Origin of the sequence: Brevundimonas sp. BR2-1, from assembly GCF_037626195.1 — a bacterium.
Lineage (GTDB): Bacteria > Pseudomonadota > Alphaproteobacteria > Caulobacterales > Caulobacteraceae > Brevundimonas.
The window spans coordinates 55,674-137,629 of the sequence record NZ_JARKMV010000004.1; the positions used below are offsets into that span (position 1 = coordinate 55,674).

At 66.8% G+C, this 81,956-nt stretch carries 70 protein-coding genes and 1 tRNA gene (1 of these 71 only partly in view); 30 read left to right on the forward strand and 41 right to left on the reverse strand.

The annotated features are described in order from the left end of the window. The 5 genes from BrevBR_RS15325 to BrevBR_RS15345 all read right to left on the reverse strand — a co-directional run. A protein-coding gene (locus BrevBR_RS15325) for a tryptophan halogenase family protein (protein ID WP_340001502.1) crosses the window boundary here: on the reverse strand, positions 1-767 show its 5' portion. The gene continues 733 nt to the left of window position 1, outside the view; 767 of the gene's 1,500 nt are visible here — the first part of the coding sequence; it begins with the start codon at positions 765-767; its stop codon lies off the left edge, out of view. A 14-nt stretch (positions 768-781) separates the two neighbouring features. Continuing rightward, entirely contained in the window at positions 782-2,743 is a 1,962-nt protein-coding gene (locus BrevBR_RS15330; protein ID WP_340001503.1) for a glycoside hydrolase family 3 protein, read from the reverse strand. Between the two features lie 69 nt (positions 2,744-2,812). Further along, on the reverse strand, positions 2,813-5,668 hold the full coding sequence (locus BrevBR_RS15335) for a TonB-dependent receptor (protein WP_445214770.1): 2,856 nt from the start codon (positions 5,666-5,668) through the stop codon (positions 2,813-2,815). Between the two features lie 170 nt (positions 5,669-5,838). After that, positions 5,839-7,269: a glycoside hydrolase family 30 protein gene (locus BrevBR_RS15340; RefSeq protein ID WP_340001505.1), complete on the reverse strand. Its 1,431-nt coding sequence runs from the start codon at positions 7,267-7,269 to the stop codon at positions 5,839-5,841. 101 nt (positions 7,270-7,370) lie between these two features. Further along, the gene (locus tag BrevBR_RS15345) at positions 7,371-8,438 is read right to left on the reverse strand and encodes a LacI family DNA-binding transcriptional regulator (RefSeq protein ID WP_332640004.1); all 1,068 of its coding nucleotides are present in this window, start codon (positions 8,436-8,438) and stop codon (positions 7,371-7,373) included. A gap of 93 nt (positions 8,439-8,531) precedes the next feature. On the opposite strand from BrevBR_RS15345, the gene BrevBR_RS15350 reads away from it, so the two are divergent. The 3 genes from BrevBR_RS15350 to BrevBR_RS15360 all read left to right on the forward strand — a co-directional run bounded on the left by BrevBR_RS15350 (position 8,532) and on the right by BrevBR_RS15360 (position 11,672). After that, the gene (locus BrevBR_RS15350; protein WP_340001506.1) at positions 8,532-9,812 is read left to right on the forward strand and encodes an MFS transporter; all 1,281 of its coding nucleotides are present in this window, start codon (positions 8,532-8,534) and stop codon (positions 9,810-9,812) included. A 321-nt stretch (positions 9,813-10,133) separates the two neighbouring features. Then, on the forward strand, positions 10,134-10,355 hold the full coding sequence (gene bamE, locus BrevBR_RS15355) for an outer membrane protein assembly factor BamE domain-containing protein (protein ID WP_340001507.1): 222 nt from the start codon (positions 10,134-10,136) through the stop codon (positions 10,353-10,355). Between the two features lie 906 nt (positions 10,356-11,261). Then, positions 11,262-11,672 (forward strand): hypothetical protein, encoded by a 411-nt coding sequence (locus tag BrevBR_RS15360; RefSeq protein WP_340001508.1) that lies wholly within the window; start codon positions 11,262-11,264, stop codon positions 11,670-11,672. 73 nt (positions 11,673-11,745) lie between these two features. Here BrevBR_RS15360 and BrevBR_RS15365 read toward each other — a convergent pair whose 3' ends face one another. Further along, on the reverse strand, positions 11,746-12,372 hold the full coding sequence (locus tag BrevBR_RS15365) for a tyrosine-type recombinase/integrase (RefSeq protein WP_340001509.1): 627 nt from the start codon (positions 12,370-12,372) through the stop codon (positions 11,746-11,748). Positions 12,373-12,560: 188 nt separating this feature from the next. Between BrevBR_RS15365 and BrevBR_RS15370 the strand changes: the two genes are divergently transcribed. Further along, positions 12,561-13,328, forward strand: a complete 768-nt coding sequence (locus tag BrevBR_RS15370; RefSeq protein WP_340001510.1) for a hypothetical protein — start codon at positions 12,561-12,563, stop codon at positions 13,326-13,328. A 396-nt stretch (positions 13,329-13,724) separates the two neighbouring features. Here BrevBR_RS15370 and BrevBR_RS15375 read toward each other — a convergent pair whose 3' ends face one another. The 6 genes from BrevBR_RS15375 to BrevBR_RS15400 are packed head-to-tail and all read right to left on the reverse strand — an operon-like array spanning position 13,725 to position 19,689. Next, entirely contained in the window at positions 13,725-14,447 is a 723-nt protein-coding gene (locus BrevBR_RS15375) for a DUF6624 domain-containing protein (RefSeq protein WP_340001511.1), read from the reverse strand. 3 nt (positions 14,448-14,450) lie between these two features. Beyond that, the gene (locus BrevBR_RS15380; RefSeq protein WP_340001512.1) at positions 14,451-16,616 is read right to left on the reverse strand and encodes a peptidase domain-containing ABC transporter; all 2,166 of its coding nucleotides are present in this window, start codon (positions 16,614-16,616) and stop codon (positions 14,451-14,453) included. Then, positions 16,616-17,956: an HlyD family efflux transporter periplasmic adaptor subunit gene (locus tag BrevBR_RS15385; RefSeq protein ID WP_340001513.1), complete on the reverse strand. Its 1,341-nt coding sequence runs from the start codon at positions 17,954-17,956 to the stop codon at positions 16,616-16,618. The genes BrevBR_RS15380 and BrevBR_RS15385 overlap by 1 nt, the downstream gene beginning before the upstream one ends. A gap of 3 nt (positions 17,957-17,959) precedes the next feature. Beyond that, entirely contained in the window at positions 17,960-18,331 is a 372-nt protein-coding gene (locus tag BrevBR_RS15390; RefSeq protein ID WP_340001514.1) for a hypothetical protein, read from the reverse strand. Continuing rightward, positions 18,324-19,517 (reverse strand): hypothetical protein, encoded by a 1,194-nt coding sequence (locus BrevBR_RS15395; RefSeq protein WP_340001515.1) that lies wholly within the window; start codon positions 19,515-19,517, stop codon positions 18,324-18,326. The genes BrevBR_RS15390 and BrevBR_RS15395 overlap by 8 nt, the downstream gene beginning before the upstream one ends. After that, complete coding sequence (locus BrevBR_RS15400; protein ID WP_340001516.1) at positions 19,483-19,689, reverse strand: hypothetical protein; 207 nt, start codon at positions 19,687-19,689, stop codon at positions 19,483-19,485. Before BrevBR_RS15400 ends, BrevBR_RS15395 begins: the two co-directional genes overlap by 35 nt. Before the next feature lie 100 nt (positions 19,690-19,789). Between BrevBR_RS15400 and BrevBR_RS15405 the strand changes: the two genes are divergently transcribed. Further along, on the forward strand, positions 19,790-20,449 hold the full coding sequence (locus BrevBR_RS15405) for a hypothetical protein (RefSeq protein WP_340001517.1): 660 nt from the start codon (positions 19,790-19,792) through the stop codon (positions 20,447-20,449). 200 nt (positions 20,450-20,649) lie between these two features. Then, positions 20,650-20,871: a DUF6980 family protein gene (locus tag BrevBR_RS16565; protein WP_445214749.1), complete on the forward strand. Its 222-nt coding sequence runs from the start codon at positions 20,650-20,652 to the stop codon at positions 20,869-20,871. Positions 20,872-20,906: 35 nt separating this feature from the next. On the opposite strand, the gene BrevBR_RS15410 is transcribed toward BrevBR_RS16565, so the two are convergent. The 3 genes from BrevBR_RS15410 to BrevBR_RS15420 all read right to left on the reverse strand — a co-directional run bounded on the left by BrevBR_RS15410 (position 20,907) and on the right by BrevBR_RS15420 (position 22,272). Continuing rightward, complete coding sequence (locus BrevBR_RS15410) at positions 20,907-21,317, reverse strand: hypothetical protein (protein WP_340001518.1); 411 nt, start codon at positions 21,315-21,317, stop codon at positions 20,907-20,909. A gap of 141 nt (positions 21,318-21,458) precedes the next feature. Next, a complete protein-coding gene (locus tag BrevBR_RS15415; RefSeq protein WP_340001519.1) occupies positions 21,459-21,881 on the reverse strand; it encodes a DUF6188 family protein in 423 nt (140 codons plus the stop codon). Between the two features lie 55 nt (positions 21,882-21,936). After that, a complete protein-coding gene (locus tag BrevBR_RS15420; protein WP_340001520.1) occupies positions 21,937-22,272 on the reverse strand; it encodes a hypothetical protein in 336 nt (111 codons plus the stop codon). Positions 22,273-22,390: 118 nt separating this feature from the next. Here BrevBR_RS15420 and BrevBR_RS15425 point away from each other — a divergent pair, with 118 nt between their 5' ends. From BrevBR_RS15425 to BrevBR_RS15440, 4 genes are all read left to right on the forward strand, one after another. Then, positions 22,391-22,681, forward strand: coding sequence for an immunity protein Imm33 domain-containing protein (locus BrevBR_RS15425; RefSeq protein WP_340001522.1), 291 nt, complete (start codon positions 22,391-22,393; stop codon positions 22,679-22,681). Positions 22,682-23,270: 589 nt separating this feature from the next. Then, on the forward strand, positions 23,271-23,525 hold the full coding sequence (locus BrevBR_RS15430) for a hypothetical protein (protein WP_340001523.1): 255 nt from the start codon (positions 23,271-23,273) through the stop codon (positions 23,523-23,525). A 433-nt stretch (positions 23,526-23,958) separates the two neighbouring features. After that, positions 23,959-24,324: a hypothetical protein gene (locus BrevBR_RS15435; RefSeq protein WP_340001524.1), complete on the forward strand. Its 366-nt coding sequence runs from the start codon at positions 23,959-23,961 to the stop codon at positions 24,322-24,324. A 36-nt stretch (positions 24,325-24,360) separates the two neighbouring features. Further along, positions 24,361-24,840 carry a hypothetical protein gene (locus tag BrevBR_RS15440; protein WP_340001525.1) on the forward strand — a complete coding sequence of 160 codons (480 nt, stop codon included), beginning with the start codon at positions 24,361-24,363 and terminating at the stop codon, positions 24,838-24,840. 1,192 nt (positions 24,841-26,032) lie between these two features. On the opposite strand, the gene BrevBR_RS15445 is transcribed toward BrevBR_RS15440, so the two are convergent. The 7 genes from BrevBR_RS15445 to BrevBR_RS15475 are packed head-to-tail and all read right to left on the reverse strand — an operon-like array spanning position 26,033 to position 31,296. Next, complete coding sequence (locus BrevBR_RS15445; RefSeq protein ID WP_340001526.1) at positions 26,033-26,533, reverse strand: hypothetical protein; 501 nt, start codon at positions 26,531-26,533, stop codon at positions 26,033-26,035. After that, a complete protein-coding gene (locus BrevBR_RS15450) occupies positions 26,530-27,012 on the reverse strand; it encodes a hypothetical protein (protein ID WP_340001527.1) in 483 nt (160 codons plus the stop codon). The genes BrevBR_RS15445 and BrevBR_RS15450 overlap by 4 nt, the downstream gene beginning before the upstream one ends. Then, positions 27,009-27,794 (reverse strand): hypothetical protein, encoded by a 786-nt coding sequence (locus BrevBR_RS15455; protein ID WP_340001528.1) that lies wholly within the window; start codon positions 27,792-27,794, stop codon positions 27,009-27,011. Before BrevBR_RS15455 ends, BrevBR_RS15450 begins: the two co-directional genes overlap by 4 nt. Beyond that, positions 27,764-28,024, reverse strand: coding sequence for a hypothetical protein (locus BrevBR_RS15460; RefSeq protein ID WP_445214771.1), 261 nt, complete (start codon positions 28,022-28,024; stop codon positions 27,764-27,766). The genes BrevBR_RS15455 and BrevBR_RS15460 overlap by 31 nt, the downstream gene beginning before the upstream one ends. Next, entirely contained in the window at positions 28,024-28,425 is a 402-nt protein-coding gene (locus BrevBR_RS15465; RefSeq protein WP_340001530.1) for a type IV pilus modification PilV family protein, read from the reverse strand. The genes BrevBR_RS15460 and BrevBR_RS15465 overlap by 1 nt, the downstream gene beginning before the upstream one ends. Then, the gene (locus BrevBR_RS15470; RefSeq protein WP_340001531.1) at positions 28,415-29,605 is read right to left on the reverse strand and encodes a type II secretion system F family protein; all 1,191 of its coding nucleotides are present in this window, start codon (positions 29,603-29,605) and stop codon (positions 28,415-28,417) included. Before BrevBR_RS15470 ends, BrevBR_RS15465 begins: the two co-directional genes overlap by 11 nt. Continuing rightward, positions 29,602-31,296, reverse strand: a complete 1,695-nt coding sequence (locus tag BrevBR_RS15475; RefSeq protein WP_340001532.1) for a GspE/PulE family protein — start codon at positions 31,294-31,296, stop codon at positions 29,602-29,604. The genes BrevBR_RS15470 and BrevBR_RS15475 overlap by 4 nt, the downstream gene beginning before the upstream one ends. Positions 31,297-31,367: 71 nt before the next feature. On the opposite strand from BrevBR_RS15475, the gene gspG reads away from it, so the two are divergent. From gspG to BrevBR_RS15490, 3 genes are read left to right on the forward strand one after another with little or no spacing between them, the layout of a single operon-like run. Beyond that, the gene (gspG, locus tag BrevBR_RS15480; RefSeq protein WP_340001533.1) at positions 31,368-31,826 is read left to right on the forward strand and encodes a type II secretion system major pseudopilin GspG; all 459 of its coding nucleotides are present in this window, start codon (positions 31,368-31,370) and stop codon (positions 31,824-31,826) included. Further along, complete coding sequence (gspD, locus tag BrevBR_RS15485) at positions 31,823-33,862, forward strand: type II secretion system secretin GspD (RefSeq protein WP_340001534.1); 2,040 nt, start codon at positions 31,823-31,825, stop codon at positions 33,860-33,862. Before gspG ends, gspD begins: the two co-directional genes overlap by 4 nt. Next, the gene (locus BrevBR_RS15490; protein WP_340001535.1) at positions 33,843-34,499 is read left to right on the forward strand and encodes a hypothetical protein; all 657 of its coding nucleotides are present in this window, start codon (positions 33,843-33,845) and stop codon (positions 34,497-34,499) included. Before gspD ends, BrevBR_RS15490 begins: the two co-directional genes overlap by 20 nt. Here BrevBR_RS15490 and BrevBR_RS15495 read toward each other — a convergent pair. Continuing rightward, on the reverse strand, positions 34,496-35,302 hold the full coding sequence (locus BrevBR_RS15495; RefSeq protein ID WP_340001536.1) for an Ig-like domain-containing protein: 807 nt from the start codon (positions 35,300-35,302) through the stop codon (positions 34,496-34,498). The two genes, BrevBR_RS15490 and BrevBR_RS15495, sit on opposite strands and share 4 nt — an antisense overlap. Further along, positions 35,299-35,694: a hypothetical protein gene (locus tag BrevBR_RS15500; RefSeq protein ID WP_340001537.1), complete on the reverse strand. Its 396-nt coding sequence runs from the start codon at positions 35,692-35,694 to the stop codon at positions 35,299-35,301. The genes BrevBR_RS15495 and BrevBR_RS15500 overlap by 4 nt, the downstream gene beginning before the upstream one ends. Before the next feature lie 142 nt (positions 35,695-35,836). Between BrevBR_RS15500 and BrevBR_RS15505 the strand changes: the two genes are divergently transcribed. From BrevBR_RS15505 to BrevBR_RS15515, 3 genes are all read left to right on the forward strand, one after another. After that, the gene (locus BrevBR_RS15505) at positions 35,837-42,439 is read left to right on the forward strand and encodes an RHS repeat-associated core domain-containing protein (protein ID WP_340001538.1); all 6,603 of its coding nucleotides are present in this window, start codon (positions 35,837-35,839) and stop codon (positions 42,437-42,439) included. 2 nt (positions 42,440-42,441) lie between these two features. Continuing rightward, entirely contained in the window at positions 42,442-42,813 is a 372-nt protein-coding gene (locus BrevBR_RS15510) for a hypothetical protein (RefSeq protein ID WP_340001539.1), read from the forward strand. Positions 42,814-43,030: 217 nt separating this feature from the next. Next, positions 43,031-43,228 (forward strand): hypothetical protein, encoded by a 198-nt coding sequence (locus BrevBR_RS15515; RefSeq protein WP_340001540.1) that lies wholly within the window; start codon positions 43,031-43,033, stop codon positions 43,226-43,228. Positions 43,229-43,236: 8 nt separating this feature from the next. On the opposite strand, the gene BrevBR_RS15520 is transcribed toward BrevBR_RS15515, so the two are convergent. Beyond that, a complete protein-coding gene (locus BrevBR_RS15520; RefSeq protein WP_340001541.1) occupies positions 43,237-43,554 on the reverse strand; it encodes a hypothetical protein in 318 nt (105 codons plus the stop codon). 694 nt (positions 43,555-44,248) lie between these two features. Between BrevBR_RS15520 and BrevBR_RS15525 the strand changes: the two genes are divergently transcribed. Then, entirely contained in the window at positions 44,249-44,794 is a 546-nt protein-coding gene (locus tag BrevBR_RS15525) for an HNH endonuclease (protein WP_340001542.1), read from the forward strand. Between the two features lie 282 nt (positions 44,795-45,076). Here BrevBR_RS15525 and BrevBR_RS15530 read toward each other — a convergent pair. The 7 genes from BrevBR_RS15530 to BrevBR_RS15560 all read right to left on the reverse strand — a co-directional run bounded on the left by BrevBR_RS15530 (position 45,077) and on the right by BrevBR_RS15560 (position 51,143). Next, positions 45,077-45,166, reverse strand: a tRNA-Ser gene (locus tag BrevBR_RS15530). An 86-nt stretch (positions 45,167-45,252) separates the two neighbouring features. Continuing rightward, positions 45,253-46,194: an NUDIX hydrolase gene (locus BrevBR_RS15535; protein ID WP_340001543.1), complete on the reverse strand. Its 942-nt coding sequence runs from the start codon at positions 46,192-46,194 to the stop codon at positions 45,253-45,255. Positions 46,195-46,199: 5 nt separating this feature from the next. Next, complete coding sequence (locus tag BrevBR_RS15540) at positions 46,200-46,793, reverse strand: HD family hydrolase (protein WP_340001562.1); 594 nt, start codon at positions 46,791-46,793, stop codon at positions 46,200-46,202. A gap of 119 nt (positions 46,794-46,912) precedes the next feature. Further along, a complete protein-coding gene (locus BrevBR_RS15545; protein WP_340001544.1) occupies positions 46,913-47,833 on the reverse strand; it encodes a methyltransferase type 11 in 921 nt (306 codons plus the stop codon). A 99-nt stretch (positions 47,834-47,932) separates the two neighbouring features. Beyond that, positions 47,933-48,805: an AAA family ATPase gene (locus tag BrevBR_RS15550; protein WP_340001545.1), complete on the reverse strand. Its 873-nt coding sequence runs from the start codon at positions 48,803-48,805 to the stop codon at positions 47,933-47,935. 576 nt (positions 48,806-49,381) lie between these two features. Next, on the reverse strand, positions 49,382-50,662 hold the full coding sequence (locus tag BrevBR_RS15555) for a lytic murein transglycosylase (RefSeq protein ID WP_340001546.1): 1,281 nt from the start codon (positions 50,660-50,662) through the stop codon (positions 49,382-49,384). A gap of 127 nt (positions 50,663-50,789) precedes the next feature. Continuing rightward, entirely contained in the window at positions 50,790-51,143 is a 354-nt protein-coding gene (locus BrevBR_RS15560; protein ID WP_340001547.1) for a DUF2200 domain-containing protein, read from the reverse strand. Between the two features lie 152 nt (positions 51,144-51,295). Here BrevBR_RS15560 and ykgO point away from each other — a divergent pair, with 152 nt between their 5' ends. The 3 genes from ykgO (at position 51,296) to BrevBR_RS15575 (ending at position 52,227) form a co-directional block, all read left to right on the forward strand. After that, positions 51,296-51,421, forward strand: a complete 126-nt coding sequence (gene ykgO, locus BrevBR_RS15565; protein ID WP_055832286.1) for a type B 50S ribosomal protein L36 — start codon at positions 51,296-51,298, stop codon at positions 51,419-51,421. 180 nt (positions 51,422-51,601) lie between these two features. Continuing rightward, on the forward strand, positions 51,602-51,877 hold the full coding sequence (locus tag BrevBR_RS15570) for a DUF2312 domain-containing protein (RefSeq protein WP_055832288.1): 276 nt from the start codon (positions 51,602-51,604) through the stop codon (positions 51,875-51,877). Positions 51,878-51,879: 2 nt separating this feature from the next. Then, positions 51,880-52,227: a hypothetical protein gene (locus tag BrevBR_RS15575; protein ID WP_340001563.1), complete on the forward strand. Its 348-nt coding sequence runs from the start codon at positions 51,880-51,882 to the stop codon at positions 52,225-52,227. A 55-nt stretch (positions 52,228-52,282) separates the two neighbouring features. Here the strand turns inward: BrevBR_RS15575 and BrevBR_RS15580 are convergent, their stop codons facing one another. The 3 genes from BrevBR_RS15580 to BrevBR_RS15590 form a co-directional block, all read right to left on the reverse strand. After that, positions 52,283-54,874, reverse strand: a complete 2,592-nt coding sequence (locus BrevBR_RS15580) for a TonB-dependent receptor (protein WP_332640790.1) — start codon at positions 54,872-54,874, stop codon at positions 52,283-52,285. A gap of 210 nt (positions 54,875-55,084) precedes the next feature. Then, positions 55,085-56,545 carry a sigma-54-dependent transcriptional regulator gene (locus BrevBR_RS15585; protein WP_340001549.1) on the reverse strand — a complete coding sequence of 487 codons (1,461 nt, stop codon included), beginning with the start codon at positions 56,543-56,545 and terminating at the stop codon, positions 55,085-55,087. Positions 56,546-56,677: 132 nt separating this feature from the next. Further along, complete coding sequence (locus BrevBR_RS15590; protein WP_340001550.1) at positions 56,678-58,558, reverse strand: DUF4153 domain-containing protein; 1,881 nt, start codon at positions 58,556-58,558, stop codon at positions 56,678-56,680. Positions 58,559-58,925: 367 nt separating this feature from the next. Between BrevBR_RS15590 and rplJ the strand changes: the two genes are divergently transcribed. Both rplJ and rplL read left to right on the forward strand, forming a co-directional pair. Continuing rightward, on the forward strand, positions 58,926-59,441 hold the full coding sequence (gene rplJ / locus BrevBR_RS15595) for a 50S ribosomal protein L10 (RefSeq protein ID WP_332640793.1): 516 nt from the start codon (positions 58,926-58,928) through the stop codon (positions 59,439-59,441). Between the two features lie 66 nt (positions 59,442-59,507). Beyond that, positions 59,508-59,894, forward strand: a complete 387-nt coding sequence (gene rplL / locus BrevBR_RS15600) for a 50S ribosomal protein L7/L12 (protein ID WP_332640794.1) — start codon at positions 59,508-59,510, stop codon at positions 59,892-59,894. Positions 59,895-60,095: 201 nt separating this feature from the next. Here the strand turns inward: rplL and BrevBR_RS15605 are convergent, their stop codons facing one another. Beyond that, a complete protein-coding gene (locus BrevBR_RS15605; RefSeq protein ID WP_340001551.1) occupies positions 60,096-60,971 on the reverse strand; it encodes a TolB family protein in 876 nt (291 codons plus the stop codon). After that, complete coding sequence (locus BrevBR_RS15610; RefSeq protein ID WP_340001552.1) at positions 60,968-62,032, reverse strand: hypothetical protein; 1,065 nt, start codon at positions 62,030-62,032, stop codon at positions 60,968-60,970. Before BrevBR_RS15610 ends, BrevBR_RS15605 begins: the two co-directional genes overlap by 4 nt. 152 nt (positions 62,033-62,184) lie before the next feature. Between BrevBR_RS15610 and BrevBR_RS15615 the strand changes: the two genes are divergently transcribed. After that, entirely contained in the window at positions 62,185-63,042 is an 858-nt protein-coding gene (locus BrevBR_RS15615) for a LysR substrate-binding domain-containing protein (protein WP_340001553.1), read from the forward strand. On the opposite strand, the gene BrevBR_RS15620 is transcribed toward BrevBR_RS15615, so the two are convergent. Together BrevBR_RS15620 and BrevBR_RS15625 are read right to left on the reverse strand one after the other, a co-directional pair. Next, the gene (locus tag BrevBR_RS15620; protein WP_340001554.1) at positions 63,039-65,000 is read right to left on the reverse strand and encodes a M61 family metallopeptidase; all 1,962 of its coding nucleotides are present in this window, start codon (positions 64,998-65,000) and stop codon (positions 63,039-63,041) included. The genes BrevBR_RS15615 and BrevBR_RS15620 overlap by 4 nt on opposite strands. Positions 65,001-65,017: 17 nt before the next feature. Further along, entirely contained in the window at positions 65,018-66,973 is a 1,956-nt protein-coding gene (locus tag BrevBR_RS15625) for a M61 family metallopeptidase (RefSeq protein ID WP_340001555.1), read from the reverse strand. Between the two features lie 193 nt (positions 66,974-67,166). Here BrevBR_RS15625 and BrevBR_RS15630 point away from each other — a divergent pair, with 193 nt between their 5' ends. Further along, the gene (locus tag BrevBR_RS15630; RefSeq protein ID WP_340001556.1) at positions 67,167-68,084 is read left to right on the forward strand and encodes a DUF2268 domain-containing putative Zn-dependent protease; all 918 of its coding nucleotides are present in this window, start codon (positions 67,167-67,169) and stop codon (positions 68,082-68,084) included. Between the two features lie 2 nt (positions 68,085-68,086). Here BrevBR_RS15630 and BrevBR_RS15635 read toward each other — a convergent pair whose 3' ends face one another. Further along, positions 68,087-68,605, reverse strand: coding sequence for an FKBP-type peptidyl-prolyl cis-trans isomerase (locus BrevBR_RS15635; protein WP_332640802.1), 519 nt, complete (start codon positions 68,603-68,605; stop codon positions 68,087-68,089). Between the two features lie 347 nt (positions 68,606-68,952). Between BrevBR_RS15635 and rpoB the strand changes: the two genes are divergently transcribed. Both rpoB and rpoC read left to right on the forward strand, forming a co-directional pair. Then, positions 68,953-73,071 carry a DNA-directed RNA polymerase subunit beta gene (gene rpoB / locus BrevBR_RS15640; RefSeq protein WP_340001557.1) on the forward strand — a complete coding sequence of 1,373 codons (4,119 nt, stop codon included), beginning with the start codon at positions 68,953-68,955 and terminating at the stop codon, positions 73,069-73,071. A 94-nt stretch (positions 73,072-73,165) separates the two neighbouring features. Further along, a complete protein-coding gene (rpoC, locus tag BrevBR_RS15645) occupies positions 73,166-77,362 on the forward strand; it encodes a DNA-directed RNA polymerase subunit beta' (RefSeq protein ID WP_340001558.1) in 4,197 nt (1,398 codons plus the stop codon). Positions 77,363-77,429: 67 nt separating this feature from the next. On the opposite strand, the gene BrevBR_RS15650 is transcribed toward rpoC, so the two are convergent. Further along, the gene (locus BrevBR_RS15650) at positions 77,430-78,257 is read right to left on the reverse strand and encodes a hypothetical protein (protein WP_340001559.1); all 828 of its coding nucleotides are present in this window, start codon (positions 78,255-78,257) and stop codon (positions 77,430-77,432) included. Positions 78,258-78,600: 343 nt separating this feature from the next. Here BrevBR_RS15650 and rpsL point away from each other — a divergent pair, with 343 nt between their 5' ends. From rpsL to BrevBR_RS15670, 4 genes are all read left to right on the forward strand, one after another. Beyond that, the gene (gene rpsL / locus BrevBR_RS15655; RefSeq protein ID WP_055832311.1) at positions 78,601-78,972 is read left to right on the forward strand and encodes a 30S ribosomal protein S12; all 372 of its coding nucleotides are present in this window, start codon (positions 78,601-78,603) and stop codon (positions 78,970-78,972) included. A gap of 66 nt (positions 78,973-79,038) precedes the next feature. Then, positions 79,039-79,512: a 30S ribosomal protein S7 gene (gene rpsG / locus BrevBR_RS15660; RefSeq protein ID WP_056615544.1), complete on the forward strand. Its 474-nt coding sequence runs from the start codon at positions 79,039-79,041 to the stop codon at positions 79,510-79,512. 149 nt (positions 79,513-79,661) lie between these two features. Continuing rightward, on the forward strand, positions 79,662-81,743 hold the full coding sequence (fusA, locus tag BrevBR_RS15665; protein WP_340001560.1) for an elongation factor G: 2,082 nt from the start codon (positions 79,662-79,664) through the stop codon (positions 81,741-81,743). A 90-nt stretch (positions 81,744-81,833) separates the two neighbouring features. Further along, a partial coding sequence (locus BrevBR_RS15670; RefSeq protein WP_332638941.1) for a GTP-binding protein occupies positions 81,834-81,956 on the forward strand: 123 nt, incomplete at its 3' end.

Sequence of the window (81,956 nt, forward strand, 5' to 3'; positions counted from 1 at the left end):
GTGAAGGGTTCGACGCGCGCGCAGGGAACCGCCATGGCCCGATCGCACGGCAGCCAGTGCGTCCAGTCCTCATAGCCGGTCTTCATCGCCTGCTCGATGATCAGGCCGCGGAAGCCGGAGCAGTCAATGAACAGGTCGGCCTCGATCACCGCGCCGTCATCCATGGTCACGGACTGCACGAAGCCGTCCTCGCCGCGTAGAGTCACATCGGCGACCTTGCCCTCGCGCCGTCGCACGCCCGACGCCTCCGCGAGGCCGCGCAGATATTTGGAGTACAGGGCGGCGTCGAAATGGAAGGCGTGGGCGATGTGGCCCAGCGGCGAGTCCGCCATCTTCGGATCGGCCCGCATGAATTTGTTCTCGAGCGCGGCCGCGGTGTTGATCGAATAGTTGGCGAAGTCCGAGGCCGCCCCCTGGGCGTTCAACTTGAGCCAATACTGGTGGCAGCGCAGCCATTCCAGATCCCGGCCGATGACGCCGAACCCGTGAATGTAGCTGGCGCCCTGCTTCCACCAATCGACGAACTGGATGCCCAGCTTGAAGCTGCCTTGGGTGCGTTGCATGAACTCGTTTTCGTCGAGGCCCAGCAGTTCGTTGTATTTCTTGATCGCGGGGATCGTCGCCTCGCCGACGCCGATGATGCCGATGGCCTCGGATTCGATCAGGGTGATTTCGTACAGGCCCTTGAACAGCTTCGACATCAGGGCGGCGGTCATCCAGCCGGCCGTTCCGCCTCCGACGATCAGAATCCGCTTGAGCTGCTGCATGGTCCGGGTCCGCCCTATGGAGCGGAGGTTTGGCAGGCCGTGGGGGTCGCGGGCAAGGGGAGGGAACCGACTCGCCCTGCGTCGGCGTAGCTGAGGCCGTAGCCGCGCGCGAACTGGACGACGTCGCCGGGTCCTTCGCCGGTGCTGCAGGCCGAGCCGGGCCAGGCGAAGGACAGCTGGCCGGTGAAGTCATGGCGCCCGCCGGTCAGGACGTCGGCGAGACCGGCGCCTTCGGTGCCCGGCAGGAAGGCCGCGACGAAGGCGTCGGACAGGTTGATAAGGTCGTTGGCGTAGGCTGGCCGCCCCGAATACAGCACCGAGACGACCGGCACGCCCTTGCCCGCCACAGCGCGCAGGACGGCGAGGTCGGCGGGATACAGCGCGCTGTGCTGCACCGGTTTCGGGAAGCGGACGTCGCCGTTGTATTCAGCGTAGGGCGTCTCGCCCAGCACAGCCACGACAACGTCGAAGTCAGCGACGTTCACGCCGGCGCCGTCGGCGGAATACGTCACATTGGCCTCGCCCAGCTGCCGGCGCAGGGCCCCGAGCAGCGTCGAGCCGGTGGCGAAGTCGGCGTTGGTGTTCTCCGTGCCCTGCCAGGTCAGCGACCAGCCGCCGGTCTGGTTGGACAGGCTGTCGGCGCTGGCGCCGACCACCAGAATCCTGCGGCCGTGAGCAAGCGGGAGGGCCCGGTTCTCGTTCTTGAGCAGGACGACCGATTTGCGCACGGCTTCGCGCGCCAGGTCGGCGGCGTTTACAGCCTCGGCGCGGCCGTTGAAGATGCTGGCCGAAGGCTCGCGCTCGAACAGGCCGGAGCGCATCTTCACGCGCAGGATGCGGGTGACGGCGTCATCAATGCGCGACTGCGGAATGCGGCCCTCCCGGACGTCGGCGACCGTGCTGGCGATAAAGGCCTTCCAGTCCTCGGGCACCATGATCAGATCGATCCCGGCGTTGATCGCCTGCGGGCAACTGACTCTCGTGCAGCCGGGCACCTGTTCGATGCCGTTCCAGTCCGACACCACCAGACCGTCGAAGCCCAGCCGTCCCTTCAGCACGTCGGTTATCAGCTCGCGGTTGCCATGCATCTTGCCGCCGTCATGTCCGGCGGCGACGTCATTCCAGCTGCTGTAGGAGATCATCACCGTCTGCACCCCGGCGTCGAGCGCAGCGTAGTAGCCGACGGCCTCGCGGCGGATCAGGTCGGAGCGGGTTGCCCGGGTCTCGCCCTGGTCGACCCCGTTAAAGGTGCCGCCGTCGCCCAGATAGTGTTTGGCCGTCGCCAGGACGTCGCCGTCGCCGGTAAGTTCGCCCTGCAGGCCGCGGACCATCGCTTCGCCGTAGCGCGCAACCAGGGCCGGATCGCTGGAGTAGCTCTCGTACGTCCGCCCCCAGCGCCGGTTCTGCCCGATGGCCAAGGTGGGAGCGAACGTCCAGGTGATGCCGGTCGCCCGAACCTGCCGGGCCGTCGCCCGACCGATCCGCTCGATCAGGGCTGGATCATGCGCCGCGCCGAGCCCGATGTTGTGCGGGAAGATGGTGGCGCCGGAGACGTTGTTGTGGCCGTGGACCGCGTCCGTGCCCCAGACCAGCGGGATTTTCACCGCCATGTCGGTCTGCATCGCCGCATCGTGGAAGCGGTCGGCCAGAGCGGCCCAGTCCGCGACCGTGGCGTGCTTGTTCATGTCCGGCCAGGCGCCGCCGCCGTTGAGCACCGAGCCGATGTAGTACTGGCGCACCTCGTCCGGCGTGACATAGCGCACGTCGGGCTGGGTCATTTGCCCGACCTTCTGCTCCAGGGTCATGCCCGCGACGATGGCGGCGATGCGCCGTTCCATCGCCGCGTCCGGCGCCGTGGGGGACTGAAGCGCGGGCCATTCCGCCGCGGCGGGCGGGACGACCTGGCTTGCGGGCAGGGGGGCGCACGCGGCCAGCACCAGAAGCGAGGCGCAGAGCTTCAGTCGGAGGGAGGTCATGCGTCTACTCGTTACTCACGTTGGAGGATGGCCCGCAGGCCGTGACGTCGCGCCCGCTCCGGATCCGCCCTAGAACCGGTAGTTGATGCCGAACAGGAACTGGCGGCCGTACTCCTCGTAGGTTTCCGGCAATGCGCCGCCGTCCGCCGTGGTGGTGCCGCCGGAATCGAGGCCCAGACGGGTGCGGTAGGGCGAGTTCGTCAGGTTGTTGACCTGGAACAGCACGCCCAACCCTTCGAGTTGCCCCGACTGGAAGGTGTAGCCGATCTGGGCGTCGATCTGCTCGTCGTCGAGAATTTCGGTGTAGCCGCGGGTCGCGAACAGCTGGACCACCTCGCCCTTGAAGGCTTCGCGGAAGCGTTTGCTGATCCGCGCCTGGAAGCCGTTGCGCTCATAGTAGCCGGTGAGGTTGTAGACCATGCCCGACAGGCCGGGGATCCGCACCTCGTCGCCGTTCGGGCTTGGATTCAGGTCGGACTCGGTGAACGAGATGCTGCCGGTCATGCCGAAGCCGTCCAACGGCTCCCAGATGGCGCCGAAGTTGAGCGCTCCGCTGACCTCGAGCCCCTGAACCACGCCGCCGTCGCCGTTGGCCGGCAAGGTCATCTGACCGATCGGGCTGATGATGACGCCTGCCGGTATCGCCGAGGCGGTGCTGGGCAGGGGAATGCCGGAGAAGTCGAAGGTTCCGGTCTGTTGATAGATGTAGGTCTCGAGCTCCTTGTAGAAGGCGGCGATCGAGAAATAGGTCGTGGAATTAACGTACCATTCGTAGGCGAGATCGTAGGCGTCGGCGCGCCACGGTTCGAGCTCGGGGTTGCCGCCGCTGGCGGACCAGGGATTGACCGTCTGGCCCGGGACGCAGGGCTGGCCGGTGCAGACCAGCGAGTTGAAGCCCGGCGTCACGTTCGCTCGCATCTCGTCCATGCGAGGACGCGCCATCGTCTTGGAGGCCGCGAAGCGCAGGCGGTGCCCGCCGCCGAGGTCGTAGATCAGGTTCAGGCTGGGCAGCACGTCGGTATAGTCCGCCCCCCTGGTGACGGAGATCGGGACGATGGGTTGGCCCGGCTCGGTGCCGTTGATGACCACGCCGGTCGATTCCTGCTCCTGCTGGACAACCTGCAGGCCGATGTTGCCGCGGAAGCGTCCACCCTCGAAATCGGCCTTGGCGAAGAAGGTCGTGACCTTTTCTTCAATGTCCCAGTTCTTGTCGAAATAGTTGGCGTCCAGGATCGGGGCGCGATCGTAGTAGACGTCCAGGGCGCGGGTCAGATCCACCGACAGGACCGAACCGAATCCGGCGTAGCCCAATGAGGTTGGGGTCTCCAGATATTGCGGATCGACCAGAACCTGCTGACGCCCGTTCTTCAGGAACAGGTCGAAGTCGTCGACGCGTTTCATCTTGTCGCGATTGGCGAAGTTCACGCCGGCCGAGACGCTCGTGAAGAAGCCGTCGAGATCGCGTTCGGCGTTCAGGTCGACGGCGTAGATGCTTTCCTCGACATGCGGGAAACGAATGGCGCCGTCGTGGCCCCAGCCGCCCCAGGGCGCCCGGTCGCCCAGTGAAACCTGGCTTGCGTCGGCGTAGTTCAGCCCTTCCGAATAGGTCGGATAGCCGTCGTCGTTCACCTCGAAGGTGATGGTGTCCAGCGTGCGGCCCACGTCCGGAGTCCCCGGCGTGACGCCGCCTGTGCCGCGGCCGTAGCCCGCGTAGGTCTCGAGGATCTGCTCGTCCCGGATGTTGCTCGAATAGGACAGGTCTGCACGAACCCGGGTGCGGTCGTCGATCTGGTATTCGTTGTTCAGTCCGATCGAGAACAGCTCGTCTTCGCGGGTGTTGAAGTCGTTGCGGATGATCGGCACGCCGCCGTTCAGGACGCCGCTGCGCGCGAAGGTCGAGCCGCCGCGCTGTTCGGTCTGCACATCGGTGAATGTCGCGCCATCCGCCCAGCCGTTCGAGAACCATTGCGCGCCGCGCGTCGTCTCTTCCTGGTCGAATTTGGAATAGTAGAGGTCGAGAATGCTGTGCAGGCGATCGTTCGGGCGCCATTCGGCGATGGCGATGAAAGCGTCGCGGGTGTTGAGGCGTGAGGTGGCGAACAGCTCCTGACCGTTCAGGATCAGGGCGTCGTCGGCGCTGTCGGGCGTAACGGCGAAGCCGAAGGCCTCGTAGCCATAAGCCTTGTAGTGCTGGTTCTGCGACGGGGAGTCGAGATGGGCATAGCCGAGGGCGAGACCGAAGGTTCCGTCGGCGAACTGGTCGATATAGCTGATCGAGGCCCGGCCGCCGTAGTTGCGGACGTCGTCGTTGAGCGCATCGCCTTCAATCAGTTCGCCACGGACGTTGATCGCGATGGCGCGCTGGTTGAACGTCAGCGGGCGCACCGTACGCAGGTCGGCGGTGCCCGACAGGCCCATGCCCGAAATTTCGGCGTCGGGCGTTTTGTAGATCACCACGCTGGACAGAAGTTCGGACGGATACTGGTCGAACTCCACAGAGCGGTTGTCGCCGGAGCTGGCCTGCTGCCGCCCGTTGAGCAGGGTGGTTGTGAAGTCCGGAGCCAGGCCGCGGATCGAGATCACCTGGGCGCGGCCATTGACGCGCTGAGCGGCAAGGCCGGGCAGGCGGGCGATCGACTCGGCGATCGAGACGTCCGGCAGCTTGCCGATGTCTTCGGCCGAGACGGCTTCCACGAGGGAGGTTTCGTCGCGTTTGATGCTGATGGAATCCGCGATCCCGCGCCGGATGCCGGTGACGACCACCTCGTCCAGCTCGGTCGCTTCCGGGTCCTGCGGCGTCTGCGGAACCTGGGCCATGGCCGCGCCCGGCAGGGCGACAGCCAGGGCCGCCACGGACGACATCAGGGCCAATCTGGTCCTGGACGTGGACGCTGGCGAACGAACGCCTGCAAAATCGCTGCGCATGTGGACCCCTCGTGTTTCCCCGGCGCCGACCCTGTGGTCGGTCGTCCCTTTTATTTTTCAGCCTCCTGTCGCGATCTTTTCAGGTCGTGATTGGAAGCGCTTCCAATTGCTATCCGAATTGCCGGCCTGCTGCAATCCCGATCCGTGCTCTTTGCTCCGCCGCCTTGTCCCTACCGGCGCCAGACATAGGTGGCGGCGGTTCGGGCGGGCAGGGTGGCCAAGGCGCTCTGGCCTCCCTCACGGATCCTGAACGACACCGGCGCGGCCGCGTCGTTCAGCACGATCAGCACACGCTCGCCGTCCGGATTGACGAAGGCGACGCCCTGCAGACCCTCGGGTTCGATCGATGTGATGCGCCGTGCGCCGGGCCGCACGAACCGGCTGGCGTGACCGAAGGCGTAGTATTCCTGGTTCCGCGCGATCGTCCCCGTGTGGCTGTCGATGGTCACCACGCCGCGACAGTCGCCGCAGCCGCCGGCATGCGGTCCGTGATTTTCGTCGAGGGCGAGATTCCACATCAGAACCCCGCGCGCCCAGTGGTCGGTCGAGCCGATGATCAGGGTCTTCATCGTCCAGCTGAAGCTGTCCGAAAAGTCGGCCGCCCAGTTCCCTCCCGAGCACTCGGTGAAGAAGACGTCCTTGTCCGGATGAACGTCGCGCACCTCGCTCTGCGCAGCCACGTCGCCCCCGTAGCAATGCCACGCCACGCCGGCGACATGGGCGTTGGCGACCGGATCGGCGAGCACGCCGAGCGGCTGTTCGGGGTGATCCCAGTTGTGATCCCAGTCGAGAATCCGCGTCTGGATTCCGGCGGACCGGAACATCGGGCCCAGGTGGCGGCCGATGAACTCCGCGCGTCCGGGGGGCGACCAGCGCATACCAGGATAGCTGTCGGGCTCGAAATCGGGCTCGTTCTGGATGCTCAGATAGTCTGTGGGCACGCCATGATCGGCCGCCGAGCGAACGTAGCGGGTCAGGTAGTTCGCATAGGTCCCGTAGTATTCCGGTTTGAGCTGGCCCTGGATCATCGAACCGGTGGTCTTCATCCAGCCCGGCGCGCTCCAGGGCGACGCCATCACCTTGAGATCCGGATTGACCGCCAGCGCCTGCCGCACGGTGGGAAAGACGTATTCCTCCATCCGGGCGGTGGAAAAGTCGGACAACTCGGGATTGGCCGTATCGGCCAGGCTGTAGTGATCCAGCGAGAAATCAGAGGCCCCGATGGTGACGCGGGTGAAGCTGAAGCCCAGTCCGCCATCCTCGCGGCCGAACAATTCCCGGATCAGCGCCTCTCGCCCCGCCGGGGTCAGTCTGGCCTGGATCAACCAGGCCGAGGCGTCGGTAATCGCAGCTCCAAAGCCGACCATCGACTGGTGCTGCTGCCCCGCGTCGACCACGAGGACCGGGGCGCCGGCGGCCGTTCCGGTCCTGAAGACGAGGGAAGGCTGTTCGCTCAACAGCCGCGTGCGATCGCCCGAGGTCATCCAGACACGCGCGGTTTCCGCGGGTCGGGGCTGCGGGAAGGTCGCGCATCCGCCCAGGGAGAGGGCCGTCAAGGCGACTGCGATGGCTGCGCGCCGCGCCAATCGTGAGACCTTCATCAAAATGCCCTCCCTGCGAGGATGGTGCTTCCGTTCATCGGAAGGCGTTCGGGTTGCTGTTTGGAAGCGCTTCCAATAAGCATCCCGACTGCGGCCTCCTGTCAAGCCTCGGCGACGGCCAACTGAGGCAGGAGGCGGCCGGCCGATCCCCGGGGGACGACGGCGTGGGGCAGGGTCAGGAAGCTCCAGGCCGCACCCGCACCGCTTCCGCCGAGCCGTCGGGTCAGGGCCAGAACGGCCTCGCGGCCCATGTCCTTCAGGGGCTGGTGCACGGTCGTCAGCGGCGGCCAGACGATCTGCGACACCGGCGTATCATCGAAGCCGGTGATGGAGAGCTGGTCCGGCAGATCCAGCCCGCGGCCATGCGCTGCGGACAGGGCTCCTGCGGCCATGTCGTCATTGGCGCAGATCAGGGCTGTCGGCGGGTTCGGCAGGTCCAGCAGGCGCGCGGCCAGCAGGCTGCCCGAGCGGAAGGTGAAGTCGCCGCGGGCCATCTCGACATCGTCGGGATCGAGTCCGTGTTCACGCAGGGCCCGCTTCAGACCATCGAAGCGCTGCTCGGCGGAGAGGTGGCCCTCGATGCCGCTTATGAAGGCGAACCGGCGGTGCCCCAGCTGCAGCAAATGCTCGGCGATGTCGTGGCCGCCAGCCTCGTCGTCGATGCCGACGCCGTCTGCGGCTGTGCGACCCGGACCGCCGGGAGAGATGGTCACGACTTCGCATCCGCGGGCGCGAATCTCCTCGATAAGGGCCACATCGTCGGCGAAGGGCGGGGTCAGGATCAGGCCTCGACACCCTTGGGCGGTCATCAGTTCCAGCACCTGCTGGCGCCGGTCCGGGCTCTGATGGGGGACGTGGCGGGTCAGGAGCTGATAGCCCAGGGCCAGGCATTCCCGCAGGGCTCCCAGTTCCAGCGCCGAGGCGTAGAACGAGTTGGGCTCGGCCTCGAGATCCGAGGCCAGGACCAGGCCCAGCATGCCGCCGCCGCCGCCGGCCAGCGAACGCGCCTGCGGATTCACGCGATAGTTCAGCGACTCGACCGAGGCCAGCACCCGTTGGCGGACCTCGTCGCGGACGTTGGGGCCGCCGTTCAGGACGCGCGAAACCGTGGTGCGACCCACGCCCGAGTGTCGCGCGACATCATCAATGGTCGGTTTTCTGGCCGTCAAACTCCGCTCCCTCGCGACTCCGGCGACGATGGGCCTGCGTCCGCCGGCTTTCAATAGCTCGACGAGGCCGACGCCGCGACGTCATATGACGCCATGATCGACGCTTCAGAGGTTCCCCCGCCGCCCCCCCGCCGCTCGAGATGGTTCATCCTCGGATACGGCGCCGCACAGACCGGCGCCTTCGTCTGCTTCATTCCGTTGCTGACCCTGCTTCTTCCGGAGAAGGCGAGCATGATCGGAGGAGCCGACAAGGCGATGCTGCTCAGTCTTGCGGCGATGCTGGGCGGGGCGACGGCCGCAGCAGCCAATCTGATGTTCGGAGCGTTGAGCGACCGGACCCGCGGCCGCCTCGGCCGGCGTCGGCCCTGGATCCTGATCGGCGTGGCGATGGCCGCGGCGAGCTTGACCCTGCTCGCATTCACCCGGACCCCGGGCCAACTGATCTTGGGGGTGATCCTCTTCCAGGTCGCGGTGAATGCTTTCTATGCGCCGCTGACGGCGCTCGTACCCGACATGGTGCCCGATGCGCAGAAGGGGCTGGTCTCGGCCTGGGCCGGCGCCGCCCTGCCGCTGGCCAATCTGTTCACCGTACTGGTGGTGAGCCGGCTGACGGGATCAACAGGCGCCCAGTTCGCGGTCGTGGCCCTCGCGACAGGGGTGTTGATCCTGCCGTTCGCCGTCAGACTGCGCGAGCCGCCGTCGGGTCGGCCAACCTCCTTTCGCCTCTCCCTGACCGCCCTGCGCGAGAGCCGGTTCCGTGCCCTTTTCATCTCTCGCCTGCTCGTTGAGACCGCCGTGGCGATCAATACGCTGTACCTCCTGTTCTGGGCTCAGGGACTGCGAACCGGGTCGACGCCCGCCGGCTGGTCCGCCCTCGATGTTTTCGGCGTGCTGCTTCTCGTCTCGACCCTGGCCGCGACGGCCAGCGGCTTCGCGGCCGGAACCCTTTCCGATCGCTGGCGGAGAAGGCGCGTGTTCGTTGTCGCCGGTTGTGTGGGCATGGCCCTGGCATTCGCCCTGATGGTCGGCTGGCCGGCCTGGACAGGCCTGCTGACGGCCCAGCTGCTGTTTGGCGCGAGCCATGGGGTGCATGCCGTCACCGTGGCCGCCCTGACGGCCGAGAGCCTGCCCGACAGGACGCACGCGGGTCGGGATCTGGGCGTGATGAATATGGCGGTTGCTGCGCCCCAGAGTCTCGCGCCCGCCGGCGCCGCGGTGATCCTCGCTCTCGGCCTGCCGCTCTCCGCCGTCTTTGTCTCGGCCGGCCTGGCGGCGATCGCCGGCGCGCTCGTGCTGGCCTCGGATCAAACAGTTGTCGAACCGCCTGTCTGGTATCGCCGAATCCACGCCGTTATTCGCAAAGGGGGAGGGTGAGCATCCCCCTGCCGGTCGCCCGCCCGCTGTGTCCGGAAGATCGCGCAGGTCGTCTCGGCGGGGAACTGTGGCTTTGGCCGTTGGGCGGTGCTGTCAGTCCAACGACAACTTGTCTCCACGTTTTGAGGCGGCCCAACAGCCGCTAGCGGGGAGGGGAGTCCGCTTTCGACCCATTGCGGAGAGTCACCCAGACTGACAGCATTCTCGTATGCGCGCTCTCATCCTCTTCGCCTACCTAGTCGTAACTGGTTGCGGGTCGCAAAGACCGTTGATCAAGAGCGGTGGCGGAACGCTGACCTAGAGACGCGCGAGCGCGCTCACATGGTCGCCAGCTTTCTTGAGGAGCACCCTCTCAAGGGTATGACCCGCGCTGAAGTGGTTGAACTGCTCGGCCCGCCGACGCCGACCGACAACTGGGAAGGGACCGAGATGATCTATGTCCTGGGGCCAGATGGAGGCCTCATGGCTATCGACCACGAGTGGCTGTTGATTGAGCTGGATCAGCAAGGTCGAGTTACTACCTTCGAGGTCGTGTCGGACTGACAGTCGCTTCTCGCCTTCGACCGAAGGTCCGCTCTCGACCCATAGCGGACGTGAGCGGACTTGATAGGCCGCCCTATGAACACTCGCCTTGTGTCGTCACATCGGTGTCCGTGACGACGACCGTGCAGCGAACATGATGTTCGGAGTGATATAGCCGAGGGGAACAACTGTCCTCACACCCGCCTTGTGAACTGTCAGGGGGAGATCGCCATCCTGTTGGGCTTCGCCACTCATCGTGGCCGATGCGCCCGGCGGGATCTCCGGTGCATTGACGATGCCGCCGCCAAAATCCGTGCTGACCTGCTTTAGAGGCTGACTAGACATTTCGGACGACTACCTTTGAGCCAGGGACGTCGGAGCATCCTGCGGTAAGCAACGCGACCACGGGCAAGAACACCAATAGTGATTTCATTCGTCTGCCCCTCCAGCCCCGACGCTCACACGCCGCACCTCGATCGTCCACTTCCCACCCCCAGGCGAGGGGCTGCTCCCGACTCCCTACGAGACGTTCGACTCGACGGCTTTCGACTCCAGACGCCTGTCGATCCGAACCAGCAACCGGAGGCAGCCCCCAAGTGCGATCAAGACCAGGCCTTGAAAGGCGACCGGCGGACTGGACACTGACCGGACGCCGAAGGTCTTCAACAAAGCGATGATGAGGAGCACCGCACAAAGGAAAGAACCTAGGAGCAACATCGCCAAGCCGAAGCCGTCGAGAAAGCGTCGGAACTCCAACGCCGTCATTCTTACTCGCATTTCCGTCCCCCGTGATGATTTCCGAACATGCATGAGTTGTGGCTGGTTTTCTACGTCGGCGGAGACTTGAGCGGAGTCTCCGCTTTCCACCCTAGGCGACGGTCGGCTTCCGACCCTTAGCGGACATCCAGAAACGTGGTTAGATCAATCATGGCCCTCCGATGGATCAGCTTGATCGCGCTTTGCCTGACGCTTTCGTCGTGCGCCGCCCCCCGCTTTGATGGCTCCACTCGGCAGTTTTCAGGTGTCTGGCTCTACGAGTTCGAAGGCTCGACCTTTGTCGAAGGTGCAACCGAAATACCCGCGCACCGTCCGCCTTATGAAAAGACGGACTGGCTGGGCTGGCCCGTTGACCAGCCGCGTCTGGAAGAACTTCTGGAAGAGAGCACCGAAGATCGAGACTGCCATGTGGTGCAGCCGATCTTGGTGACTTTCGTTGGTCACCGCACGAACTACCCTCTTGGCGGCGCGGGCCACATGGGCTTGTGGCGTTCAGAGGTGACGGTGCACCGAACGATCTCGGCTGAGCGGCTCGGCCCGTCCTTCTGCTATGAACACTGACCTCCCAGGCGACGGTCCGCTTTCCACCCATTGCAGACGAGCGCCGGGTCCGGCGACCGAACCCGGCAAGGTGTCAGAGATCGATCTGTTCGGAGAGCTCCAGGGCGTCGTCCACCTCGATGCCGAGATAGCGAACCGTGCTTTCGAGCTTTCGATGGCCGAGCAGTAACTGGCAGGCCCGCAGGTTGCCTGTCTTCTTGTAAACGAGTGCGACCTTAGTCCGTCTGAGGCTGTGGGTGCCGTAGGCCGCTGGCTCGAGATCGATCAACCGCATCCATTGATCGACCAGCCGCGCATACTGCCGTGTGCCGATATGTGCGCCGGCACGACTTCGGCTAGGGAATAGCCAATCGTCATCGCGATGACCACGCATCTCGAGCCAAGCCGCGATCGCCTCCCGCGTCGGCTCTGTGATCTCAAAGGGAACCGGTCGACCGGTCTTCTGCTGGATGAAGGTGGATCTAAGCTTCAGGGATCCGCCGGGCGCAACATCGCTGACCCGCAGCTTCACCAGATCACACGCTCTGAGTTTCGCATCGAGCGCGCAGTTGAACATCGCCAGGTCGCGTACGCGTTTGGCGACCTTCAGCTGCTGTCGGATCGCCCAGATGTGCTTGGGTTTCAGGGGGGCTTTTGGCCCAATGAGCCGACCCGCGTTCCAAGGTCGCCGAGGGATGATGAACAGGTCAGATTGGCGCATGGCAAACCTCCCAAGAGATGGCCTCCCTGTCCTCCTGATCTTACTCCCGTCGCATCAGGCGTGCGCCAGAAGCGGACCTTGGCACTGGGACGAGAAGCGGACACTCGCGGGAAGGGACCAGGGCATGACGCTCGGTGAATTAGGCGAAGCGTAACGAGAAGCTAAGCCAACTCCGGCATGGTCGGCGGATGAGCGGTATCGAACCCTTCCTAAAACCGCACGCCTATGCGAGCGCGCGTTTCGCGGCCGATCTTCCGCCGCTGACGGTCGACCAGACGCGCCAGGTCGAGGACTATCTGGCGAGGTATCCCGGGGAGACGTTCTGGTCTCCCCTTGCCCGCCGGGCGCTGATGGAGAGCTTCGTGCGGAGCCGGATCAATCCGGCAGACGGGCGGTCGCTGATCGACGCCATGGAGCGGGGCGACGTCGCGCCCGTTCTCCCCGTCGATAACCGGACGCCCTACTTTCCGGCATCCAGGCCATGGACCAGCAAATGCACCGCGGTCATCCGCGAGCGGGTGGCGCTCACCGTCCGGGTGCTGGGAGATCGCGCGCTCATACTGACGGAGAGGATGGCGCTCCACGTCGGCGATTTCGCCCACTATATGCAGAACAACGGCATCACAGACTATTTCGATGAAGTCGGCACACCGGCCATCGACGGGGCCTTGGCCGGCTTCGTCGAAATGCTTTCCGTCCGGGAGGTTGGGGCGCTGACCCACGCGATCATCAAGCGTGAGTACGGAGAGTTTCGACCGATCGGCATCGCGCGGGCCGATGAATTTCGCGGGGGACCAGCCGCCGTCGATCAGCCGGGGATCCGCCAACTGATTGAAGCCCGGCGAGCCGCTCACGCCCGGTTCGACAGTGAGTTTCGCCGGCTGGGAGCGAACCTGCCCGAACTCCTGGAGAAGGAACTGCGGCGGCTCTATCCTTGGGGAGCCTCGAGGCGGTAGCCGTTTTGCGCCAGAAGCGGACTCTGGAAGCTCCGCGTAAAGGAGACCTAAGGCGTAATGTCAGTCCGACGCGCCAAGAACCACCTGACTGCGTGAGGAAAGCGTCCGGCTAGCGGATTTCGACGCGCCGGAGCTGCGTGACCGGGACGGCCGCCGCTCGCGGGATATCCTGTCGCGCCTGGCCCGCGGCCGCTCCGTCGCCTGCACTGCCATCCGGGGCCGCAGCGGGCGCGTCGTCTCCCACGACCGGGTGATCGCCACATACCGGCTGCACGGCCGTCGTCTGGGCGATGTCCTCCGGGCCCAAGGCGCGCCCCAAGGCTGCAACCAGGCCGACCCAAGGCATCGCCGCCGACGGCGCAAGCGGGACGCTGAACCCGATGAGAGCCGGGCCGCCTAGCAGGCCGGATAGGTCGCCACTTCCGCCGTGTAGGACGCCAGGGACGGCATGCCCGCCTGCGAGCGCAGACGCTCCGCCCGGACGGCGTCCTCGATGTCGTAGACGACGAACCGGTGATCCCGACACACGGCCTGGGTACCGTAAACCTGGGGTCGGCCGTCGGTCAGGGCCAGCCGGTCCTCCATGAGGGCGACGGCAGCCCCCGGGGCCTCGCCGCGCGCCGCCAGGACCTTCAGCTGCGGCAGATATTGGCGCCATGCCGTTTCGTCTGCGTGCTGGACCAGCAGCAGGGCGGCGTTGGCCGCTTCGTCGCCGTAGCGGTCCCGCGTCCACCAGCCGCCTTCGGGCTGCATCGCCGCCATGGCGGCCTGGGCGCGCTGATCCTGGTCCTTGATGTAGGCGTAGGCCGCGCTCCGGGCGGGCCGCCGTTCGGCTTCCGGCAAGGTCTGGAAGGGCGAGCGGGCCAGGGCGTTGCGCCCGACGCGATCCACCGCGGCCATGTTGACGAGGCGATCCGCGTCCGTCTGCGGCGCAGGCTGTTCCGCTTGGCGCGCCAGTTCCTGATCGATCGCAGACCGGACCCCGGCGACCATGGCGGCGGCCGGCTCGCTGAGGGCGGGCGGCGACGCCTGGACGGAGGCCGCCGCGCCGGGCGGCGGCGTCTGCGGCGGCGCAGATCCCATCGACGCCAGTGCGGCCAGGATGAGGAAGAATCGCATCGTTCAGACTCCTTCGGGCACGACGGCCTGTACGGAAAGACCCCCCGCCCGCCGGACGTTCAGGTGGTCGACGGGGTCCGCCATGGTGACGCGTGTCGCGTCGACACGGTAGATGGTGGTCGCGCGGCTGACGAGCGCGGGCCGGTGGGCGACGACGATCCGGGTCAGCTTCATGGCGGCGACGAGGTTGGAAATTTCGACTTCGGTCTCCATGTCGAGATTGGCCGTGCCCTCGTCTAGCACGAGCACCTTCGGTTCGCGATACAGGGCGCGGGCGAGCAGCAGGCGCTGGCGCTGGCCGCCGGAGATATTGGCGCCGCCCTCGGCCAGCAGGGAGCGGTACTGCATCGGCTTGGCCATGACCTCGTCGTGCAGGCGGACCTCGCGCGCCGCGCGGATCACGCGTTCCATGTCGAGGTGGGGATCGAAGAAGGCGATGTTCTCGGCGATGGTCCCCACCATGGGATGGTCGTCCTGGCCGACGAAGCCGACGTCGGACCGGAACCGACGCCAGGCGCCCGGACCCGACGGCCGGCCGTTGAGCAGGATCTCTCCGGCGGTCGGGGGCTGCAGCCCCAGCAGAAGCTTCAGCAGGGTTGTCTTGCCGCTCCCGGTCGCGCCGATGATGGCCACGAAGTCTCCGGCCGCGATTGTCAGGTTGACGTCCTGCAGCACCACGGGGTCCGTCGACCCGTAGCGGAAGCTGACGTCCCGGAAGGCGATCTCCGGCGCCTCGTCGGCGAACGGCGCACCCTCTTCGCCATCCCATTCGACCGGCGTCTGCAGTACGTCGCCGAGCCGGTGCAGGTGCAGGCCGAGCATCTTGATCTGCACGAAGGTCGCCAGCAGCGAGTTGAGCCGGTCCGTGAATATCTGACGGAAGGCGAGGAAGGCCATCAGCATGCCCACCGAGAAGCCGTCCCCGCTGAGGACCATGGAAGCGCCCAGATAGAGGATGGCGACGTACTGGACGCCATTGACCAGGGTCTGCAGCGCGGTGGCCCAGGTCTGGAACTGAGCCAGCCGCTGCGCCTTGGCCAGGCTGCTGGCGAACAGGTTGCGCCAGGAGCTCTCGCGCTGGGCTTCGGCCCCCATGACCTTGATCAGGGCGACCGACCGGATGCTCTCCATCAGGTAGGACTGTTCTGACGCCCCGGCCTGGAGGCGCGCCTCCGTCTCGCGCCGGATCGGCACATAGAACAGCCAGGACAGCGCCAGATTGACCAGGGCGGCGAAGACCGCCACGGCCGCCATCGCCGGCGAATAGACGAACAGCACCACGCCCGCGACGAGGCCCATGGCGCCGTCGAGGACGACGCTGACCAGGCCTCGGGTGAGGAAGTCCTGGATGGCCTGCACCGAGCTGATCCGTGATAGCAGATCGCCGATGTGCCGTTTTTCGAAGAAGCTGGCCGGCAGGCGCAGGAGGTGGCGGACGAGCCGGCCGACTAGCTGGTAGCTGAAGGTCGCGCCGACGATCTGCAGGGTCCAGTTGCGCAAGCCCTCGGCCAGGACGCCGAGGATGATGACGCACAGGAAGGACAGGGCGATGACCGGCAGCACCGCAATGTCGCCGGTGCCGATGGCCTGATCGACGACGAGCTGAAGCTGAAGCGGGGCGGCCAGGGTGGTGATCTGCAGCGCCACCGAAAGGGTGATCACAAAGACGGCGGACCGCTTCAGTCCCGATAGCGGGGGCAGGACCGCGGCCAGCGGGATGGGCGGCGGCCGCTTGCGCGTCTCGAACGCCGGGCTTGGCGCGAGCTCAAGGGCGACCCCCGAAAAGCGCCGTGACACCTCTTCCCAGGCAAGCCGCTTCACGCCGCCGGCCGGGTCATGGATGACGATGCCGCGCTTGCCCGCGCTGCGCAGGACCACGAAATGGTTCATGTCCCAGTGCAGGATCGCCGGACAGGTCAGCTCGGATATTTCCGCGATCTCGATCCGCAGGGCGCGGCTGGCCAGACCGATGGCGTCCGCGAACGCCATCAGATCCTTGAGGCGCGCGCCCGACAGAGAGATCGCGAATTTCTGGCGCATGGAGGCCAGGGTTTCGTGGCGGCCGTGATAGCCCGAGACCATGGTCACGCAGGCGAGCCCGCACTCGGCCGCCTCCGCCGCCATGATCATGGGCAGCGACCGGCCCGTGGGAATGTGGAAGCCGGACATCAGCGGCTCGCCGACTGGACGGCGAAGACGGGATCGAGCAGCCACTCGATTAGGGACCGGCGATCGGTGACGATGATGGCCTCCAGGGACATGCCGGGCGACAGGGGCCGCCGCTGCCCATAGGCGTTCACGAAGCTGCGTTCGAGCCGCACGCGCACCCGGTACATGGCGTCCTCCGCGCGCACGCCGGGCACGCCGATCTCTCCGGACGTCAGGGCGGTCGGCGAGATCGACAGGATGTGGCCCGGCACGCTGCCGAAGGTCTGATAGGGGAAGGCGTCGAGGTTGAGCCGCACAGCCTGGCCGGCCTTGAGGAGTCCGGCCGCGCGCTGCGAGACGAAGATCTCGCCGACCAGCGGGCCCTCGCCGAGGCTGACCACGGCCAGGGTGTCCCCGGCCGCCACGGTGCTGCCGGGCAGTTTGGGCAGGCCGACCACGGCGCCCGCGAGCGGGGCGATGCCGATGCTCTCCCGTTCGGCGACCGCGTTCAGGCGTCGTTGCTCAAGGTCCGCCGCGGCGCGCTCGCGTTGGGCCAGGGCCGAGAGACGCCCGGACGAGATCTGCGCCAGCTGCGTCGCCGCCTCATCGCGGAGCATCTCGCTGGTGATCCGGCCGCTCTTGCGGTCGGCGACCGCGGCCTCCGCCTGAAGGACCGCGGTTCGGGCGGCGGACGCCCCGGCCTGCGACAGATAGCCGGCCTCGCGCAGTTTGTTGGCGCGATCCTCGCCGGCGACCGCGAGCTGGAGCTGCTGTTCCGCGATGGCGATCTGGCGGTCGTCGGCGGCGATCTGGCGCGAGAGGATGGCGATGCGCTGGCGCAGGGAGGATTCTCTCTGGGTCAGGTCATCCTCATCGGACCGGGACGTCTGTTCGAGGGAGCGCTGCTCGGCGTCGAACTGTCTGAGCATCTCCGTGCCGGTATTGCCGCGCGAGGTGTCGGAGGGGTGGGTGACCCAGACGAGCGGACGGCCGGCCTTTACGGCGTCGCCCTCCTTGACGGAGACCCGCGCCACCACGCCGGGGCGTGCGCTGGTGACGCGGACCAGTCCGGCGGGGGGGACCAGCCACCCCCTGGAGCGTTCGGTGCGGCTGTACGGCAGGGCGATGGCGACGCCGGCGGCGACGAGGATCAGGGCCGCGACCACGGCGCCGAGGTAGAAGGTTTTCGGCGGCGTTGAGATGAAGATGGCCCCGTCCCGCTGCGCGACCCCCGGGGCGGCATGGGAGACGGCGTCGTGGCGGAACAGGCGTTCGGCCGCGTCGGGCGCGGGGGGCTCGCCCCCCGGCGCCGCGGCGGCGTCCGCCTCCTCGCGCGCCTTGACGGAACCCTGACCGATCATGGATCAGCCGAGCGTGGAGAGCATGCGGGCGATATCCTGGCCCAGGGCCGTCCGGTCCCCGCGCTGTCCGGACACCCGGCCGCGGCGGCCCGCCGAACCGACCACGATGAGGGTCGGGATTTCCCGGATCACCCCCTCCTCCACCATCTTCAGGCCTTCGCGCGGCGGCAAGTTGCAGACGGCCAGATCCCACCCCGCGACGGCTTCGCTCGGAAGCGCGGACAGGGCCGCCTTGTAGTCGTGACAGGGCGGGCACGACAGGAAGCCGAGCAGGACCGCCGTGCGCGGGCGCGCGATGTGTTCAGACCAGCTGCGCCAATCGATATCCCGGACGGCGGACGGCTTGGCGACCGCGGCCTCAGTCGTCTCAGACATAGTCGACCTCCTTGATGATGCGCGGGGCGAGATCGGCGACGTGCCGGTCGACAGCGGCGTCGATGTCCTGGAGCGCCCGACCGCTATCGACATAGTCGTTGTATCGGAGCGCGGGCGCGCGCCCGGCGGAGCGGAAGGAGCGCTGTCCGCCCTCGGCCAGGAATTCCGTCATCAGGGAGAGCAGGCCGAGGTCGGGGACGCACTCCTCAAGCCACAGGAACTGACCCTGCTGGTTGATTTCGAGGAAGTAGCAGCGGCCGTCACGGCCGCGGATGAAATCGAAGCTGCCGTGGACCAGGCCAAGGGCGTCCATGAAGCGGCGGATCGGCTCGACAATTTCCGCCGGAACCTCGACGTGGCGCGTCCTGAGAGCGCGGTGCTTGACGTCGCGCCAGTCCAGCTCGGCGCCCTCCGTGCCCTGGGAATCGATTTCGACGCAAACCATCTCCTCGCCGCAGACGATCACCCGGTATTCGCAGTCCTTCGCGACCTCCCGCTGGTAGATCATCGGGCAGGCCTCCACGGCCACGGAATCCCAGATATCGTCGGGCGTGACCCGCGTGGTGGTCATACCGATCCAGACCTCCCCGGTGTCCCAGGACATGATGGTGATCGGCTTGACGATGGCAGGCGCGTTTTCCTCAAGGAAGCGGCGAATGCGCGCCTGATCATTCGAGATCAGGGTGGGCGGAACCAACAGCCCGGCCTTGAGCGCCGCAGACAACTGCACGGCCTTGCGTTCCCCCCGCTCGGCGGCTTCGGGCGCATTGACCCAAACCGCTTCGTCGAAGCAATCGAACCAGCTTCTCAGGAAGCCGCTGCCGATCGAAGCGGCGAGCCTTCGGTCTGCGGCATGCAGACTGGGATGCAGGACCGGCGGCATCCGGCGACGGTTCCACACGGTCCGGACGCCGGAACTGTCGAGGGCGCCGCCGAGCAGAAAAGCGTCGTCCCGCGAGTCGTAGGTCCCCATGACCTTCTGCGGAAAGTCGGACTCGGAGAACAGGGCGGCGTCGACGCCCTGGAGCGACAGGGCATGAATGACCGCATGCGCGTGCACGTCGCTGGGCTGGGAAATGATTAGAACGGACAAAGGCAGCCTCACACTAGGGCGCAGGGGAAAATGGGGGACCCGACGGGTCCCCCACCAGTTAGATCTGTGCCTCGTGAGGACGATCGCAGTCATACATGTCGGTCGCGACGTCGCAGACGCACTGCTCCACGGTCTCGTGGTAGGTGCTGCAGTATCCGCCACGGCTGCCGCAGCCGTTGCTGGCTCCGCTGACGAGCTCAAGCTCGACATCGGTCATGATCCGGCCGATCTGGCGGCCGAGCAGTCGTGTGGTTTCGGTTTGCATTTGCCTCTCCCTTGTTGTGGCGAGCGATTGTTGACATGCACGTTGTGCTCGAACAACCCTGAATCCATCGACCTGATTTTTCACCCGGTTTGGTTATCTGATGCGACTCCTGAACGTCCCTCCTCGCACCCGCCTTCCGCTGATCGCGGCCGCGACGCTCCTCGTTCTGGCGGGGGCCGCGACGGTCTGGTGGGCGACCGGCGCGCGGGCGCCTGGAGCCGCTGTCGCGACGGGCTGTATTCCGGATCCGGCGCCTTTCCTGGCTATGGATCTGCAAGCCTTCGACCAAGGCCCGTCCGGATGGCGCCGCTTCGAAATGGTGCTGGATTGTGAGGCCGAGACCGCGGATCTGATCCGCGCCTATCGCGACCGGCACGCCCCGGATCTGACGCCCGCTCAGGCGACGGGCCTCTATTGGCATGAGGGTCAGCTCCGCGCCTCGGCGGGCGAAACCGTCCCGGCGGCGCTGCTGATGGAGCGATCGATCTTCGCCGGAGAGGATCGTTGGAGCGTCCTCTACAAGGAGGCGACCGTGGCCTTCCTCAGACGCGACCGCGGGGCGTTGGAGCGGGCCCGTGCGGCGCTGGCCTCGCTTCCGGCGGAGGACCGTCGCGTTGGCTCGACCGTGTCCAGGGAGATCCCCAACCTGGCCCGGGTTGACGGTCTGATCGCCTGTTTCGACCGGCCATACGACATTGCATACGCCTGTACATCTGCCCCAAGCCAAGCGGGGCAGCGTCCGGGCGCGCCGAGGGATTGATGCGAACGACACAAAACCGACCGGACCCGACGCCCCGCCTTGCCGGCATAACCAAGGTCAGGTGACATCTTGGACGTCGCGAAAGCGCCAAAAGCGGACATTGGCCTGGTGTAGGAGAGACGACATTCCCCTTAGGCCGAGCTTCGATGTCCGCTTTCGACCCATTGCGGACGTTCGCCTGACCGTGAGACATTCCAGGCATGGCGAACCACTGCTGCGAAATGATGCGGTCGAACCTGGAGACCGTTTGTGACCGCCACCCGGATCGCCACGATTGCCCCGACTGCCTGATCGACTTCTGGCCCACCGCGCCTGCTTACGGCATCATGATCCATGACGGCGGAAACAGCATGATCGAGATCAGCTATTGCCCTTGGTGCGGGACGAAGCTGCCAAGCCGTCGAGCGTCCGCTTCTCGATGAGAAGCTATGGGCGGCTTCCGACCCATTGCGGACATTTACTCCCTGTCTGTGACCGCGCGCCCATCGAGGGTGACGGCGGCCAATCCCAGAAAGCCGATCATCAGGCCGACCGCGAACTCTGCGTAGACGTGGTTCACCACCCAACGCCAGACGTCATCGCCGAAACCCGGCCACCACCCTCCTGGCTGACTGTAGTAGAAGAACCGCAAGCTCAACGCCCAGCAAACGGGAAGGCCTAGAAGCCCCGCTCCCACCACAAAAAGTCTGTTTCCGAGCCTTCTTCGAAAGACAAAGGCCGCCGCGCCGAATACGACGAAGACCGCCCATGCCGCGAGGACATGAGCGCGAGCGAGCACCACGGTGGCCCACAGCTTGTTGGCATGCCACCATGCATCGCCGTTCAGGCCTGCCAGCACAAAAAACAAGTAGGCCACAACGGAGGTCATGGCTCCGACCAACGCAAGGGTTCTGATTGTGTCCGCCTTCGCCATGCCAGAGCTTAGGACGGCGAAAGCCCGCTTTCCACCCATAGGCGACGGTCGGCTTCCGACCCTTAGGCGACAGTCCGCTCCGACCCGTTGCGGACGTTAGAAGAAAGCGAGGCCGCCTCCGCCCATCGCGATGATGGAAGCTTCGTTGCCGCCGTGGTCGAAACTCCCCTGCCAGCCTTCGTAGCCCGAGGAGTTATTGACCAGGTCGAGACGCAGGTCGTTTGAGAACCGGAGACACAGGTCAGCGGTCACTTGGTCAACCGCCGCAGAGGAAACGGTCGCCCCAGCAAGCAGGGCGTTCGCCTGAGCCTCGGCGTCCACAGGCTCCGGCAAACCAAATCGCTGGCCGTGATCTTCGTCGGTCAGAACAATGCCGTCGGGTGAAACCAACCGCCAGTGGCAACCAACGGCTAGGCCGGTCTTGTTCAGGAGATCGAATGCCCAGTCAGCCTCCCGACGTTCGACTCGGCAAGACCGTCCAACGACTGCAGCTTCAAAGGCAAGGGCAAGGTCGTCCATACTGCGTCTCCAACGAGGATCGGAAGCTATCGCAGGAGACGTCTGCTAACCGACCCTAAGCGGACATCCGGGGCGGAACTTTTGCCCGCCGATCAAACGGACCAAACTTTTTCAGGTCCAATCCACAACGGCTACATTCAGAGACCGGCCATAGGGTGTTCGCGCGCCACTGTGACCGCTGATAGACGCTTCGCCAGCAGCGAGGGCAGGCCGTCAGCATCAGGCTGACCGCCGCCAACGCCACGAATGACGCGAACACCGCCCAAGGGAAAATGTTCGTCTCGGGAAACATCAACTGAAGCAGACCGGCAAAAACCACCGCGCCGATCAGGATGAACAGGCGTCCGGGAAGCATGATCCAGCCCCAGACATAGACGCTCGGCCACCGCATGCTTCGCCCTCCCGTGAGTTCCACTGTCCTACAGTCCGCGTCCGCTTTCCACCCTCAAGGGCCCGTCGGCTCCCGACCCGTTGCTGACATGGGAGCTCTCCCGCGATAGCGTTTGTGCATGGGTACATCGATCGATCGGGAGCGCATCTGCGGCGAGTACGGCGTGGAGATCGTGCCGTCGCCTGCAGGCATGAGAGTCGGCATAGCGAGAAACGTTCTCGAACGCCTGCATCCTATCAATGGCCTGCGCCATCCGCCCGCCGGGGACACAACGGGTTGGTATATCTGGGCCGGAGAATCGCTCTCGTCCGACGACGATTTCTTCGTTCCGCTCCACGTCTCGCACTTGGAATTTGCCTCCAGGCTGGCGGTTTATTGCAGCTCAGGGATACGAAGATGTCTGGTTTGATCCTGACCTTCTCGAAGTCAGCTAACCACCCTTAGGCGACCGGCAGCTCCCGACACTTTGCGGACTCCGGTTTCGGAATAGCTCTCAGCGCGCAGCAGCTCGCTCGAAGTCGCCCAGAGCGAAGCGTGGTGTGGCGCAGGCGCTCGTAGACATTCTGTTGCCCTGCCTCTTGGCGAGAACGAGAACATCTCGTGATTGAACGAAGTCTATGCCGCAGGTGGCGCCCCAAGAGCCGGGCGCGTGCGTGATCCGCTGAACGTCGTGGTGAGCTCCCTTCAGTGTGCGAGAGACATTGAACTCTGTCACCACGTAACCGTCGCGCCCCGTTGTAGAGGATATCACCTGTCCTACGAACGCGACGTCTGCGAAGCCGAGTTGATCCGAGGCACTTCTCCAGTATGGGCAGGAACACGCCCACGCCACTCCGGCGATCAGCGCCAACGCAGTTGCACAGATCAGCGTGGAGATGATGCGCATGTCGGCAAGATAGCAGGGCCACAGCGTTCACCAAAGTCCGCTGTCTACCCCGAGGCGACAGTCTGCTCCGACCCGTTGCGGACATGGGCATGTTAGAAGCTATGATCGCAGGATGCCGGAGATCATCTACGTGAAGCCGGGTGAGGAATTGCCAGACATCGGCGACGATCAATCGTGGCTATTTATCGAGGCAACTGACAACGGACTGTTCTACGGCACGGGCTACTCGTGGAAGGGGGACGGCGAAGGACTGGGCTACTGCTCGTTACCCGAGGATGACGTTTCGCTTGAGGCGGCACTAGCTCCGGCGACGGAATGGGCGACGGAACACGGCGTCCCGACCATCCGGGTCCAAGCCAACCCTTAGGTCTGCTAACCACCCTTAAGCGACAGCCGGCTCCCGACCCATTACGGACGTTACGCCTTCGGGTCGTTCGTCGGTTAGGCTACCCAAAACCAAGTTACGTTCACGAGCGCGCCGATTACGAGACCCAAGAATACGGCTGACCAGACGCTCATACACATCGCTAAAAGCGCGGCTGCGATCATGGAGAAGACCAGCCACCGGATCAGCACGAACCGCCAGTGCCTCCGAAACCATGCCGGATCGTAGCCATCCCCGATGTTCATGGCTGAAGGTTTTCGGCTCTGAAGCCAGCCTCCGTCAACAGCCGCTTTCCACCTCAGGCGACGGGCGGCTTCCGACCCATTGCGGACATCCGGTAGCTGACGGATGATCGAGGAATGACCCTGTTCTTCGCCCTCCTCCTGCTTGTTTCCGCACAGACCCCGCCACGACCATGAGCGGCGTCTACAGCAACGTCCGATACAGTGATGAAACCGGCAACGCGGGTGGCTTTGAAGTGCAGCTCGACGCCAACGCGAGCCAGCCCACCGTCCTGTTCACGATCTGCGAGGGTGGTTGTTACGGCGGCGATACATGGCCGGTTGCGATAAACGGAAACCAAATCTCGTTCAGGGTCGTCCACGAATGGAAGCGAAGTGACGGGTCCGCGTGGACGGAGACGGAAGAGTATGAAGGGATGATCTCTGGCGACATCCTCAATCTAACGAGCCCGCAGGTGCCGGGTGTCGATCCCCGCCTTGCAAGAGTTTCCAATCCGACCGCAGGACAAACCGCGCGCCTTGCCGGGAAAATCGACTGATTGGGGACGTAGAGAATGTCTGGCTCTGATACCGCAATGAGAACGACGGTCCTCTCAATCGCGCTCGCGGTCGCGCTGTCGGCGCTTGGATCGTCGGCGCACGCGCTTTGCATCTACAAGGGTGAACTCTACGCTCAGCCAACCGTCAGTCAGGAGTTTCAAGACTCCCGATGGGTTGTCAAAGCCCAGGTGTTGACGGCGACCGATCATTTCGTCGAGGGCGAAGAGCCTTGGACGGAATATCAGCTTGAAGTTCAACAGGCCTACAAGGGCGACCCACCTCGACGACTGCGCTTCTTCACCTTCCGAAATAGCGGGGGGTTCTATCTGGATCGTGCCCAGGAACATGATGTGGGGGGCGAGTATCTTCTATTTCTGAACCCCACGACGAACACCCCCCAATTCCCGCTGGCGGCCCGGGGGACGGTTTCCGTAAACTACAGTTGTGGGGCTTCCGGGCTTTGGAGCAGCGTCACGGTAGGGGCGCGGGCGAACCTGCTTCGGCTCCGCCGCTAACGTCCGCTTCCCACCCATAGGTGACCATCCGCTCCAGACCCTTGGGTGATCTTCGGCTCCCGACCCCTAGCGGACGCTGAAAGCGACCGGCTCGGCGCCCACGAATGACGGGCAACTAAAGGTGCCCTCGCTCCGCTGATGATCGACTGTGTGCACTCTACGGTCTAGCGAAGTGCCGCTGAAGTAGGTGCATTTCAGACGAAGCTTTTTGACGTCTACGAGGCTTCCGTCAGCCCACTGCCCATTGAGCAGGACAGCCAATGCTGGTGTCTCAGGTTCTTCCCATCGTTCAGCAACCAAAATCCCGCTGCCAGACCAAATCAACCCGGCCCACCCCAGCGCAAGGGCGGCGAATATCGAACTAGCGATGGGAGCTTTCAACATAGGCCCTCCGGACCGAACCAGCGGTGAAGTCTGACGGCTTGAGTCCGTGGCGACAAGCCGAAGGTCCGTATTCCGCCAAACACGGCAATCTGCTGTCGACTCATTGCGGACGTTGCTCGCCGTGCCTGAACAACTGTGAGACGCTCGGGTATGATAATCCGGTTTTTCCCTTTCGCGATGACGTTACTGCTGGTGGCAGCCTGTGGCCGTAATGCACCTTCGACGCCGGAGCCCCAATTGGGGCAAGTCGCCAGTGGGAAGGGCGCTCCTGAGCAGAAGGCGGCACCGTTCCGACTTCTCCAACCCATGTCCGAGGCCGAGTGGCGGGCCAACATCGAGGATGGGGTAGGGTGCAGCCTCCTTAGTGGAGACCGGCTTCTTCTTCTCGTGATCCTTGGGGAGGGCTCAATCGCGAAGACAGGCGGCACGATCCAGAAGCTGAGCGGTGGTGCCTCGGGGTTCGACTGGGAGGGGGGCCGCTACGAAGCCGATGGTCTGACAATCACTGTGCGCGCAAACACCTCATCCGAAGCGCAGGTGACGGTGGTCTCAGGGGGTCAACGAGAACAGTTCCAAGCTCGCTGGGGGTGTGGGAGCTAACCCGCCTGAATGTCCGTTTTCCACCCATCCCAGACTCCTGCAAGGTCTGCTTATGGAATGCCAATATGGGCCCGACGCCGCTAAAGGCGCGCGATCCAAACAGCGAGCGTTCCGAAGGCGAGCAAGGATCCGAACGCCAGGCGACTGTCGCTTTGTACCTGCCGACCGGGCAGGTCGCGCCCAGGATAGACGACCAACAGGGCGTGCGTCATCCCCCCGTCGAGGGAGGCACTGATACGGATAGCGAGATCGGCGAGGGCGGGCCGCCAGTGGGAGCTGGCTCCGGCGCGACAGGAGCCGCTGCGAACATCTCGACCCGTTTGTCGCCGTCGCTCCCCCGCAGGATTGCCGCCCGCCGCTTCACCGAAACAAGCCGCCAGCCATCGACCGACGCCCCGACCGTCACCCCCTCAACCTCTCCCGTCACGGTGCTGCGGAGATAGGCGCGCCGGCCCGCCACGCCGACCAGCACGGGCACAGCCTCGATGGCGTCCGGCGGAGCGGCGGGGGCGTTCGGCGACGCCAGCCGCAGCGGGAATTTCGACACCGGCCCGGCCCGGCGCATCTCTATGTTGGGGCCCCGATAGTGGTCCGCAGCTGGTCGCGGAAGGGGGCGCGCGGAGGCCGATGGCCAGACCAGCAGGCCAATGGTGACGACGGCGCACAGGCCCAGCAGGCCGGAAAGCCAGTGGCGGACTCCAATCTTCACGCGATCACCATGAGCAGCACCAGGGTGCACAGCCCTTCCTGATCCGGGCCCAGGCCGATGGTCAGAGATTTCAGCCGGACGGTCTCGCGGTTGACAGCGACCCAGTTGGCGGCGGCGGCTGAGGCGGCGGCGTCGCCGCGCGCCTGGACACGGACCTCCGCCAGATGCAGGCCTCCGCCGAGCGGACGGACAGTGGGCGTTTCGACGGAGACGATATTCAGCCCCAGCTCGCCCAGTTGGCCGTTCAGATGCTCGCCGATCGCGATCCTGGCCGAGGCGCCGTTGCGGCGCAGTGCGGGGCGGGCGGTGGCGGGCAGGGGGTGTGTGGCGGGTTTGAGAGCCGATGTGGGCGCGTCCCCGCGCGCCTCGCCGACGGCCGACAGGGCCCGGCCGATGGCCAGGGACGAGGTCAGGGCGACGCCCGCCAGGACGACGGCGCCGACGGCCGCGCCGCGATTGATCCAGAGCGTCCGGTTCATGAACACACCCCGGTCGGGAAGACGATCACGCCCGGCTGCGACGGATCGGCGCCGGCCTGGAGTTCGCCGCCGGACCGGTGCAGGGCGGTGTCGGCCGGCTGGGTCAGCAGGATCGAGACTTGGCCTGCGTCGGCGTCGGCGCGGGCGATGGCGACGCCGCCGGGCGCCGCGGCCCCGAGACGCCCCGCGACGCACAGATAGCGGGTCGCCGCATCGGCGCGTTGCAGGGCAGCCCAGTCGGCGCGCGCCGAGGCCTGCTGTTCGGCCGTCCGGGCCTGCTGCGCCGCCAGCCGCTTGGCCGTTGCGATCTCCGGCAGGCGGCGTTCGCGCCATTGCTCGGCGCGCAGGTTGCCGGCGAGGGCGACGGCGGCCAGCCCCAGACAGACCAGGGCGAGCCGCGGCGCATGGGCGAGCCAGCGCGCCTCGCGGTCATCGACGGCGCCGGCGTTGCGGAAGCGGAACAGGACCGTGGCGCCCTCTACGTCCTGGCGCGCCGCGACCCTGCGCTGGCTGGAGAAGGCGGGGTCGTTGAGGGCCGACCGGCGGATGATGCCGAGAGCGTAGACGGTCTCGGCGGCTTCCTGGCGCAGGCAAACCAGATCGAAAGCCGTGTCGGCGGCCGGCAGGGGCGAGAGCCGGTCCAGCTGCATGCGGACGATCGAACGCGCCTGCCTCGGCGACCGCGTCGGTAGACGCAGGACGCGCGTCATCACCTCCAGCGATGGCGGCGCCGGGTCCGCTTTCGCGGGGGTCAGGTCGTGGGAGAGGTCGTCGAGCGGCATGACTGGCTGACGGTATCGTATTCACAGCGTTCGGGAAGGCTGCACCGGTAACGAATTCTGGTCCCGGTCGTGGACGGCGCGATGGGGCCAGCTGGCGGCCGACAGTGCGGATCCGGCCGCGCGGTCAGGCCGGTCTGTGCGGTGGCCAGTCGGTGGCTGGCGCGCGCCAGGGCCGAATAGCCCGCGGTGACCCCGACGAGCAGGATGGAGGCTACCGTCATGGCGATCATCAGTTCGAGGACGCTGTAGCCGGACCGGTCGCCTCGGCCGGGACCGGCGGCAGGACGGCGTCCACGACCAGATCCGGTCCGAACCGGCGGTCGACGGTGATCCGGGTCCGCCGCGCCACGGAGGGGACGGTCGGGGTGGCGGCGCTTGAGGTGGCGTAGGTCCATGATCGTCCATCGGTCGTGCCGGACTGTTGTCCGTCGGGCCGCTCGCCCGCGTAAAGCTCTTCATACAGATCATCGGCGATCCGCACGCTTGCCAGGCGGTCCCGCGCCTGGGCCAGGCGCGTCACGGCACTGGCGGCGAGGCCAACGGCGGCGGATACGGCGAGGACCGTGATCGACAGGGCCACCAGCGCGTCGATGGTCAGATAGCCCCTGCGCCGGGATCGTCTACATGGCAACGGCGTCTCCCACGGCGAGCAGGCCCTGGAAGACCATCATGGTGATCAGGCCCACCATGCCGCCGACGACGATGATGACCAGGGGCGTCAATACCGACAGCAGGCGTTCGATCGCCTCCTGGGCGCGGCTGGCCAGGCTCGCCGATCCGTCGTTGAGGGCCTTGGAGATCTGGCCAGACTGCTCACCCATGAGGACATAGTGGATCAGATCGGGCGGACAGCCGGGGACGCGCCGCAGCACCTCGGAGAGACGAACGCCCTCCATCAATCGTTCGTCCTGGGCGGCGAGCGCGCGGCTCAGCGAGGCGATGGTCACCGGCTCGCGCGCCAGACGCCAGGCGGGCGCGAGCGGCACCCCGGCCTGGAGCATGACGGCGAGACGGGACGAGAGGTTGGCGAAAACGAAGTCCCGCATTGGCGAACGTTTGCCGCGCATGAGCAGGCGGGCCACGAGGTCGCCGCCGATGCGCCGGACGTGGGAGGACAGCGTCAGGGCGATCGCCAGTCCGCCCGCCATGAGGCCGAGAATGGGCATCAGCAGGCGGACCACGGCGCCGAACGTCAGGACGGCCTGGGTCTGGGCGGGGATGTCGCCGCCCATGCCCTCAAACGCCGGTTCCAGAGAGGGCAGGACGGCATAGGCGTAGATGGCGATCGAGCCGAAGGCGACGAGGATCACGAAGGCCGGATAGATGCACAGAGTGGTCAGCCGCTTCTTCAACTGGTCGGTCGCGGTCAGCGAGCGCGCTCCGGCGGCGAGCACCTCGCTCTGACGGCCGGACGTCTCGCCGCCGCGCGCCAGCGCCTGGAGGAACCGCGCCGGCGTCCCGCCGGCCACTTCCAAGGCTTTCGAGAGCGGCTCACCGGCGATGAGACGTTGTCGGACCTCGCGCGCGATGGCGCTGACCCGTGGGGTCTCCCGTGCTTCAAGCAGGGAGAGGGCCTGGGCCAGGGCCATGCCGCTGGTCATCAGCTGGGCGAGGTCGCGGCCCAGGCGCGCGGCCTCGGCTTCGGAGAGGCGCAGTTGGCCCTGATGTTGCAACAGCGCGGGGCGGATGGCGAGCGGATGGAGGCGGGCGTCGACGAGGCGATCTCGCAGGGTCGCGGCCTCGGCGGCGTAGCTCAAGCCGCGATGGCGTCGCCCGTCCGCGCCCAGGGCCGTATAGTGAAACGCCTTCATCGGTCGGCGACGCGCCAGGCGTCGCCCCAGTCGATCCAGCCCGCCGCGGATTGATCCAGCGCGTCCTGCCGCAGGGTGGCATGGCCGGGCTGTTGGGAGAGCGCCTTGCGCAGCACCGCGGCGTGCGCCCCCGAGCCGATCAGTTCGCCCATGTCGGGCGGGCACAGCATCAGTTCGCTGACGGCGCGCCGGCCCCGGCGGCCCGTGTGGCCGCAGGCCGCACAGCCGACGGCCCGGCCGACGGGACCTTGGGGCGCGGGCAGCCCGGCATGCGTCAGCGCCGCGATTTCCTCGGCGTCCAGCGGGCTGGTGCTCTTGCAGGTCCAGCACAACTGCGCGGCGAGCCGCTGCGCCATCACGCCGATCAGGGCGTCGCCCAGCAGATAGCGTTCAACGCCCATGTCGATCAGGCGCGACGGAGTGGTCGCCGCGTCATTGGTGTGAACCGTCGCCAGGACGAGGTGGCCGGTCAGGCTGGCCTGGACCGCCAGTCGCGCGGTCTCGGTGTCGCGGATTTCGCCGACCAGGATCACGTCGGGGTCGTGGCGCAGGAAGGAACGCAGCGCGGTGGAGAACGTGAAGCCGGCGGCCTCGTTGACCTGGCTCTGGAGGATATCCTCGAAGACGTATTCGACCGGGTCCTCGACCGTGAGGATCTTGTTGTGGACCGAGGCGAGCTGACGGAGCCCGGCGTACAGGGTGGTGGTCTTGCCGCTGCCGGTCGGGCCCGTCACCAGCAGCAGGCCATGGCTGCGGGTGAGCAGTTGGCTCAGACTCGTCGCCACCGCAGACCGCAGGCCCAGGCGCTCGAGCGAATAGTCGACGTCGCGGCGCGTCAGCAGACGAACGACCAGGGACTCCCCGAACACGGTCGGCGCCGTTGAAATCCGGACATCGACCGGGACGCCGCGGACGTTGATTGTCGTCCGCCCGTCCTGCGGCGTGCGGCGCTCGGCGACGTCCAGGTCTGAGAGCACCTTGATACGGGCGATCAGGGCCGGGCCGATGTCCACGCCCAACCGTTCCTGATCCTGCAACTGACCATCGATGCGGAACCGCACCCGCGTGTGGTCCACCTTCTGCTCGATGTGAATGTCAGACGCGTTGAGCAGGAAGGCGCGTTCGAGGAGTTGTTCGGACACCCGGACGACGGGCGCGTCGCGGGCGATGTCCTTGAGACGCTCGGCGTCGTCCAGCCAGGTCGCGGCCGTCGGGGCGGCTCGATCGGCACCGTCCGCCACGATGTCGGGCGCGTCCTGCACCTGGCGCCAGGCGCTCAGGGTGATGGTGCGGACGGGCACATCACGGCCGAGGGCGAAGCGGAGAGCTTGAAGGGTGGTGTCGTCGCCGGGATCGACCAGGCCGAGACACCAACCGCCCCCGTCGTCCGTCATGGCGACGGCGTAGCGGTCCTGCAGGAAGCGGACGCTAAGCCCCTGCAATTCGATCCGCTCGATGGGGCGGCCATCCGGCCAGCGCGCCGCACCGCTCAGGCCGCTGCAGGCTTCGGCGATGGCGTCCTCGGTGGCCAGGCCCAGCAGGCTCAGGGCGACGGCCAAGGGTTGTCCGGAGCTTCGGCTGGCCCTCAGGGCGCGCTCGATCGCGCTGCCGCGCAGATTGAGGGCCTCGGCCAGATCGGCGCGGGGATGCGATGGCGCCGGAAGCTCGAACTCGTCCGCGGATATAGTCATGTGACGCCGTAGACTCGGCTCCCGCTCCCCGTATAGTCCCGCATGAGTAGCGTGTTGGTTCGGGGGGAACCATGGGAAATTTGGATAAGGCCGCGCGGCGCGTGGCGGTTGCTCGCCGCGCCGGCTACACCCTGACCGAGATGCTGGTGGTGCTGGTCATCATCGGCCTGATCAGCGCCATCGTCGTTCCCCAGACCTTGGGGCAGATGGATCGCGCCAAAGTGCGCGCGGCCCGGTTGAAAATGGAGAGCGTGGCGGCCGCGCTGGAGATGTATTCAGCGGATATCGCACGCTATCCGACGCAGGCCGAGGGCTTGGCCGCCCTGATCGACCCGCCCGAAGGCGCTGCGGATTGGGCCGGCCCCTATCTGTCCGACCCCGCCCTGACCATGGATCCGTGGGGCAGGGCGGTCGTCTACGCGCCGCCGGCGACCCCGGGCGAGCGGTTCACCCTGACCAGCTACGGGGCTGACGGCGCGGTCGGCGGCAAGGGCTTCAAGCGCGATATCGTACTGCAGGCCACTCCATGACTCTGAGGACCCGGCTTGTCGCCGGCGCCGCGCTCTGCCTGCTCGCCGCCTGTGAAACCACCCGCCCGGTCCGGCCGGATCTGGCGGCCATTCCCGCCAACCGTCCGGCCCCGGTCGCCTTGGCGACTCCATCGGAGGAATCGCAAGAGTCGGCCGACGATCTCGCGTGGCGGATCGAGAACGCCGCCCTGGCGCCCGCGGCTCCGGCGTCGGAACGCTCGCCGGTCCGCAATTTCAATGTCGTCTTCGACCAGGCGCCGGTGGCGGCGATCGCCGACGCCGTGCTCGGTCAGACCATGCGCCGCTCGTTCCGGGTCGATCCCTCGGTCCAGGGCGCGCTGACCTTCAGCCTGACCGGGCGGATGAGCGACGCCCAGGCGCTGGCCAGCCTCGACCGGGCCCTGCGCAGCATCAACGCCGCCGTCGTCACGGAAGGCGCCGGGTATGCCGTGGTGCCCGCAGCCCAGGCCTCGCGGCTTAATGCACCACCCGTTCTGGCCCAGGACGGGGTCGACGTACTCGCCGGTGCGGCCGTCTATCAGGCGCGCTCCATCGGCGCGGCCGAGATCGCCCGTCTGTTGGAGCCGCTCGCCGGCGAGGGCGCGTCGGTGCGCGCCGACCTAGGCCGCGAACAGGTCTTCATCTCGGGCGACCCGACGACGGTGAACGCCCTGGTCCGGACGGCGCGCTCCCTCGACGTTGATTGGCTTCAAGGCAAGAACCTGCAGTTCTTCCCGGTCCGCTTCGCGACTCCCGGCGACATCGCCTCGGAGGTTCGTCAGGTGTTCGGCGGTCCGGACGGTCCGCTCGGCAGCCAGATCCAGTTCATCGAACTGACCCGCTTGAACGGCCTTCTGGTCATCGCCCGTTCTCCGGCCGGGCTGGATCGCGCCGCGGAGTGGATTGCACGCTTCGACCGGGCGCCGCCACCGGCGTCCCGTCGTCTCCGCTCGATCCCGCTCGCCAACCTGGAGGCGGATCAGTTCGTCACGACCCTGTCTTCGCTGTTGGGAAGCGGCTTTGCCACCTCCGGTGGCGCTCAGCCGAACGGGACCGACGGAGCCTCGGTCGCGGAGCCGGCGGCCGCCCTATCAGGATCTGCGGCTTCAGGCGGTACCGCTGGCGCGTCAGTGGCCGGCGCGACGGCGAACGGCTTGCGGCTGACCGCCGATCCGAGGACCAATTCGCTGATCCTGCTGGCCGATGACGCCGAGTACCGCAATGTGCTCGACATCGTGCGCGAGCTCGACGCGCCGCCGCCCCAGGTCCTGATCGAGGCGACGATCGCCGAAGTGACGCTGAATGATCGCCTGCGCTTTGGCGTGCAGTGGTTCTTCGACGAGGAGAATTTCAGCGGCGGTTTTTCGGGCACTTCAAACGCCGACGCGGCCCTGAGCTTCCCCGGTCTGGCCTTTCAGTATCTCACCGGCGATTTTCGCGCGGCGCTCAGCGCCCTGTCGACCGTAACCGACGTCCAGCTGTTGTCGACACCGAGGATACTGGTGCTGTCGAACGAAAACGCCGAGCTCCAGGTCGGCGATCAGGTGCCCATCATCACCCAGACGGCCGTCGGTCTGGAGGATGACAGCCGCATTCTGAACAGCGTCCAGTATCGCGACACCGGCGTGGTGCTCTCGGTCACGCCGCGCGTCAGTGAGAGCGGTCGCATGTTCATCGAGATCTCGCAGGAGGTGAGCGAGGTCGCCGGCACGACCTCCTCCGATATCGACTCGCCGACGATCCAGCAGCGGCGCGTCAAGACCCGGATCCAGGTCGACGACGGCCAGCTGATTGTTCTCGGCGGCCTCCTGCGGTCCAGCCGCAGTCTGGGGGACACGGGCGTGCCCTATCTGAGCCGCATCCCTGGACTGGGCGCCCTGTTCCGCACGCGCGACGATACCGTCCGTCAGACCGAACTGGTGATGTTCTTGCGCTCGACCGTCATCCGCGCGCGCCCGGACATCGATGCGGTGACCAATGAGATGGTCGGCCGGCTTCAGGTCCTCGGATTGCCCGTTGAACAGCCGGCGCCCTGACCGCCGGGATCGCGAGGGCTATGTCTCCCTCCTTGCGATGTCATTCGCCTTCGGCCTGGCGCTGTTCGGCGGCGCCCTCGCGGTGACCTTGCGGGCCTATCTGGTTGCTGCGGCCGATGAAACGCAGGAGATCCGCGCGCGGATCGCGCTGGAAAGCGCGGCGGCGACAGTGCTTGGAGAACTGGCCGCGGGCGGCGCGGTGAAGCCGCACGCCGAGGTCGGGATTGACGGCGACCGTCGGACGGTCCGGGTCACGATCCCGGGCACCAAGGTCGACCCGGCCCGGGATTCTCCCGGGGCCGTGGCTGAGGCTGGGCGAACGGCGGGTCTGGTCGTCGATCCGGACTTCGCCGCGACCGCCGGGGGACTGGTCGAGGTGTCCGCCCATCACCGCTTGAACGCGTCCCGGGAGGATTGCCTCCGGCAGGTGTTCACCTATGGCCGGGGCGGCGCGCCCCTGATCGATCGATCAGCGCCTCCGGAAGACCTGATGGTCCGCGCCGGTGATCAGGTCGATCTGAGGATTCAGGCCTCGAGCGGACCCGTCTTGTGGGTGCGGGCGCGATTCACCGGCGCGGAGACGGGTTGGCGCCTTCACGACTATCGGCTGCTGCACGGCGCGACCCCCTGTCGCTAGGGGTCGATGTCGCACTGCTCGCCGCTCTGCGGATCGCACTCCTCGCCGGGCGAGACCTCGACCGTGACCAGACCGGTATCGGTTCCGCCGTTGCCGTCGCTGACGGTGTAGTTGAAGGTATAGGTTCCGGCGGACGCAGGGGCGTGGAAGGTGACATAGCCGCCGCCGCTGGCGATGCTGACGCTTCCGCCGGAGATGTTGGAGACGGCGGTGACGGTCATGGTGTGGCCGTTCGGGTCCGTGTCATTCGACAGCACGAACAGCGCCTGAGACGTGCTGATGGACGCGAAAGCGTAATCATCGGTCGCCACGGGCGGCTGGTTCACCGACGCCACCGTCACCGTGACGGTGGCATTCGCCGTGCCGCCCGCGCCATCCGAAATCGTATAGGTGAAGGTCTTGGCTCCCGATGTCGCCGGCGCGGTGTAGCGGACATAGGTTCCGCCGCCCTGGATCGAGACGCTGCCGCCGCCGGTGGGCGTTCCTACGCCGGTTACGGAGATGGAGTTGCCGTTCGGATCGCTGTCGTTGGCGCGGACCATGATGTCGACGCTGGCCGAGGCGTTGACAGCCGCCGCGTCGTTGACCGCGATCGGGGGAGAGTTCGGCGCATTGGTGGTGACGATCTGGGTGCGGTTGCCGGCCGCGTCGTAGCGGTATTCGATGGTGACGCCGTTCGAGTAGATGGCTTTGATCAGCCGTCCCGAGCTGTCGTAGATGTACTGAACACCGGCGAAGGCGGGGGTGCTGGCCGCCATCAGCAGCGCGCCCAGCCCGGCCGCGAGGATCTTGCGAATCGTCATGGCCTGTCTCCGGGGCCGACCGTTCGATTGGCGGCGGCGAGCGCCGGCGACAGTTCGGCTTCCATCGCCTCGGCGGCCGCCTGGTTGGCGCGCCACTCCCGCTCCGTCGGCAGGCGCGGCGGGTGGGACCGAACGCCTGGCGGCTGGACGGCGATCCATACGCAGACCGCCATGGCCGCAGCCAGAACGCCGCCGATCGACGCGCGCGGCCAGGACACGGCTGCGGCCCGGTCTCGCCAGGTCGTCGCGGTCGACCAGCGGTTATGATCGATGGTCTGGCGAACCTGCAGGACCACGGCGGCCCACAACCGGTTCCCCCCGCCGACACCGATGCGGACGGCGGTCGTTAAAGATGTCCGCGCCTGTCCGGCCCAGTCTCGAAACCGCCCCATGCACCCCCCGGCGTTGTCGCCGGACTAAAGCGCAGCTTCGGCGGCCCGTAAACAGTTTCTTACTACAGGTTGCGAATTGCCCTTCTCTTAGCGCGAAAGGCGTGATTGCTTCAGCTTGACCATATTGGGGCTGGGGGGCTCGATGAAGCTGGCGCGCGTGGGTGGTGTTCTGGGTTTTGTGCGCCGGGTGGGTGTTCGTCGGGTCTTCACGGCGACGATCGCCGGCGTCCTTGCGCTCGGGAGCGCGGCGGGCTTGCTGTTGTACGCGGCGCGGGACGGGGCCAGGGCCCAGGTCTGGGCCGCCTACTACACCTCGACCTATAGCCCGTCCGATCTGCCGGGCTTGCGCCTGTCGGTGCAGTCCAACCTCGTCTCGCCGACCAGCGCCGACCTGGCCACGGTCTATGGGTCGCCCGCCTCGCCGACCGCCACGGCTCCCAGCACGCGGATCACGACGCTCGCGCGCGCGCTCGAAAGCGATCCGGACCGCATCTACCAGTTTGTGCGCAACACCATCCTGTTCGAGCCGCAGTTTGGTCTTCACAAGGGCGCTGACGGCGTGCTGCTGGACGGCTCGGGCGGCGCGTTCGACCAGTCGCAATTGATGGTCGAGCTGCTTCGGGCGTCCGGATACCAGGCGCGTTTCGTGCTCGGCAGCGTCAATCTGACCGGCGCGGACGCCAAGTCCATCCTGCGGGTCGAGACCGGACGACAGGCCTGCATCCTTCTCGCCACGGCCGGGACCCCGGCGTCCATCAACGGCGGGACGACCAGCTGCGCCAGTTTGACCGCCTCCTTGACGGACGTGCAGATGTTGCACGTATGGGTTGAAGCTCAGATCGGCGGAATCTGGTACGCCTTCGATCCCTCGCTGAAGACCAACAACAAGATCACCGGCGTCAATCTGTGGCAAGCGGCGGGAACCACCGCCGCCGCGGCCTGGACCAATGTTGCGTCCGGCGTCGCGGTCAGCGGCGGCAATGTGAACGGTGTCAGCGCCCCGAACATTCAGGCCGATGTGGCCGGCTACGCCACGGCGCTGCAGAATAATCTGATCGCCAATCACAGCGAAAAGTCCCTGCGGGAGCTGGCCGGCGGTTGGGAGATCGTGCGCACCGAGGCCCAGCTTCGCAACACGACGCTCCCCACCCAAGGGAGCGTGTCGACGCGCTGGACAGGCGGCGTGCCCGCCTCCTATCGCGCTACGCTGCGTGTTCAGACTGCGGGGTTCGACCACACCTTCGATCTGCCGAGCATTTATGGCTGGCGAACCCAGGCCCAGATTCAGGGGCGGGTGCTGAAGGTCGCGGTGCGAAGCCAGGAGCATGTGGACGCCGCCGCCACCGCCTATTTCGCATCGACCCCCTGCAACGGCGTCACCCTGATCTGCGGTTCAGATCCCGGTCAGTCCGCGTTTGACGTCCAGGCCCGCCGGCTCGACCTGACCATCAACCATCCCTATGCGGCCCGGCGCACCGGCAATCCGACCCCGGCGCTGGGCACCTTCGGTGATGAGTTGGTCGCCAAGTCGATCGAGATCGGCAAGCGGGTCGACATCCTCGTCCGCACCGCTGGCGGCAATGGCGGCCGCGGGGCGGCTTGGGCGGCGGCCAATGACCCGATCCAGCAGCACCGCCTCATTCCCGCCGGCGACGACTACAACAATTGCGTGGCGATGGACGACGGCACGGCGGTTCAGGCAGGCGAATGCGACGGCCAGAACGCCGAGGACTGGCGCTACTGGGTCCAGGACAGCCCGCACGGCAACGGGCCGTTCGCCTATGGCGAGGTCGCTGTCGCCGAGATGGGCACCAAGAAGGACGGCTTGCTCAACACCTGGACCGATCTGTTCGACAAGACGGTCGGTATTCTCGAACCCCTGTCGGGCGCGCGCATCTTCCACCAGCATTCGATCGGCGTGGCGCTGACGCCCAGCTACACCGAGAACGTGCTCGACATCGACACCTCGGTCGGCATCGCCGCCAACGGAAACGACCAACCGCACCACATTCTGTCGGCGCTCGCCTCGCTGGCCCTGACCGAGGAGGCCCTGGCGATCGGCCAGTCGGCTACTCAACGCCCGATGTTCCAGGGCTCTCCGGTCCAGGCCACCGCCGCCCGGCGTATGGCGATCGGCACGGGCCTGAAGGTGCTGACGGCGCCGGGCGCCACCACCAGCCTTCCCGCCGATGTGAGCGCCGACACCCGGGCCCGGATCGAGCTCTATCTGAACAAGGGCTTCTCGGTCGTGGCGACCACGGCGGGGACGGCGAACGCCTTCCTGGCGCGCCGCAACGACGGCTCCGAACAGGCCTGGATCATGCGCTCCCAGACCTCCGGCCAGGCGCCTGACGTCGACCCCCGTACGGCCTTCCGCAAGGGCGCCGCCACCGAGACCCCCAACCCCATCGATTACCTTGGCAAGGCCGAATCGCGCCGGATCGCCGCGAATGTCGCCGGCTCTCTGCTCGGCGCGGTGGACCTGCGCATGGGGACGCTGTCGTTCAGCGAAGGGACCGAGTTGTCGATCGGACAGGGAGAGTTTCCCTACAGCCTGAGTTTCTCGCGCAGCTACGTCTCGACCGGCCCGGTCGAGGGCGACAGCGGCCTGGGCATGGGATGGACCCACAACTGGGAGAGTTCGGTCAGCCATTCGACCGACGCCGGCGCGCTGTTGCCCGATGCCGAAACCGTCAGCGCCGCCCCGATGCTGATCGCGGCGATGATCGCGCTGGAAGCCGGGCGCGCCGACACGCTTCAGGCCTCGGTCGTCTCCGGCATCGCGCTGGATTGGCTCCAGGAGCAGGTCGCCGCCAACGTCGTCAACGTCAATGGCGGCGGTCAGTCCGGCCGGTTCGTGCGGCTCGTGGACGGGACATGGCGCAATCCGGCCTCGCCGACGGAATCGATCGCCCCCGCGACGGAGCCGTTCATCGGCGCCTATACGCGCGAGATCAACTGGACCTTGGCCGACCGCTCGGTCATGGCCTTCCGCGATGTCATAAACCCTGATCCATCGCCTCTCTCCCAGGATCGAGGCGGGGTGGTCACCTCGTGGACCTTCCCGACCGGGGTCATCGTCACCCTGACCTACAACGGCGGCACGGCGACCAACCGGCCGTCGCTGGCCTCGGTGTCGAACAATCTGGGAGCGACGCTCACCTTCACCCACACCCAGACGCCGACCCAGACCCAGACCCAGAACTGCAATACGCAGGCCAGTCAGCAGTATCCAGACTTCCAGCCAGGGTACCGCGAGGCGGTGCAGGCCTGCCATGAGGCGGCGATGAGCGGCGGTCGCTTAACCAAGGTCCAGGCCGGTCCCGACGAAATCACCTTCGGCCAGACCCAGACCTGTTTCCAGTACGTCAATTTCTGCGCCTTCCAGCTGACCAGCGCGGCGCGGCCGGGCCTGCGGACCCGCACCTACGCCTACGGAACCCCGACCGGCGCCCTGTCCACGGCGTATTCCCCGATGGACTATCAGCAGGTCCTCACCCAGGTGAACGACGCGGGCGTGGCCACGGCCCGTGCGCGCTTCGACTGGCGCGCGACCGGCGGCCAGGTCGCCCCCTATGTCGCCGAGGCCTTCGACGCTCAGGACCGGAAGACGATCTACTATTCCTCGACCTTCACCTATTCGTCGGCCAGGGACGCGACCAACGCCGTGATCCGCCAGACTTACGACGACGATGGCCGCCTGGCGACCTCGGCGGACGCCATGGGCCGGACCTCGCGCGCGACCTACGATGGACCAGGCCGGTCGGAGACGATCCAGACGCCCTACGGCGACGTGACCGCCTTTGAATACGATCTGCGCGGCAATTTGATCGAACGGACTCAGACACCGATCGCGGGCTGCGCCACGGGTTTGACCACGGAGCAGCAAGCCTGGTGGTGCCAGACCCTCACGATCAAGGCCCAATATCACGCGACCTGGAACAAGCCGACGCGGATCACCCTGCCTCCCACTGCGGCCGACCCCGTGGAGCGCCACTGGGACCTGACCTACAACGTCAAGGGTCTGGTCGACACCATGACTGGGCCCTCGGTGACGAATGGCTTGACCGGCTCGAACGCCCAGCCGGTGTGGCGGACCTGGTATGATGCCTATGGCCGGGTAAACCGTACTCAGGATCCGACGGGGGTCGAGTCCGCCATGACCTATGGCGGCGGCGGCCTCCCGGCGTTCTGCCTGCGGGTCCAGACCGTCTCGTCCCAGTCCGGCGGGATCGCCGGACTGACGACCACCCAAGCCTGCGACGCGGTCGGCAATCTCACCAGCGTGACCGACGCTCGGGGCTACACCTCCACGACCGCCTATGACGCCCTTCGCCGCAAGACCAGCGAAACCGGGCCCGCGGGCACGGCGATCCAGACCCAGTTTGTCTATGATCTCAATGGTGACCAGACGCAGACCAAACAGTGGGACTCCACCGCCGCTGTCTGGCGGACGACGACAACGACATTCTCGGCCACGCACAAGCCGTTGACGGTCACGGACCCATCCAACGATGTCAGCCGCACCTGCTACGACCTCGTCGACCGGCCGGTGACGGTGATCGACGGCGAGCGCCGGGCGACCCATACGGTCTATAACGCCGCCGGTCAGCCAACCGAGATGCACCGCTTCCAGCGCGCGGCGGCGGGTTCGTGCAGTATCTCGACCGAACTGCCGCCCAGCGCGGGCTTCTCCGAGACCCGCTGGCGGCGGTTCGGATACAACGCCGCCGGTCTTCAGACCTCGGAAACCGACGCGCGCGGCAACGTCACCCAGCAGCAGTATGACGGCCTCGGCCGGCCGGCGCGGACCATCTACGCCGACACCGCCCAAGCCTGGACGGCGATGGACGAGCGCGGCCAGGCGGTGTTCCGGCGTCAGCGCGGTGGCAGCCGGGCGGCGGTGTTCTACGACGCCGTCGGCCGGGACTTCCACGTCCGGGAGTTCGCCGAGGCGGACAAGACCTACATGTTCAAGGGCCGCAACAGCCGGGCCAGTTACGACTTGGCGGGCCGACCGGTGTGGCGGGATGTGTCCACCCAGACGACCCTGACCACGACCTTCGACGACGCCTTGCGGCGCGACGTGCGTAACTATGGCTACGACACGGCCGGGCGAATGACATCCGAACAGTGGCGGCCGGATGGTGCGGCCTCGGGGGCGATCAGCTTCACCACCGGCTACGGCTACGACGCGGCGAACAACCGGACCTCGATCACTTGGCCGGGGGCATGGACAGCGACGTATGCCTATGACGCCGCCAATCGCATTCAGACGGTGACCTTCCCCGGTTCCGGCGGTTCGGTGACCCTGACCCACGACAGCCTCAGCCGCCGCACCGGCATCAACCGCCCGGGCGCGGCCGCGGACACCAGCTACACCCACGAGCCCGACAGCGATCTGGCCTCGATGAGCCACGCCTTCGTGACCGGGACCGGCCCGGGTGCAGTCTCCTTTGCCTACGGCCACGACGCGGCGGGCAAGACCACCACCATCGGCATCAGCCAACCAGCCTTCGAATGGATGCCGACCCTTGCCTACGCCCGCAGCTATGGGACGGCCAATGTGCTGAACCAGGTGGCCTCTGAGGCCGGCGTGGCGGTCGTGTTCAACGCCGATGGCAACATGACCACGGACGGGGTCAACACCTACAGCTGGACCTATGGCAACCGGATGATCGGGGCGAGCCGCTCCGGCATGACGGCGGCCTACGACTACGACAGCGACGACCGTCGCACGAAGAAAACGGTCAACGGCGTGGTCACCCGCACGCTATGGTCGGGGGCCGATGAACTGGCGGAGTACGACGGCGCCGGAGCCCTGGTCCGCCGCTTCGTGCCGGACGGCACGGGGGCCATGGACAGCCGGCTCGCTACGGTGACATCGGCGGGCGCCGTCTACTGGCACCACGTCGACCATCAGGGCTCGGTGATCGCCACCTCCAACAGCGCCGGCCAGACGGTGGGAACGGCCAGCTATTCGCCTTACGGGGAGTTCGGCACGGGTACGACCACTCCTCCGCTGCACAGCCCGTTCGGCTATACCGGGCGGCAGCACGACGTGGAGACGGGGCTTTATCAGTACCGGGCGCGGTACTACTCGCCCAAGCTAGGGCAGTTCCTGTCGATGGATCCGATTGGGAGCAAGGACGACCCGAACCTTTATCTGTATGTCGCAAACGATCCGGTCAACGGGACCGATCCGACGGGGATGTGTTGGACTCTTTCATGTCTAAGACTTCTTCAGAAAACGGGCGAAGCGATCGTAAATGAAGTCAGGAATGACCCTATAGGCGTGACTGCAGATGTGGTGATGATCGCTGCCGATGTCGCGACCGTACCCAGTGGAGAAGGGTTAGCCGGGGTCGCATTGAGACGGGGTGCCCGAGAGGTGGCTGAGGCTGGAGCCTCTCGGGCATCTACCCTTCGGCCTGGGCCATACGCCAGAGAATCAATACCTGCACAGCCAGGCCGTCCAACCTCTGCGCAGCAACGTGAGATTAACAGAATTGGCGACCGAGACGGCTGTCATACTTGTGGTAGCCGCGAGTCTGGTAGGCGAAGCGAAAACTGGACGGGCGATCATCAGCCGCCAAACGGACGAAATTCTGCCGACCAGCCTCAACGCTTCTATCCTCACTGTGCAAATTGTAGTGCGCGCCAAGGTGCTGAAGTTAGAAACGCCAATCGGCCTCCGCCTCCGCCCCCGCAGCCCCGTCCGCCACGCCGTCGTCCTGAGGAGTAGTTATGAAGGCCAAGCTTGAGATCATGTTGGAGCATCCAGTGATGTTCCTCTCCGATCCCTACGCGGACGATTTTGCCCCTCTAGATATAAGAGATAAGTCGGTAGCTTATGCCGAGGGTTGCATTGCTGTCAAAGTGGGTGCGTATTTCGACGGCGGGGCTGATATCACCATTAGTTCCGAAAAACATCATTCTGGGGATCTATCTAATTTTAATGGAACGATCGCAATTAAGAGTGGCGTTATTTCGGTGAGCGATAGTGGCCGATTTAACTATTTGATGCTTCCTGTTGGAAGCTCGCAGGTCGATGTCGAAGTGTGGAATCTACATGATGACAGTGTTTGGATCAGAATAAGTCCATTGGTCGAATACTGACTCAGGCACCCCGGAGGCGCTTCAAGGGCGATTCCGGCTCCCGGCTCCCCGCGCCTCCGCGCACAGCCCGTAAGCCTCAGGCGCACTAAGAAAAAACGCCGCCGCTAGGACCGGGTCGCGTTAAGCGGATCATACGTGGGGCTGGATCCGGTGAACAGCACCGATCCGACTGGGATGTGTACAGCATCTCGAATAAACACTGCTTCGGGCTCAATATGTGGCGGAAGTGCTGGCTCAGGCGACCGAGGCCGTATGGTATGCGCGTCTGCTATTCGGTCATGGAGTGCTCGTGCCGGTGACCGGCGCCGTCGCCGGCCTGGAGCATAACCGGCAGTACCGCTTCACGGGGCGTCCGTTGACCGGCGAACGCGGCGAGGTGATCGGCATCTATGTGACGTCGGTCGAGCCGATCTGATCGATTTTTCAGGTTCTTGCAGCCAGACGTTCATGCTCGTCCAGAAGGAACGAGATGTAGCTGCGCATCAGGTTGCAGAAGAGGCGAGCCTCGCTCAGCGACAGGGTCAGCCCGGCCTTGAGGTCGACGCCGTGACGAACGCCGCCGCCCGTGGGGGAGGACAGGTAGCCGTGGAGTTCTGTCAGCCACTTCAGGGCTTGGGAAAGCGTCGTCCCGCTCGCGCCGGTCCGCAATTCCTTGGCGATGACGTTGAAGTATTTCCCTTCGACCGTAACCGTCTCGATCTCCACGCCCTGAAGGCCGTGATGACGGATTCCATCAGCCAAAGGATTTCGAGCACGGCCTGTCGTGGCCGGTTCTCCTTGAGTAGCCGATCGCTCTCCTGAAGCAACTGCTCGATGATGGAGCGCGCCGCTGCTTCGAGTGACTGAGGCGGAACCCCGACCGCGACCGGTACGTAGTCCCGCATCGCCCGGAGCGTCGGCGGGTCGTACTGGAAGCCCGCGTTCGTCTCAGCGAGGGTCCGGTTCAGGAGTTCGACAGGCGGAATGGCCCGTGGCGCATCGCCTTGAGTGAGTTCCTGACATCCTTCGTAGAAGGCTTCGAGGAACAGCGGTGCGTTCAGTGCGGCCTCGTCGAAAACCGTCCGGAGGTCGGAGATGGCCCAGCTTCTGCTCGAACTGACGTGAGCGACCTCGCCCGCCGCCCCCGCGAAGTGCCGTTTGAAGCGTTCGATGATCGCCTGGGCGTTCGTCTGTGAAAGCACCCGTCCCATCAGGGTCCAGATCGCTTCGGCGGTCTCGTGGGGGATCGGGCCTGGCGAGTTGAAGCGCCAGCTAGTGTCAAACTGCAGCATTAAGGTCCGGTCCGGAGCGCCAGAGATGGGCTCGCATCGGTAGCGTGTGTCTGCTGACGGCGAAAGCGATCGAGCGGGTGATGGGGCTATGTCGCTCAATCGGGGGATGTGTGTCAAAACGATAGTGGGTCTCGACCGCAGCCCCATACGGAGATGACTGTCCAGTGGTTCAATGCATCCTGACCGGCGACGAGATCACGCCGGAGAACGACTCGAAGGCGCACATCATCCCCAGCGCTCTGGGTGGCCGCCTCAAGCCGAAGGGCATCCTCTGCAAGGTCGCGAATTCGAAACTGGGCGACCAGATCGACCAGCCCATGATCGCGGGAATGGAAGCGATCATGACCCTTCTGAACGGCTCGCGGGATCGGGGAGAGAACCCCGCAATCGAGGTCGAGGACGAGTCCGGTGAGCGCCTCGTCTTCAGGTTCGGTGAAACGCTGAAGACCGCGAAGCCGGAGTTCGAGTATGTCAGAAGCGCGATGCTCTTTCCAGCCAAGTGGAAGCTCGAGGTTGGTGCTATGAACGAGGACCGCAAGGAGGCACGGACTGGATATCTTGTAATGAGAGTGGGCGATATGAGGACGCCGACCTCCTCGCAGAGGGCGTCCAATCTCGAAGCTCAGTCTCCGATGACGAATGGTATTTGGTCGGGGGTCGCACTGGAGAGTGTGCGCTCCTCTCTGCGATCCTTGGGTATCAACACCTGAGGATGTCGCCGCCCTGTACGCAAGCCAAGGCCGGCCTCTCCAAATGGCAAATCGGAACGAAGTTTCCGCCCGACTCCAAGGGCTGGAAAATGACGAGGATCCGGGTATGGCGCTTGTTCGTGGTCGAACGAACTGCGACTTTGCCCTGGCTCGCTTGAATCGAGGGCAGTCCGAAAATTGATCTGGGTCTTCAGAGTCGGCACTTAATAGTTGGGACCTGAGTATGGCCCGGCAGACCGCTTAGGCCCAACTATCTGTAATGAAACCAGATTTTAGGGCCGGTGGCGGAGAGGGTGGGATTCGAACCCACGGTGCCCGCAAAGGCACGCCGCATTTCGAGTGCGGTACATTCGACCACTCTGCCACCTCTCCGCGGGGCCGTAGGACGCTTGGTCGAGCGAGCGGCTTCTCTAATGGGCGACGGCCCGCGCCGCAAGCGGGATATCCGGGAAATCGCCCTAGCGCTGCGCGGGTAGCGGAAGGCCGAGGGCCTCCCCGGTCGACAGGTCGCCGTCGACGACGCGGAACAGCTCCGCCGGGCGGCCGCCGGTGGCGGCGGACACGCGGCCCGTGGGCTCGACGAGGCCGGTGCGTTCAACGCCGCGGCGGAAATTCTGCTTGTGCAGCGACAGGCCGGCGACAGCCTCGGCGGCGGTCTGGAGTTCGGACAGGGTGAAGGTCGCGGGCATGAGGTCGAAGAGGACGGGACGGTATTTAAGCTTGCTGCGCAGGCGGCCGAGACCGGTGGCGAGGATGCGGCGGTGGTCCGAGGCCATGACGCGGCCCGGAGCGCCGGGCAGGGGCGGGCGGTCCTGGTCGCGGGCGGCCTCGGCGACCAGGCCGGCCTCGTAGAGCAGTTCGTAGCGGTCCAGCACCTGGCCTTCGTTCCAGCGGTGGGCGGGGGTGGTGGCGAACAGGGTCTCGACGCGGGCCTGACGGCGGGGATCGGCCTCGGCCCAGGCCTTGAGGTCGGCGATCAGCGGGCCGGCGCAGGCGGGGGCGCCGTCGCGGCGGTCTTCCCACGGGAAGATCTCGAGGACGGGCGTCCATCGGGCCTCGGCCTGGGGGGCGTCGGCGGCGTCGGCGGTCAGGGCGAGATAGCCGACCGAGACCTCGCGATGGTGCTCCGGCCCGGGGGTGGCGCGGGGGCTGGCGCGGCCCAGGTCGCCGAAGGTGTAGAGCTGTTCGACGAAGCCGAGGCGGAAGCCGGTCTGGGCGGTGACGAAGTCGCGCAGGGCCCGTTCGAAGGTGCGGTCGCGGGCCGGGTCGAAGGGCCCGAAGGGCAGGGCGGCGGCGCCGTCCTCGCCCGGCGTGGTCAGGACGCAGGCCTTGCGGTCGCGGAGCGCGATGACGACGGCCGAGAGGCCGATGCGGACGCCCTGTTCCCCCGGACCCGCCATGCGCTCTATTCCGTGTGCCAGGCGTCGGGGGCGGGGACGACGCCGGTGGCCTCGGCCAGGACGCGGTAGCGCTCGAGATAGCGCTGCTGGGCCACCGGAGCGGGCAGGGGGTCGATAATCAGGTCGTAGCCGGCCGGCGGCGCGCCGAAGAGGGTCAGGCCCTCCTTTCTGGTGAAGCCGGCCAGCTGGGTAGCCTCGAAATATGCGCAGGCCACGTCGGCCCTCTTGATCAGGGTCTTGATCTCGACCGGGTTCCTGGGCGGCAGGCCGAAGCGCAGGTGGATGGCGGCCTCCAGCCGGGCCTCGAAGGCCTTGTAGTTGACGCCCAGAGCCGCCTTGAAGGGCGAGATCATGTCGCCGATGACGTATTCCGAGGCGTCGTGGAGCAGGGCGGCCAGCCGCCATTTGGGCTCGAGCCCCGGCTGGATGTGGGCGGCGATCTCCTCGACGACGCAGGAGTGCTGGGCGACCGAGAAGGCGTGTTCGCCGACCGTCTGGCCGTTCCAGCGGGCGACGCGGGCCAGGCCGTGGGCGATGTCCTCGATCTCGATGTCGAACGGCGAGGGGTCCAGCAGGTCGAGCCGGCGGCCGGACAGCATGCGCTGCCAGGCGCGAGGCGGTTTCGCGGATTTGCGGGGCGTGGCGGCCAAGTTTCTGTCCTGCTCTTGTGGGCAGGGTTGGTGACGCATCAGCGCGATGCGATCAAGGTCGGACGGGCTTATTCGCCGACGTTGAGGGTGACGAGGTCCTTGGCGTCCTCGAAGGCGCGGCCCCGGTTCGTGTCCCGGGAGCGGACGGTGGCGACGACCAGCGGGCCGCCGACCGGGCCGCGGGCTTCAAAGCCGACCATGCGCCAACCCGATTCCGTCTCCCGGTTGTCGCTGAGGATCCAACTGGTGCGAGTGGCCTCGCCGGCGGCGCTGGTGCGGATTTCGGCGGCGTCATTCTGCGCATTGATGCTGACGCTGTCGCCGCCGCCCGACGAGGCGCGGACGCGGGCCGAGCCGTCGCTGTCGTTGGCGTCGATGTGGAAGCCGCCGATGCGGACGCTGGCCTGGTCGCCCCTGGTCTCGATCCGCATGCCGGGCAGGCGGACGCTGGCGTCGTCGCCTTCGGCCTCGATGGCCACGCCGGGCGCATGCACCGAGGCGCGGTCGGCGGCGGCGGCGGCACCATCGGCTCGGGCGGCGGCCGCGTCGGCGCCGGCCGCGGCCGCTTCCGCCGCGGCGGCCGCGGTGTCGGCGTCGGCGCGGGCGAGATCGGCCTGCATGCGGGCCTTTTCGGCGTCGGCCGAGGCCTTCAACTGGGCGACGGCCGCGGGAAGGGAGGCCGACAGGCGGTTCTCGAAGGCCTTCAGCACGTCGGCGGGCGATTCACCGTCGAGTGCGACCAGGTGCAGGCTGACCTCGGTTCCCTTGCGGCCGACGTAGGTGCAGACCTTGCCGCCGTCCTGGGCAGAGCCCTTGCGCGTCAGGGAGCCCATGGTCTGGGGACATTGCAGGGTGTCGACGACCTTGAGCACGCCCTTGGCGTCGCTTTCGCTGCGCGTCGAGGTGATGCGCACGGAGTTGTCGCCGTCGCAGGCGGCGGTCAGCGCGGCGAGCGCGCAGAGGGTGGGAAGAAAGGGACGCAGGGTCATCTTCGGGTAGTCCTGTTCGTGGTCCTATCCTGAGCGCGCGGGCCCGATAATCCAGTGAAATCGCGGTAAGGCGTGTGACCGTACCGCAACGCGACTGTGTCAGGCGCCGGGCCGGGAGCCCTCGCGGCGGTTGAGGAAGGCGAGGCGTTCGAACAGGTGGACATCCTGTTCGTTCTTCAGCAGAGCGCCGTGCAGGGGCGGGATCAGTTTGTTGGGCGACTTCTCGCGCAGGGTCTCGGGATCGATGTCGTCGACCAGCAGCAGTTTCAGCCAGTCCAGCAGTTCGGAGGTCGAGGGTTTCTTCTTCAGGCCGGGCGTGTCGCGGATCTCGTAGAAGGTCTTCAGCGCCTCGGAGACCAGCCGCGGTTTGATGCCCGGGAAGTGGACCTCGACGATGGCGCGCATGGTCTGGTCGTCGGGGAAGCGGATGTAGTGGAAGAAGCAGCGGCGCAGGAAGGCGTCCGGCAGCTCTTTCTCATTGTTCGAGGTGATGATGACGACGGGGCGAACCTCGGCGCGGATCGTCTCGTCCGTCTCCTGGACGTAGAACTCCATGCGATCGAGTTCCTGCAGCAGGTCGTTGGGGAATTCGATGTCGGCCTTGTCGATCTCGTCGATCAGCAGGACGGGGCGGTGGGCGGCGGTGAAGGCCTCCCACAGCTTGCCGGGCTTGAGATAGTTGCGGACGTCGTGGACGCGTTCCTCGCCCAGCTGGCTGTCGCGGAGCCTGGAGACGGCGTCGTATTCGTACAGGCCGTTGTGGGCCTTGGTGGTGGACTTGATGTGCCAGGTGATCAGAGGGGCGTTCAGGGCCCGGGCTATCTCATAGGCCAGGACGGTCTTGCCGGTGCCGGGCTCGCCCTTGATCAGCAGGGGCCGTTCCAGGGCGATGGCGGCGTTGACCGCGATCTTCAGGTCGTCGGTGGCGATGTAGTTCGAAGTGCCTTCGAAACGATCGGACGAACGGGACATGGACGGCTCCGGCGGGTGTCCGTCCCGGGTTAGCGAAGGCGGGGCGGGTTAACAACGATCATGTGGAGGCATGCGGCCCCGCCGCCTGTTGAGCAGGCGGGGATGGAAGGCGTGCGGAGCGCCGGGCCTGCGCCCGGAGTTCGTTTTGGGTTACCGTTTCGACGCAGACAGACGCTCCGCGCGGAGGTTTGGGTCGGAAGCTTGCGTCCGGTGGCGGTCTTATCGCCTTACCGCAGCGCCTCCGGCGGGCGGGCCGTGCTTGCGACACGGTCCCCGGACCGGACGAGTATCCCCCTCGTCCCTGACGTCCCGATCGGCGCTTTGCGACCGATCCGGCCCCGGGCGTTGGCTGTCTTGCTTGAACAGCCGGGAACCGGGCCCCGCTTCTCCACATCCCGCCGCCAAAGATCGCAAGGCCTCTGCGCCCTCCCTGCGACGGGACGGGGAGGAGTGTCGCACGGGTCCCGACCAAGGCTGGGAAATGACGCTGCTGCGTCCTGAACCCCGCACGGGATCAAGGGGTTGGCGTTTGCAACTCGTCTGGCTGGCGGCGGATCTCCAGCACTTGTCCTGTCGTCATCCCGCCCGCCGGATCAGTTCGTCGGCCAGTTCCGCCGTCAGATAGCCGTCAGCGACCCGGCCCGAGGCGATCTGCCAGCGGCGCAGGGCGGCGCGGGTATTGGAGCCGACGACGCCGTCGACGCCTCCCGTGTCATAGCCCAGGGCGGTCAGGGCGCGCTGGGCCCCGATGCGCTGGTCGCGCGAGAGGGGGGCGTCGTCGGGCCATGCAGCTACGAGGCCGGGCTTGCCGGCTATGCCGTCCGCCGTCAGGCCGATGGCGAGCGCATAGGAGGCCGAGTTGTTGTAGCGGCGGATCACATAGTGATTGGGCAGGGCCAGGAAGGCCGGGCCGCGCGCGCCCTGGGGCAGAAGGATGACGCCGTCCTCCAGCGCCTCGGCGTCGGTGGGCGCGCCGCCGCGGGCCAGGGTCACGCCGCGCCCGGACCAGTAACTCCACGGGTGGCGGGGACCTTCGGCCTCGGCATAGTCGAAGCCGGAGGGCAGGACGACCTCATAGCCCCAGCTCTGGCCGCGCTTCCAGCCGGCCTGGGCCAGCAGATTGGCGGCGGAGGCGAGGGAATCGGCGTCCGAGCCCCAGATGTCGACCTTGCCGTCGCCGGTCTGGTCGATCCCGAGGCGCAGATAGTTGTCGGGCATGAACTGGGTCTGGCCCATGGCCCCCGCCCAACTGCCTTTCAGGCCCCCGCGGTCGCGGCGGCCGTCGATGACGATGTCCAGCGCATCCTTCAGCTGGCCCTCGGCCCAGTCGCGGCGGCGGCCCTCGAAGGCGAGGGTGGCCAGCGAGCGGATGACGTCATAGTCGCCCTGGATCGCGCCGAAGCCGCTTTCATTGCCCCAGATGGAGACAAGGATCTCGGCCGGCACGCCGAACCGCCGGGTGACTTCCCACGGCACGCGGTCGGTGCGCTGGCGCCCCTGGGCGATGCGGGTGGCGGAGGCGGCGCTCTGGATATAGGCGCCGGCGGGGCGGCTGAACTCGGGCTGGTTGCCGTCGAGGCGGATGACCGAGGGGTCGGGCGTCAGGCCGGCCAGCTCGCGGGCGTAGGCGTCGCGGCGGACGCCGCCGTGGCGGGCCAGGAAGCCCTGCTTCCAGCCCTCGAAGCCGGCCGCGTCGGCGGGATTGGCCGGCGGAGGGGCGGGCGTGGGGAGCGGAGCGGCCGCAGGCGCGGGCGCGGGGCCGGGGGCCGGGGTCGAGGCCACGGGCGGCGCCTCCGGCAGCATGGGGGCGCAGGCGGCCACGGAGGCGATGAGGAGGAGGCGAAGGCTGATACGCATGATGTAGCTGTAGAGTCCCCGACGGCCGCCCCGTCATAACAAGTGCGCGAGGGCGGGAAGCGTTGCTGCAATAGCATGTTGGTGGCGCTATCGCTCGGCGCCCGGCGCCTCGCTGCTTGAGCGCGGTCTAGCTGCGCAGGATTTTCTCCATCGCCTTGCCCTTGGCGAGTTCGTCGATGAGCTTGTCCATGTAGCGGACCTCGCGCATCAGCGGCTGTTCGATGTTTTCCACGCGGATGCCGCAGATCAGGCCTGTGATCAGGTTCCGGGCCGGGTTGAGCCGGGGCGCCTCGGCGAAGAAGGTGCGGACGTCGGCCTTGTTCGCCAGCTGGGCCTCGAAAGCCTCCCGGGTGTAGCCGGTCAGCCAGAGGATGATCTGGTCCACTTCGTCCCTCGTGCGGCCCTTCCTCTCCACCTTGGCGATGTAGAGGGGATAGATGCTGGCGAAGCTCATCCGATAGATTCGGTGGTCGTCGGTCATGATCGTCTCCGTCGCGGCGCACTCTGCCGCAACAGTCCGGAAAGTCACGCCGGACGGTGGTTGACGATTCCGGGAAGCCTCTCTATACGCACCGCTCCGCCGCAGGTTCTTCCCGCGGCTTTTCTGTTTTGCTTTGCCTCAGGACGACGACCATGAAGGTCCGCAGCTCGCTCAAGTCGCTCAAGACCCGCCACCGCGACTGCAAGGTCGTGCGCCGCAAGGGTGTTGTGTACGTGATCAACAAGACCGACCCGCGCTTCAAGGCGAAGCAGGGCTAAGGTCTTTCCGCGCCCTGCGGCGCGGTTCGAAATTCCAGAGGCTGCGGACTTGTCCGCAGCCTTTTTCGCGTCCGTCCCCAGCCGTCGTTGAGTCGAGCCGGGGGACGTGGTTAGCGTCCACATTCTTTTCGCCCTGACGGCCTTCGGCCTGTTTGAGGGCGTCTTTCCCGGAGTATTCCCTTGGCCGACGACGCTTCCTTCGATTCCTCGCCCGACGTCCTGACCTCGGCCGCCCAGGGCCGGCTGCGCACCATCATCGAGCGCATCGAGCGACTGGAAGAGGACAAGGCCGCCGTCATGGCCGACATGAAGGAGGTCTTCCTCGAGGCCAAGGGCGAGGGTTACGACGTCAAGATCCTGCGCAAGGTCATCCGCATCCGCAAGCAGGACAAGGCCAAGCGGCAGGAAGAGGACGCGATCCTGGACCTGTATCTGTCGGCGCTCGGCGAGATCTGACCCTGAAGCGAACCGGCTTCGGCGGAGGCAGGGGCGGCGCGAAGAAGCCGCCCTCAAGTCCGTTCGAGGCCGAACGCAAGGCGGCCCAGAGGGCGGCCCTCAATGCTCTCAGACGCGCCCGCCGCTCGGCAGAGAAGGCGGGCGTTTCGCTGTCCGAATGGGAGGGCGAATTCATCGACTCGGTCAGCGAGCGGGTGAGGACCCACGGCCGCGCCTTCGGCGACCCCGAGAAGGGCGCGCCGGGACAGGCGCTGTCGGCCATGCAGGGCCGCAAGCTGAAGGAGATCGCCGCCAAGGCGAAGGGCGAGGCGCCGAAGCGGCGTTGGGGGCGCAAGCCGTCAGCAGAGTAGCCCGGCCCCCTCGACCATCCTTCGGATGGTCCCCCTCCCCCGAGGGGGAGGAGACCTAGAACAGGATCTTGCGGAACGTCAGGCCGATCGTCCGGCCCATGGGGTCGAGGTAGTCGGGCTGGTAATTCAGCGGCGCGTCTCCGGCGCTGGAGGTCACCTCAAGACGGCTGTCGAACAGGTTCTGGACGCCGAGGTTCAGACGCGAACCCTTCAGCCAAGGATATTTCGCCACCCATCCGGCCTGACTGCCCAGATCGATGAAGACGTTCAGATTGACCGTGGCCAGGTCCGAGAAGAACAGGTCGGGACCGGCGCCGCCGTCGACGAAGGTGCTCTCGCGCCAGTTGGCGTTGAGGAAGGCGCCCATGCCGTTCCTGAAGACGCCGGCCTGGGCCTGGATCTCGTTGCGGGGGCTGCCGCCGCGGCTGCCGGTGGCGGAGCCGTCCAGCAGGTCGAGCACGGGCAGGCCGTCGGCGATGACGATCTCGTCCTGGATTCTGTAGGTGTGATAGACCGACAGGTTGAAGCGGCCCTGGCCGGGCTGCATGCCGCCGCCGCGACCCCCGCCGCCCATGCGGACCTCGGTTCTTTGGCCGCCCCCGCCGCCGGGAGGCGGGCCGTCGCCGCCCATGCGGACGGCCATCGGCGCGCCGCCGCCCGGCGGGCGCACGCCGCCGGGCATGCCGGGCAGGGGCGAAGCGGCCGGATTGGGCCGGCCGAAGGCGCGGGAGTAGTTGAAGCCGGTGCGGATGTCCTGACGCTCGAACCGGTCGAAATTCAGCGCCCGGCCGTCGAACGACAGCAGATTGCCGGCGGAGTCGCGGACGAAGCGGCCGGGCAGGGCGGCCTCGAGATCCGGCGTCAGGGTCGGGAAGGCCGCAATGGCGTCTTCCGTCAGGCTGTACGTCCAGGTCGACTGGATGCGGAAATCGGTTTCGGACCACGGCCTGAGCGTGCCGCCCAGCTTCCAGACCTTGCGGTGGTCGGCGTTCAGGCCGGGATTGCCGCCGTCGATACGGGTGACGAAGACGGTCTGGCCGGTGGCGAAGTCGAAGACCGGCACGTTCGGGGTGGCGATGATCGGGTCGTTCAGCTGGGAGATCGACGGCGCGCCCTGTTCGTCGGTGTAGCTGACCAGCAGGGAGACGGGCTCGATCGGCGACCAGTTGACGCCGAAGCCGAGGGTGGACAGGCCGCCGAAGTCCGACAGCTCCTCATAGCCGACGTTGAAATTGGCCGACAGGTCGCCGAACTGCGGCAGGACGCCCTGGCGGCGACTGGCGATCGGGATGCCGAAGCTGGCCTGGCCGTTGAAGCGGTCGCGCGACTGCGAGCGGTCGACAGTCAGGCCGTCACGGAGGCTCGTCGAATCCAGCGAGCGGGTGTCGGCGCCGAATTTGAAGGTCGAGGAAATGCCGCCGGCGGGGAGGTCCCAGACGTCCCCGTTGAGCACCAGCTCGCCCGCAAGGACCTGCGACACCGAGTTGGCGGTGTCGTCCGGCCGGGCGGTGAAGTCCGATGGGCCGACGGCGCCGAAGGGGTCGGCGGCGGGATCGTTGGCGTCCAGCCGCGTCTGGAACGGCGTGACCGCATAGCCGCGGCCGGTCAGGGTGTCGCTTTCGACGCGGTCGTAGGAGCCCGTCAGGGTCCAGCGCCAGTCCTCGCCGATATAGCCGTCCAGAACGCCGGCGATGCGCCCGGTCAGGGTGTCGGATTCCCGGTCCAGGGCCAGCGGATCGTCCAGATAGCGGAAGACCGGAACGGCCGTGGGGGATGACGAATACGGATTGCCGGCCGGCAGGATCAGGGCGACGCCGGGCAGGCCGTTATAGCTCTCGCTGGTCGTGTTCTCGAGGCTGCCGCTGATGGTGCCCTGGGTCGTGCCGTTGATGTCGCGCTTCAGGGTCCCGCGCACGGTGGTGCGCTCGCTCCCGGACAGCAGGGTGCGGTAGGCGCCGCGCAGGTCCGGGTCTCCGAATTCGCCGGCGGCCGGATCGCGATCGATGTCGCGTTCGGTTTCGTACAGCGGGGTCGAGCGTTCGTATTCGGCGTCAACGGACCAGCGGGTGGGGCCGGCGATGTTCAGAACATTGCCCTCGATCTCGCCGATGGTGCGCCCGCCCTGGGTCGGGGCGCGGCCGGACAACTGGCCCACGAGCGAGCGGAAATTGGACTTGAGCACGAAATTCACGACGCGCTGGTCGGCGCGGTAGCCGTATTCCAGCGCGACTTCCTCGGGCAGGATTTCGGTGCGTTCGATGGCCTCGGTCGGGATGCCCTGGATTTCCTGGAAGCCGGAGATGCGGCGGCCGTTGACCAGCAGGACCGGCGGGCCGTCGCCGCGGCCGCGGGAGCTGCGGGTGAGGGGCTCCAGATAGGTCAGCAGTTCGGCGATGTCGGAGGCGCCATAGGCCTGGATCTGCTCGGCGGTCAGGGTGACGTCGGGCGGGATGTCCGAGTTGACGCTGCCGCGCGCGCGGGTGCCGGTGGTCACCACCGTGCCCAGGTCCACCACGTCGTCGCCCGCGACGACCGGCGCGGTTGCGGCGGGCGCAGAGGCCGGCGGCGTTTGCGGAGCCGTTTGAGGCGGCGCGGCCTGGATCGTTCCGGCCATAAGTCCGGACAGGGCGGTGGTGACGAGGAGCATGCAGCAGGCCTTGGGGGGAGGAGGACGAAGCTGCAACGTCGCCCGCTCATGTTTCCGTCGCGTTTCAACACGGAAACCAAAGGTTGCGGCCGCGCACAGCCCTTGCGTTTTCGGGGTTCGCGCAGCCGCTGGCCAATGAACTTTTGGTCAGACTGCGGGCATTGCCGGGACGTTGCCGAATTGCGTCACACCGGACCGGCCGAACGTTTCCTAGCCGACTTCCCGGAGACTGCCTTCCAGGCCCTGTTCGCGGACCTTGCGGTACAGGGTCGAGCGGCCGATGCCGAGGCGGCGGGCGATCTCGGACATGTGACCGGCGTAGACCTCTATGGCGTGCTGGATCAGATCCCGCTCGATCTCTTCCAGGGTACGCAGGTGGCCGCGCTCATCGAGGATGCGGATGGGCGAATCCGGCAGGGGCGGCAGGTCGATGTCGGTCAGCGCCGCCGGGGGCCGGGCCTGAGCCGCTTCGCCTTCGTCGGCGGTCAGCGGCGCCGCCCGACCGGAGATGGCGGGGAAGTCGTGCGGCTGGAGGAAGGGCGCATCGGCCAGGACGATGGCGCGGTAGACGGCGTTCTCGAGCTGGCGGACGTTGCCGGGCCAGTCGAAGCCGCACAGCAGGGCCAGGGTCTCGCTGGAGCAACCGGCGATGCGTTTGCCCTCCTCGACATTGAAGCGGGCGACGAAGTGGTCGACCAGGGCCGGGATATCCTCGCGACGTTCGCGCAGGGATGGAGCCTCGATCGGGAAGACGTTGAGGCGATAGAACAAATCCTCGCGGAATCCGCCTTCGCGCACCTGCTGGGCCGGGTCGCGGTTGGTAGCCGAGACGATGCGGACGTCGACCTTGACCGAGCGTTTGGCACCGACGGGATCGATCTCGCCCTCCTGCAGGGCGCGCAGCAGCTTGACCTGCATGTCCAGCGGCAGTTCGCCGATCTCGTCGAGGAACAGGGTGCCCCCGTTGGCCTCCATGAATTTGCCGAGGTGTTTGTCGTGAGCGCCGGTGAAGGCGCCCTTCTCGTGGCCGAACAGGATGGATTCGATCAGGTTCGAGGGCAGGGCGCCGCAGTTGACCGCGACGAACGGCTTGCCGGAGCGATCAGAGGCGCCGTGCAGGGCGCGGGCGATGACCTCCTTGCCGACGCCGCTCTCGCCCGTGATCAGGACCGGGATCGAGGATTTGGCGGCGCGCGCGCCCAGCGACTTGACCATGCGCATGGGCGCGGACTGGCCGACCAGGTCGTCGAACGAGGTGCGTCCGGCGACGTGCTTCTTCAGGCGGCCGACCTCGGCGGTCAGGCGGGTCATCTGCAGGGCGTTGGAGACGCCGACCAGCAGGCGTTCGGCCGAAACGGGCTTGACGAAGAAGTCCTGGGCGCCGGCCTGCATGGCCTTGACCACGGCGTCGACCCCGCCCGAGGCGGTCAGGACGATGACGGGGGTCGTGACCCCGGCGGTGCGGATCTCGGCCAGGGCCTCCATGCCGCTCATGCCCGGCATGACCATGTCCAGCAGGACGACGTCGGCGCCGCCGCCCTTCGTCAGGCGGTCGATGGCCTCGCCGCCGGATTCGGCGTGGACGACGGCATAGCCTTCGCGTTCCAGCACGGCCTGGGCGAGGCGGCGCTGGGTCGGATCGTCATCGACCACGAGAACGGTCTTGGCCATGGAGCGGCGTCCTTCATCATCCCGTCAGGCCGGTCTCGCCCGAAAGCTTGACTGGCCCATTCCGGGACGTTTTTACGCCGCACAAGGTGAAGATCGGGTTGTGCGGGGTGGTGAGCGTTGGGTTAACGGGGGTCACCGATGGGTCAAACGGCCGTGCTCTTCACCTCCAACGATGACGCGCGGTTCCGCCGGTTCCGGCAGATCGGGCTCCGGCGGACATTCCGGCTCCCCCTCCAGATGACGCAGCCGGACTCCGTCGACCACCAGATCAGGGAAGACGGGCGGGACCGTCCCCCACCGGCCGGCGCCAAAGGCGCGCCGTATGTCCTTCGACTCGTCCACGCACAGGGGCGGCGTGTATTCGGCCCATTCGAACCATCGTCCGTCCGCTTCAAGTTTGAAGACCGACACGGATGACTCGGCGGCCACCAGCACCTCAAGCGCGCCGTCGCGGTCGAGATCGTGCATGCGGGCTTCGCAGACCGATCCGTCGCGACAGCCGCTGAGAATCTCACTCAAGCGACCAAATTGCTGGGTGAAGGTGGCCGGCAGGGCGGCGCCAGCGGGGTTGGCGTGGATGCGGATGTCCGCGGCTGTGGGTTCGGTCCGCGAGCGGGGCCCGTCCGGGGTCCCCTCGAAATCGTAGCGATTCCGGACGACCTTGGCCGTCGTCGCCCGGGCGGCGATGTCGGCGTTGTCGGATTGCGTCAGCCGGGCCAGCGCCGCCTGCCCGGCCTTGCCGCTCTCGAAGCGCAGGAAGCGATAGTCGAACTTGTCCGGCGTGACCGCGCCTCGCTCCAGCCGGGCGACCTGATCGGCGACCGAGAGCCGGGCCGGGTCCAGCAGCGGGCTGAACAGGGCGAGGATGACGGCGACGGTCAGGACGGCGGTCCAGATCGTGGTGCGCTCGAGCGGGCGCATCCAGTCGCCCTTGCGCCAGAAAGGGCTCAGGGCGGCCCAGCCGTAGCCGGCGGCGAAGGAGGCGCCGACAAGGGCGCAGGCGGCGGCGATGATGCGGTCAGGCGTCAGACCGTACTGGCCTATGCGCAGCGCGAGGCCCCATGCGGCGATGACGATCAGGGGGGTGATCAGGACGGCGGCGACGCGGACGGCGGCGCGCAGGACGGCGGGCGGGCGGTTGTCCGGCTGTCCGTCCTGATAGGCGGCGTTGATGAGGATGATCAGGGCGGCGGCGGCGGCGAGGACGAGCGAGACACCACTGCCGGTCTCCCACAATCCGCCGAGACCGGTGAAGGGCAGGGCCGCGAGGAAACCGGCGACCAGCACGGTGATGACCAGCAACAGCCACGACAGCAGCATGAGGGCCAGCGTGCGGACGCCGCGGATCAGGCCGTCGCGCACGTCCGTCAGATGAACCGCCGTGGCGAAGACGAGGAAGGTGACAGGGATCGCGAACCACGCCTCGCGGAGCAGGTTCTCGAGGAATTCGAGGTTGATGATCCTGAACAGCGCCGCACCGAGGTAGAGCAGGATCCAGAAGGCGCCGGTGAAGCCGATCGACAGCGCCAGCTGGACGGCGGCCTTGGTCGCTGTGTCGAAATAGGCCGGATAGCTGGCGATGCGGCGGCGCTCCATGTCGGCCGGGGCCACCAGATGATGGGCGATGAACAGGGCCGCGGCCGAGAACAGGATCAGCGGCGGCGACAGGAAGGGCGGGCCCTGCAGGGTGTCGGCGCTCTGACGGGCGATATCGTGAAGACCCAGCAGGGCCAGAACGGCGCCGGCGACGACGGTCCAGATCGCCAGGGTCGCGGGGCGCAGGCGACCGACGCCGGCCAGCAGGACCAGGGGCAGAAAGGCGAGGATCAGCAGCAGGGGGCCAAAGACCAGCGGGTGGGTCGCCCCCCATGACGCTGCGCCGTCCGAGAGGCGGTGCAGGCCGTAGAGACCGAGGCCCTGCGTCAGGCCGATGGCCAGCCGGACGGGGCCGAGCAGGACGGAGCCTTGTCCGCCAAGGCTGTCGCGTCCTGTCGCTTCGGTCGCTTCGGTCATGCTTCAAGTCCCCGCGTTACGGCATCTGAACCGGTTCGCCTTCGTCTGGGAAGAGGCGGCGCTTGAGTTCGCCCGATATCCGTGTATAGAGCGCGCCTTCTCCGTCATGGCCCCGTGTCATGGCGGTCCTGTCCGAGAACTTCGGGGTCCGGGGGTCACCCAGACCGTAAATGTCAGAGAGCCCTCTGACGCCGTGGGGAGATGGGGATGCAGACGGCCATCGTCGACCCGGTATCCGGGCCGCACGAGGTTCGAGCCTCCTTCGGACATTACGACCGGCCTGAACGCTTCGCAGCGATGCGCGGCGCTTATGCCAAATCCGTCGTCGGGAATAAGCCCGGCGGCGAATACCAGACTGGAGACCGCAATGGACCGCGCACAAAAAGCCGAGTCGATCGAAACGCTGAAGGGCGTTTTCGCCGACGCGGGCGCCGTGGTCGTGACCCACAACCTGGGTCTGACCGTTGCGGACATGGAAGATCTGCGTGGACGTCTTCGTAAAGAAGGCGGCACGTTCAAGGTGGTCAAGAACCGCCTGGCGCTCAAGGCGCTGGATGCCGCCGAAGGCAGCGAATACCACGGCCTGTTCAAGGGTCCCGTGGGCATCGCCTATGCCGACGACGCGGTGACGGCCGCCAAGATCACCGCTGAATACGCCAAGGCCAATGACAAGTTCATCGTCCTGGGCGGCTTCATGGGTGAGAAGGTCCTGGACGCGAAGGGCGTGGAGGTTCTCTCCAAACTGCCGTCGCTGGACCAGATCCGCGCTTCGCTGCTCGGCCTGCTCAACGCCCCCGCGACCAAGATCGCCGGCGTCGTTCAAGCCCCGGCTTCCCAACTGGCCCGCGTGTTCAGCGCGTACGCCTCGAAGGACGCCGCGTAGGCGGAACCGCCTCTTTCATCTCTGCAAAACTCTCTCTGAAAACCAATCCTCCGAAGGAAAACTCAAATGGCCGATCTCGCCAAAATCGTTGAAGACCTGTCGAAGCTGACCGTTCTGGAAGCCGCCGAACTGTCCAAGCTGCTGGAAGAAAAGTGGGGCGTCAGCGCCGCTGCTCCGGTCGCCATGGCCATGCCCGCCGGCGGCGGCGCCGGCGCTCCCGCCGAAGCTGCTGAAGAGCAGACCGAGTTCACCGTTGTCCTGCTGGACGGCGGCGACAAGAAGATCAACGTGATCAAGGAAGTCCGCGGCGTCCGTTCGGACCTGGGCCTGAAGGAAGCCAAGGACCTGGTCGAAGGCGCTCCGCAGAACGTCGTCGAGAACGTCTCCAAGCAAGCCGCCGACGAAGTCGCCAAGAAGCTGACGGAAGCCGGCGCCAAGGTCCAGGTCAAGTAAGACGCTTGATTTGGCCCTGCCGCCCTTCGGGCTACCTGAGGGCGGTACGCTGAAAATGAACGGGCCGGGGAGCGATCCCCGGCCCGTTTTTTTCATACGCGTGAACTGCAATCCAAGGGGCTGCATGAACGGCGATCGGCCGACCGCCGTCAGTGCGGTAACGGCATTGGCCGCATATCCCCGGGGCCGTTTTCCTTGCCCTCAGTCGAGGCGGTAGCCGACGCTGTACAGGTCCATGCCCTGGCCGGGTCGGCGGCGGGCCGAGAAAAGCAGGCGGTCGGGCGCCGACCAGTCGATCATGGCGCCGTAGGTGTCCTGTTCGGCGTGGTTGACCGGCTCGGGCAGTCGCACGGCCTCAGTACGGGGCGCGGCGCTGTCTCCCAGGTACAGATCGACGCGAGAGGTGGCGAAATCCGCCGCGCGGGCGAAGACGATGGTCCGATCGTCGCCCAGGAACGTGGCGTCGAACTCGTGGGCGGGGCTGTTGAGACCGTTTTCAAGCGCGCGCGCCGCCTGAAAGCCGTCCGGCCCGCGCGCGGCGACATACAGGTCGTGGCCGCCCGCGCCGCCGGGCCGGTCGCTGGAGAACAGCAGCCGCCGGTCGTCGCGGGCCAGCATGGGGGCGAATTCGTCGTTGGAGCTGTTGACCGTCGGGCCGAGGTTCTCGGGCGCGCCGAAATCCCGGCCGTCGAAACTGACGCGGTAGAGGTCGTCGCCGCCCAGCCCGCCGGGCCGGTCCGAGCAGAAGAAGACGGTGCGTCCGTCCGCCGAGAAGGCCGGGTCGAAATCGCGGCCCGGGGTGTTGAAGGGAACGGGTTCGGCGGCGCCCCAGCCGGCGGCCGTGCGCCGGGCGATCCAGAGGTCGTAGTCGCCGTCGCCGCCCGGCCGGTCGCGGCTGAACCACAGGGCGGTCAGGCCGTCGGGGCTGAGGGTGAGCCGAATCTCGCTGTGAGCCGTGGACGCGAGACCGGGAGCGAAGAGCTCCACCCGGGTGATCGGGACGAAGCGGGCCGGGGCCTGGGTCGCACTGGTCAGGCCGGCCAGCAGGGCCGCGGCCAGAAGGGCGGGGCGGATCATCCGACCCTCTCGAAATCGCTGATCCAATTCACCTCCCAGTCGACCCCGTCGAGCGACGAGGCCTGCTCCCAGCGGGCCGAACGGGGCGTGATGTTAGACCAGATCACCCGCTGGAGCACGCGGCGTCCGTCGATGATCTCCTCGCTGCGGAAGAGGCCGACGCCGTCTGTGAAACGGCCCGTCAGCGGGGCGCTGATGACAGAGGGCGTGCGACCGTCCAGCCACCAGCTCAACCAGTCGCCCGACGCGGGGTCGAAGGCCCGGAAGCCGACGCCGCGGACCGGACCGGAGGCGCGGTTGAAGATATTGTCGCCGACATTGCCGGCCCCGCCGAGCACCGGCCAGTTGTGGAAGGTCCCGTCGAAGGTCTCCCAGTCCCGGGATCCCGCCAGCCGGGCCTTGAGCCGGCGGTGGGCGACCCGCCAGCGGCCGGCCAGGAAGTCGAAGTCCGCCGGATGGTCCGTGGTGACCGGAAGCGGCGTCGGCGTCGGCGCCGTGCGGGTGAAGGCGTTGGTCCAGTTGACCTCCCAGGTCGCGCCCGCGTCGGGCGAAAAGGCCTGGTCCCAGTGGGGCCGGGGACCGTGGATTTCGTGCCAGCGGAAGCGGACCCTGATGGGCCGGCCCTCGAAGACGTCCTCGCCCAGGAAGACGCCCTCATCCCTCGCGAAGGTCCCATGGACGGGCGGGTCGATACGGGTCGGGTTGCGCCCGTCCAGCCACCAGATCAGCCATTCTCCGGCGTTCGGATCGAAGGCGCGTATCCCGACGGCGCGATAGGGTCCGCCGGGCAGGTCGAGGATGTTGTCGTCGATGGTCCCCAGGCCGTCCATCGTCTGCCAGACCACGCTACGCCCGCCGAATGCGTCCCAGTTCACATCCCCCGCCAACCGGCGGCGCAGACGGCGATGCGAGACGTCCCAGTTACCGACCAGCCATGCCCAGTCGCGCTCGTGACCCGCGGCTCCGGCGCGTGCGAACGGCGGAGCGCCCGCGAGGGTCAGGCCGCCGAGCGCGGCGAGCACGTTCCGGCGATCCGGGCGGGCGTGGGCGTCAGACGTCATGTCGCGATCCTCCATATGTCCGGTTCTGCCTCGTCGAACCGCCGGACGGGAGGCGAAAGTCGACCCCTTACCCCAAGTCAGACTTAGGGTATGGGTTGGAGCCGTGGCCGCCTTCAGGCTAAGTCAGACTTATGGTCCCGCGGTTTCCATCCTTGTCGTCGATCCGCGCCTTCGAGGCGGCGGCGCGTACGGGCGGTTTCGCCCCGGCCGCGCGCGAGCTGGAGACCACGGCGGCGGCCGTCAGCTATCACGTGCGCCAGCTGGAGGCCCAGATCGGCGCCGCCCTGTTCCGCCGCCTGCCGCAGAGGGTCGAGCTGACGCCGGCGGGCGAGGCGGCAGCCGCCGAAACGATCGCCGCCTTCGCCATGCTGCGGGCCAGTTTCATGAGGGCGGCGGATATCGACCGGACCCAGCTGCGGGTCACCGCCCTGCCGACGCTGGGGACGAGCTGGCTGGCGCCGCGGCTGGGGCGGTTCCGGGCGCTGCATCCCGAGCTGCATGTCGACCTGGACCTGTCGCCCGACACGCGGGATCTCGCCGCCGAGGGGTTCGACCTGGCGATCCGCAACGGGCACGGGAAGTGGCCGGGGCTGAGGGCGGTGAAGCTGTTTCCCAGCGTCTTCACGCCGCTGTGCGCGCCCGGGCTGCTGGCGGCGGCGCAGGGGCTGGAGGATCCGCGGTGGTCCGACATCCCGTTGCTCGGCCGTCCGGACTGGTGGGCCGCCTGGTATCGGGATCTGGGTCGCGAGCCGGGGCCGCCGGCGAACCGGTTCGGGACCCGCCTGTCAGCGGAGCATCTGGACATTGCGGCCGCCATCGCCGGCCACGGCGTCGCGATCGGCTCGCCCATCCTGTTCGAGGCGGAGCTGGCGGCGGGGCGGCTGGTGCAGGTTCATCCTCACCTCGCCGCCGACGGCCGGGCGTTCTGGATCGCCTATCCGGCGGTGCGCGGCCTGACGGCCAAGGTCGAGGCGTTCCGCGACTGGCTGCTGTCCGAGGTCGCCGTCTAGCGCCGCCGCGGCGCGAAGATGTCGGCCAGACGGTCGCGGGTTCCCTCGGTGCGGACCAGGCGCGGGTAGCGCAGGCCGCCGTGGTAGTCGAAGGACAGGGTGCGGAACTCGTCGCCGCGCCTGACGACGAGGACGATGGGGTCCGTTCCCGTTTTCGCGGCGGTGACGGCGTCGCGGAGGACCTCGGCCGAGGCGGTGCGGTCGCCGACGGCGATCAGGTCCCAGCCGGCGCCCAGACCCTGTTCGAAGGCCGGCCCGCCCCAGCGCACGCCGGTGATGCGGTTGGCCGCGTTCAGGTTGAAGCCCAGCGAATACTGGAAGTCCGTGGCCCAGCCGCTCTGGATGCGCTTTTCGAGCGGCGTCAGCTCGTCGACCCAGGTCAGGCGGTAGCCGGCGCGGGCAATGCCGTCGAGCGGGGCGCGGGCGTCGAGGCCCACGGCGTCCAGACGGGTGCGCAGGAAGGTCGCCCAGTCGTGCGGATGGACCGCGTCGAGAGCCGCGACCACGTCGTCGAAGGTGTAGGGTTTGGCCTCCCAGACCCCATCATCGACGCCGAAGAAACCCCTGGCGAAGTCGTCGAGGGATTTGCGGTCATTGGTGGCCTCGCGGATCAGGGTGTCGGCGTCCAGCCAGATCAGCTGGGCCTCGCGGTAGTAGTCGCCGGTGCCGCGCATCCACGACGGCCAGGGGTTGGTTGTCCGGTAGCCGAGCAGGTTGTGGTTGGTGGTGTCCTGCAGCGAGCGCCATGCGCGGCCGGGCTGCTGGTCGTAGAAGCCGGCGACCTCGGCGAGGTTGGCGAGGGCCTCTTCCTTCGTCACCAGACCCGAGCGGGCGCCGAGGACGTCGCCCCAGTATTCGGTCTGGCCTTCATAGACCCACATCAGGCTGTTCTGGGTCGGGAGGTTGAGGTTCTGGACGTATTCGTCTGACGGACGGCGGAATTTTCCGTTCCAGCTGTGCGTGAACTCGTGTGGGAGCAGGGTGCGGGCGCCGAAGTCGGGATTGGGGGCGGTGAAGAAGGTCGGGCTGGCCGTGTTCTCGGACGAGCGGTGATGCTCCAGACCGATGCCGCCCATTTTCGAGGTCAGGCCCAGCAGGAATTCGTAGTGGTCGAAATGGCGGGCGCCGAACAGGCGATCGGCCTGGTCGACCAGCGAGCGGTATTGTTCGATCCGCTCGTCCGGGGCGTTCAGCGAGGCGGCGGTGTCGCCGACGAGGTTCAGATGCACGGGCGAACGGCCGCCCGGATCGAGGTCGATGCGGCGGTAGTGTTTGCCGGCGAACATCGGGCTGTCGGCCAGATGCTCAAGCGAGATCGGGGCGAACGTCGCCACGTCGCCCTCACGGCCGGTGGTGGTCAAGGCCACGCCGTAGTTCCAGCCCGTGGGAAGCTTGACCGAAGGGGCGAACATGATGCGGTCGTGGTTGTAGCCCGCCGGATAGAGGAGGGCCTTCTCCCACTGGAGATTGACCATCTCGGGCGTCATGACGACGCGCCAGACGGCGTTGTCGGGCTGGGTCAGCCATTCGAAGGCGACCTGTATCTCGGTGACGCCCGCCGGGATGTCGAGGTGGAAGGCGTGGGGATCGACGGTGTCGCGCACCCATTCGATCCGCTGCCCGTTCCCGGTGACGGTGACGCCCGAGACCAGCTGGATGGGGCCGGTGTCGGCGTGGTTGCCGGGGATGAATTTCGGATATTGCAGGACCAGATGGCCCGTGGAGACGGGAACCGTCTGGCGGACGCGGATGACCTTGTGGTCGAGGTCGGTCAGGTCGGCCTGGATGCCGATGACGCCGGGATAGTCGCGATCCTGCGGGGCCGGGATCGGCGGCAGGGCGTGCGGCAGGCTGGTCGGGGCGGGCAGGGGCGTGGCGGCCTGCGATGCCGGGATCTGCGCCAGGGCGGGCAGGGCGGCCGAGGTCAGCAGCAGGGCGATGGCGGCGGTGCGGATCATCTTCGGGTCCCTCACGATCAACGGCGGCGGGGGGCGAGGATGTCGCCGAGGCGGTCGGGGGTCCCGGGAATCCGCTCGAGGTGCGGGTAGCGCAGGCCGTCATGATAGTCGAAGGCGATGGTGCGGAAGCGGTCGCCCTTCCTGAGCATCATCTCGATCGGGGTCGTATTGCCCTTCGAGGCGGTGATGGCCCCGGCGATCGCATCGGCGCTGGCGGCGCGGCCGTTGACGGCGACCACCTCCCAGCCCGAGGTCAGGCCGGCGTTGAAGGCGGGCGAGCCCCAGCGGACGGCGGTGACGCGGTTGGCCGGGTTCATGCTGAGACCCAGCGAGTACTGGAAGTCGACGCGGCTGTATTCCTTGTTCAGCGCCTTCGAATAGTCGTTGGGCGTCTCGCGCCAGACGAGGCGGTAGCCGCCGCGCTGGATTCCGCCGAGCGGGGTCGGGGCGTTAACGCCGACCGCGTCCAGGCGTGTGCGCAGGAAGGCCGCCCAGTCGTTTGGCTGGACTCCGTTCAGGGTCCCGGTGACATCGGTGAAGGTATAGGGGGCGGGGTCCCAATTCCCATCCTGAAGGCCGAAGAAGGCGCGGGCGAAATCGTCCAGCGATTTGCGGCCGTTGGTCTGCTCGCGGATCAGGGTGTCGGCGTCGAGCCAGATCATGGCGCCTTCGCGATAATAGTCCTCGCTGCGCTGGAAGCTGCTCCAGGGCTGGGGCCGGCGCTGGGCGATGATCGGGTCGTTGGTGGTGTCCTGCATGGCGCGCCAGGTCCGTCCGGGGTTGTCCTCGGCATAGGTCGCGGCGGTGTTGGCGAAGACGTCCAGCGCCTGTTGTTTGGTCATCAGGCCGGCGCGGGCGGTCAGGACCAGGCCCCAGTACTGGGTCTGGCCCTCATAGACCCACAGCAGGGAGTTCTGCAGCGGCTCGTTCAGGTTGGGCGTCAACTGGTCGGCGGGCCGGCGCCATTTGCCGTTCCACGAGTGTGTGTACTCGTGACCGAGCAGGTCGCGGTCGCCGAGCGTTGCCTGGGCGTCGGTGAAATAGCGGGTGTCCACGCTGTTCTCGGACGAGCGGTGATGCTCGAGCCCGATGCCGCCCAGATTGTCGGTGACGGCCAGCAGGAAGTCGTAGTGGTCGAAGTGGCGCGCGCCGTACAGACGGTCGGCCTGACGGACCAGTTCGCGGTGCAGGGCGATGTGCTCGTCGGTGGCGGCCAGCATGTCGGCGTCGTCGGCGACGATGTTCAGGCGCACGGGGGAGCGGCCGCCCGGATCGAGATCGATCTGGCGATAGTGAGCGCCGGCGAAGACCGGGCTGTCGGCGAAATGCTCGAGCGTGACCGGGGCGAAGGTCGCCACGCCGTTCTGGAAGGCGCGGGTGTCGAGCGCCGTCCCGTATTGCCAGCCGGCCGGGAGACGAAGGGTCGGCTCGACGGTGATCTGGCGGGAGTAGTAGCCGGCCGGATAGAGGACGGCCTTCTCCCACTGTATGTTCAGCATCTCGTCGGTGAAGACGATGCGACCCTGCGAGCCCTCGATGGGGGTCAGCCATTTGAAGGCGACCTCGACCGCGCTGACGCCCGCCGGGACCTCGACCTCGTAAGCATTGGTGTTGGCGGTGTTGCGAACCCACCGGAGTTCCTGACCGCCGGCGGTGATGTGCAGGTCGCCGAGGTCGTCCACGGGACCGACCGGACCGTGATTGCCGGGGATCCACTGCGGATAGAGCAGGATCAGGGGGCCGGGGCCGGCGACGGGGATGGTCTGTCTGACCGAGACGATGCGGCGGTCGATGTCGGTGGCGTCCATCTCAAGCTTGATGACGCCGGGGTAGGCCACATCGCGCGGGGCGGGGATCGGAGCGAGGACCCGGTCGAGGGCGGGCGTTCCGACCTGGGCCAGTCCGGGGGCCGCCCCGAACAGCAGGACGGCGGCGCAGGCGGAGGCGAGCAGGCGGGCGGCGGGACGCTTCATCAGGGGACTCTGAGGCCGAGGGGAGGCGCAGATCACGCCGGGCGCGCGGAGGGGTCAAGCGTGACCTTCCCGCGCCGGATTAAAACGCCGTCATGTTTCGGGTTCCGTCGCGCAAATCGCGGGCTTCAGGCGACGGAGTTTTTCGATAGAAGCGGCGCAGTCCGGTCTGTAGCCGGGACGGGGAGAGCGTCAGATGAACAAGGTCATGGGTCTGCAGGCGGCGGGTCTGGTCTGGCTGGCCGCGTTGGCGGGACCCGCATCTGCCCACGACGGGCCGGTCCTGCAGACGGACGACGTCGACCTGTTCTACCGGCTGTACGACGCCAACGGCGGGCGGCCGGGCGCCGAACAGTTGCAGCGCGACTATCTGGAGGCGGGGTCAGAAGGGCTCAGACACCTCGCCAGCGTGCGCAACGTCACGGGCGTCAGGATGGTTGAGGCGATCGCGGCGCGCCCGGAGATCTATGTCGAAGCCCGGCGATGCGCGGACACCCTGCCGAAGGTGCGGGAGCGGGTCGACGCGGCGCTGAAGGAGTTCGCGCGCCGCTCGCCGCACGCCAGGTTCCCGTCGGTGACCGTCGCGGTCGGGCGTGGCCGGCCGGTGGCGATCGGCAGCCCCGCGAACGGCGTGCAGGTCGGCCTGGAGGCCCTGTGCGCCGCGACCTTCATCAACCCGGACATCGAGGATCGGTTCGTCGGGGTGCTGGTGCACGAATACGTGCACACCCAGCAGTCGGCGGCGATGACCGAGGAGCAGGCCCGTACCGTGCTGGAGATATCGCTGGCAGAAGGGGTGGCGGAGTTCCTGACCGAGGTGCTGTCGGGAGCGCCGGCCTATGCGTATTTCGGGCCGCTGACCGAAGGGCGCGAGCTGGAGATCGAGACCCGGTTCGCGGCGGACGTCGACAAGACCGAGCTGTCCGACTGGCTCTACAACTCGACGATGGAGACGCCCGGGGACCTCGGCTACTGGGTCGGGTACCGGATCGCGAAGGCCTACTATCAGCACGCGGCCGACAAGGACGCCGCGTTCCGGGAGATCCTGGAGCTGACGGACGCGAAGGCGTTTCTCGCGGCCAGCGGGTGGCGCCCGGGCATCGCGCTGGACTGAGCTCAGGCGGCGGGCGCCGCGGCCGGCTTCACCTCGAGCAGCTCAACCGTGAACAGCAGGGTCGAGTTGGGGGGCAGTTCGTCGCCGCCGACCCAGCGTTCGCCGTAGCCGAGCGAGGCGGGGATCACGAATTCGAATTTTTCGCCCTCGCGCATCAGGGCGACGCCCTCGGTCCAGCCCTTGATGACGCGGTTGAGGGGGAATTCGGCGGGTTCGTTGCGGCTGTACGAGCTGTCGAACTCGCGGCCGTCGACGAAGGTCCCACGGTAGTGAACCTTGACCGTGTCGGTGTTCGCGGGCTGGCGGCCTTCCGGATGGGCGCGGCCGACGCGGCGGTACTGCAGGCCCGATTCGGTGGTGGTCCAGCCGCGGCGGGCGCCGTTGACGACCAGATATTGCGCATTGCCGGCGGCCCAGCCCTCGGCGGAGCCGGTTCCCGGCGTGGCGGCGGGCGGCGACGGCGCGCCGGCGCAGGCGGCGAGGGTCAGGGCGGCGAGGGACGCGAGGATCAGGTGTTTCATGGCGGGGACGCTATTTTCCCGGCCGTCGCAAAGCAATGGGGCCGTGGTCCGCGCGAGCCGCAGGAAAGATCAGTGCAGGCCTTTATTTCGTCGAAGAAGCGAGTATATGTGCCGGTCCCGCACACACCCCCCGTATGCGCGCGAAAGCGCCGAGGCCCGGTCCGTCGCCCTCCGACCGAGCGAAGGCGTGCTCCTCCCCAAGGGAGCTCCACATCGCTGGCGTCCTGATTCCGCAAGGGATTGAGGGTGGACGCCGAGAAACCTGAAGCCGCGACAGCGCACCCGTGCGCCGCCGCGGCTGCTGCTGCATTTGACGCGAACTGCCCGGTTCGCATTGGGAACACAGAATGGCCAAGTCCAAAGCCGAAGTCGCCGTCTCCAACGGTCAGTTCGCACACGCCACGACCTTCACCGGCAAGAAGCGCATCCGCCACTCGTTCGGCCGGATCCCCGAAGCGGTGCAGATGCCGAACCTGATCGAGGTTCAGCGCGCCTCCTACGAACAGTTCCTGCAGCGCGAAGTGCGCAGCGGTCCGCGCAAGGACCAGGGCATCGAGGCGGTGTTCAAGTCGGTCTTCCCGATCAAGGACTTCAACGAACGCGCCATCCTGGAATACGTCTCCTACGAGTTCGAGGACCCGAAATACGACGTCGAGGAATGCATCCAGCGCGACATGACCTATGCCGCGCCGCTGAAGGTCAAGCTGCGCCTGATCGTGTTCGAGGCGGATGAAGAGACCGGCGCGCGCTCGGTCAAGGACATCAAGGAGCAGGACGTCTACATGGGCGACATCCCGCTCATGACCGACAAGGGCACCTTCGTCGTCAACGGGACCGAGCGGGTGATCGTGTCCCAGATGCACCGTTCGCCGGGCGTCTTCTTCGACCACGACAAGGGCAAGACGCACAGCTCGGGCAAGCTGCTGTTCGCCGCCCGCGTGATCCCGTACCGCGGCTCGTGGCTCGACTTCGAGTTCGACGCCAAGGACATCGTCTACGTCCGCATCGACCGCCGCCGGAAGCTGCCGGCCTCGACCTTCCTGATGGGTCTGGGCATGGACGGCGAGGAGATCCTGAAGACCTTCTACGAGACCGTGCCCTACGAGAAGCGCGGCGAAGGCTGGGTCACGCCCTACAAGCCGGAACGCTGGCGCGGGGTGAAGCCCGAGTTCGACCTGGTCGACGCCGACACCGGTGAAGTGATCGCCGCCGCCGGCACCAAGATCAGCGCCCGTCAGGCCAAGAAGCTGGGCGACACGACCACGTCGCTGTCGCTGGCCGCCGACGCCCTGCTGACCAAGTATCTGGCCGCCGACGCCGTCAACTACGAGACCGGCGAAATCTACGCCGAGGCCGGCGACGAGCTGGACGCCCCGACCATCGAACTGCTGGAAAGCCACGGCTTCACCACCATCGAGGTTCTGGACATCGACCACGTCACGGTCGGGGCCTACATGCGCAACACCCTGCGCATCGACAAGAACACCGGCCGCGAGGACGCGCTGTTCGACGTCTATCGCGTGATGCGTCCGGGCGAGCCGCCGACCCCGGAGGCCGCCGAAGCCATGTTCAACTCGCTGTTCTTCGACAGCGAGCGCTACGACCTGTCGGCCGTGGGCCGGGTCAAGATGAACATGCGTCTGGAAACCCCGGAGGTGTCCGACGAAATCCGCGTCCTCCAGAAGGAAGACGTGCTGAAGGTGCTGCAGATCCTCGTCGGCCTGAAGGACGGCCAGGGCGAGATCGACGACATCGACAACCTGGGCAACCGCCGGGTCCGTTCGGTCGGCGAACTGCTGGAGAACCAGTACCGTGTCGGCCTGCTGCGGATGGAGCGCGCCATCAAGGAGCGCATGTCCTCGGTCGATATCGACACGGTGATGCCGCACGACCTGATCAACGCCAAGCCGGCCGCCGCGGCCGTGCGCGAGTTCTTCGGTTCGTCGCAGCTGTCGCAGTTCATGGACCAGACCAACCCGCTGTCGGAAATCACCCACAAGCGCCGCCTTTCGGCGCTTGGCCCCGGCGGTCTGACGCGTGAGCGCGCCGGCTTCGAAGTCCGCGACGTGCACCCGACCCACTACGGCCGCATCTGCCCCATCGAAACGCCGGAAGGCCCGAACATCGGCCTGATCAACTCGCTGGCGACCCACGCGCGGGTCAACAAATACGGCTTCATCGAGAGCCCGTACCGGCGCGTGAAGGACGGCAAGGCCACGGACGAGGTGGTCTACATCTCGGCCATGGAAGAGGCGAAATACACGATCGCCCAGGCCAACATCGAGCTGAAGAACGGCGAGATCGTCGAGGACCTGGTCCCCGGACGGATCAACGGCGACTCCCAGCTGCTGATCAAGGCCGACGTGGACATGATGGACGTGTCGCCGAAACAGGTCGTTTCGGTCGCCGCCGCCCTGATCCCGTTCCTGGAAAACGACGACGCCAACCGGGCCCTGATGGGCGCGAATATGCAGCGTCAGGCCGTGCCGCTGGTGCAGTCGGACGCGCCGCTGGTCGGCACCGGCATGGAAGCGGTCGTGGCCGTGGACTCCGGCGCCGTCGTGGTCGCCCGTCGTGACGGCGTCGTCGAACAGATCGACGGCACCCGCATCGTCGTGCGCGCCACCAACGAACTGGACGCCGGCCGTTCGGGCGTCGACATCTACCGCCTGTCGAAATTCCAGCGTTCCAACCAGTCGACCTGCATCAACCAGCGCCCGATCGTGCGCGTGGGCGATGAGGTGAAGGTCGGCGACGTGATCGCCGACGGCCCGTCGACGGACCTGGGCGAACTGGCCCTGGGCCGCAACGCGCTCGTCGCCTTCATGCCGTGGAACGGCTACAACTTCGAAGACTCGATCCTGATCTCGGAGCGCATCGTGCGCGACGACGTCTTCACCTCGATCCACATCGAGGAGTTCGAGGTCATGGCCCGCGACACCAAGCTGGGGCCGGAAGAGATCACCCGCGACATCCCGAACGTCGGCGAGGAAGCCCTGCGCAACCTCGACGAGGCCGGCATCGTGGCGATCGGCGCCGAGGTCCAGCCGGGCGACATCCTGTGCGGCAAGGTCACGCCGAAGGGTGAAAGCCCGATGACGCCGGAAGAGAAGCTGCTGCGCGCCATCTTCGGCGAGAAGGCTTCTGACGTGCGCGACACCAGCCTGCGCCTGCCGCCCGGCGTCGCCGGCACCATCGTCGACGTGCGCGTGTTCAACCGCCACGGCGTCGACAAGGACGAACGCGCCATCGCCATCGAGCGTTCGGAAATCGAACGCCTCGGCAAGGACCGCGACGATGAGCTCAAGATCCTCGAGCGCAACGTCTATGGCCGCCTGAAGCCGTTGATCCTCGGCAAGAACGCCACCTCGGGTCCGAAGGGCCTGGGCCGCGGCGTGGTCACCGAAGAGAAGCTGGGCGAGCTGTCGCGCGGCCTGTGGTGGCAGATCGCGCTCGACGACGAGAAGGCGATGGGCGAGCTGGAAGCCATGAAGGCCCAGTTCGAAAACGCCCGCAAGGCGCTGGACCGCCGCTTCGAGGACAAGGTCGAGAAGCTGCAGCGCGGCGACGAACTGCCCCCCGGCGTGATGAAGATGGTCAAGGTCTTCGTGGCCGTGAAGCGCAAGCTTCAGCCCGGCGACAAGATGGCCGGCCGTCACGGCAACAAGGGGGTCATCTCCAAGATCCTGCCGATCGAGGACATGCCGCATCTGGAAGACGGCACCTCGGTGGACGTCGTTCTGAACCCGCTGGGCGTGCCTTCGCGCATGAACATCGGCCAGATCTTCGAAACCCACCTGGGCTGGGCCGCCGCCGGTCTCGGCAAGCAGATCCAGGGCCTTCTGGAAGCCTGGCAACAGGGCGGACAGAAGAAGGCGCTGGTCGATCACCTGACCAGCATCTACGGCCCGGACACCCCGCTTCCGGAATCGGAAGAGGATCTGGTCGAGCTGGCCCGCAACCTGTCCAAGGGCGTTCCGTTCGCCACTCCGGTGTTCGACGGCGCGCACATCAACGACATCGAGGAACTGCTGGAGAAGGCGGGTCTCGACCGCACCGGCCAGTCGATCGTCTATGACGGCCAGACCGGCGAGCAGTTCAAGCGTCCGGTCACGGTGGGCTACATCTACATGCTGAAGCTGCACCACCTGGTCGACGACAAGATCCACGCCCGTTCCATCGGGCCGTACTCGCTCGTCACCCAGCAGCCGCTGGGCGGCAAGGCGCAGTTCGGCGGCCAGCGCTTCGGCGAGATGGAGGTGTGGGCGCTGGAAGCCTACGGCGCCGCCTACACCCTGCAGGAAATGCTGACGGTGAAGTCGGACGACGTGGCCGGCCGGACCAAGGTCTACGAGGCCATCGTCCGCGGCGACGACAGCTTCGAGGCGGGCATTCCCGAGAGCTTCAACGTGCTCGTCAAGGAAATGCGCTCGCTGGGTCTGAACGTGGAGCTGGAGAACAGCTGACCGATCAAATCCCTCTCCGCGAAAGCGGGGAGGGACGGTCTTTCGCTTTCTCCCTCAATGAAATTTGGCGGGTCGCCCCGCAGAAGGAATCAAGATGAACCAGGAAGTCCTGAACATCTTCAATGCAGTCCCGGTCACCCCGACCTTCGACCAGATCAAGATCGCCCTGGCTTCGCCGGAGAAGATCCGCTCGTGGTCGTTCGGCGAGATCAAAAAGCCGGAAACCATCAACTACCGCACGTTCAAGCCCGAGCGTGACGGCCTGTTCTGCGCCCGTATCTTTGGCCCGACCAAGGACTACGAATGCCTGTGCGGCAAGTACAAGCGCATGAAATACAAGGGCATTATCTGCGAGAAATGCGGCGTGGAGGTCACCCTGGCCCGCGTTCGGCGCGAGCGGATGGGCCACATCGAGCTCGCCTCGCCGGTCGCCCACATCTGGTTCCTGAAGTCGCTGCCGTCGCGCATCTCGCTGATGCTGGACATGGCGCTGAAGGACGTGGAGCGCGTACTCTACTTCGAAAACTACATCGTCACCGAGCCGGGCCTGACCCCGCTGAAGCAGAACCAGCTGCTGACGGAAGACGAGTTCTACCGCTACCAGGACGAGTTCGGCGATGACGGCTTCACCGCCGAGATCGGCGCCGAGGCCGTGCGCAACCTGCTGATCGGCATCGACCTGCACGCCGAGGCCGAGAAGCACCGCGGCGAACTGGCCGACAGCCCCTCGGAAATGAAGGCCAAGAAGGCCTCCAAGCGCCTGAAGCTGATCGAGGCCTTCCTCGAGTCCGGCAACAAGCCCGAGTGGATGATCCTGACGGTCGTGCCGGTCATCCCGCCGGAACTGCGCCCGCTGGTGCCGCTGGACGGCGGCCGTTTCGCCACGTCCGACCTGAACGACCTGTACCGCCGGGTCATCAACCGGAACAACCGCCTGAAGCGCCTGATCGAGCTGCGCGCGCCGGACATCATCATCCGCAACGAGAAGCGGATGTTGCAGGAATCCGTCGACGCCCTGTTCGACAACGGCCGTCGCGGCCGCGTGATCACGGGCGCCAACAAGCGTCCGCTGAAGTCGCTGGCCGACATGCTGAAGGGCAAGCAGGGCCGCTTCCGCCAGAACCTTCTGGGCAAGCGCGTCGACTATTCGGGCCGTTCGGTCATCACCGTGGGTCCCGAGCTGAAGCTGCACGAGTGCGGCCTGCCCAAGAAGATGGCGCTGGAGCTGTTCAAGCCGTTCATCTATGCGCGCCTTGACGCCAAGGGCCTGTCGGGCACCGTCAAACAGTCCAAGCGCATGGTCGAGCGCGAGCAGCCGCAGGTGTGGGATATCCTCGACGAGGTCATCCGCGAGCACCCGGTGCTGCTGAACCGCGCGCCGACGCTTCACCGTCTGGGCATCCAGGCGTTCGAGCCGAAGCTGATCGAGGGCAAGGCCATCCGCCTGCACCCGCTGGTCTGCACCGCCTTCAACGCCGACTTCGACGGCGACCAGATGGCCGTTCACGTCCCGCTGAGCCTCGAGGCCCAGCTGGAGGCGCGCGTCCTGATGATGTCGACGAACAACATCCTGTCGCCCGCCAACGGCAAGCCGATCATCGTGCCGTCGCAGGACATCGTCCTGGGCCTCTACTATCTGTCGCTGGTCAAGGAAGGCGAGAAGGGCGAGGGCAAGCTGTTCGCCAACATGGGCGAGATCGACGCCGCCCTGGATGCGGGCGTTGTCAGCCTGCACACGAAGATCAAGGCTCGCTGGACCGAGATGAACGCCGCCGGCGAAGTCATCACCAGGGTCATCGACACGACCCCGGGCCGGATGAAGCTGGGTGCGCTGCTGCCGCATAACGCGAACATCGGCTACCGCCTGCTCGAGAAGAACCTGACCAAGAAGGAGATCGGCAACCTGATCGATCAGGTCTATCGCCACTGCGGTCAGAAGGCGACGGTCATCTTCGCCGACCAGATGATGCAGCTGGGCTTCCGCGAAGCCGCCAAGGCCGGCATCTCGTTCGGCAAGGACGACATCGTCATTCCGGCCGCCAAGGCCGGTCTGGTGGCGGACACCCGCACCCAGGTCGAGGAGTACGAGCAACAGTACGCCGACGGCCTGATCACCAAGGGCGAGAAATACAACAAGGTCGTCGACGCCTGGGCCAAGGCCACGGACAAGATCGCCGACGCCATGATGGGCGAGATCGCGCAACCGCGCGTCCTGGCCAAGGGTCAGGCCCCTGACATCAACTCGGTGTTCATGATGGCCAACTCGGGCGCCCGCGGTTCGCAGGCGCAGATGAAGCAGCTGGGCGGCATGCGGGGCCTGATGGCCAAGCCGTCGGGCGAGATCATCGAGACGCCGATCATCTCGAACTTCAAGGAAGGTCTGACCGTCCTCGAGTACTTCAACTCCACCCACGGCGCCCGCAAGGGTCTGGCCGACACCGCGCTGAAGACCGCCAACTCGGGCTATCTGACGCGTCGTCTGGTCGACGTGGCGCAGGACTCGATCGTCACCGAGGACGATTGCGGCTCGACGCGGGGCATCACCCTGCGCGCCGTGGTCGAAGGCGGCGACGTGCTGGTCTCGCTGGGTCAACGCGTCCTGGGCCGCTACGCGGCCGAGGACATCAAGGAACCGGGCGGCGACAAGGTCCTGTTCCCCGCAGACACCTATCTGCAAGAGGAAGAGGTCGAGGTCATCGACAACGCCGGCGTCCAGTCGGTCAAGGTTCGCTCGGCCCTGACCTGCGAAGCCGAGGCCGGCATCTGCGCCTACTGCTACGGCCGTGACCTGGCGCGCGGCACCAACGTCAACATCGGCGAAGCGGTCGGCGTCATCGCCGCCCAGTCGATCGGCGAGCCCGGCACCCAGCTGACGATGCGGACCTTCCACATCGGCGGCACGGCCCAGGTGGCGGAAACCTCGTTCTACGAGGCGACCAACGCCGGCAAGGCCAAGATCTCGGGCCCGACCGTCAAGGCCGCGCACGGCGATCTGGTGGCCATGAGCCGCAACGTCACCATCACCGTGGTGGTCGACGGCAAGGACCGCGAAACGCACAAACTGCCCTACGGCGCCCGCCTGCGGGTCACCGAGGGTGCGGACATCGCGCGCAGCCAGCGTCTGGCGGAGTGGGATCCCTACACCTCTCCGATCCTGACGGAAGTCGGCGGCGTGATCCGGTTCGAGGACCTGGTCGAGGGCCTGTCGGTCCGCGAGGAAACCGACGAGGCGACGGGCATCGCCCAGCGCGTCGTCAGCGACTGGCGCGCCAGCCCGCGTGGGGCGGACCTGCGTCCGGCCATGGGCGTCACCTCGGGCGACGCCTACGCCAAGCTGGCCTCGGGCTCCGACGCCCGTTATCTGCTGCCGGTGGGCGCGGTTCTGTCCGTGAACAACGGCGATGTGGTCAAGCCGGGCGAGATCATCGCCCGTGTCCCGACCGAGGGCGCCAAGACGCGCGACATCACCGGCGGTCTGCCGCGGGTGGCCGAGCTGTTCGAAGCCCGTCGTCCCAAGGACTGCGCGGTCATCGCCGAGATGGACGGCCGCGTGGAATTCGGACGCGACTACAAGAACAAGCGTCGCATCAAGATCACGCCGGAACCGGACGCCGACGGCAACCAGGCCGAACCGGTCGAATTCCTGATCCCCAAGGGCAAGCACATCTCCGTCCACGACGGCGATCTGATCAACAAGGGCGACTACATCATCGACGGCAACCCGGATCCGCACGACCTGCTGCGCATCCAGGGCGTCGAGGCCCTGGCCGAATACCTGGTGAACGAAGTGCAGGAGGTCTATCGACTGCAGGGCGTGCCGATCAACGACAAGCACATCGAGGTGATCGTTCGCCAGATGCTGCAGAAGGTCGAGGTGCTCGACTCGGGTGAGACGACCCTGATCCGTGGCGACACGGTCGAGGTGGCCGAAGCCGTTCTGGAAAACCAGAAGGTCGAGAAGCGCGGCGGCCGTCAGGCCACCACCCAGCCGGTCCTGCTGGGCATCACCAAGGCGTCGCTGCAGACCCGCAGCTTCATCTCGGCGGCGTCCTTCCAGGAAACCACCCGCGTCCTCACCGACGCCTCGGTCAACGGCAAGATCGATACGCTGGAAGGCCTGAAGGAGAACGTCATCGTCGGCCGCCTGATCCCGGCGGGCACGGGCGCCTATCTCCGTTCGCTGCAGAAGATCGCCAACGAACGCGACGCCGAACTGACGTCGCAGCGGGAAGAGGCCATCGAGCCGCTTCCGGCCGATCTGGCGCTGGAGCTGGAGAGCAGCGAAGGCTGATCTCGGGCCGCGGACTGAAATGAAGAGGGCGGCTCCGGCGACGGAGCCGCCCTTTTTCCTTGGGGCGTCAGCGCGGCGGCTGAGGGTCGCGAGAGACGCCGGCGCCGGGCGTCAGCGGCGTATCATTGCTGCGCCGGCCGTCGCGGTTGGTGCGGATATTCGTCGTCGAATCCGGGCGCAGCGAGGGGTCCAGATGGGCGCCCGCGACGCCGATGCCGAAATTGGAGCCCACCCCGTCCTGCGGGCCGACGTTGCCGCTGCCGCCGGCGAGGGGGCGGCGGCGCGCCTCGTACTCGGCGAGGCGGCGGGCGCCTTCGCGGGCGAAGCGGGCGTCGCGCTCGGGATTGCCCGTGCCCTCGATGGGCCGCGCCGTGGCGGCCCGCTGGCCGAAGCGGTCGTCGCAGACGGCGCGTTCGGCGGCGCTGAGCACCGCGCCGGCGGCGCAGCCGAGGAGGCTGGTGCGCAGGCCCTGGCCGATGCGGTCGCCAAGGGTGCGGGGGCGGACGGCCCATGCGCCGTCCGCGGGGGCCGGGGGCGCGCCGGGGGCGGGCGCCGCGAGGCGCGGGGAGGGCGGCGCCGGTGTTTCGTCCTCGTCCTCCTCGCGCAGGGTCGGCGTGGTCATGGCGCGGGCCAGCGGCGGCGCCTCGACCTGCCGGGCGGCAACGGGCTGCCGCGGGGTCTCGTCGGCCAGCAGGGGGCGGGGCTCGAGCTGGACGTAGATGGCAGGGCTCTGGTCGGGCAGCGGCGTCCCCAGACCCATGGTGCGCATGCCGATCCAGGCCAGGAGGCCCGCGTGCAGCAGCAGGGAGGCCGCGACGAAGGCCGGCTTGCGCCATTGTTCAGCGCGCGGCGGCCAGGCCGGATTCCGTTCCCTGATGCCCCGTACTCCCGCCATACGCGCATGGGAGGGGGCGAGCGTGGCGGTATTACGGCTATGATCGGGACGACCGCCCCAGCGCCGGGCCGCCCGGCGTTGACTTGGAGCCCCCCCGCGCGTAGAAGCCCCCCACTTTCGAGGCTCCCGGTTCGCCGGGTTCCGGGATCGTGACAATTGAGCGGACGGGCTGCGCCCGCCGGAACGCCCGAAGCGCGCGTTCCGGTTTTTTCGTTTGGCGGTCGCGCTGACGGCTCGAGATCAAACCCGGGGCGGCGCGTCAGCGTCGTCCGAAAAGAAGGCTCACCGGGGCGCTCCGGCCGAAAGGCACACGCCCCCATCGATTGAAGAGAACCGAGACTCCATGCCGACTATCAACCAGCTGATCCGCAAGCCGCGCCAACCCAAGCCGGTGCGCAACAAGGTGCCGGCCCTGAAGGGCTGCCCCCAGCGCCGCGGCGTCTGCACCCGCGTCTATACGACGACCCCGAAGAAGCCGAACTCGGCTCTGCGTAAGGTCGCCAAGGTCCGCCTGACCACCGGCATCGAAGCCGTGTGCTACATCCCCGGCGAAGGCCACAATCTGCAGGAGCACTCGGTGGTCCTGATCCGCGGCGGCCGCGTCAAGGACTTGCCCGGCGTTCGCTACCACATCCTGCGCGGCGTGCTCGACACGCAAGGCGTCAAGGACCGCAAGCAGCGCCGTTCGCACTACGGCGCCAAGCGTCCGAAGTAAGCGATCGCCCCATTCCATTCACCGGCTCACGCCGGTCGTCCGATACGTCTTTAGAAGGCCAAGCCCATGTCCCGTCGCCACCGCGCCCAGAAACGCGAAGTTCTGCCGGATCCCAAATACAAGGATCTGACCGTCACCAAGTTCATGAATTACGTCATGTACGAGGGCAAGAAGGCCGTCGCCGAGAACATCGTCTACGGCGCGTTCGAAATCCTGGCCGACAAGAAGAAGGATTTCGAGCCGGTCCAGACTTTCCACACCGCCCTGGAAAACGTCCAGCCGTCGGTCGAGGTCCGTTCGCGTCGCGTCGGCGGCGCCACCTATCAGGTGCCGGTCGAGGTTCGCCCCGATCGCCGCCGCGCCCTGGCCATCCGCTGGCTGGTCAACGCCGCGCGCAAGCGTGGTGAGAACACCATGACCGAAAAGCTCGCCGCCGAGCTGCTGGACGCTTCGAATAACCGCGGCACCGCGGTCAAGAAGCGCGAAGACACCCACAAGATGGCCGAGGCCAACCGCGCCTTCAGCCACTACCGCTGGTAAACGCCTTCAAGGCGCCCTCTTCGGCGCCTATCTAGTGACTATCCGGCGCGGGCGGTTTGAGCTAAATCGCCCGCGCCCGCTTATCCGAACATCGACGATCTCCCCGAGGGCGCCCACCGCGTCCTGAACTCACTTCAAGGCACGCTTTCATGGCCCGCACGCACAAGATCGAGGACTACCGCAACTTCGGCATCATGGCCCACATCGACGCGGGCAAGACGACGACGACCGAGCGGATCCTGTATTACACCGGCAAGAACCATAAGATCGGCGAAGTCCACGACGGCGCCGCGACCATGGACTGGATGGACCAGGAGCAGGAGCGCGGCATCACCATCACGTCGGCCGCGACGACCGCCTTCTGGAAAGAGAAGCGCCTCAACATCATCGACACCCCCGGCCACGTGGACTTCACCATTGAAGTCGAGCGTTCGCTGCGCGTGCTCGATGGCGCCGTGACGGTGCTGGACGGCAACGCCGGCGTCGAGCCGCAGACCGAAACCGTCTGGCGTCAGGCCGACAAATACCGCGTGCCGCGGATCGTGTTCGTCAACAAGATGGACAAGATCGGCGCCGACTTCGACGCCTCGGTGCAGTCGATCCGCGACCGTCTGGGCGCCAAGGCCGTGCCGATCCAGTTCCCGATCGGTTCGGAATCTTCGCTGTCGGGCCTGGTCGACATCGTCGCCATGAACGCCGTGGTCTGGGACAACGACGCCCTGGGCGCCAACTTCACCGTCGGTCCGATCCCGGCCGACCTGGTCGACAAGGCCAATGAAGCCCGCCAGTACCTGATCGACAACGCCGTCGAACTCGACGACGAGGCGATGGAAGCCTACCTCGAAGGCACCGAGCCCTCGATCGAGACGCTGAAGAAGTGCATCCGCAAGGCCGTGCTGACCGGCGCCTTCTATCCGATCCTTTGCGGCTCGGCCTTCAAGAACAAGGGCGTGCAGACGCTGCTGGACGCCGTCGTCGACTATCTGCCCTCGCCGGTGGATATCCCGCCGACCCCGGGCATCGACTTCCGCACGGAAGAGCCGATCGTCCGCAAGGCGTCGGACGAAGAGCCGCTGTCGGTTCTGGCCTTCAAGATCATGGACGACCCCTTCGTCGGCTCGCTGACCTTCTGCCGCATCTATTCCGGCAAGATGGAAACCGGCATGGGTCTGCTGAACTCGTCGCGCGACAAGAAGGAGCGCGTCGGCCGCATGCTGCTGATGCACTCCAACGACCGTCAGGACATCAAGGAAGCCTACGCCGGCGACATCGTCGCCCTGGCCGGGCTGAAGGAAACCCGCACCGGCGACACCCTGTGCGATCCGACCAAGTCGCCCGTCATCCTCGAGAAGATGGAATTCCCGGCGCCGGTCATAGAGATCTCGGTCGAGCCCAAGTCGAAGGCCGACCAGGAGAAGCTGGGCGTCGCCCTGGCCAAGCTGGCCTCGGAAGACCCCTCGTTCACCGTCTCGACGGACCACGAGTCGGGCCAGACCATCCTGAAGGGGATGGGCGAGCTTCACCTGGACATCAAGATCGACATCCTGAAGCGCACCTACAAGGTCGACGCCAACATCGGCCAGCCGCAGGTCGCCTACCGTGAATCGCTCGGCCGCAAGGTCGACATCGACTACACGCACAAGAAGCAGACCGGCGGTACGGGCCAGTTCGCCCGCGTCATGATCACGTTTGAGCCGGGTGAACCCGGTTCGGGCTTCGTGTTCGAGAACTCGATCGTCGGCGGCGCCGTGCCCAAGGAATACATCCCGGGCGTGCAGAAGGGCATCGAGTCGGCCAAGGACAACGGCCTGCTGGCCGGCTTCCCGCTGATCGACTTCAAGGCGACCCTGACGGACGGCAAGTTCCACGACGTCGACTCCAGCGTGCTGGCGTTCGAAATCGCGGCCCGCGCCGCCTTCCGCGAACTGAAGGAAAAGGGCGCGCCCAAGCTGCTCGAGCCGATCATGGCGGTCGAGGTTGTGACCCCCGAGGACTACCTCGGTTCGGTCATCGGCGACCTGAACGGCCGTCGCGGCATGATCCAGGGTCAGGACATGCGCGGCAACGCCACCGTCGTGAACGCCTTCGTGCCGCTGGCCAACATGTTCGGCTATGTGAACACGCTCCGCGGCATGTCGCAGGGCCGCGCGGCCTTCACCATGCAGTACGACCACTATGAGCCGGTGCCGCAACACGTCGCCGACGAAGTGATCAAGAAGTATTCCGCCTAACCCACCCAATCCCGGCGGGCCCGCAAAGGTCCGCCGGACCCCTGAAAACCCAGGACTAAAGCCCCCTGTTCAGGGGACGGAGAGAAGAGAATGGCCAAGGAAAAGTTCGAACGCACCAAGCCGCACTGCAACATCGGCACGATCGGTCACGTTGACCATGGCAAGACGACGCTGACGGCGGCGATCACGATGACGCTGGCCAAGGCCGGCGGC

Coding starts and splice junctions, on each gene's coding strand:
- BrevBR_RS15330 (WP_340001503.1), bottom strand. CDS start 2,743: ATGACCTCCCTCCGACTGAAGCTCTGCGCCTCGCTTCTGGTGCTGGCC.
- BrevBR_RS15335 (WP_445214770.1), bottom strand. CDS start 5,668: ATGCGCAGCGATTTTGCAGGCGTTCGTTCGCCAGCGTCCACGTCCAGG.
- BrevBR_RS15340 (WP_340001505.1), bottom strand. CDS start 7,269: ATGAAGGTCTCACGATTGGCGCGGCGCGCAGCCATCGCAGTCGCCTTG.
- BrevBR_RS15350 (WP_340001506.1), top strand. CDS start 8,532: ATGATCGACGCTTCAGAGGTTCCCCCGCCGCCCCCCCGCCGCTCGAGA.
- bamE (WP_340001507.1), top strand. CDS start 10,134: ATGGTCGCCAGCTTTCTTGAGGAGCACCCTCTCAAGGGTATGACCCGC.
- BrevBR_RS15360 (WP_340001508.1), top strand. CDS start 11,262: ATGGCCCTCCGATGGATCAGCTTGATCGCGCTTTGCCTGACGCTTTCG.
- BrevBR_RS15365 (WP_340001509.1), bottom strand. CDS start 12,372: ATGCGCCAATCTGACCTGTTCATCATCCCTCGGCGACCTTGGAACGCG.
- BrevBR_RS15370 (WP_340001510.1), top strand. CDS start 12,561: ATGAGCGGTATCGAACCCTTCCTAAAACCGCACGCCTATGCGAGCGCG.
- BrevBR_RS15375 (WP_340001511.1), bottom strand. CDS start 14,447: ATGCGATTCTTCCTCATCCTGGCCGCACTGGCGTCGATGGGATCTGCG.
- BrevBR_RS15380 (WP_340001512.1), bottom strand. CDS start 16,616: ATGTCCGGCTTCCACATTCCCACGGGCCGGTCGCTGCCCATGATCATG.
- BrevBR_RS15385 (WP_340001513.1), bottom strand. CDS start 17,956: ATGATCGGTCAGGGTTCCGTCAAGGCGCGCGAGGAGGCGGACGCCGCC.
- BrevBR_RS15390 (WP_340001514.1), bottom strand. CDS start 18,331: ATGTCTGAGACGACTGAGGCCGCGGTCGCCAAGCCGTCCGCCGTCCGG.
- BrevBR_RS15395 (WP_340001515.1), bottom strand. CDS start 19,517: ATGACTGCGATCGTCCTCACGAGGCACAGATCTAACTGGTGGGGGACC.
- BrevBR_RS15400 (WP_340001516.1), bottom strand. CDS start 19,689: ATGCAAACCGAAACCACACGACTGCTCGGCCGCCAGATCGGCCGGATC.
- BrevBR_RS15405 (WP_340001517.1), top strand. CDS start 19,790: ATGCGACTCCTGAACGTCCCTCCTCGCACCCGCCTTCCGCTGATCGCG.
- BrevBR_RS16565 (WP_445214749.1), top strand. CDS start 20,650: ATGGCGAACCACTGCTGCGAAATGATGCGGTCGAACCTGGAGACCGTT.
- BrevBR_RS15410 (WP_340001518.1), bottom strand. CDS start 21,317: ATGACCTCCGTTGTGGCCTACTTGTTTTTTGTGCTGGCAGGCCTGAAC.
- BrevBR_RS15415 (WP_340001519.1), bottom strand. CDS start 21,881: ATGGACGACCTTGCCCTTGCCTTTGAAGCTGCAGTCGTTGGACGGTCT.
- BrevBR_RS15420 (WP_340001520.1), bottom strand. CDS start 22,272: ATGCGGTGGCCGAGCGTCTATGTCTGGGGCTGGATCATGCTTCCCGGA.
- BrevBR_RS15425 (WP_340001522.1), top strand. CDS start 22,391: ATGGGTACATCGATCGATCGGGAGCGCATCTGCGGCGAGTACGGCGTG.
- BrevBR_RS15430 (WP_340001523.1), top strand. CDS start 23,271: ATGCCGGAGATCATCTACGTGAAGCCGGGTGAGGAATTGCCAGACATC.
- BrevBR_RS15435 (WP_340001524.1), top strand. CDS start 23,959: ATGAGCGGCGTCTACAGCAACGTCCGATACAGTGATGAAACCGGCAAC.
- BrevBR_RS15440 (WP_340001525.1), top strand. CDS start 24,361: ATGAGAACGACGGTCCTCTCAATCGCGCTCGCGGTCGCGCTGTCGGCG.
- BrevBR_RS15450 (WP_340001527.1), bottom strand. CDS start 27,012: ATGAACCGGACGCTCTGGATCAATCGCGGCGCGGCCGTCGGCGCCGTC.
- BrevBR_RS15455 (WP_340001528.1), bottom strand. CDS start 27,794: ATGCCGCTCGACGACCTCTCCCACGACCTGACCCCCGCGAAAGCGGAC.
- BrevBR_RS15460 (WP_445214771.1), bottom strand. CDS start 28,024: ATGATCGCCATGACGGTAGCCTCCATCCTGCTCGTCGGGGTCACCGCG.
- BrevBR_RS15470 (WP_340001531.1), bottom strand. CDS start 29,605: ATGAAGGCGTTTCACTATACGGCCCTGGGCGCGGACGGGCGACGCCAT.
- BrevBR_RS15475 (WP_340001532.1), bottom strand. CDS start 31,296: ATGACTATATCCGCGGACGAGTTCGAGCTTCCGGCGCCATCGCATCCC.
- gspG (WP_340001533.1), top strand. CDS start 31,368: ATGGGAAATTTGGATAAGGCCGCGCGGCGCGTGGCGGTTGCTCGCCGC.
- gspD (WP_340001534.1), top strand. CDS start 31,823: ATGACTCTGAGGACCCGGCTTGTCGCCGGCGCCGCGCTCTGCCTGCTC.
- BrevBR_RS15495 (WP_340001536.1), bottom strand. CDS start 35,302: ATGACGATTCGCAAGATCCTCGCGGCCGGGCTGGGCGCGCTGCTGATG.
- BrevBR_RS15500 (WP_340001537.1), bottom strand. CDS start 35,694: ATGGGGCGGTTTCGAGACTGGGCCGGACAGGCGCGGACATCTTTAACG.
- BrevBR_RS15505 (WP_340001538.1), top strand. CDS start 35,837: ATGAAGCTGGCGCGCGTGGGTGGTGTTCTGGGTTTTGTGCGCCGGGTG.
- BrevBR_RS15510 (WP_340001539.1), top strand. CDS start 42,442: ATGAAGGCCAAGCTTGAGATCATGTTGGAGCATCCAGTGATGTTCCTC.
- BrevBR_RS15535 (WP_340001543.1), bottom strand. CDS start 46,194: ATGGCGGGTCCGGGGGAACAGGGCGTCCGCATCGGCCTCTCGGCCGTC.
- BrevBR_RS15540 (WP_340001562.1), bottom strand. CDS start 46,793: ATGCTGTCCGGCCGCCGGCTCGACCTGCTGGACCCCTCGCCGTTCGAC.
- BrevBR_RS15545 (WP_340001544.1), bottom strand. CDS start 47,833: ATGACCCTGCGTCCCTTTCTTCCCACCCTCTGCGCGCTCGCCGCGCTG.
- BrevBR_RS15550 (WP_340001545.1), bottom strand. CDS start 48,805: ATGTCCCGTTCGTCCGATCGTTTCGAAGGCACTTCGAACTACATCGCC.
- BrevBR_RS15555 (WP_340001546.1), bottom strand. CDS start 50,662: ATGCGTATCAGCCTTCGCCTCCTCCTCATCGCCTCCGTGGCCGCCTGC.
- BrevBR_RS15560 (WP_340001547.1), bottom strand. CDS start 51,143: ATGACCGACGACCACCGAATCTATCGGATGAGCTTCGCCAGCATCTAT.
- ykgO (WP_055832286.1), top strand. CDS start 51,296: ATGAAGGTCCGCAGCTCGCTCAAGTCGCTCAAGACCCGCCACCGCGAC.
- BrevBR_RS15580 (WP_332640790.1), bottom strand. CDS start 54,874: ATGCTCCTCGTCACCACCGCCCTGTCCGGACTTATGGCCGGAACGATC.
- BrevBR_RS15585 (WP_340001549.1), bottom strand. CDS start 56,545: ATGGCCAAGACCGTTCTCGTGGTCGATGACGATCCGACCCAGCGCCGC.
- BrevBR_RS15590 (WP_340001550.1), bottom strand. CDS start 58,558: ATGACCGAAGCGACCGAAGCGACAGGACGCGACAGCCTTGGCGGACAA.
- rplJ (WP_332640793.1), top strand. CDS start 58,926: ATGGACCGCGCACAAAAAGCCGAGTCGATCGAAACGCTGAAGGGCGTT.
- rplL (WP_332640794.1), top strand. CDS start 59,508: ATGGCCGATCTCGCCAAAATCGTTGAAGACCTGTCGAAGCTGACCGTT.
- BrevBR_RS15605 (WP_340001551.1), bottom strand. CDS start 60,971: ATGATCCGCCCCGCCCTTCTGGCCGCGGCCCTGCTGGCCGGCCTGACC.
- BrevBR_RS15610 (WP_340001552.1), bottom strand. CDS start 62,032: ATGACGTCTGACGCCCACGCCCGCCCGGATCGCCGGAACGTGCTCGCC.
- BrevBR_RS15620 (WP_340001554.1), bottom strand. CDS start 65,000: ATGATCCGCACCGCCGCCATCGCCCTGCTGCTGACCTCGGCCGCCCTG.
- BrevBR_RS15625 (WP_340001555.1), bottom strand. CDS start 66,973: ATGAAGCGTCCCGCCGCCCGCCTGCTCGCCTCCGCCTGCGCCGCCGTC.
- BrevBR_RS15630 (WP_340001556.1), top strand. CDS start 67,167: ATGAACAAGGTCATGGGTCTGCAGGCGGCGGGTCTGGTCTGGCTGGCC.
- BrevBR_RS15635 (WP_332640802.1), bottom strand. CDS start 68,605: ATGAAACACCTGATCCTCGCGTCCCTCGCCGCCCTGACCCTCGCCGCC.
- rpoB (WP_340001557.1), top strand. CDS start 68,953: ATGGCCAAGTCCAAAGCCGAAGTCGCCGTCTCCAACGGTCAGTTCGCA.
- rpoC (WP_340001558.1), top strand. CDS start 73,166: ATGAACCAGGAAGTCCTGAACATCTTCAATGCAGTCCCGGTCACCCCG.
- BrevBR_RS15650 (WP_340001559.1), bottom strand. CDS start 78,257: ATGGCGGGAGTACGGGGCATCAGGGAACGGAATCCGGCCTGGCCGCCG.
- rpsL (WP_055832311.1), top strand. CDS start 78,601: ATGCCGACTATCAACCAGCTGATCCGCAAGCCGCGCCAACCCAAGCCG.
- rpsG (WP_056615544.1), top strand. CDS start 79,039: ATGTCCCGTCGCCACCGCGCCCAGAAACGCGAAGTTCTGCCGGATCCC.
- fusA (WP_340001560.1), top strand. CDS start 79,662: ATGGCCCGCACGCACAAGATCGAGGACTACCGCAACTTCGGCATCATG.